Annotated in this window: 117 protein-coding genes, 1 tRNA gene, 1 other RNA gene and 3 pseudogenes (2 of these 122 only partly in view); 57 read left to right on the plus strand and 65 right to left on the minus strand. The window is 62.1% G+C overall.

Annotated features, from left to right (window positions below):
- From LC343_RS08045 to LC343_RS08105, 13 genes are all read right to left on the minus strand, one after another.
- Positions 1–221 carry the 5' end (the start) of a phosphoribosyltransferase-like protein gene (locus LC343_RS08045; protein WP_223476587.1) on the minus strand. Its footprint begins 934 nt before the window's first position, so the window shows 221 of its 1,155 coding nt (coding positions 1–221); it begins with the start codon at positions 219–221; the stop codon falls past the left edge of the window.
- Between the two features lie 400 nt (positions 222–621).
- Positions 622–1,269, minus strand: coding sequence for a 3-oxo-tetronate 4-phosphate decarboxylase (gene otnC, locus LC343_RS08050; protein ID WP_223476588.1), 648 nt, complete (start codon positions 1,267–1,269; stop codon positions 622–624).
- Complete coding sequence (gene otnK, locus LC343_RS08055; RefSeq protein ID WP_223476589.1) at positions 1,266–2,507, minus strand: 3-oxo-tetronate kinase; 1,242 nt, start codon at positions 2,505–2,507, stop codon at positions 1,266–1,268. The genes otnC and otnK overlap by 4 nt, the downstream gene beginning before the upstream one ends.
- Entirely contained in the window at positions 2,504–3,046 is a 543-nt protein-coding gene (locus LC343_RS08060; protein WP_223476590.1) for an RbsD/FucU domain-containing protein, read from the minus strand. The genes otnK and LC343_RS08060 overlap by 4 nt, the downstream gene beginning before the upstream one ends.
- Positions 3,043–4,035 carry a Gfo/Idh/MocA family protein gene (locus LC343_RS08065; protein ID WP_223476591.1) on the minus strand — a complete coding sequence of 331 codons (993 nt, stop codon included), beginning with the start codon at positions 4,033–4,035 and terminating at the stop codon, positions 3,043–3,045. The genes LC343_RS08060 and LC343_RS08065 overlap by 4 nt, the downstream gene beginning before the upstream one ends.
- Positions 4,032–4,850, minus strand: a complete 819-nt coding sequence (locus tag LC343_RS08070; RefSeq protein WP_223476592.1) for an amidohydrolase family protein — start codon at positions 4,848–4,850, stop codon at positions 4,032–4,034. Before LC343_RS08070 ends, LC343_RS08065 begins: the two co-directional genes overlap by 4 nt.
- A complete protein-coding gene (locus LC343_RS08075; protein WP_223476593.1) occupies positions 4,844–5,857 on the minus strand; it encodes an NAD(P)-dependent oxidoreductase in 1,014 nt (337 codons plus the stop codon). The genes LC343_RS08070 and LC343_RS08075 overlap by 7 nt, the downstream gene beginning before the upstream one ends.
- Complete coding sequence (locus LC343_RS08080; protein WP_223476594.1) at positions 5,847–6,524, minus strand: RraA family protein; 678 nt, start codon at positions 6,522–6,524, stop codon at positions 5,847–5,849. The genes LC343_RS08075 and LC343_RS08080 overlap by 11 nt, the downstream gene beginning before the upstream one ends.
- Before the next feature lies 1 nt (position 6,525).
- Positions 6,526–7,629 carry an ABC transporter ATP-binding protein gene (locus tag LC343_RS08085; RefSeq protein ID WP_223476595.1) on the minus strand — a complete coding sequence of 368 codons (1,104 nt, stop codon included), beginning with the start codon at positions 7,627–7,629 and terminating at the stop codon, positions 6,526–6,528.
- 12 nt (positions 7,630–7,641) lie between these two features.
- Positions 7,642–8,469, minus strand: coding sequence for a carbohydrate ABC transporter permease (locus LC343_RS08090; RefSeq protein WP_223476596.1), 828 nt, complete (start codon positions 8,467–8,469; stop codon positions 7,642–7,644).
- A 3-nt stretch (positions 8,470–8,472) separates the two neighbouring features.
- Positions 8,473–9,423, minus strand: a complete 951-nt coding sequence (locus tag LC343_RS08095; RefSeq protein ID WP_223476597.1) for a carbohydrate ABC transporter permease — start codon at positions 9,421–9,423, stop codon at positions 8,473–8,475.
- A gap of 81 nt (positions 9,424–9,504) precedes the next feature.
- Positions 9,505–10,728, minus strand: a complete 1,224-nt coding sequence (locus LC343_RS08100; protein ID WP_223476598.1) for an ABC transporter substrate-binding protein — start codon at positions 10,726–10,728, stop codon at positions 9,505–9,507.
- 144 nt (positions 10,729–10,872) lie between these two features.
- On the minus strand, positions 10,873–11,700 hold the full coding sequence (locus LC343_RS08105) for an alpha/beta fold hydrolase (protein ID WP_223476599.1): 828 nt from the start codon (positions 11,698–11,700) through the stop codon (positions 10,873–10,875).
- An 18-nt stretch (positions 11,701–11,718) separates the two neighbouring features.
- Between LC343_RS08105 and LC343_RS08110 the strand changes: the two genes are divergently transcribed.
- The 3 genes from LC343_RS08110 to LC343_RS08120 are packed head-to-tail and all read left to right on the plus strand — an operon-like array spanning position 11,719 to position 14,197.
- Positions 11,719–12,480: a GntR family transcriptional regulator gene (locus LC343_RS08110; RefSeq protein WP_223476600.1), complete on the plus strand. Its 762-nt coding sequence runs from the start codon at positions 11,719–11,721 to the stop codon at positions 12,478–12,480.
- Complete coding sequence (locus LC343_RS08115; RefSeq protein WP_223476601.1) at positions 12,477–12,821, plus strand: putative quinol monooxygenase; 345 nt, start codon at positions 12,477–12,479, stop codon at positions 12,819–12,821. Before LC343_RS08110 ends, LC343_RS08115 begins: the two co-directional genes overlap by 4 nt.
- On the plus strand, positions 12,818–14,197 hold the full coding sequence (locus tag LC343_RS08120) for an FAD-dependent oxidoreductase (protein WP_223476602.1): 1,380 nt from the start codon (positions 12,818–12,820) through the stop codon (positions 14,195–14,197). The genes LC343_RS08115 and LC343_RS08120 overlap by 4 nt, the downstream gene beginning before the upstream one ends.
- A gap of 179 nt (positions 14,198–14,376) precedes the next feature.
- Here LC343_RS08120 and LC343_RS08125 read toward each other — a convergent pair whose 3' ends face one another.
- The gene (locus LC343_RS08125; RefSeq protein ID WP_223476603.1) at positions 14,377–15,288 is read right to left on the minus strand and encodes a LysR substrate-binding domain-containing protein; all 912 of its coding nucleotides are present in this window, start codon (positions 15,286–15,288) and stop codon (positions 14,377–14,379) included.
- A 250-nt stretch (positions 15,289–15,538) separates the two neighbouring features.
- Here LC343_RS08125 and LC343_RS08130 point away from each other — a divergent pair, with 250 nt between their 5' ends.
- The 3 genes from LC343_RS08130 (at position 15,539) to LC343_RS08140 (ending at position 19,982) form a co-directional block, all read left to right on the plus strand.
- Positions 15,539–16,741, plus strand: coding sequence for an acyl-CoA dehydrogenase (locus tag LC343_RS08130; RefSeq protein WP_223476604.1), 1,203 nt, complete (start codon positions 15,539–15,541; stop codon positions 16,739–16,741).
- A 116-nt stretch (positions 16,742–16,857) separates the two neighbouring features.
- On the plus strand, positions 16,858–18,942 hold the full coding sequence (locus LC343_RS08135; protein WP_223476605.1) for a dehydrogenase E1 component subunit alpha/beta: 2,085 nt from the start codon (positions 16,858–16,860) through the stop codon (positions 18,940–18,942).
- Positions 18,939–19,982, plus strand: a complete 1,044-nt coding sequence (locus LC343_RS08140) for an ACP S-malonyltransferase (protein WP_223476606.1) — start codon at positions 18,939–18,941, stop codon at positions 19,980–19,982. The genes LC343_RS08135 and LC343_RS08140 overlap by 4 nt, the downstream gene beginning before the upstream one ends.
- Before the next feature lie 47 nt (positions 19,983–20,029).
- Here the strand turns inward: LC343_RS08140 and LC343_RS08145 are convergent, their stop codons facing one another.
- Entirely contained in the window at positions 20,030–20,737 is a 708-nt protein-coding gene (locus LC343_RS08145) for a GntR family transcriptional regulator (protein ID WP_223476607.1), read from the minus strand.
- A gap of 416 nt (positions 20,738–21,153) precedes the next feature.
- Between LC343_RS08145 and LC343_RS08150 the strand changes: the two genes are divergently transcribed.
- The 10 genes and pseudogenes from LC343_RS08150 (at position 21,154) to LC343_RS25340 (ending at position 29,121) form a co-directional block, all read left to right on the plus strand.
- On the plus strand, positions 21,154–22,104 hold the full coding sequence (locus tag LC343_RS08150; RefSeq protein WP_223476608.1) for a Bug family tripartite tricarboxylate transporter substrate binding protein: 951 nt from the start codon (positions 21,154–21,156) through the stop codon (positions 22,102–22,104).
- Positions 22,105–22,164: 60 nt separating this feature from the next.
- Positions 22,165–22,656 carry a tripartite tricarboxylate transporter TctB family protein gene (locus LC343_RS08155; protein ID WP_223476609.1) on the plus strand — a complete coding sequence of 164 codons (492 nt, stop codon included), beginning with the start codon at positions 22,165–22,167 and terminating at the stop codon, positions 22,654–22,656.
- Positions 22,657–22,671: 15 nt separating this feature from the next.
- Positions 22,672–24,174 carry a tripartite tricarboxylate transporter permease gene (locus LC343_RS08160; RefSeq protein ID WP_223476610.1) on the plus strand — a complete coding sequence of 501 codons (1,503 nt, stop codon included), beginning with the start codon at positions 22,672–22,674 and terminating at the stop codon, positions 24,172–24,174.
- Positions 24,171–25,289 carry a mandelate racemase/muconate lactonizing enzyme family protein gene (locus LC343_RS08165; RefSeq protein ID WP_223476611.1) on the plus strand — a complete coding sequence of 373 codons (1,119 nt, stop codon included), beginning with the start codon at positions 24,171–24,173 and terminating at the stop codon, positions 25,287–25,289. Before LC343_RS08160 ends, LC343_RS08165 begins: the two co-directional genes overlap by 4 nt.
- On the plus strand, positions 25,286–26,446 hold the full coding sequence (locus tag LC343_RS08170) for a UxaA family hydrolase (RefSeq protein ID WP_223476612.1): 1,161 nt from the start codon (positions 25,286–25,288) through the stop codon (positions 26,444–26,446). Before LC343_RS08165 ends, LC343_RS08170 begins: the two co-directional genes overlap by 4 nt.
- Entirely contained in the window at positions 26,446–26,733 is a 288-nt protein-coding gene (locus tag LC343_RS08175) for a UxaA family hydrolase (protein WP_223476613.1), read from the plus strand. The genes LC343_RS08170 and LC343_RS08175 overlap by 1 nt, the downstream gene beginning before the upstream one ends.
- Before the next feature lie 145 nt (positions 26,734–26,878).
- Entirely contained in the window at positions 26,879–27,748 is an 870-nt protein-coding gene (locus LC343_RS08180) for a beta-keto acid cleavage family enzyme (RefSeq protein WP_223476614.1), read from the plus strand.
- Between the two features lie 184 nt (positions 27,749–27,932).
- Positions 27,933–28,199 (plus strand): transposase, encoded by a 267-nt coding sequence (locus LC343_RS25330; protein WP_428982516.1) that lies wholly within the window; start codon positions 27,933–27,935, stop codon positions 28,197–28,199.
- An 8-nt stretch (positions 28,200–28,207) separates the two neighbouring features.
- Positions 28,208–28,792, plus strand: a pseudogene (locus tag LC343_RS25335) (DDE-type integrase/transposase/recombinase); the annotation flags it as partial.
- A gap of 5 nt (positions 28,793–28,797) precedes the next feature.
- Positions 28,798–29,121, plus strand: coding sequence for an integrase core domain-containing protein (locus LC343_RS25340; protein ID WP_428982517.1), 324 nt, complete (start codon positions 28,798–28,800; stop codon positions 29,119–29,121).
- Between the two features lie 106 nt (positions 29,122–29,227).
- Here LC343_RS25340 and LC343_RS08190 read toward each other — a convergent pair.
- The 14 genes and pseudogenes from LC343_RS08190 to LC343_RS08255 all read right to left on the minus strand — a co-directional run bounded on the left by LC343_RS08190 (position 29,228) and on the right by LC343_RS08255 (position 43,292).
- Positions 29,228–29,824: pseudogene (locus LC343_RS08190) on the minus strand (transaldolase family protein).
- Between the two features lie 57 nt (positions 29,825–29,881).
- Positions 29,882–30,505: a bifunctional 4-hydroxy-2-oxoglutarate aldolase/2-dehydro-3-deoxy-phosphogluconate aldolase gene (eda, locus tag LC343_RS08195; RefSeq protein ID WP_223476615.1), complete on the minus strand. Its 624-nt coding sequence runs from the start codon at positions 30,503–30,505 to the stop codon at positions 29,882–29,884.
- On the minus strand, positions 30,505–31,428 hold the full coding sequence (locus LC343_RS08200; protein WP_223476616.1) for a PfkB family carbohydrate kinase: 924 nt from the start codon (positions 31,426–31,428) through the stop codon (positions 30,505–30,507). Before LC343_RS08200 ends, eda begins: the two co-directional genes overlap by 1 nt.
- Before the next feature lie 4 nt (positions 31,429–31,432).
- On the minus strand, positions 31,433–32,659 hold the full coding sequence (locus LC343_RS08205) for a CaiB/BaiF CoA transferase family protein (protein ID WP_223476617.1): 1,227 nt from the start codon (positions 32,657–32,659) through the stop codon (positions 31,433–31,435).
- Positions 32,660–32,675: 16 nt separating this feature from the next.
- A complete protein-coding gene (locus tag LC343_RS08210; RefSeq protein ID WP_223476618.1) occupies positions 32,676–33,845 on the minus strand; it encodes an ABC transporter substrate-binding protein in 1,170 nt (389 codons plus the stop codon).
- Positions 33,842–34,753 carry an SMP-30/gluconolactonase/LRE family protein gene (locus tag LC343_RS08215; RefSeq protein WP_223476619.1) on the minus strand — a complete coding sequence of 304 codons (912 nt, stop codon included), beginning with the start codon at positions 34,751–34,753 and terminating at the stop codon, positions 33,842–33,844. Before LC343_RS08215 ends, LC343_RS08210 begins: the two co-directional genes overlap by 4 nt.
- The gene (locus LC343_RS08220; protein ID WP_223476620.1) at positions 34,750–35,823 is read right to left on the minus strand and encodes an ABC transporter ATP-binding protein; all 1,074 of its coding nucleotides are present in this window, start codon (positions 35,821–35,823) and stop codon (positions 34,750–34,752) included. The genes LC343_RS08215 and LC343_RS08220 overlap by 4 nt, the downstream gene beginning before the upstream one ends.
- Complete coding sequence (locus tag LC343_RS08225; RefSeq protein ID WP_223476621.1) at positions 35,820–36,917, minus strand: hypothetical protein; 1,098 nt, start codon at positions 36,915–36,917, stop codon at positions 35,820–35,822. The genes LC343_RS08220 and LC343_RS08225 overlap by 4 nt, the downstream gene beginning before the upstream one ends.
- Positions 36,910–37,680, minus strand: a complete 771-nt coding sequence (locus LC343_RS08230) for an SDR family NAD(P)-dependent oxidoreductase (RefSeq protein ID WP_223476622.1) — start codon at positions 37,678–37,680, stop codon at positions 36,910–36,912. The genes LC343_RS08225 and LC343_RS08230 overlap by 8 nt, the downstream gene beginning before the upstream one ends.
- Positions 37,681–38,463, minus strand: a complete 783-nt coding sequence (locus tag LC343_RS08235; protein WP_223476623.1) for an enoyl-CoA hydratase/isomerase family protein — start codon at positions 38,461–38,463, stop codon at positions 37,681–37,683.
- 18 nt (positions 38,464–38,481) lie between these two features.
- Entirely contained in the window at positions 38,482–39,315 is an 834-nt protein-coding gene (locus LC343_RS08240; protein WP_223476624.1) for a carbohydrate ABC transporter permease, read from the minus strand.
- Positions 39,312–40,208 carry a carbohydrate ABC transporter permease gene (locus tag LC343_RS08245; protein WP_223476625.1) on the minus strand — a complete coding sequence of 299 codons (897 nt, stop codon included), beginning with the start codon at positions 40,206–40,208 and terminating at the stop codon, positions 39,312–39,314. Before LC343_RS08245 ends, LC343_RS08240 begins: the two co-directional genes overlap by 4 nt.
- A gap of 101 nt (positions 40,209–40,309) precedes the next feature.
- Positions 40,310–41,515 (minus strand): ABC transporter substrate-binding protein, encoded by a 1,206-nt coding sequence (locus LC343_RS08250; RefSeq protein WP_223476626.1) that lies wholly within the window; start codon positions 41,513–41,515, stop codon positions 40,310–40,312.
- A gap of 46 nt (positions 41,516–41,561) precedes the next feature.
- The gene (locus LC343_RS08255; protein WP_223476627.1) at positions 41,562–43,292 is read right to left on the minus strand and encodes a DeoR family transcriptional regulator; all 1,731 of its coding nucleotides are present in this window, start codon (positions 43,290–43,292) and stop codon (positions 41,562–41,564) included.
- A gap of 557 nt (positions 43,293–43,849) precedes the next feature.
- Between LC343_RS08255 and LC343_RS08260 the strand changes: the two genes are divergently transcribed.
- Entirely contained in the window at positions 43,850–44,083 is a 234-nt protein-coding gene (locus tag LC343_RS08260) for an integrase core domain-containing protein (protein ID WP_428982518.1), read from the plus strand.
- A gap of 18 nt (positions 44,084–44,101) precedes the next feature.
- Here LC343_RS08260 and LC343_RS08265 read toward each other — a convergent pair whose 3' ends face one another.
- The 5 genes from LC343_RS08265 to LC343_RS08285 all read right to left on the minus strand — a co-directional run bounded on the left by LC343_RS08265 (position 44,102) and on the right by LC343_RS08285 (position 48,439).
- A complete protein-coding gene (locus tag LC343_RS08265; RefSeq protein ID WP_223476628.1) occupies positions 44,102–44,380 on the minus strand; it encodes a hypothetical protein in 279 nt (92 codons plus the stop codon).
- A gap of 88 nt (positions 44,381–44,468) precedes the next feature.
- Positions 44,469–44,545 (minus strand) — tRNA-Arg (locus LC343_RS08270).
- Positions 44,546–44,691: 146 nt separating this feature from the next.
- Entirely contained in the window at positions 44,692–46,200 is a 1,509-nt protein-coding gene (locus tag LC343_RS08275) for a sensor histidine kinase (RefSeq protein WP_223476629.1), read from the minus strand.
- Positions 46,201–46,227: 27 nt separating this feature from the next.
- Positions 46,228–47,652, minus strand: coding sequence for a dihydrolipoyl dehydrogenase family protein (locus LC343_RS08280; protein ID WP_223476630.1), 1,425 nt, complete (start codon positions 47,650–47,652; stop codon positions 46,228–46,230).
- Positions 47,653–47,686: 34 nt separating this feature from the next.
- Positions 47,687–48,439, minus strand: coding sequence for a TVP38/TMEM64 family protein (locus LC343_RS08285; protein WP_223476743.1), 753 nt, complete (start codon positions 48,437–48,439; stop codon positions 47,687–47,689).
- 335 nt (positions 48,440–48,774) lie between these two features.
- On the opposite strand from LC343_RS08285, the gene rpmH reads away from it, so the two are divergent.
- From rpmH to yihA, 6 genes and pseudogenes are all read left to right on the plus strand, one after another.
- On the plus strand, positions 48,775–48,909 hold the full coding sequence (gene rpmH, locus LC343_RS08290; RefSeq protein ID WP_223476631.1) for a 50S ribosomal protein L34: 135 nt from the start codon (positions 48,775–48,777) through the stop codon (positions 48,907–48,909).
- A 20-nt stretch (positions 48,910–48,929) separates the two neighbouring features.
- A complete protein-coding gene (gene rnpA, locus LC343_RS08295; protein WP_223476632.1) occupies positions 48,930–49,364 on the plus strand; it encodes a ribonuclease P protein component in 435 nt (144 codons plus the stop codon).
- Positions 49,354–51,168 (plus strand): membrane protein insertase YidC, encoded by a 1,815-nt coding sequence (yidC, locus tag LC343_RS08300; protein ID WP_223476633.1) that lies wholly within the window; start codon positions 49,354–49,356, stop codon positions 51,166–51,168. The genes rnpA and yidC overlap by 11 nt, the downstream gene beginning before the upstream one ends.
- Positions 51,169–51,314: 146 nt before the next feature.
- Positions 51,315–51,890 (plus strand): annotated as a pseudogene (locus LC343_RS08305) (fasciclin domain-containing protein); the annotation flags it as partial.
- Positions 51,891–51,950: 60 nt separating this feature from the next.
- Positions 51,951–52,475, plus strand: a complete 525-nt coding sequence (locus LC343_RS08310; RefSeq protein WP_223476744.1) for a fasciclin domain-containing protein — start codon at positions 51,951–51,953, stop codon at positions 52,473–52,475.
- 160 nt (positions 52,476–52,635) lie between these two features.
- The gene (gene yihA, locus LC343_RS08315; protein WP_428982519.1) at positions 52,636–53,301 is read left to right on the plus strand and encodes a ribosome biogenesis GTP-binding protein YihA/YsxC; all 666 of its coding nucleotides are present in this window, start codon (positions 52,636–52,638) and stop codon (positions 53,299–53,301) included.
- A 3-nt stretch (positions 53,302–53,304) separates the two neighbouring features.
- On the opposite strand, the gene msrB is transcribed toward yihA, so the two are convergent.
- The 4 genes from msrB to LC343_RS08335 all read right to left on the minus strand — a co-directional run bounded on the left by msrB (position 53,305) and on the right by LC343_RS08335 (position 55,859).
- Positions 53,305–53,793, minus strand: a complete 489-nt coding sequence (gene msrB, locus LC343_RS08320) for a peptide-methionine (R)-S-oxide reductase MsrB (RefSeq protein ID WP_223476634.1) — start codon at positions 53,791–53,793, stop codon at positions 53,305–53,307.
- A gap of 132 nt (positions 53,794–53,925) precedes the next feature.
- On the minus strand, positions 53,926–54,402 hold the full coding sequence (locus LC343_RS08325; protein ID WP_238484232.1) for a fasciclin domain-containing protein: 477 nt from the start codon (positions 54,400–54,402) through the stop codon (positions 53,926–53,928).
- A 165-nt stretch (positions 54,403–54,567) separates the two neighbouring features.
- The gene (locus tag LC343_RS08330) at positions 54,568–55,284 is read right to left on the minus strand and encodes an anti-sigma factor (RefSeq protein ID WP_223476636.1); all 717 of its coding nucleotides are present in this window, start codon (positions 55,282–55,284) and stop codon (positions 54,568–54,570) included.
- Positions 55,281–55,859 (minus strand): sigma-70 family RNA polymerase sigma factor, encoded by a 579-nt coding sequence (locus LC343_RS08335; RefSeq protein ID WP_223476746.1) that lies wholly within the window; start codon positions 55,857–55,859, stop codon positions 55,281–55,283. Before LC343_RS08335 ends, LC343_RS08330 begins: the two co-directional genes overlap by 4 nt.
- A 116-nt stretch (positions 55,860–55,975) precedes the next feature.
- Here LC343_RS08335 and argB point away from each other — a divergent pair, with 116 nt between their 5' ends.
- The 3 genes from argB (at position 55,976) to LC343_RS08350 (ending at position 57,770) form a co-directional block, all read left to right on the plus strand.
- Positions 55,976–56,884: an acetylglutamate kinase gene (argB, locus tag LC343_RS08340; protein WP_223476637.1), complete on the plus strand. Its 909-nt coding sequence runs from the start codon at positions 55,976–55,978 to the stop codon at positions 56,882–56,884.
- Positions 56,885–56,979: 95 nt separating this feature from the next.
- On the plus strand, positions 56,980–57,372 hold the full coding sequence (locus LC343_RS08345; protein ID WP_223476638.1) for a MerR family transcriptional regulator: 393 nt from the start codon (positions 56,980–56,982) through the stop codon (positions 57,370–57,372).
- Positions 57,369–57,770, plus strand: a complete 402-nt coding sequence (locus LC343_RS08350; RefSeq protein WP_223476639.1) for a carboxymuconolactone decarboxylase family protein — start codon at positions 57,369–57,371, stop codon at positions 57,768–57,770. The genes LC343_RS08345 and LC343_RS08350 overlap by 4 nt, the downstream gene beginning before the upstream one ends.
- Position 57,771: 1 nt before the next feature.
- Here LC343_RS08350 and LC343_RS08355 read toward each other — a convergent pair whose 3' ends face one another.
- The gene (locus LC343_RS08355; protein WP_223476640.1) at positions 57,772–58,677 is read right to left on the minus strand and encodes an EamA family transporter; all 906 of its coding nucleotides are present in this window, start codon (positions 58,675–58,677) and stop codon (positions 57,772–57,774) included.
- 346 nt (positions 58,678–59,023) lie between these two features.
- Between LC343_RS08355 and LC343_RS08360 the strand changes: the two genes are divergently transcribed.
- From LC343_RS08360 to LC343_RS08370, 3 genes are all read left to right on the plus strand, one after another.
- Complete coding sequence (locus LC343_RS08360) at positions 59,024–59,731, plus strand: pyrimidine 5'-nucleotidase (RefSeq protein WP_223476641.1); 708 nt, start codon at positions 59,024–59,026, stop codon at positions 59,729–59,731.
- Entirely contained in the window at positions 59,728–60,612 is an 885-nt protein-coding gene (locus tag LC343_RS08365) for a DUF817 domain-containing protein (RefSeq protein ID WP_223476642.1), read from the plus strand. Before LC343_RS08360 ends, LC343_RS08365 begins: the two co-directional genes overlap by 4 nt.
- A 203-nt stretch (positions 60,613–60,815) precedes the next feature.
- The gene (locus LC343_RS08370) at positions 60,816–61,421 is read left to right on the plus strand and encodes a hypothetical protein (RefSeq protein WP_223476643.1); all 606 of its coding nucleotides are present in this window, start codon (positions 60,816–60,818) and stop codon (positions 61,419–61,421) included.
- A gap of 73 nt (positions 61,422–61,494) precedes the next feature.
- Here LC343_RS08370 and LC343_RS08375 read toward each other — a convergent pair whose 3' ends face one another.
- The gene (locus LC343_RS08375) at positions 61,495–62,337 is read right to left on the minus strand and encodes an LOG family protein (RefSeq protein WP_223476644.1); all 843 of its coding nucleotides are present in this window, start codon (positions 62,335–62,337) and stop codon (positions 61,495–61,497) included.
- 144 nt (positions 62,338–62,481) lie between these two features.
- Between LC343_RS08375 and dapD the strand changes: the two genes are divergently transcribed.
- The 5 genes from dapD (at position 62,482) to LC343_RS08400 (ending at position 66,335) form a co-directional block, all read left to right on the plus strand.
- Positions 62,482–63,336 (plus strand): 2,3,4,5-tetrahydropyridine-2,6-dicarboxylate N-succinyltransferase, encoded by an 855-nt coding sequence (dapD, locus tag LC343_RS08380; RefSeq protein ID WP_223476645.1) that lies wholly within the window; start codon positions 62,482–62,484, stop codon positions 63,334–63,336.
- A 4-nt stretch (positions 63,337–63,340) separates the two neighbouring features.
- Positions 63,341–63,724, plus strand: coding sequence for a DUF805 domain-containing protein (locus LC343_RS08385; RefSeq protein ID WP_223476646.1), 384 nt, complete (start codon positions 63,341–63,343; stop codon positions 63,722–63,724).
- A 39-nt stretch (positions 63,725–63,763) separates the two neighbouring features.
- Positions 63,764–64,474 carry a hypothetical protein gene (locus LC343_RS08390; RefSeq protein ID WP_223476647.1) on the plus strand — a complete coding sequence of 237 codons (711 nt, stop codon included), beginning with the start codon at positions 63,764–63,766 and terminating at the stop codon, positions 64,472–64,474.
- A gap of 71 nt (positions 64,475–64,545) precedes the next feature.
- Positions 64,546–65,742, plus strand: a complete 1,197-nt coding sequence (dapE, locus tag LC343_RS08395) for a succinyl-diaminopimelate desuccinylase (RefSeq protein WP_223476648.1) — start codon at positions 64,546–64,548, stop codon at positions 65,740–65,742.
- Positions 65,739–66,335 carry a hypothetical protein gene (locus tag LC343_RS08400; protein ID WP_223476649.1) on the plus strand — a complete coding sequence of 199 codons (597 nt, stop codon included), beginning with the start codon at positions 65,739–65,741 and terminating at the stop codon, positions 66,333–66,335. The genes dapE and LC343_RS08400 overlap by 4 nt, the downstream gene beginning before the upstream one ends.
- Here the strand turns inward: LC343_RS08400 and truA are convergent.
- Both truA and fmt read right to left on the minus strand, forming a co-directional pair.
- The gene (gene truA / locus LC343_RS08405) at positions 66,277–67,086 is read right to left on the minus strand and encodes a tRNA pseudouridine(38-40) synthase TruA (protein ID WP_223476650.1); all 810 of its coding nucleotides are present in this window, start codon (positions 67,084–67,086) and stop codon (positions 66,277–66,279) included. The genes LC343_RS08400 and truA overlap by 59 nt on opposite strands.
- Positions 67,087–67,156: 70 nt before the next feature.
- Positions 67,157–68,086 (minus strand): methionyl-tRNA formyltransferase, encoded by a 930-nt coding sequence (gene fmt / locus LC343_RS08410; RefSeq protein WP_223476651.1) that lies wholly within the window; start codon positions 68,084–68,086, stop codon positions 67,157–67,159.
- A gap of 150 nt (positions 68,087–68,236) precedes the next feature.
- Here fmt and LC343_RS08415 point away from each other — a divergent pair, with 150 nt between their 5' ends.
- Positions 68,237–68,479, plus strand: a complete 243-nt coding sequence (locus LC343_RS08415) for a hypothetical protein (RefSeq protein ID WP_223476652.1) — start codon at positions 68,237–68,239, stop codon at positions 68,477–68,479.
- Between the two features lie 6 nt (positions 68,480–68,485).
- Here LC343_RS08415 and def read toward each other — a convergent pair whose 3' ends face one another.
- Positions 68,486–69,010 (minus strand): peptide deformylase, encoded by a 525-nt coding sequence (gene def / locus LC343_RS08420; protein ID WP_223476747.1) that lies wholly within the window; start codon positions 69,008–69,010, stop codon positions 68,486–68,488.
- A gap of 96 nt (positions 69,011–69,106) precedes the next feature.
- Here def and LC343_RS08425 point away from each other — a divergent pair, with 96 nt between their 5' ends.
- Positions 69,107–70,357, plus strand: a complete 1,251-nt coding sequence (locus tag LC343_RS08425) for a DNA recombination protein RmuC (protein WP_223476653.1) — start codon at positions 69,107–69,109, stop codon at positions 70,355–70,357.
- On the opposite strand, the gene LC343_RS08430 is transcribed toward LC343_RS08425, so the two are convergent.
- Together LC343_RS08430 and LC343_RS08435 are read right to left on the minus strand one after the other, a co-directional pair.
- Positions 70,329–71,084 carry a phosphate/phosphite/phosphonate ABC transporter substrate-binding protein gene (locus LC343_RS08430; protein WP_223476654.1) on the minus strand — a complete coding sequence of 252 codons (756 nt, stop codon included), beginning with the start codon at positions 71,082–71,084 and terminating at the stop codon, positions 70,329–70,331. The genes LC343_RS08425 and LC343_RS08430 overlap by 29 nt on opposite strands.
- Before the next feature lie 38 nt (positions 71,085–71,122).
- Positions 71,123–72,094 (minus strand): fatty acid desaturase, encoded by a 972-nt coding sequence (locus LC343_RS08435; protein WP_223476655.1) that lies wholly within the window; start codon positions 72,092–72,094, stop codon positions 71,123–71,125.
- A 167-nt stretch (positions 72,095–72,261) separates the two neighbouring features.
- Here LC343_RS08435 and LC343_RS08440 point away from each other — a divergent pair, with 167 nt between their 5' ends.
- Positions 72,262–73,134, plus strand: coding sequence for a helix-turn-helix domain-containing protein (locus LC343_RS08440; protein ID WP_223476656.1), 873 nt, complete (start codon positions 72,262–72,264; stop codon positions 73,132–73,134).
- A 77-nt stretch (positions 73,135–73,211) separates the two neighbouring features.
- Here the strand turns inward: LC343_RS08440 and LC343_RS08445 are convergent, their stop codons facing one another.
- The 3 genes from LC343_RS08445 to recR all read right to left on the minus strand — a co-directional run bounded on the left by LC343_RS08445 (position 73,212) and on the right by recR (position 75,365).
- Positions 73,212–74,432 (minus strand): lytic murein transglycosylase, encoded by a 1,221-nt coding sequence (locus tag LC343_RS08445; RefSeq protein WP_223476657.1) that lies wholly within the window; start codon positions 74,430–74,432, stop codon positions 73,212–73,214.
- Positions 74,433–74,440: 8 nt separating this feature from the next.
- On the minus strand, positions 74,441–74,671 hold the full coding sequence (locus tag LC343_RS08450) for a CopG family ribbon-helix-helix protein (RefSeq protein ID WP_223476658.1): 231 nt from the start codon (positions 74,669–74,671) through the stop codon (positions 74,441–74,443).
- A gap of 85 nt (positions 74,672–74,756) precedes the next feature.
- Positions 74,757–75,365, minus strand: a complete 609-nt coding sequence (gene recR / locus LC343_RS08455; protein ID WP_223476659.1) for a recombination mediator RecR — start codon at positions 75,363–75,365, stop codon at positions 74,757–74,759.
- Between the two features lie 91 nt (positions 75,366–75,456).
- Between recR and LC343_RS08460 the strand changes: the two genes are divergently transcribed.
- Positions 75,457–75,963: a GNAT family N-acetyltransferase gene (locus LC343_RS08460; RefSeq protein ID WP_223476660.1), complete on the plus strand. Its 507-nt coding sequence runs from the start codon at positions 75,457–75,459 to the stop codon at positions 75,961–75,963.
- A 74-nt stretch (positions 75,964–76,037) separates the two neighbouring features.
- The gene (locus LC343_RS08465; protein ID WP_223476661.1) at positions 76,038–76,961 is read left to right on the plus strand and encodes a DMT family transporter; all 924 of its coding nucleotides are present in this window, start codon (positions 76,038–76,040) and stop codon (positions 76,959–76,961) included.
- Positions 76,962–77,028: 67 nt separating this feature from the next.
- Here LC343_RS08465 and LC343_RS08470 read toward each other — a convergent pair whose 3' ends face one another.
- The 4 genes from LC343_RS08470 to ffs all read right to left on the minus strand — a co-directional run bounded on the left by LC343_RS08470 (position 77,029) and on the right by ffs (position 80,297).
- Positions 77,029–77,739, minus strand: a complete 711-nt coding sequence (locus LC343_RS08470) for a hypothetical protein (protein ID WP_223476662.1) — start codon at positions 77,737–77,739, stop codon at positions 77,029–77,031.
- A gap of 195 nt (positions 77,740–77,934) precedes the next feature.
- Positions 77,935–78,258: a YbaB/EbfC family nucleoid-associated protein gene (locus LC343_RS08475; RefSeq protein ID WP_223476663.1), complete on the minus strand. Its 324-nt coding sequence runs from the start codon at positions 78,256–78,258 to the stop codon at positions 77,935–77,937.
- An 11-nt stretch (positions 78,259–78,269) separates the two neighbouring features.
- Complete coding sequence (locus tag LC343_RS08480; protein ID WP_223476664.1) at positions 78,270–80,123, minus strand: DNA polymerase III subunit gamma/tau; 1,854 nt, start codon at positions 80,121–80,123, stop codon at positions 78,270–78,272.
- Positions 80,124–80,199: 76 nt separating this feature from the next.
- Positions 80,200–80,297: signal recognition particle sRNA small type (ffs, locus tag LC343_RS08485), an RNA gene on the minus strand.
- 71 nt (positions 80,298–80,368) lie between these two features.
- On the opposite strand from ffs, the gene LC343_RS08490 reads away from it, so the two are divergent.
- The 5 genes from LC343_RS08490 to LC343_RS08510 all read left to right on the plus strand — a co-directional run bounded on the left by LC343_RS08490 (position 80,369) and on the right by LC343_RS08510 (position 85,696).
- Complete coding sequence (locus tag LC343_RS08490) at positions 80,369–80,773, plus strand: HIT domain-containing protein (protein ID WP_223476665.1); 405 nt, start codon at positions 80,369–80,371, stop codon at positions 80,771–80,773.
- Positions 80,774–80,863: 90 nt separating this feature from the next.
- A complete protein-coding gene (nudC, locus tag LC343_RS08495) occupies positions 80,864–81,814 on the plus strand; it encodes an NAD(+) diphosphatase (protein WP_238484234.1) in 951 nt (316 codons plus the stop codon).
- A 2-nt stretch (positions 81,815–81,816) separates the two neighbouring features.
- Complete coding sequence (locus tag LC343_RS08500; RefSeq protein WP_223476666.1) at positions 81,817–82,365, plus strand: DUF924 family protein; 549 nt, start codon at positions 81,817–81,819, stop codon at positions 82,363–82,365.
- Positions 82,366–82,395: 30 nt separating this feature from the next.
- A complete protein-coding gene (locus LC343_RS08505; RefSeq protein ID WP_223476667.1) occupies positions 82,396–83,820 on the plus strand; it encodes a hypothetical protein in 1,425 nt (474 codons plus the stop codon).
- A gap of 181 nt (positions 83,821–84,001) precedes the next feature.
- The gene (locus tag LC343_RS08510) at positions 84,002–85,696 is read left to right on the plus strand and encodes a long-chain-fatty-acid--CoA ligase (RefSeq protein WP_223476668.1); all 1,695 of its coding nucleotides are present in this window, start codon (positions 84,002–84,004) and stop codon (positions 85,694–85,696) included.
- A 2-nt stretch (positions 85,697–85,698) separates the two neighbouring features.
- Here the strand turns inward: LC343_RS08510 and LC343_RS08515 are convergent, their stop codons facing one another.
- From LC343_RS08515 to LC343_RS08525, 3 genes are all read right to left on the minus strand, one after another.
- Positions 85,699–87,285, minus strand: a complete 1,587-nt coding sequence (locus tag LC343_RS08515) for an ABC-F family ATP-binding cassette domain-containing protein (RefSeq protein WP_223476669.1) — start codon at positions 87,283–87,285, stop codon at positions 85,699–85,701.
- A gap of 165 nt (positions 87,286–87,450) precedes the next feature.
- Positions 87,451–87,654, minus strand: a complete 204-nt coding sequence (locus tag LC343_RS08520) for a hypothetical protein (protein WP_223476670.1) — start codon at positions 87,652–87,654, stop codon at positions 87,451–87,453.
- Between the two features lie 172 nt (positions 87,655–87,826).
- Positions 87,827–88,606 (minus strand): MBL fold metallo-hydrolase, encoded by a 780-nt coding sequence (locus LC343_RS08525; protein WP_223476671.1) that lies wholly within the window; start codon positions 88,604–88,606, stop codon positions 87,827–87,829.
- 258 nt (positions 88,607–88,864) lie between these two features.
- On the opposite strand from LC343_RS08525, the gene pgi reads away from it, so the two are divergent.
- Both pgi and LC343_RS08535 read left to right on the plus strand, forming a co-directional pair.
- On the plus strand, positions 88,865–90,502 hold the full coding sequence (pgi, locus tag LC343_RS08530) for a glucose-6-phosphate isomerase (protein ID WP_223476672.1): 1,638 nt from the start codon (positions 88,865–88,867) through the stop codon (positions 90,500–90,502).
- A 95-nt stretch (positions 90,503–90,597) separates the two neighbouring features.
- Positions 90,598–90,786: a hypothetical protein gene (locus tag LC343_RS08535; protein ID WP_223476673.1), complete on the plus strand. Its 189-nt coding sequence runs from the start codon at positions 90,598–90,600 to the stop codon at positions 90,784–90,786.
- Positions 90,787–90,960: 174 nt separating this feature from the next.
- On the opposite strand, the gene LC343_RS08540 is transcribed toward LC343_RS08535, so the two are convergent.
- A complete protein-coding gene (locus LC343_RS08540; RefSeq protein WP_223476674.1) occupies positions 90,961–91,578 on the minus strand; it encodes a hypothetical protein in 618 nt (205 codons plus the stop codon).
- An 84-nt stretch (positions 91,579–91,662) separates the two neighbouring features.
- Between LC343_RS08540 and LC343_RS08545 the strand changes: the two genes are divergently transcribed.
- From LC343_RS08545 to LC343_RS08560, 4 genes are all read left to right on the plus strand, one after another.
- Positions 91,663–92,208, plus strand: coding sequence for a DUF2975 domain-containing protein (locus LC343_RS08545; protein ID WP_223476675.1), 546 nt, complete (start codon positions 91,663–91,665; stop codon positions 92,206–92,208).
- Between the two features lie 3 nt (positions 92,209–92,211).
- Positions 92,212–92,424, plus strand: coding sequence for a helix-turn-helix domain-containing protein (locus LC343_RS08550; protein WP_223476676.1), 213 nt, complete (start codon positions 92,212–92,214; stop codon positions 92,422–92,424).
- 66 nt (positions 92,425–92,490) lie between these two features.
- A complete protein-coding gene (locus LC343_RS08555) occupies positions 92,491–94,305 on the plus strand; it encodes an IlvD/Edd family dehydratase (RefSeq protein WP_223476677.1) in 1,815 nt (604 codons plus the stop codon).
- A gap of 22 nt (positions 94,306–94,327) precedes the next feature.
- Positions 94,328–95,203: an alpha/beta fold hydrolase gene (locus LC343_RS08560; protein ID WP_223476678.1), complete on the plus strand. Its 876-nt coding sequence runs from the start codon at positions 94,328–94,330 to the stop codon at positions 95,201–95,203.
- On the opposite strand, the gene LC343_RS08565 is transcribed toward LC343_RS08560, so the two are convergent.
- Positions 95,200–95,583, minus strand: coding sequence for a winged helix-turn-helix transcriptional regulator (locus LC343_RS08565; RefSeq protein ID WP_223476679.1), 384 nt, complete (start codon positions 95,581–95,583; stop codon positions 95,200–95,202). The genes LC343_RS08560 and LC343_RS08565 overlap by 4 nt on opposite strands.
- Positions 95,584–95,639: 56 nt before the next feature.
- Between LC343_RS08565 and LC343_RS08570 the strand changes: the two genes are divergently transcribed.
- Both LC343_RS08570 and LC343_RS08575 read left to right on the plus strand, forming a co-directional pair.
- Positions 95,640–95,954, plus strand: coding sequence for a nuclear transport factor 2 family protein (locus LC343_RS08570; protein ID WP_223476680.1), 315 nt, complete (start codon positions 95,640–95,642; stop codon positions 95,952–95,954).
- 105 nt (positions 95,955–96,059) lie between these two features.
- The gene (locus LC343_RS08575) at positions 96,060–97,253 is read left to right on the plus strand and encodes a D-alanyl-D-alanine carboxypeptidase/D-alanyl-D-alanine-endopeptidase (protein WP_223476681.1); all 1,194 of its coding nucleotides are present in this window, start codon (positions 96,060–96,062) and stop codon (positions 97,251–97,253) included.
- Positions 97,254–97,338: 85 nt separating this feature from the next.
- Here the strand turns inward: LC343_RS08575 and LC343_RS08580 are convergent, their stop codons facing one another.
- The 5 genes from LC343_RS08580 to LC343_RS08600 form a co-directional block, all read right to left on the minus strand.
- The gene (locus LC343_RS08580) at positions 97,339–98,451 is read right to left on the minus strand and encodes an ABC transporter ATP-binding protein (protein WP_223476682.1); all 1,113 of its coding nucleotides are present in this window, start codon (positions 98,449–98,451) and stop codon (positions 97,339–97,341) included.
- 27 nt (positions 98,452–98,478) lie between these two features.
- The gene (bglA, locus tag LC343_RS08585; protein ID WP_223476683.1) at positions 98,479–100,149 is read right to left on the minus strand and encodes a beta-galactosidase BglA; all 1,671 of its coding nucleotides are present in this window, start codon (positions 100,147–100,149) and stop codon (positions 98,479–98,481) included.
- A gap of 14 nt (positions 100,150–100,163) precedes the next feature.
- Positions 100,164–101,321: a carbohydrate ABC transporter permease gene (locus LC343_RS08590; protein ID WP_223476684.1), complete on the minus strand. Its 1,158-nt coding sequence runs from the start codon at positions 101,319–101,321 to the stop codon at positions 100,164–100,166.
- Positions 101,322–101,334: 13 nt separating this feature from the next.
- Positions 101,335–102,576, minus strand: coding sequence for a carbohydrate ABC transporter permease (locus tag LC343_RS08595; RefSeq protein WP_223476685.1), 1,242 nt, complete (start codon positions 102,574–102,576; stop codon positions 101,335–101,337).
- A 74-nt stretch (positions 102,577–102,650) separates the two neighbouring features.
- Positions 102,651–104,003, minus strand: coding sequence for an ABC transporter substrate-binding protein (locus LC343_RS08600; protein WP_223476686.1), 1,353 nt, complete (start codon positions 104,001–104,003; stop codon positions 102,651–102,653).
- A gap of 288 nt (positions 104,004–104,291) precedes the next feature.
- Here LC343_RS08600 and LC343_RS08605 point away from each other — a divergent pair, with 288 nt between their 5' ends.
- Positions 104,292–105,323: a LacI family DNA-binding transcriptional regulator gene (locus tag LC343_RS08605; protein WP_223476687.1), complete on the plus strand. Its 1,032-nt coding sequence runs from the start codon at positions 104,292–104,294 to the stop codon at positions 105,321–105,323.
- 122 nt (positions 105,324–105,445) lie between these two features.
- Positions 105,446–105,829, plus strand: a complete 384-nt coding sequence (locus tag LC343_RS08610) for a DUF3307 domain-containing protein (RefSeq protein WP_223476688.1) — start codon at positions 105,446–105,448, stop codon at positions 105,827–105,829.
- Here the strand turns inward: LC343_RS08610 and LC343_RS08615 are convergent.
- From LC343_RS08615 to LC343_RS08625, 3 genes are all read right to left on the minus strand, one after another.
- Positions 105,826–106,713, minus strand: coding sequence for an NAD(P)-dependent oxidoreductase (locus tag LC343_RS08615; protein ID WP_223476689.1), 888 nt, complete (start codon positions 106,711–106,713; stop codon positions 105,826–105,828). The genes LC343_RS08610 and LC343_RS08615 overlap by 4 nt on opposite strands.
- Before the next feature lie 111 nt (positions 106,714–106,824).
- Positions 106,825–107,679: a prephenate dehydratase gene (locus tag LC343_RS08620; protein ID WP_223476690.1), complete on the minus strand. Its 855-nt coding sequence runs from the start codon at positions 107,677–107,679 to the stop codon at positions 106,825–106,827.
- Positions 107,680–107,693: 14 nt separating this feature from the next.
- A complete protein-coding gene (locus tag LC343_RS08625) occupies positions 107,694–108,419 on the minus strand; it encodes a 3-deoxy-manno-octulosonate cytidylyltransferase (protein ID WP_223476691.1) in 726 nt (241 codons plus the stop codon).
- Positions 108,420–108,578: 159 nt separating this feature from the next.
- Here LC343_RS08625 and LC343_RS25240 point away from each other — a divergent pair, with 159 nt between their 5' ends.
- From LC343_RS25240 to LC343_RS08640, 3 genes are all read left to right on the plus strand, one after another.
- A complete protein-coding gene (locus LC343_RS25240) occupies positions 108,579–109,457 on the plus strand; it encodes a c-type cytochrome (RefSeq protein ID WP_338018575.1) in 879 nt (292 codons plus the stop codon).
- Positions 109,458–109,576: 119 nt separating this feature from the next.
- Positions 109,577–111,445 (plus strand): extracellular solute-binding protein, encoded by a 1,869-nt coding sequence (locus tag LC343_RS08635; protein WP_428982521.1) that lies wholly within the window; start codon positions 109,577–109,579, stop codon positions 111,443–111,445.
- Positions 111,442–111,786: the start of an extracellular solute-binding protein gene (locus tag LC343_RS08640; protein ID WP_223476692.1), read on the plus strand. 1,539 nt of this gene lie beyond the right edge of the window; 345 of the gene's 1,884 nt are visible here — the first part of the coding sequence; its start codon is at positions 111,442–111,444; its stop codon lies off the right edge, out of view. Before LC343_RS08635 ends, LC343_RS08640 begins: the two co-directional genes overlap by 4 nt.

The following is a 111,786-nucleotide window of genomic DNA, read 5'->3' on the forward strand; positions in this document are numbered from 1 at the left end:
CGAGTCTTGACGAAATGGTAGGCAGTGGCACGATCCGCCTCAGCGAAATGGCGCAGCCATGATACGAGACTTTCGAGGAAGCGAACACCGGCTCGGAAATCCGAATAGCCGTCGTATTTCATCGACGAAATGAGGCGTAGCCACGCATACTCTTCGGTAGCGACCTCATTGTCCCATTTCATCACATCGGCCAGTAAATTCAGCGCAAGCGTATTGATCATCGAAGTGAACATACCTTGGCGATGAATATTATATGGTCTTCGATCCTTAGAGAATCAGGCGGGATTCTTGCGCTCATAAAAATATTATAGTGTGGGAAACTGCTATTCGCCAATCCGATCTAAGCCATTTTTAGAAGGCATTCAGCCCATCAATGCAATGCGACTACCACGCCAATATGACCAGCGCGTCGGGAACTCGCGTACTTCGCGATCCAGTCGTGATTGGCGAAATAGTACACGCTCCGCCCGCAACGCTCGGAGCGGATTAGATCCGCGTGGACGATGCGTGTCTGATTAAAGGGCATGCTGGCATAAGAGCTGTCGGTCGACAACAGCCCCAAAACAGACATTTCGGTGTGCCAAATGAAATGTCGCACAACGGGCACTCTATAAACCATTGTCATTCCCAGTCGATCTCGAAATGACGCCTGAGATCAACCACCGCCCTTTCCGATAGCGGCAACGCACCGAGGTTGCGGGTCAATAGCGTGAGACGGGCGACCTCCTCCAGTTCTTCGGCTGCGTAGACTGCAGCCTGCAAATCTTTGGCCGCCACGACAGGACCGTGATTGGCAAGCAGCACTGAGGAGCGTTTTCCGACAAGTCCCCGAACCGCCTCTCCCATGGCTGGGTCACCCGGCCGGAAATATGGCAGGAGCTTCACTTTACCGAGACGCATTACGGAATAGGCCGTCAGCGGCTCGAAAACGCAGTCCGCATCGATCTCCGGTAGCATGGAAACAGCAACGGAATGGGTGGAGTGAAGATGCACGACCGCGCCGGTTTTGGCGCCGCGCGTATCGTAGAAGGCCGAGTGCAGCGGCAACTCCTTGGTGGGTTTGTCTCCTTCCACATAGGCAAAGTCGCTTCCGAGCTTCGTAAGCTGGGCGGGATCGAGCGAACCGAAGCTTGCCCCGGTCGGTGTTACGAGGAAACCGCCCTCGATTCGTGCCGAAATGTTGCCGGAACTCCCGTTGGTAAGGCCTCGGTCGAAAAGCGAGCGCGCCAATCGGCAGATTTCTTCCCTCGCCTTGCTTTCATCGCTCATCCGCCGGTTCCTTCCAAAATGTTCGCTGCCCTCGAGAAGAAATCGCGTGATCCGAAATTTCCGGATTTCAACGCCAACGCAAGGTCCCTGCCCGCGACGCGCAGCGCGGGAACGCCCGGCGATATCTCCGGCCCGATTTTCAGTGCCGACATGCCGAGCGCCTTCACGACCGCACCAGACGTCTCGCCGCCCGCAGAGACGATCCGGCGATATCCGCGTTCCACAGCCGCTGCCGCCAACTTGCCAAAAAACGCTTCAAGCACGTCGGCGCTTCGTTCCCGACCGTATCGCTTTTGCGCATCCTCGACCTCTTCAGGTGAGGCGGAACTGTAAATTAGCGGAAGTCCCATCTGCCGATCAGCCCAGTCGAGCACCGATGTGACAGTATCGGCATCTGAAAGCAGCTTGCCGACTTCGATTTTCATCGCGGGTTCGCCGGCTACGATGTGCGTATCGATTTGCTCGCGCGTCGCCCGCGAGCACGAGCCGGAAAAAACGATCGCGCGCCCGCGAACACCCTTCCAAATATCCGCATCGCCTGTGCACCCCAGTACCGCCGGCAGGCCAAGCGCAAGCCCGGAACCGCCGGTCAACAGATCGAAACCGCTTCCCGCCTCCGCGAGCGTCAAGAGATCCCGGTCCTCAATCGCGTCGGCGACAACCAGTTGCATACCGCCGGCAGTAAGGCGCAGCATCTCCGCCCGCGCCTCATCGGGATCGTCTTGTCGCGGGAGGTGACCTATTCCAAGAGTTGTTTGCCTTGCCAGCCAACGCTTAAGATCCGGATCCGTCATCGGCGTGAGCGGATGGTTTTCCATACCGCTTTCGCTCAATAACCGGTCTCCGACAAACAAATGTCCCTGGTAAATTGTTCGCCCCGTTGCGGGAAACGCGGGGCACACAAGTACCGGATTTGACGTGGCAATGGCGTCAACCAACGCTTCGATGACTGGTCCGATATTGCCTTGCGGTGTCGAATCGAATGTCGAGCAATATTTGAAAAAGAACAGTCGGCATCCTTGTTCCTTTAGCCATGCGTAGGCCGCCAGAGACTGTTCGACCGCTTCCTCCCGCGGTACGGAGCGCGTCTTGAGCGCAACGATCCCCGCCTCGACGGCTGGAGCCGCCTTCTCATTTGGAACACCGACATATTGGACTGTGCGCATCCCGCCACGCGCCAGCGTGAGTCCGAGATCGGACGAGCCGGTAAAATCATCGCCGATCGCACCGAGGATCATCTCGGCTCTCCAGTCCCGGATGGGTGATCGCCTTGCGCCTGCGGCGATCCGGAAAGATGCGAAAGCTGCAGATCGTGACGCTCACGCCATTCTGCCGGCATTTTCCCCCCCGTCGATGCGACCCAGTCGACGAAGGGTATGCCGGCGACCAGACCCACATTTCCGAACGGCGTCCAGCCCCCTGTGCGAACGACGTATTTGGCGCTCTGCCCGCCTTCGTCGTGAAACCAGTCGTTAGACTTCGTGTCGATCAGTGCGTCGGGAAAGATGCGATGAACGCCATCAACATAGGGCTGGTTGTATTGCCGTGCGTCTTCGATCAGAATGAGCTTCTCAACCCACATTTCCGTGCGGATCGCCGAAAGCACCTGTTCCGGCGACGGGCATGATGGAGCAACCGCAACGTCAATGACCCGCCCCTGATCCCGCAACTCCGCGGCTATCGGAAAAGCTGCGCCGACAACGAGCATGAGGTCGTAATGCCCCATTTCCGCGATGGCGCGCGCGAGCTGCGGGTGCAAGATTCCACCCTTCTTCATTCGGCGCCTCCGAGTTCATAGATCTGCGCGACCTGCAGGAGTATTTGCAGATGATCGGTTGGCGAGGTTGCAAACGGCGTCCCTCTTGCAAGCGCATCCACGAAGTGCCGGATCGCTGCATCATAGGATGCCTGGTAGTTCTGATCGTGATCGACGCCAAGTTTGAGCGGCGTATCGCCGAAAAGCTGCAGCCGCGCCCCGTTGAGGACGATACGGCCTCCGCTCCCGATAATCTGCAGATAATCCTGCGGCCTTGCCGGATATCCTTCGGCGCTGAGCGATGCATTGATCGTTCCGAAAACGTCGTCGGCCGCCATGACGATCGTAGCGGTGTCTTCGCCCATCACCGCGTCACTCAACCGTGCGAGATCGGCAGACCGCACGCTCAGGGGCCCCAAAAGCGCCTGCAGCATATCGAGGTGATGGATCAGGAGTTCCAGCACGATCAGGCGCGGCATCTTTGCCATAAATGGCTGACGCACCAGTGCAGGCGGAGCCTCATCGCCGCGTGGCAGCAGGCCGGAACTGAACACGTTCAACAGGAATTGGCGCGGTCTCCCGATACTCTCGGAATGGAGCCACTCATTGATCTGCTGAAAATGGGGGCGGAACCTCCAGTTTTCATGGATCATCACGCGTGTCGATTCCCCCTCCAGTCGCCGAGTGATTTCGCGCGCATCATCGAGGGAGGAGGCCAACGGCTTTTGACAGAGAATGCCGGTGAGATGGTGCGAGCACCCCAGTTCGATCAGTGCACCGTGCGTATCGACAGGCGTCGCTATGTCCAGCGCATCCGGAGTGGCGTTGGCCAACATCTCCGCAGGGTCGGCGAAAACCGCCGGGATCGAGAATTGGCTGGCACGCTGCTTCGCCGCCTCGATGTCCGGATCGGCGATCGCCACGAGTTCGACATCCGGCACCCGCGACCACGCGAGGAGGTGATGCCTGCTGACCATCCCTGCCCCGGCCAGAGCGACGCGAAGTGTCATGTTCCGCTCCCCAGTCCGAAAAGCCGCGCCGGCGTGTCACACAGAATCATCCGTCTGGCGGCAGGGTCACTCACCCAATGCGACAAGATCGCACGTGTCTCCGCGTAGGCAGGCCGATACCGTGCGCCGACAAAAGGCCAGTCCGAGCCCCACACGCAGGCATCCGGCCCGAATGCTGTCAGCAATTCGTTTGCGAAGGGCGCAAGCTCGTTGTGGGGGAATGGCATTCGCGAGAGACGAAATGCGCCCGACAACTTGACCGCATGCCGCTTTTCGCTTGCCAGCGATAACAATGCCTCAAAGCCCGGCTGTTTCGTACCAAGCGTGGGATCTGGATATCCCAGGTGGTCGAAGATCAGCCGTGCCCCCGAAGCGCACAACACGGGCAAGTATTCCTGCAGCCGCGCGGCCGGGCACTGGACCTCCACCCACACGCCGGTGGCAGCCGCGTCCTTCAATGCGGCGGCGAGAGCCGGATCGTCTGGAGCCATCGCGCCGTTGACAATATTCAGTCGGATCCCGCTAAAACCGCGGCCATCCCGGGGCGTCGTCACTGCCGCGATCAGCCCAAACCTTCCCGGATGGCGTCTTGCCGCGTCAACCATCGCCGCGGCATCTGCACCGTAGCAACTGGGCTGCACCAAAAGCGCGGCGTCGATGTCATGCTGCGTCATTATCTCGCTAAACTGCTCCAGCGTCCCCTGCTCGGCCTCGGTTGGGAAATAACCGCCCGAGGTCGGGCAATAAGGAAATCGCGTCCGGTCCACGATATGGACATGGCAGTCGATCCCCGGCTCGCCCTGTGTATTCAGCATGTCGAAGGCCTGTCCTTACAGCGGGGAAAGTCGATATTGTTCGCTATCGGCTGGTCGTTGAAGAAACGCCGGAGGTTGTCAAACAGCGCCTCCATTTTCGCCTGCAGCGCGTCGCGGGTCCCGGCGCTGATATGCGGAGTGAGAACGACATTGCGAAAGTCCGCGAGGGGCGTGTCAATTGGCGGTTCTTCTTCGAAGACATCCAGCCCGGCACCGCCGATCGTGCTGTTTCGCAACGCGTCGATGAGCGCGATCTCATCGACGATCGGGCCGCGCGCCGTGTTGACGAGAATCGCCGATCTCTTCATGGCGGCAAGCTCGCGCGCGCCGATCATGTGTCTGGTTTCATGGGTGAGTGGAATATGCAGCGTGATGACGTCGGCTTCGGCAAGCAGTGCGTCCAAAGCAACCTGGCGTACGCCGAGGCGGGAGGCGGTCGCTGCGTCCAACGTGGCGTGAGGATCATAGTATATGCCGTCAGTGCCAAAAGCCGCGAACCGCGCCGCCGCAGCCTGCGCGATCCGCCCCATGCCGATATAGCCGATCGTGCGGCCCTGAAGCTCGCCTGACTCTAGCCTAAGACTGTTGATGTGCCACCGGCCATGCCGCAGTTCGCTGTCGGCAAAGGCAAGACGCCGCAATGTGGCAAGTGTCAGCAGTAAAGTATGCTCCGCCACGCCCACGGTGGTTCCGACCGGATTTATCGCCAATGTCGCGTCCGTTCGCGCCAGCGCCTCCATATCGATCGTATCCTGGTAACCGACGCCTTGGTGGTGGATTACGCGGACGCGCTTCGCCGCCTCGATGACCGGAGCATTCAGGCGCGACGCGGCGACGATGATACCATCGGCGTCCGAAGCCTTCTTGATGCGCTCTTCCTCGCTGTCGGTCTCGAGCGTGACAAGTTCGAAATCCGGCCCGGCTACATCGCGGATAAGATCGTAGAAGTCGTCGGGCGCATGACTGAGATAGAGAATCTTCGGCCGTTCGGTTCGATCAATCGACATAGATCACGTCGCCTCCGTCCAGCCGTGGAGCGAGCCATTCCGGGGTGGTTTCACCACCCTCGACCGCAGATTCCATCTTGAGTTCCTTGGCCTTGATCGCGTCGAGCCTGCCGACGACCTCGCGGATCCGACTGGCGGGAACGACAACGGCGCCGTCACGATCACCGAGGATCACATCGCCCGGAGAGACGACAACGCCCCCGATAGAAATAGAACCTCCGACTTCGCCGGGGCCATTCTTGAACGGCGAATTTGGCGACAGACCGCGCGCGAGCACGGGAATGCCGACCGCTTCCAGCCCGGCAATGTCCCGGACAAGGCCGTCCGTAACCACCGCGACGATTCCGGCGTTTCTCGCCATGCCGATCAAGACATCGCCCATCACGGAGACATTATCCGAGCCGGCCGCGACCACCAGCACATCCCCGGGTTTCGCCACGGATAGCGCGGCCCACGGAGCCAGATTGTCGCGCGGAACCGTTTGCACCGTCAGCGCCGTGCCGCAAAAGCTGCCGGGCACGATCGGCGCGATCTCCCGATGCATCGCGCCCGCCCTTCCCATGGCGTCGCAGACGAAACCTGTCGGCGCGCCCTTGAGGCTTTCGATGTCAGCATCGGAAGCGCGTTGTATTCCACGATGAATTTTGAGTGCAGGATCTGAAGTCACTTTAGGCGTCCTCTGGTTCTGTTCGCATAAGGGCAGCCTTGGTCCGAGAATCGAAAAGCCGGATGCCGGGTGAGTTGATGTGGAGCGTCACGGATTGGCCGGGGAAGGCCTGAAAGCTTCTGTCGACGCGCGCGGTGAGCACGGCGTCATGCTCCGCGACGCGAAAAAGCAGCAGCGTATCGGCGCCGAGCGGCTCGACCGTGTCGACGTTTCCCTGGAATGAAACCGACCCTTCCGAGGCGTCTTCGGAGATATCCTCGGGTCGTATGCCGAGGATGACGTCGTCGTCCGTGATGTCCGGCATGGGGATCACCAAGTCCGTTCCGCCGAACTTGACGGCATACCCACCGCCGGAGCGAATGACGGTCGACGGAACGAGGTTCATTCCCGGACTGCCTAGAAACCGGGCGACGAACGTGTCCGCCGGGTTTTCATAGACCTCCAGCGGCTTGCCGACCTGTACGATGCGTCCGCCATTCATGATGCAGATCCGCGTGCCCATCGTCATCGCCTCGATCTGGTCATGCGTGACGTAGATCATGGTCGTGCCAAGTTGCCGGTGTTGCCGAATGAGTTCCGCCCGTGTCGAAACACGTAGCGCCGCATCGAGGTTGGAAAGCGGTTCATCCAGCAAGAAGACCTTGGGATTGCGGACAATCGCCCGCCCGAGGGCCACACGCTGACGCTGCCCACCTGAGAGGGCATGCGGCTTGCGGTCCAGATACTCACTCAGCCCGAGTGTCGCGGCTGCCTTGGTGACACGCTGTTCGATCTCCGCCTTGTCGAAGCCGCGGCGGCGCAGGCCGAATGCGAGGTTCTCGAAGACCGTCATGTGCGGATAGAGCGCGTAGGACTGAAACACCATGGCGATGTCCCTGTCCTTTGCGGGTACCTCGTTCATCCGGGCGCCATCAATGGTCAGTTCGCCGCCGGTGATGGATTCCAATCCGGCGATCATCCGCAGGGTGGTGGATTTTCCGCAGCCCGAAGGGCCGAGAAAGACCATGAATTCTCCGTCTTCGATTGTCAGATCAGCATTGTCGACGGCCGGCGCTGCCGTCGCCGCATATCGCTTGCTCAACCCGTTCAGTTTCACGACTGCCATATCGGTGTTCCTTTACTTCACGGCGCCGGCCGTCATGCCTTGAATGAGTTTCTCCGAGAAAATCGCGTAGACGATTACGATCGGAATGACCGCGATCATCATTCCCGTCGCGATCATGCCGATGTCCTCAAGCTGATCGCCCATGAATTTCTGAATTCCGAGAGGCAGGGTGCGCTTCGATTCATCGGAGATGAGGACGACCGCGTAGAGGAACTCGTTCCAGATATGGACAGTGTTCAAAATGACGGTTGTGACGATGGCCGGCATGCCGATCGGAACCGTGATTTTCCAGAAGATCTCGGCGTCGGAATAGCCGTCCATCCGCGCCGCATCGAACAGGTCCTGCGGCAGGCGCGCGAAGAAGCCTTCGAGCAGAAACACTGTCAGCGGCAGCTGTACCGAGACATAGACGAGGATCAGCCCGACCCGCGAATTGTAAAGACCGTAATCGACGAGTGTCTGGAACAACGCGATGATCGTGATCTGCGGCGGGAAGATAATCGTCGAGAAGATTATGAAGTAGATGAGCCGGTTGCCCCGAAACCGATATCGCGCAAGGCAATGCGCAGCCATCGCGCCAACGACCGTTGTCACCAGAACGGCCAGAACCGTAATCACCATCGAGTTTACGAAGTAGGTATCGTAGTTGGAGCCAGTCCAGGCCTCGACATACTTCTGCCAGCGAAACGTCTCAGGCCATGCATAGGGCGCCTTGCTGATTTCCGATGTCGTGCGAAACGAGAGCATCGCAGTCCAGGCGAAGGGGCCTGCTGAAAAAGCCGTGTAGAGGGAAATGGCGATGAGGAGCAGCGCCCGCGTTATTGCCTTGCTGTGTGGCACCGCTCAGTACTCCAGCCTGTCGCGTTGACGGAACGCGTATTTGAGCGCCATCACGGCAACGAGCACCACGAAGAACCAGAATACCGCGATCGCGGAGGGGTAACCGAGGTCGAAAGTCTGCCACTGGAACGCGCGCTTGTAGACATAGGTTGAAACGGTTTCGGTGGCCCATAGGGGCCCGCCCTGGGTCATGATCCAGACCAGATCAAAGATCTTCATCTTGCCGATCAGTGACAGGATAAGCAGGTTCACCAGGGTCGGCCGGATCATCGGGATCATGACGAACCAGGCCTTGCCGAACCAGTTGCAGTTATCGAGCTCGGCGGCTTCCAGAACTTCCTTGGGCAGCGCCGAGAGGGCGGCCAGGCAAACCACCATATTGAAGCCCGCCCATTTCCAGGTGTGCGTTACCATCACCGCGACGAGCGCCGTATCCGGCTCGCCGAGCCAAGCACGGGTCCAGCTTTCAAGGCCGACCGCCCTCAGTGCGCCGTTCAGGATTCCCCAGTCGAAATTGTAGATCCACATCCACAATATGCCGACGACAACGTAGGAGATGAGAACCGGCGTGAACCAGGCTATGCGGAAGAACCGCGCGAAAGGCGCCTTGGCGTAGAGGCAAATCGCCAGGATCAGGCCGATCCCCACATCGAGCAGAGGGGCGAATCCGGCCCAGATCATAGTGTTCTTGACCGCCACCCAGAAAGTGGGATCCGCTGTCGTCATCTGCACGTAATGCTGCATTCCGACATATTCATCAGCGGCTCGCGGATGAAGAATGTGTACGGAATTGTAGAAAGTACGCAGCACCGGGTAAGCGGTGAAGACCAGATAGACCAACAAGGCCGGCGTGAGGAACGTCATCACCGTGCCCAGCGGCGGCCCATCCGGCGAGATCCTGAAAACCCGTCCGAGAGGGCGGATCGCCCCCCTGCCGACACTCGCATCCGTCATAGTCCGCTCCCCAATTCGCCGGTTCGGTGCCCGTGCCCCGGGGAAGACCTCCGGGGCAGGAAAAGTGCGCTGCTCTTCAAGTCAGCCCGCCGAGCAGGCCTGATCCATCATCTGCGCCGCTTGACCGGCACCCACCTGACCGGCGGGGAACGCGACATTGATAACCTGCTTGAAAGTCTCGAGGCATTGGCCCTTGAGGATCGCGTGAGGGGTCCCCTGGAAGAACGTGTTGTTCTTGTCAGCAGCCTCCAACATCTTGAAATAGCCGGCGTGAGGTCCGGACACCGTGCTGGCGTCGCTCTTGATGCCGGTTTGCACCAGAACTTTCTGCAGCCACAGATTGCCCATTTCAGGATCGGCGTATGCGTTGAGGAATTCGGCCGCCAGCTCGGCATTTGGGCTCTCGGCGTTCACGCAGAAGCTGCCACCGATATTGGCGGTCTTGCATTCCGGGCAGGCGCTTTCGTCGAGCGCGGGCGCTTGCATGATGCCAAGAGGAAAGCCTTCAGGCTGGCCGCCCTGGTCGGGCGCATTGAAGGCGCGGCTTGTGTACCAGCTCCCCATCGGCAACATGAGGCCGCCCGGATTTGAGTAGAAGTAGTAGTGACTCTCGCCGAGCTTCATTGTCGCGAAGCTGCGAGGATAGGCTCCCGCCTCGATCAAGCTCTCCATGTAGTCGAGAGCTTCCATGACATCTGGATCGCTCCACTTCTTTGTGCCCGCCAGCAGATCGCCGTAGGCGTCGATCCCGATTTTCTTGAGCAATACCTCATGGGTCAGATACGCGCCCGGAAAAGGCCGGTCCCCCGCGCCTTGCACGATCGGGGTGATCCCCTCGCCTGCCGCCGCCTCGACAAGTTTCTTGAAATCGGCAGCGCTGAGTTGGCCATCTTCCGGGAGATCGAAACCGAGATCCTCAAGCATCTCGGTATTGAAATAGATCTCGACCGTATACGCCTCCAACGGCAGCGCATACACATTCCCTTCATGGCGCCATGTGTCCGCGGCCCACCCTTCGATATTGCTCATCTCCAGGTGATCGTCGAGCGGCAGCAGAAAGCCATTGTCTATGTATTCGGTCTGCGCGGGCTCACAGTAGAAGACATCGGGGCCCTGCCCCGCCTGCAATGCGCCCTTGAGCGCCGCGAAGAGCGGGTTCTTCTGATACCATGTCGGCTTCACAGTGACCCCGGGGTGAGCCGCTTCGAATTTTTCGATACCCGCCTCGATGAACTCGATCTTCGAGCCCTGGTCGGCCCAGTGGCTCCACAGAGACAGCTCCGTATCGGCCTTGGCGGCAGGCATCACCGTGAGCGCCGTAACCGCGACCAAAGCCGTTGCGCGAATTGCTGATTTCATAATGACTTCCTCCCAATGCGGCGACGCAGCTCAAACGCGCGGCGCGCAACTTCAAACTACAAGCCAGTCCTGGATTGTCAATAATCTTATCTACATTTTCTTTGCCGGCCATTTTGAAATCAGATCCATAATGTGCCCCGCAACGAAATCAGAGGCCTCGACCGGCATCATCGATCCGCAATCAGCATTCAGTTGCAATTCGGCGACCGGAAGCAGGTCCGCTATCCGCTCAGCCATTGCCGGGGTCGGGCCCGCGTGCCACCGGTTCAGGCATCCGGTCATAACCAGCGCCGGAATTTTCACGCGCCTTAACGCCTCGTCGCCCACATGGTCCCTGCGAAGCTCGCGCATCCACGCCATCGCTTCGTCGATATCGAGCTCGACGAATGGATCGTTCTCCAACCTCAACGAAACAAGGCGCTCCACCTCTTCGAAGTTCTCCGCGACATAACTGTCGCTGAGCCCCGCCATGAACCAGTACCAGACATAGAGATCCCGGCGCCCCGATCGCAGGAATAATTCAATAAATTCAATTCCTTTTTCGACCTGCCGGCACTCACCCCATGCGCGAAAAGGGCTTAGCAGCGTCAGCGACGCCAAGCGCTGCGGGTGCTCCTGCGTCGCCTGAAGGGCGATCTGCGCGCCTCCGTTCCAGCCAACCAGATGATAGCGCTCGACACCCATCTCATTGACCAACCGCTCGATATCGCGCGCAAAGCCACCGAGCACGCGGACGCCCTCACCACCACCGGGCCGCCCGTGACGGGGCAGAACAACATTGTGCCTTTCGGCCAGAGTTTCTGGCAGCCTTCCCCAGGCCCCGGACCCCGATGACGCGAGCCGCGTAAGAACCAGCAGTTCAGCGCCTTCACGTTCCGAAAGCAGTACCCTCGACCCCCCCATGTCTTCTTCTCGCAAGGCGACCTCCCTTTCCGGTTGCAATTTTTCGTCGATCTTATTATTGATAAGATCAGCGTCAACGAGATTTTTCTGGATAGGCACGCCATGGCGAGTTCAGCTTCAACCACCCGCGGGGAAGATGCCCTCGTGGAGACGGTCCGCGAGATCGAGGAGGAAATCATCTTCGGCCGCCTCAGGCCGCGCGAAAGACTGATCGAGGACGACCTCATTGCTCGCCTTGGCCGCTCCCGGCATATCATTCGAGCCGCACTCGAACGCCTTGATACGATGGGAATCGTGCGCCGCGAACGTAACCGGGGCGCCGTGGTTCGCGATTTCTCGGCCCGTGAAGTCGAGGAGATTTACGACATGCGCGCGCTGCTTCACCGTCGCGCCTGCGAACTTATTCCCCTGCCTGCCACGCGCGATCTCGTCGATTGCCTGCGCGACCTGCAAATCCGGCATGCACGCGCGGTCGATCGCGGCGACCTCAGAGAGGTGTACTACCTGAACAATGAATTTCACGACGTCTTCTTCGATTCGTGTGGCAACAAGCTGCTTGCGGACGCGATCCGACAATACGCCTGGCTGGCGCACGCTATCCGCTCCTACCGGATGGCAGATCCGGTGATGCTCCAGCAGGCGGCTCGCGAGCATGCCGAGATCGTCGATGCATTGGCCGCAGGTGAGCGGGAAGAGCTGATACGGCTGGCCGATCGGCATATCGAGCCGTCAAAGAAGGCTTATCTTCAGCGGGAAGACCAGGTCAGCTCCGTTAGAGGATTGCATCGGGCATGAGGCCGTTTGCCGTCGCTGTCCGCTTCGTCCTTCATACGGGGCAGTCCGAAAAGTTCGAGCCACTGATCCGTCAACAGGCCGCACAATCCCTCACCGAGCCGGGCTGCCTCGTCTTTGAGGTCTGGAGCGACCCTTCTCGCGTTGAGGAAATGTTTCTTTGGGAGGTTTATGAAACGCCGGAGGCGTTTGAGAGCCACCTGAAATCCGACCACTTCAAGCACTTCGATGCCGCCGTAGCGGGGCTCGTTCGGTCGAAATCCGTTGAAGTCTGGAACACAGCGCTTTCATTCGGGCGTCCCGAAAGCCAGGGAACTACGCATTCGGACAAAGTGTTGTCGTGACCCGGCAAACGAGCCACGTCGAGGAAAAGGCGCGACGTCTGCCGGTCATCGATTCAGCCGACATTGTCGTTCTTGGTGGAGGGTCGGCGGGCCTTTCAGCCGCTGTTAGCGCGGCCAGGCTGGGCGCGGACGTTCTTCTCATAGAACGGTATGGATTTCTCGGCGGCGTTGCGACCGCCGCGATGGTGACGAGTTTCTGTGGGCTCTATTTCGACCGAACGGAAGACGCCTGCAGGATTGTGCGCGGATTCGCGGATGACTTGTTATCGCTGATCGATCAGCAGGGCGGTCTTGCGCATCCTCGCCGCGTCAAACCCGGCGCGATCTCGCAAGCCTTTGACGCGACTGCCTACAAGTTCGCAGCTGACGATCTTGTTGACGATGCCGGCGTCCGACTGCGGCTGCACAGCTACGGCGTTGCAACCCTGCCCGATCCGGATGAAGCATCGCGCATCGGCCATCTTGTCGTTGAGTCCAAATCCGGACGCGGCGCAATAGCCGGAAAAGTGTTCATCGACGCCTCGGGAGATGGCGATCTTGCGGCTATTTCCGGATGTGCCTTCGAGATCGGCGATGAACACGGTTTCATGCAGTATCCGACCACAATGTTTCGAATGCGCAATGTCGAGGACGCGCTGGCCGCCGGCATACGAAAGACAATTGGCGGCAAGGTCGCCGACGCCATTGCCTCAGGCGAATATGATCTGCCCAGAAAGTACGTCTCCGTATCCCCTCAGCCTTTCAGCACGGAATGGCGTGCGAATGCGACGCAGGTCCGCAGCGAAAGCGATGAGGCAATCGATGGTACGGACGTTCTTCAATTATCCCGCGCCGAGATGGAAGGGCGGCGTCAAGTTCGCGAATTCCACAGGTTCCTTAAGAGCCGCGTAGACGGTTTCGCGAAGAGCTCCATACTCGACACTGCTCCGCAAATAGGCATCCGTGAGACACGACGAATTCTCGGCCAGAGAGAACTGAACGCGGAACACGTCGCGGGAGGTAAGACGTGCCAAGACGCCATCGGCTTGGGGTGTTGGCCATTCGAAACACACCGAAGCGGCACTGTTGATTGGCGCGCAGTTGGCGGTCGTGGCTACTATGATATCCCGCTTGGCATGATGATTCCAGCAGAAGGGCCGAGGAATGTACTGATTGCCGGGCGCTGCGCTTCGGCCTCACCGGAGGCATTGGCGTCGGTCCGCGTGATGGGCAGTTGTATGGTTATGGGCCAAGCCGCAGGCACCCTGGCGGCTCTAGCCGTCCAAGAGCCGAGAACGTTGGCTGAAATCGAAACGTCCGAATTACGACAGGTATTGGGGAATAACGGTGTGTGCTTTTCGCCTGACGATTTATCAATAGCACCCACTCAGGCCTAAACCGGTCACTTGAAATCATCACTGAAATTGACTTTGCCCATCATGGCCTCCGCGCCTCAAAATTAGGGAAGAAGGCATCTACATATATAGGGGCTATTCAGTTCCAGACCCGCTTGGGCTGTGCACAGAATGCGAGGTGAGAGAACGATGGTGTACCGGCAAGACGCCTGGTTCCTGAGTTAGCCCAGTTGCGGAGAGACCTGTTTGCGAAGCCAATTGGCGAACTGGACAGTCAACGGTTTGATCTCTCCTGCAGGGATCGCAATAAAATAGCTTCGCTCCTGCGTATCCGGTACAGAAATGATCTCTGTAAGAGACCCTTGTTGAAGCTCTCTTTCGATCAGATAGGTCGGCAATATCGCGGCACCAAGGCCAACGACGGCTGCGCTGATGATGAGGGAGAATTGGTCGAAATAGCTGCCTGTTCGAATCGAACCGTCCACCACGGTCATCGTCTGGCGCACTGCATCCCATAACAGAGGCCGCGAAGACAGGTGTAACCGCGGCGCATGGAGCAGATTGGCTGGCTCACGCAAGTCGAATTCGTCGATCAGTTCGGGCGCCGCGACAACCGCAAGTCTTTCTCTGCACAGTTGGGAAAGGCGAGCGCCGGGCCAGTCTTCGACTCCGAAATGGATTGCGAGATCGACAGAGTTCTCCATCATATTGAACGGTTCCGTCCGGCTGTGAACCACAAGCTCGACATCTGGCTTTTCGGATCTGAAATGGGTGAGGCGAGGTATTAGCCATCGGGCACCAAACGTGGGCAATACCGCAACGCTCAGCACTTCCTTGCGGCTTCCCGCAGCGACGGCGTTTCCTATGGTCTGGCGCAACCGTCCAAGGTCGAGCGTCAATTCCCGATAGAGATTTCGTCCCGCATCCGTCAGACCGACACCACGCCCCTGACGCAGGAAGAGCGCCGCGCCGATCTGCTCTTCCAGCTCTTTGACATGTCGGCTGACGGCCCCTTGTGTCAGCCCCAACTCTTCGGCGGCCTCGGTGAAGCTTTGGTGCTTTGCCGCGGCTTCGAAACACCGCAGGAGCGCCAGGGAGGGCAACTGATTTGAGATCTGCATCGGCGGATTCATTAATTAAACTCATGTAAAAATGCCTTATTGTCGTATTTTATGCAAGGTCATTACCGGTACAAAGTGCGCAGGCCCCTTAAGGGATGACTAGTTGCGGATTGGCTCGACACAGTGATCGTTTGGCCCGCGGTTGCGCCAACCCGCGCGGCGCTGTGAAGGATGTCCAAACGCTTGGTCGGCCATTGACCATCGCGGGAATGAATTGAAGTCAGCCTGTTCCGACAGGTGACGTACTGGGAGGAAATTCGAAATGAGTGACGGACACGGACCTTCTCTGTCCAAGTTCACGTGGGAAGATCCGTTCGTGCTCGAGGATCAGCTGAGTGGTGAGGAACGCCTGATCCGCGATGCCGCGCATGGCTATGCCCAGGACAACCTGCAACGACGCGTAACCGCAGCCTATCGGGATGAGGCGACGGACCCGGAGATCTTCCGCGAAATGGGCGAGATGGGCCTTCTGGGCGTCACCGTGCCGGAGGAATACGGCGGGGTTGGCGCATCCTATGTCGCCTACGGTCTCGTCGCGCGCGAGGTCGAGAGAGTGGATAGTGGCTATCGCTCGATGATGAGCGTCCAGTCCTCGCTCGTGATGTATCCGATCCATGCCTACGGCTCAGAGGAACATCGCCGAAAATACCTTCCGAAACTGGCCTCGGGCGAACTCATCGGCTGTTTCGGGCTGACCGAACCGGACGCAGGGTCGGATCCGGGCGGCATGCGGACCATCGCGAAAAAGACCGACGGCGGTTACGTGCTGACCGGCACCAAAATGTGGATATCGAACGCGCCAATCGCCGATGTTTTCGTCGTCTGGGCGAAGTCCGAGACCCATGGCGGCAAGATCCGCGGCTTCGTCCTCGATAAGGGAATGAAAGGTCTGTCGGCGCCCAAGATCGCCGGCAAACTGAGCTTGCGCGCCTCCGTGACCGGCGAGATCGTCATGGACAATGTCGAGGTCGGGGAAGACGCGCTCCTGCCCGGCGTCGAAGGATTGAAAGGGCCGTTCGGGTGTCTGAACCGGGCGCGCTACGGCATCGCCTGGGGCACCATGGGAGCAGCCGAATTCTGCTGGCAGGCCGCCCGGCAATATGGCCTCGATCGCAAGCAGTTCGGCCGCCCGCTTGCGCAAACCCAATTGTTCCAGAAGAAGCTGGCCGACATGCAAACCGAAATCGCCCTTGGCCTTCAGGCCGCGCTGCGCACCGGCCGTCTTCTGGATGAAGGCCAGGCCGCGCCCGAGATGATATCGCTGATCAAACGCAACAACTGCGGCAAGGCATTGGAAATAGCCCGCGTCTCACGCGACATGCATGGCGGCAACGGCATATCGGAAGAGTTCCAGGTGATGCGGCACATGATCAATCTCGAGACCGTCAACACCTATGAAGGTACGCATGACGTCCACGCGCTGATCCTCGGGCGGGCCCAGACAGGTCTGCAGGCTTTCTTCTGAGAACTGGCCCGATGGATCGCTCGACAATCGTTCACGAAAACTTCCTGCGGCGGGTCGCCCAGCAAGACTTGCCCGTCGGGAAGGCCCCGGCCGGACCGCTTTCACGGGAGGACGCCGTGTCCTTGTACCGCTCAGGCTGCCTGTGCCGGGCGCTGGATCGCACCAGCCGGAAGATGCAGGAAGCCAAGCAGGGCTTTTACACGATCGGATCCTCGGGTCACGAAGGTATGGCTGCCGTGGCCGCGGCATTGCGGCCAACCGATATGGCCTTCCTCCACTACCGCGATGCAGCGTTTCAGATCCATCGCGCCAGCCAAGTGCCGGGCCAATCCGTGACATGGGACATGCTTTTGTCCTTTGCCTGTTCCGCGGATGATCCGATCTCCGGCGGGCGGCACAAGGTGCTGGGGTCGAAGACGCTCAACATTCCGCCACAGACGTCCACGATCGCCAGCCACATACCGAAGGCTGTTGGTGCAGCCTATTCGATCGGACTCGCCCGTCGGCACCCTCCGGAACACAAAGCCCTGGAGGACAGCGGAATCGTCATGTGTTCGTTCGGGGACGCTTCGTGCAATCACTCCACCGCACAAGGCGCCTTCAACGCCGCGCAATGGACAGACTACCAATCGGTTCCGCTGCCGCTGCTTTTCGTCTGCGAGGACAACGGCATCGGGATCTCGACGCGAACGCCGAAGGGCTGGATTGCCGCAACCTTCTCGACCCGGCCCGGCCTGAAGTATTTCGCCTGCGACGGACTCGACATCTTCGACACATACCGCGTGGCGCGCGACGCCGCGAACTATGTCCGTACCTGTCGCAAGCCGGCCTTCCTGCACATTCGGACAATCCGGCTCTATGGTCATGCTGGCGCCGATGTGCCCACGACCTATCTGTCGCGCGACGACGTGGAAGCCGAAGAGGCGAACGACCCGTTGCTGCACACTGTACGACTGTTGGCCGAAGCCGGTGCCGCAACCCCTTCGGAAAGCCTGGGAATTTATAGCGAGACGGCAGAACGCGTCGACCGCATCGCAGCCGAGGTTGTCACGCGTCCCCGTCTGTCGACGGCCGGCGAGGTCATGGCCAGCCTCATCCCGCCGCCGCGCGCCTGCAAGCCGACGAACGGCCCAGGCATCGAGGATAGGGCACGGATCTTCGGGAGCGATCTGAAGGCGATGAACGAGCCCCAGACCATGTCGCGGCTCATCAACTGGACGCTGACGGATCTGATGCTCGACCACGGCGAAATCGTGTTGATGGGCGAGGATGTCGGCCGCAAGGGTGGCGTCTACGGCGTGACGCAGAAGCTGATCGCGCGCTTCGGCGCGTCTCGGGTTATCGACACGTTGCTTGACGAACAATCCATCCTCGGGCTCGGGATCGGCCTCGCCCACAACGGCTTCGTGCCCATTCCCGAAATCCAGTTCCTCGCCTATCTGCACAATGCCGAGGACCAACTTCGCGGCGAGGCCGCAACGTTGCCCTTCTTCTCGGACGGGCAGTACACCAACCCGATGGTGCTGCGAATTGCCGGGCTCGGCTACCAGAAGGGCTTTGGCGGACATTTCCACAACGACAATTCGGTGGCGGTGCTGCGGGATATTCCGGGGCTGATCCTGGCGTGTCCATCCAACGGTGCGGATGCCGCGATGATGCTGCGCGAATGTGTTCGGCTGGCCCGGGAGGAACAAAGGTTGGTCGTGTTCCTGGAACCGATCGCGCTCTACCACACGCGCGACCTGCACGAGCCGGGCGACAAGGGATGGATGACGGCTTATCCCGACCGGTCGCAGCGTGTCGCGCTCGGCGAGGTCGGCATCTATGGCGACGGCGATGACCTTGCAATTCTGACCTTCGGTAACGGCGCCTATCTATCGCATCAAGCGAAGCAGGAACTGGAGCAGGCGGGAATCGCAACGCGCGTGATCGATCTCCGCTGGCTGTCCCCGCTACCGGAGGAGGCCATCGAAAAGGCGGTTTCCGGCTGCAGGCACGTGCTGATCGTGGATGAAACCCGCCGGACTGGCGGTCTGGCGGAATCGCTTATGGCGCTGATGAGCGAACGCACCGCGATCCCGCCTGTGCGCCTGTGCGCCGAGGACAGTTTCATCGCCACCGGCCCATCCTATGCCGCGACGATGCCCTCGGCAGAGGCGATCGTGGCCGCCGCCCGCGCCCTAACGGGAGCATCGGCATGAAGACAGCCGCCATCATCTGTCCCGGTCGGGGAACCTACAACAAGTCTGAGCTCGGCTATCTCGGGCGGCACTTTCCCGATCCGGGCCTGCTTTCGCAATTCGACGCGTTGAGGAGCGCCGAAGGACAGCCGACGCTCTCGGAACTTGACGGGGCCACCCGCTTCTCGATGGCCACGCACACCCGCGGCGACAATGCGGCGGGGCTGATCTATGCCGCGACGCTTGGCGACTTTCTGTCGATTGATCGCGAGCAGGTGAAGATCGTCGCGGTCACCGGCAATTCCATGGGATGGTACTCGGCGCTCGCTTGCGCCGGCGCAGTCTCGGCTCTGGACGGCTTCTCGATTGCCAATACCATGGGCACACTGATGCACGAGGCGATGATCGGCGGACAGCTGATATATCCATTCGTCGGGGACGACTGGCGCCCGGATCCGGCCCGCAAGACAGCGCTTTTGGCTGCTGTCGATGCCATCGCCGCCCAACCGGACAACGCCCTCTCAATCTCGATCGACCTTGGCGGCATGTTGGTCCTTGCCGGAAACGAGGCGGGTTTGACGGCGTTCGAGGCCGCAGTCGAGCCCTTGCAGGGCAGATTCCCCATGCGCCTTGGCAACCACGCGGCGTTTCACACAGCATTGCAGGCGCCGGTTGCGGCGCAGGGTCGCGCGATGCTGTCACCCGGGCTTTTCACCCAACCCGATCTGCCGTTGATAGACGGGCGCGGCGAGATCTGGTGGCCGAAGACGGTCAGCACCGAAGCGCTCTGGGACTACACGCTGGGCGCACAGGTCACGAAAGGCTATGATTTCACCCGCGCCGTAACGATCGCCGCGCGCGAGTTCGCTCCCGATGTTTTCATCATCACCGGCCCCGGTACGACGCTTGGCGGAGCGGTCGCGCAGTCGCTCATCCTCGCGAATTGGCGCGGCATGGGCAGCAAGGACGATTTCAGGTCCGTTCAGGAAACCTCCCCGGTTCTGGCTTCAATGGGCCTCCCGGATCAGCGCACCACGGTGTCCGGGGCAGGAACCCAATGACCACCCGCATGCTCTGCACGAACCTGGCGGGCGCGGCGCGGCTCCCGTCAAGGCGCGGAGTCATAGCTCACCGACAGCGCCCCGGCTTTCTCCAAGTTGGCGATGAACCGCGCCTTGCTGCGCAGGACATGCTCTTCCGAAAGCGCACCTGCAGCCTCCGCATCGCCCCTCCGGAAGGCCTCCAGCATCAGCCGGTGGTCATCGTTGCGTTCCGGCAGCCCGGATTCCGTCGCCAGCGACTGGCGTCGGAAGAGACGCGACTGAAGGAACAGCCGCCGCTGCAGGACGATGAACGGACGGTTCCCGGTGGCCGAGGCGATGGCGTCGTGAAACCGCGTGTTCAGCTTGATATAGGCGTCGATGTCGTCGTCGCCGATCACCGCATCCATCTTCTCGATCAAAACCTCCAATTCGTCCATCTGCCGATGCGAAAGGTTTCGTGCGGCCTCGCGCCCTCCGAGCCGCCAGAGCGCGCCGCGGATGTCGTACTCGTGCAGTACGTCCTGCAATTGCACCCGTCTGACGATAACGCCCCGATTGGGAAGTACCTCGACCAAGCCGGCTTCCTGAAGAATCCGACAGGCTTCCCGAATGGGGCCGCGGCTGACGTCCCATTGCGCCGCCAGACTCTTTTCCTTCAGCCGATCGCCGGCTTTCAGATCGCCTTCAAGGATCAGATGCTCCAGCCGCTCGAGCAGCAGGTCCACCAGGGGACGTTCTCCGAAGTCCGCCGTTCCGTTCCGATCAGAATTCATCGTTCATCTTCCATCGATTTTGACCTTCAAAAAGTGTCGACATCTCGTAGTTTGTGTTGACACATGTAGGGCAATGCGTACAAATTCTATCATAACGCCTGGCATTCCATGGAAAGCAAGTTGTTTCAGGAAGGCGCTCGTCGATGGCGGAAGGCAAGGTGACGTCAGGTGTCGCGATCTCAGGATGTTCGGGACGGGATGCCTCGTAGCGCCAGCACGCTGGTCCGGACGAACATCGTTCAGTGAACGACGGAGTTCGCCGCCGAGGAAGACATCGCACGGGAAGGCGCCCGAAGGCTTGCCCCATCCCGAATGTCAAGGCGGGACCGGGACACGGCGTGAAGGACAATAGCTGCCCGAGGAGGATCGGACAGTAAATTTCAATCGAACCGCAAAAACACAGGGAGGAAGACTTTATGAAACTGTTTTTAAGGACCGTGGCGGCTGCCGCTTTGTTGGTCGGTGGACCAGCCGCTGCCCAGACCTATCCTGAAAAGCCCATCCGATTGATCGTTCCGTTCAATCAGGGCGGCCTTACCAGCAACTCCGCCCGGGTGATGGTCAAGGCGATCGAGGACAACGATCTGCTGCCGGTTCCGATCATCGTCAGCTACATCCCAGGCGCAGCCGGCACCATCGGCGCGCGTCAGGTGAAAGACTCCGAACCGGATGGCCATTCCGCGCTGATCTGGCACGTCGCTGCGAACGGTGCGCAGGCCATGGGCAATGTCGATTTCGGACCCGACGATTTCAAACTCGTCGCCGGCACCGACCGCCAGTGTTACATGCTCGTGGTGCGTGAAGAGTCGGAATATCAAACCCTTCCCGAGCTTCTGGAAGCCGCGAAGGCAAATCCCGACACGATCATTTCGGCGGATAATCTGGGTGGTGCGAACCACATAGCGTCCGTTCTCGCCGAGGACTCTTTGCCTGGCGCGAGATTCAGGCACGTCCAGTTCGGTGGGACCGCAAAGACATATCCCGCGTTGCTGGGTGGACACGCAGAGGTCAACGCGACCTCCACCTCTTCGCTGTCGAGTACATCGACCAATGGGCTGCGTGTGCTCGGTTACATGGGACCCGAGCGGCATCCCGACTACCCGGACGTGCCGACATTCCACGAACTCGGCTACGATACCGAGTTCTGCATGTACAGCTGGTGGTTCATGCCCAAGGATACTCCGGAGGACCGGGTTGCCACCTTCCGCGACGCCATGGTCAAGGCAATGGAGACTGACTACCTTCGCGAGCAGTCTGTGGTGCACGGTGTCGAGCACGTCATCCTTACCGGCGACGAACTGAAGTCCGCGATGGAGACCGAGAAGGCCAAGATCTCGGCGATCGGGGCGCGTCTGCGCGGCGAATAGTATCCCTGATGGCGCCGGTCCCGAAGCGGGGCCGGTGCAGCCAACAAGAGATTTGGAAATATGAACGACAAACGGTCCTCCGGATGGTTTGAGGTCGCCGTGTATTCGGCGCTCCTTTTCATCGTGGTGTCGATCTTCTGGTCGACCCTAAGCCTGCCCGCTTCGACACGCGAGCCTCTCGGGTCCGCATCCATCCCCCAGATTGTCTCAGTGCTCATCGGGTTATTGTGCGTTATCCTGATCTGGCGCACGCTTGCCGAGATGCGCCCTGCAGCCGACCCGACGGCGGAGGCGGAGGACGAAGCAGTCAGCCACAGGCGACGTACCGATAAGGCCGCGATCTGTCTGGGCATCGCGATCGCCTTTGCTTTCGCGCTCCAGCAACGGCTGCTTGACGCAGTTATTCTGACGCCCGCATTTCTTCTCGCGCTCATGCTCGTCCTGAACGGGTTTCGGCCCCGCACGATTCTGCCCTCGGTGGCAATCGCGCTGATCGTCGGAATCACCACGGTCTACGCGTTCAAGAATTTCTTCTACATCGATCTACCCTAGGCAGGAACGACGACAATGGATGCTTTTCTTTCTGCAACAGGACATATCCTGACACCGGCGCCGTTGTTCTGGTGCTTTCTTGGCGTGGCTCTCGGAGCGATCGTCGGCGCGATCCCGGGACTGAGCGGGTCGATGCTGATCACGATGACCGTGCCGCTGACCTTTTTCATGGGAAGCTATTACGACGCGCTGATCCTTCTGGTCGCCATGTATGTCGGCTCGGTCAGCGGCGGCCTTGTCTCGGCCACGCTATTGCGGATGCCTGGAACACCCTCCTCGATCATGACAACGCTGGACGGCTACCCGATGGCGCAGCGCGGCCAAGTGGGCCGTGCGCTGGGCCTCGGAATTACCGCCAGCTTCGTCGGCGGTCTCATATCCTGGGTGTTCCTGATCGGCCTTTCGCCGACGCTCGCGGTTTGGGCGACCTATTTCGGGCCCTGGGAATACTTCACGATGGTTCTTATGGCGCTGGTGCTGATCGCCTCACTTAGCCAGGGCTCTATGGCAAAGGGTCTGCTTGCCGGCTTCCTCGGGATGCTCGCGTCCATGCCGGGGGTCGACCCGAGTACCGGAATGCTGCGATTGACTTTCGGATTCGATTCCTGGGCGGGCGGCTTCAGCCTCCTACCAGTCCTTCTGGGCGTGTTTGTCGTAAGCCAGGTCTTGAAATACATCATCGATGCCGAACGCCCGGTTCTGCGGATTGCCGCGTCGAACGAAGGGATCTTCATGAGCCTCGCCGACTGGAAGCGGCAGGCGACAAACCTGATCCGCTCCTCGGTGATCGGAACCTGGATCGGCATCCTTCCTGGGATCGGGGCCTCGATCGGGTCGATCTGCGCGTACACGGCCGCCAAGAACCTGTCGAAGACGCCCGAGAAGTTCGGTACCGGAATCGATGACGGTGTCGTCGCATCGGAGGCAGCCAACAACGCGACGATCGGCGGCGCCCTCGTCCCGCTGGTGACCATGGGCATCCCGGGAAGCGTGATCGACGCCATCCTGATAGGCGCCCTGCTGATGCACAATCTGCAACCAGGTCCGCTGCTCTTCGTGACCAACCCGGAAGTGCCCTACACCATCATTTCGACTCACCTCATCGCCAACTGCATGATGCTGGTTGTGATGTTGCTATCGGTGAAATGGATGTCGAAACTGATCCTGGTTCCGACTGCCTACCTGATGCCCATCATTCTGATGTTCTGCCTGATCGGTTCATATTCTTTGCAGAACCGCCCGTTCGACGTCTGGGTAACGCTCGCCTTCGGGGTGATCGGGTTCGTCCTTGAGAAGGTCAAGGTCCCTTTGGCGCCCTTCGTGATCGGTTTTATTTTGGCCGTTCTCGCGGAATCCGAGCTTCGCTCGGGTCTCATGGCCTCGGCAGGATCAATCACACCACTCTTCACCCGACCCGTCGCGGCGTTGTTCCTGACCGTTTCGATCTTCATGCTGGTCTGGTCGTTCTGGAGCGATAGCCGCGGCGCGCGCCTGCGGAAGCGGGATTTGGTCGAATGAAGGACGCGACGATCAAGTGCATCACCTGCCACAACATCGCGATTGACGAGAAAACCGACTGGACGTTCATCGAGGTAACCTGCTCGGACGGGATCACGGGTTGGGGCGAAAGTTCGGTGAACGGCGCCGGTCCCGTCCTTGCGGCGATGACGGCTCAGCAGGCCTCCAAGTTCACCGGCGCCCCCGCGTTCCCCAACACCGTCCAATGGCTTAGCGGGGCGCGCAACGGCGGATTGTTGCAACACGCGGTGCTCAGCGGAATTGAGCAGGCGCTCTGGGATGCGCAGGGGCAACGGTTGGGGGTTTCCGCACAGGACCTGCTCGGAGGCGCGGTACGTGATCGAATACCCGTCTATGCAAACATAAACCGACGCACGCGCAACCGCGTGCCCGAAGGCTTCGCCGAATCCGCTCGGGTCGCGCTGGCGGCGGGCCACTCCCACTTCAAACTGGCCCCTTTCGACGGTCTTGGACTTGGCGACCACAATGGCGACGAGGCGAGGATGGCAGCCGGGATCGCCTGCGTTCGGGCGGTCTGCGACGAGGTCGGCGATCCCGGCAAGGTGATGGTGGATTGCCACTGGCGCTTCGAAGAGGCATTGGCGTTCCGACTGATTCATACGGCAGCCGAGCTTGGACTGTTCTGGCTGGAATGCCCCGTCCCGGAGACGCCGTCGAACTTCCCGCTTCTCGGACGACTCAAAGACGAAGCAAGCCGCAGAGGATTACGCCTGGCCGGCGTTGAAAGGTGCCTCGACCTCGCCGACATCCGCGCTCATGTGGATGGCCGACACTATGATGTGCTCATGCCGGACGTGAAGTACATCGGAGGCCTTTCGGGCGCGCGCAGCGTGGCAGAGCTTGCGGCGACATCGCAGCTCCACATCTCGCCGCACAACCCGACGGGCCCGGTGTGCCATGCTGCCAGTGTCGCGATCTCGTCGGTGCTGACCAATTTCCTCGTACTGGAAATTCAGTTTGACGAAACCCCAATCTTCGACGCCCTGACAGGGCAGACGATGGTTGTCACCAATGGCGCAATCCCTGTGCCGCAGGGGCCGGGGTTCGGCCTATCCCTTGATCGAAATCTTCTAGCTGAACTGGCCGTGTCATGATTCAAGAGTTTCTGGGATTCCGTCGACCGGACGGATCTGTCGGTGTGCGCAATGACCTGCTGATCCTGTCGACGACCGGACTTACCGGGCCCGTCGCCCGGCGGATCGGAAAGGCGCTTCCGGAGGCCAAGGTTATCACAACGCCCTACGGGAGTGGCGTGGTCGGAGATGACGGCGCCCTGCGTGACCGGATGTTGCTCGGCTTTGCGTGTCATCCGAACGTCGGCGCTGTGTTGCTTCTGAGCGGCAAACAACCCGAAGCCGAGGAATACCGCGACCAGATCGCCGCGACCGGACGGCCGGTCGAATTGCTTCTTCTCGACCTGAACAATCAGGATTCCCTGCGTTTGACGGATACGGGAATCCGTGCCGGCGCCCGACTTCTGCGTCAGCTCAGCCGCGAGTCCCGCAGTCCGGCCCCGATCTCCGAGCTGTTTCTGGCTGCCGAATGTGGGCGCTCCGATCCCAGTTCGGGTCTTGCAGCCAATCCGCTGGTCGGGCACGTCGCCGATCGTGTCGTCGCCCTGGGCGGCAGGTTCGTCGCCGGGGAAACGATGGAATGGTTCGGGGCCGAACATTTCCTCAATCGGCGCGCGGCCTCGCCCGAGATCGCAGAAGCGATCAGGAACGCTCTGGCCCGTAGAATGGATCACGCGAAATCTGCCGGGATCGACCTCATCGGGAACAACCCCGGCCCGACCAACATCGCCGGCGGGTTGACGACCCTTGAAGAGAAATCGCTCGGCGCGATCCACAAGTCAGGCTCCAGCCCGATCGTCGGTGTGCTTGCTCACGGACAGCGCCCTTCCGGCCCGGGATGCTGGCTCATGGACCAGCCGTTTTATGCACCCGAGTCGCTATCCGGCCTGTCGGCGGCAGGTGCTCAGATCGTTCTGTTCACAACCGGGCCTGGCAATAGTTATTGCAGCCTACTCGCCCCGACTATCAAGATATCGGCCAACGTCGAAACCTGCGCGAACCTTCCAGAGCAGATCGATTTCGACGCCAGCGGGATCCTGCTCGGAATGGTTTCGAAAGAAGAAGCAACCGATCGTCTGATCACACACATCCTGGAAACGGCTTCCGGCGCCTCGACCTTTGGCGAGATCCTGCTGGAAGGAGAAGAAGTCGTAACCCGTATCGGAGCATCGCTGTAATGGAGAATATACCTCAAAAGGTCATCGTTCAGGACTGGTCCGACTCCATCGGCGTTGCCCTAGTTCCGATCTGGGCAGGCGAGGTCCTGAACATCAAGATTGGCACAGAGACACGTACAGTAAGGATTCAGAACGATATTCCCCGGTACCACAAGTTCGCGGTCATTGACTTGCCCGGTGGTGCAGAGGTCCTAAAAAACGGAGAAGTCATCGGCCGTCTGCTGCGTGAAACGAAGATCGGTGAACACGTTCACACACACAACCTCACCGGCCTGACTATGAAGTAAAGAACCGTTGGAGCAACTTGGCCAATAGCGGTGCGATATGCGAGGCACAGTTCCCTTTCCGACCCTGATCCGGCGGTTATGCGGCGCGCAATATGCAGGCCGCAGCGGATGTGAAATAGCCTGTTGCAGTCAAGGAGATGAAATCATGACCAAACGGCTGTTGACCTGCGCAGTACTGGGCAACTTTACGACGCGCTCCCTAAACCCTGCCTTGCCGATTACGCCAGCGGAGATCGCCGACGACTGTCTTGCCGCGGCTGAAGAAGGGGCGTCAATTGTACACATTCATGTACGCGATCCCCAAACCGAACTTCCCTCGATGGAGGTCCCGCTTTACGCTGAGGTGGTATCCCGGATTCGCGATGTCCGCGAAGACTTGATCATCAACCTCACGACCGGGAATGGCGGGCGCTTTCATCCAACCGATGGCAACCCGGTATTGCCCGGGCCACGCACCAATCTTCTACCGCCCGACGACCGAGTGCGTCATATTCAGGAAATCAAGCCGGATGTCGCGACACTGGACCTGAACACGATGGTATTTGGCGGAGAAGTGGTAATCAATCCGCCATCCTCTGTTCGACGTATGGGAGAACTAATCCTGGCAGCAGGGTCGCGTCCTGAAATCGAGCTGTTCGATTCCGGTGACATAGCGCTTTTGAAAGCATTACAAAAAGAGGGCAGCCTACCCGAAGCGCCCTTGTGTTCCATAGTCATGGGCGTGCCCTACGGCTTTGCGCCCGGACCGGAAACCGTGCTGTATGCGCGTGGACTGTTGCCGCCAGGAGCCAAATGGACAGCTTTCGGAACAGGGCGTTATGCCTTTCCCATGTTAGCACAATCGCTTCTGGCAGGCGGCCACGCGCGAATCGGCCTTGAGGATGCCGTCAGGCTCGACGCCGAAACGCTCGCGCCATCAAACGCGGCGATGGTCGCCAAGGCCCGGCGAATGATGGAAGACCTCGGTCATCCCCCTGCGACCCCCGAGGAGGCGCGCGCGCTGCTGGACCTGTGATCCAGCCTGGTCGCGATCATAGTATCCGATGTGGATAGACCGTGAGCGGACATACCCGACACGACCCGTCCAAAGTCCATCTCAAGGTCTTCGGCCATCGCACGGTATCCTACAGGCTACGTGACCTGCCACGGGATATTTCCTCCACCGTCGATTAGAGTCCGGCCCAACTTGAGGACGGACAATGAAGCGAACGAGATTCACGGACGAGCAGATCATCGGCATCCTGGCGGAGCACGAGGCAGGCGCGAAGTGCGCAGACCTTTGTCGCAAGCACGGCATGTCGGAAGGCACCTTCTACAACTGGAAGGCAAAGTTCGGCGGGATGACGGTGTCGGAGGCCAAGCGGCTGAAGGCGCTCGAGGATGAGAACTCGAAGCTCAAGAAGTTACTGGCCGAGCAGATGCTCGATCTCGCCGCGATGAAGGAATTGGTTTCAAAAAAGTGGTGACGCCTGCCGTGAAGCGCGAGGCGGTCGCGCATCTGAAGGCCCGGTTCGGGCTTTCGGAACGGCGGGCGTGCCGGATTGCCGGGGCGGATCGCAAGATGGTCCGATATCAGGCGCAGCGCGCTCCCGATACGGAGCTGCGTGGTCGGTTGCGTGAGCTGGCCAACGCGCGTCGACGGTTCGGCTACCGGCGGCTCTTCGTGCTGCTGCGCCGCGAGGGTGAGTCTTCCGGGACCAACCGGATCTATCGCTTGTATTGCGAGGAAGGGCTGACAGTGCGCAAGCGGAAGGCCCGTCGCAAAGCTGTCGGGACACGAGCGCCGACCCTGGTCGAGGCGCGCCCTAATGCGCGCTGGTCACTGGATTTCGTTCACGACCAATTCGCCAATGGCCAGCGCTTCCGGGTGCTCAACGTGGTCGATGACGTCACTCGTGAATGCCTGGCGGCTATTCCGGACACCTCGATCTCGGGGCGTCGGGTGGCGCGTGAACTGACCGCCTTGGTCGAGCGTCGCGGCAAGCCGGGGTTGATCGTCTCGGACAACGACACGGAGCTGACGTCCAACGCGATCCTACGCTGGTGCTCCGAGAATCGCGTCGAATGGCATTACATCGCGCCGGGCAAGCCGATGCAGAACGGCTTCGTGGAGAGCTTCACGGTCGGATGCGGGACGAACTGCTCAATGAGACCATGTTCCGGAACCTGGCCCATGCGCGGGTCGTGATCGCCGCCTGGGCCGCTGACTACAACACCGAACGTCCCCATTCGGCCTTGGACTACCCGACCCCGGCTGACTACGCGCGGACCCTGACCACCGCAATCGCCCGCCCCGCTACGCGAGATGAAAGCTCCACGCGTCGGGCGATTGCTCTTCCTGCGCCGATCGGCGTAAACACCAACCTGGCTCCGGTTGCGGCTGGATGAAAGACCCGTGGCAGGTCAGCTGCGTTCTAATCCGTTAAGAGCAAAAAGACGCCGGCGAGCATGCCTACTCACCATTGTTGGTTTCGGTCTTGATGCCGTGGCTCTTTTAATACTCATAGATCTCGCGAACCGACCTGACACCCGGATCTTCGTCCTCACTTTCTCCACGAGACTGATGCCAATTCGGAATGCGCCCCACAAACGGGGAGATCAGGTACGCTCCGGCATCGGCGGGCACCCTTGCCTGTTCGAAGCAAAATATCAGCGTCAGATTGCAGTCGACGCCCTCTGTTTGGCGATGCGCCGCAGCCTGAATGCCCTCCCAGGTGGATGCGATCTTGATGAGGATCCGGTCCTTTCCGATACCGAATTCCTTCTAGGCCTCCAGCAAACGGTATGCATTCTCGATCGTCGCATCCCTGTCGAAGGACAAACGGGCATCGACCTCGGTTGAAACCCTGCCCGGCACAAGCTCCGCCATTCTCGCCCCGGGAGCCACAGCGACCCGTTCCGCGGTCATCTCGGAAGCCCTGGCCCGTCGCATGGCCGGTTGCGCGCCCCAGTCGAGGCAATCCTGATAGATTTCCGTGACATGCGGATTTTCGAGCGATTTGAGAACGATGGAAGGATTGGTGGTGCAATCGACCGGGTGGATCCGCGCGACAGCCACCACGTCACCAGTGTCCGCGACAACCGTGGTCATCTTGCGCAACGGACAGAGGATTGTTTCCGCTCATCCGATCCAGAGGGGTGGTGATTGTCAGTTGGCGGCGCTGCCGCGCACGAATAGCCTGATCTCGTCGACCAGCGGACCCGCATAGTCGGATTTGAGCATCCATGACCCGCCGACCGCGCAGACGTTGGGAAGCCGCGCATAGTTCGCGAGGACGGAAGAACTGATTTTTCCCGTCGCCATGAATGTCGTGTCCCGAAAGATATTCGCGAAGTCGGCCAAAACCTCGAGGGCATTGGCGGCTTCGGCCGGATAGAACTTAAGAAGGCGATATCCAGCTTCCCGGGCGAACATAACCTCCGATGCCGTCTGCACGCCGGGCACGAGCGGCAATCCGGATTGCGAGACGATTTCGGCAAGCTGCGGGGTCAACCCCGGGCTGACGAGGCAGTCTGCACCCGCATCGTGAGCCCGGTCGAGAGATTCAGCGTCCATGATCGTTCCCGCCGCAAAGAGGCAAGACGGATGGCGAGCCTTGGCTTCCCGCAACACATTCGGCGCATGCGGGGTCCGGAAAAGGATCTCCACGGCCGTGGTACCGGATTGCACCAACCTGTCGACCAATTCGAGGCCGTCGGCGACCTCTCTCGCTGTCACGATCGGCATGATGCCGGCTTCCGCAATCCGTTTTGCGGTTTCCTGCATGTCCATCAGCTTGTCACCTTTTTTTCCAGAACAGTCATGACCTGACGACGGTCCGGCGCTCCGAGCCTTCCGCCGAAGGTTTCGCATTTGATTGCCGCAGCCGCATTCGCGAAATCGATAATATCGGCGATGGGCATCCCCTCCGCCAAGGCGAGTGTGAACGCGCCGTGGAAGACATCGCCCGCCGCCAAAGTGTCTACGGCGACGACGCGAGGCGGCTTGCTGTGACGAACACCACCGTCCTCGACCCAGTAACAACCGAGCGGCCCGGCGGTGACGGCGACGAAACAGTCGTAGCGAACGGCAAGCGCCTCGACCGCCTCGGTGACGGTTTCGCGACCTGAGAGTGCGAGCGCTGCAGGCTCGGAGAAAACCGCATGGCTGCAAAGTTCTACCAGATCGCCGATCACCTCTTTTGGCGCAACGTCCGCGTCGAGGACGGCTGGAACGCCGGCGTCGCGGGCGGCGCGCAGGATCGCCGCGGCGCCCTGCGGCCATCGTACGTCCACGAGAATCGCGTCCGCTTCGACAACCCTATCGAGCGGCAGCCACTCGGCCCCGGTGGGGAGCGCCTTGTCATAATAAGGCACGGCGAGCCGCTCGCCTTCGGAATCAACCAGAACGGCGCATATCGCCGACCGCGCTTCGTCAAATCGCTTCACGAAGCGGCAATCCACGCCGTCCCGCTCGAGATCGGCGACAATCCTGTCACCAGCGAGATCGGCCCCGGCGCGCGAGATCAGCATGCAATCGCCACCGAGGCGTGCCGCAGCAGCTGCCGCGCTCGCCGCCATGCCATGCGCGACCTCCGCCATTTCGATCGGAAGCAGCTTGCCGGGGCCCGTGGGCATGTGATCGACGCGGAAAATATAGTCCAGCGTCGTCGCGCCAGCGAAAATCAGGCGACGCGGCGCCTCGTCGGTTCTCATGGGACTAGTCCGCTTTCGCTTTGCGCTCCGCGATGTCGGCCTGTTCGATCAGGCCGCGATCGCGCAACTGCCTTATCCTCTCCGGCGCGATTCCGAATTCGGCTAGGATTTCCTCGGTGTGCTGACCGACCACGGGCGCCGGCTTGTCGATACTCGGCGGCGTCTTGCTCATCCGGACAGCGGGGCCGATGACCTTCACAGGCCCCGCCGACGCGTGCTCATAGGTTTGAACGAGCCCCCGGTGACGAACCTGCGGATCGTCCATGACCTCGAGATGGCTCTTGATTTCACCGCACCAGATATCGGCCGCGAGGAGCGCATCCAACAGGTCCTTCATCGACCACTTGCCGGTTTCTTCGGCGATCGCTGCCCACACCTCGTCGCGATCGTCGTACAGGGTCTGCGGATCGTTGTACTTCAGCAGGTTATCCTTTCCGAGCACCTCGACCAGCCTGGCGAAAGGGCTCATGGCGATCGAGACCCAGCCGTCCTTGACCGGATAGACACCAAACGGCGCATCCATTCCCGGATGCCCGATCGACGAATTGGGACGCTCGAAATTCTCGCCAAAATTCATGACCCAGACCATTTCCTGGTTCTGGTGCTGGAGAAGCGCGGACAACAGATCCACCTTGATCTCCTGCCCTTCGCCAGTGCGTTCGCGCCAGTGAAGTGCCGTGAGGATCCCGTAGACGATGTTCAACGCGCCGATCTGGTCTGCAAACCCGGCACCGACCGGGACCGGCGGACCATCACCGCGACCCGTCGCCGCGGCCAGTCCGGTCAATCCCTGCAGCAACATGTCCTGTCCCGGACGGGACACGTAAGGGCCGCTGTCTCCATAGCCCGATGCAGAGCAGTAGATGATCCCTGGATTGATCCTGGAAAAATCGTCATAGCCATAGCCCAGACGCTCCATCACGCCGGGCCGGAAATTGTGCAATACGACATCGACGTTCTTGGCGAGTTCGTAGATCGTTTCGCGGCTTTCGTCCGCCTTGAGGTCGATGGCCAGTGATCGCTTGTTCCGGTTCCATGCGAGGAAATTCGGGCTCTCCGTTCCTCCGACCCAACGGTTCTTGAAGGTCATCGTACGAAACAGGTCGCCCTTCCCCGGCCGTTCGATCTTGATGATCTTCGCGCCAGCATCGCCGAGAAGCTGCGTAGCGAACGGTCCCTGCAGCAGGTGGCTGAAATCGAGAACGGTGATGTCGTCCAATGCATGTGTCATCTTATGGGTATCCTTGTCAGTGCAACTGGGCCGCGGTTTCGCAGGCCTTCGCAAAAGTCGTGTTCGCATCCGCGATCAGTGCGTCGCGATCCCCGCCGTTCTTCAGCCACCGATGAACCAGGAGGCCCATATGTTCGAAGGCCGGGATGAAGCCATCGAAGCGAGGACGCAGATAGGCCTTCTCGATTGTCTCCAGCGTGTCTTGAAAGAAGTTGCCGCCGAGCGCGTTAACGGCGGGATCGATCCAGGCGTCACGTAAACCGGGCTGTCCGCCGGCCTCGAAATAGGCGGTAGCCTGATGTTCAGGCCTGTGAACCCACTTGAGATAGGTCACCGCCTCGTCGACATGCCGGCAATCGGCCGAAATCGCCATGCCGGCACCACCGAGAATGGCGCCGGCTGCCGGATCGGCGCCCGGTCCGGCGATATTCGCGAATTTCAGCCGCGGGTCAGCGCCCTTGCGCGCATAATTGCTGTATCCGAACGCGAACGGCACATAGACGATCTCGTCACCCGACGACATCGCATCGAATGTCGCGATCGGGTTCCAGTCTCGCGATTGCGGTATCGAGAGGTCGGCCAGCGCCCTGAGATAGTCGAGCACTTCACGGAAAACAGGCCGTTCCACCAGATCGCCCGCGCCTACCTCGATCGGATATCCGAGATTGGCCGCCATGGTGGCGACGAGACACGCGGAATCGCTCTGGCATGACGGCATGGCAAGCCACTTGCCCGCGCTGCGCGCTTTTGCGCCGAGCGACAAGACCTCGTCGTAGGTTCGCGGCACCTCGCTGTCGAGGCGCTCGACAAGGTCCGGTCGACAGCAGGCCACCTGGCAGGCCGCATCCGTGGGCATGGCGAATAGTCCGCCGAAATCATACGACCGCGTCGAGGGACCGACGCTTTGGCGCTCCATGAGGGCGAGAAAGTCCTCGGGAAGGAGCGGCCGGAGATCCTTGAGACATCCAAGGGTTCGCGCTCTCCCCGTAAACGGATGATCGATAACGAGAAGATCGTAGTCCCGGGCAAGATCCTCGACCGGCTGGACGCCGAAATCGCGCAGGCTTCTCCGGCTCCACTCGACCCGAATTCCCGGATACTCCTTGGAGAAAGCTTCGGTGTTCTCTGCCAGGGGCGCGTAACCGCGCGCATGATCCCATGTGATGCCACGCAGCAAGACGGTCATTTGCTTCTCCCCGCCGCAAATACGCGCTGTACCTCGCTCACCACCGGTTCGGCCGACGTGTCGGACTGAATCCGGGTCAGATGCCACCGGCCAAGATTGGCCGTGTAGATCGCGGACCCCGCAAAGGCGATGTTGGTGGGATGGCAAAGCAGTTCCGCCGATGGATCATGGGCGTAGACCTCCACCGCGCCCGCCTTGTCGACCCTGAGGATGCAAGACGGTTCATAGCAGGCGACGAAGAGCGTTCCCTGACCGTCAAAAGCAATGCCGTCCGGTAGCCCGGGCAAATTGTCGATAAAAGTCGTCGCCTCCGACGGTTCGCCGTGGGCGCCGATAGCGATACGTGTAACCTTTCGCGCGAATGTTTCGGCAACGAACAGGCTGTTTCCGTCGTCGGAGATGGCCATACCGTTAGCGAAAGTCATCGGCGCGCTCCACCACAGGCCGGCCTGCCCGGTTATCAGGTCGTAGCGCCAAACTCCGGGGCCGGCTTCGCGCGCTGCAAAGCTGTCTGACACGTAGAGGCAATTGCGGTGCGCATCGACGACCGGGTAGTTCGGGATGCGCATTCCGGGCGCGTCCAGGCGGGTCAGTTCCCGCGTCGCGATTTCCAGACGCCAGACGGACGCGCTGCGCTGGTCGCACACATAGGCAAATCCGCGCCCGTCGAAGGCGATGCCCAGCGTAAATCCGCCGGTGGACGCGATCTTCTCGATCGAGCGGTCGCCTGTGTCGACCCTCAGGATGTCGCCTTCCGCGTTTCCGCACCAGAGCGCGCCATCCGGCCCGATCGCCACGCCCTCCGGGTGATGGAGACGGGGCATCGAGTACTGCCCGTCGAAGAAGATTTCCGCCCTTGAGAGCGGGATGACGGGCTCACCAAGGCTTGCAGGGGAAGCGAAAGTCATGCGGCATATCCCCCGGTTTCGAACTCGATCCGCGTTCCGGTCACTCCGTCAAAATAATGCAGCGTATCGCGGTCGAACCTGATGCCGACCCGGTCGCCCATCCGGAAACCGGTATCCTTGGGCGCCTTGATCGAGACGAGATCGTGGCCGATGCGAACCGTTATCAGCGCAGTGTCGCCCAGGAGTTCCGCGGTGTAGACTTCGGAATCGAAATCGCCCTCTCCCGGCGCGACAGCCGCCATGTCTTCGGGCCGCTGCCCGATCGTCAGTGCCGAAGGGGCATTGTCCGGGGCGCGCAGGCGAAAGCTCGGATTGCGCAATTCGCCGTCCGAAACCTGCATCTCGAACAGGTTCATCGACGGACTGCCGAGGAAGGACGCAACGAATGCGTTGGCCGGCCGATTGTAGATATCCAACGGGGCCCCGATCTGCTGGATTTCACCCTTCGCCATTACCGCAACCCGGTCCGCCAGCGTCATGGCCTCCACCTGGTCATGGGTGACGTAAATCGTCGTGGTATTGAGTTCTTTCTGCAGATGCTTGATCTGCGCGCGCATGGACACGCGGAGCTTCGCGTCGAGATTAGAGAGCGGTTCATCCATGAGAAAGAGTTGGGGCGTACGCACGATCGCCCTGCCAAGCGCGACCCGCTGCCGCTGACCGCCAGACAAGGCGTGAGGGCGTCGCTCGAGATACTCGGAGAGTTCGACGCGATCAGCAGCGGCTTGCACGCGCTTCATTCGCTCCTGACGCGGAACGCCAGCGACCTTCAGCGGATAGCCGATATTCTGTGCGATCGTCATATGCGGATAGAGCCCGTAATTCTGGAAGACCATCGCGAGGTCCCGCTCACCGGGCGCGAGGTCGTTGACCACACGGTCCCCGATGCGGATTTCGCCGGATGTGAGCTCTTCGAGCCCGGCCACCATGCGCATCGTGGTCGATTTCCCGCAGCCTGACGGCCCAAGCAATACGAGAAACTCACCGTCCGCGATCTCCAGCGATACGTCATTGACGCCGACAAAGTGGCCCCATTTCTTGACAACGCGATCCAGAGCTACCGAAGTCATTGATTTACCTTGTTCTTGTCAAAGAAGCGGACATCGAAGGGGAGCGTTTCCCGCGCGCCGCCAACATCCTGCAAAACGAGGTCGTTCGCCGACATCTCGACGGCGGCGACCTCCCGAAACCCTTCCGGCAGGGGTATTGCGCCCAGCGCGTAGCGCACCGTCAAACCGCCGGGACGGTCCAGCGACAGCGCGGTCCGGACCGGCAAAAGGTTGCCACCCGACCCTGCCGAATACCCGGAACATCCCTCTTCGATACCGAGCACGTTTTCGTGGACGCCGTTCCACGGCGCATAGGTTCGGCCGCCATTGCTCATCCAGAGGCTGGTCTGCGACAGCACCGCGGCGTCCTTCAATCCAATGAAAACGAAGCTGTCCCGCTGCGCGACCGCCGCCGACCATCCGAATGCCGTCTTTTCCTCGTCGTAGAGGGTGAGGAAGTCTTCATGCTTCTTCGCAGCCGGATAGCTCCGCAGATCGGCTCGGGTCCCGTCCGCAAGTTCGACATCGCCCAGGCTTTCGAACTGCTGCGGATAACGAAGCAGGAACGTCGTCCCTTTTTCCGGGGGATCGAGCGGTGCTGCAGCTGTTCGCCCGAACTTCTTGGGTGAAAACGACAGGCGCATTCCGCCGGGCGCGGCGACCATCGCGTGGTGCGACAGGCTGATTTCGCCGGCGCATCGGCTGAAGCTGTGCTCCTGATAGACGAAGGGATGGCCCGGTCGCACAGAGATGCGCTTTTCCACGGAGGCTCCTTCAACGGTCTCGCCAAGCGCGAACCGCAGTGTCTTCGCATCATCGGGCGCCGCGTCTTCCGCAACCAATGTCCATTGTCCGTTTGCGGTCCAGCCATGAGGCGGCGCAGCGGAGCCTTCTGCAGGCGCGCCGAATGGCGCGCAGAGAAAATCGCCTTCCAGATAGCGCAGATGCGGGGGCGCGCCCTCCGGCACTGTTTCCGGCCGATCAACCCAGGCGGCGCGATGCAGCGGCCGCACCTCTCGGCCGTTACGCGCGATGCAGAGGTTCGACAGGATACCACCGAGGCTCAACACCTCGAGGGAAATCCCTTCCGTCGCTAATCTGGTCCGGTCAGTCACCCTTGATCACCAATCCGCCGTCGACGCGCAGAATCTCACCCGTGATGAAGGACGAGCGATCGCTGGCCAGAAAGAGAACGGCTTCCGCGACCTCTTCCGGTTGCCCAAACCGGCCGATCGGGTGCGCTTCGTTCCAACGCCTTGCAAGGTCGTCCGGGTCCGCCGTCTCGCGAAACACCTTTTCGTTGAGCGGCGTCATGATCGTGCCCGGTGCAACCGCGTTCACGCGAATGCCTGCCGGGGCGAGATCCAGCGCAGCCTGTTGCGTGAGCGCGTTGATACCGCCCTTCGCCGCGGCGTAACCGGCCCAGCCGTGAAATCCCTTGAGGGCCTGGACCGAGCTCATATTGACGACCGAACCCGCCTTTTGCCTCCGCATGTGGGGCACGACGCATTTCATGAAACGCCAGACGGAACTCAGATTGTTGGAGATCACCTCTTCCCAGGCGTCCTCCTCCATCTCGTCGACCACCCCGGGAATGGCGCGGGCAGCGTTGTTGACCAGGATGTCTATCCGTCCCCAGCGCGTCATGGCCTCGTTCGTGGCATTCTCGACCTGGCCAAAATCGCGCACGTCTGTCGACACGAAGGCCGCAGTACCCCCGTTTTCGACAACACTTCGCTCGGCCGCGGTGCCTGCATCCTGATCGAAATCGGCGATCAGGACCTTAGCGCCAGCGTCGACCAGAAGATCGACACATGCGCGCCCAATCCCCATGGCCCCGCCGGATACGATAGCCACTCGTTCATCAAGTTCACGCATCTATTTTCCCTTGAACTGGGGTTGCCGTTTTTCGAGAAACGCATCGATGCCTTCCTGCCCGTCATCAGAGCAGTAGAGCCGGAAAAGCACCTCCTGTTCGAATGACAACGCGGCGGGAAGCGAGGCGTCCTCGCCTAGCCTGATCAGGCGCTTCATCTCGGTCAGCGCGAGCGGCGCGACCTTGAGCATCGCCTCGGCTTTTCCTTTGGCGACCGACAGAAGATCATCCGGATCGCACAGCGCCGAAGCCAGCCCGACCTCGTAGGCCCTTTCGCCCTTCATTCGCCAGGCGGTCAGCAGCAAATCCGCCGCACAATGCCTTCCGACGGAGCGAAGCAGGCGCTGCGTTCCGCCTCCTCCGGGCGAGAGCCCGAGCAGTCCCTCGGGAAGGCCGAGCCGCGCGCTCGTGGAGACAACCAGAAGATCGCAGCACAAGGCGATTTCGAATCCACCTCCAAGAGCATATCCATTGATCGCCGCGATCGTCGGTTTGGGAAACGCCTCCAGCCGATCGTTGAAACGCCGGCCGGCAAACTGGAAGTCCATGAACTCGCGTTCGCGACGCCCCTTGTAACCGGCGATATCCGCACCGGCGGCGAACGCCTTGCCGCCGGCGCCGGTCAGGATCAGAACCTTGATCTCGCTGTTGGTCTCGACCTCGTCCAGTCGGGCCTGCAACTGAACCAGCATGTCCCGGGAAAGCGCATTGAGTTTGTCCGGTCGGTTCAATGTCAGAAGACCGATCCCGGGAGATATTTCGTCTAGAAGCACCAGAGACGACATGTTGGATTCCCTATCGGTTCAGCCCTTCACCGCGCCTGCGGTGAGACCGGCCACGAACTGGCGTTGAAGGAAGAAGAAGACTGCGATCACGGGTACGGAAATCATGACGGACGAGGCCATCAGCTCACCGTAGCGAACACCGTACTGGCCGATATAATCGTTCATGCCGACTGGCAGGGTTCGCATCTCCTTGCTGGATGTGAAGGACAGCGCGAACAGAAACTCCTGCCAGGTCACGATCAGCACGAAGACGGATGTCGCGACGATGCCAGGGCGCGCCAGCGGAATGACGATATCGACGAAGGCACGCAGCGGCGATGCACCGTCGATCGCGGCGGCCTCTTCGAGTGTTCGCGGAACCCGCATGAGGAAACCGCGCATCATCCAGATCGCCACAGGAAGCGTTACCGTGATGTAGGCGATGATCAGCGAGGCATAGGTGTCCAGAAGACCCGCGCTGCGGACGATCTTATAGATCGGGATGATCATGGCGCCCGCCGGAAAAAACTGCGCAAGCACGACCATCGCGAGAAATACCGACAGTATCCGGTACTGAAAACGCGACAGGCTATAGGCAGCCAGCAGCCCCAACGGAATAGTGATCGCCAGCGTCGCGCCGGACACGATCATACTGTTGAGGAAGTAGCGGCGAAATTCAGGGCGCAACGCGAGAACATAGTTCTCGAGCGTCGGGTTCCTGGGCCACAACTCCGCAGGTATCGCGAATGCTTCCGTCGCCGGCTTGAAGGAGACGCTCAGCATCCAGAAGAAGGGCAGGAGAACAAGGGCTGCAACCACGATCTGCAGGACACTGAGACCCGCGATCCTCAGCCGTTTCGCGTGCCGGGTCACGAGCGTACCTCCTTATAGCCGAAGAAGCGGAACATCATCAGTGATGCAACGACCAGCACCAGCACCAGGACGGAAATCGTTCCGTAGGCGGCCGCTTCGCCGAAGCGGAACTGCCCGAACCCGACTTCATAGATGCGAGTCGGGAAAATCGCGGTCTTGTTCAGTGGACCGCCGCGCGTCAGCACATAGATGATGTCGAAATAGTTGAAAGTCAGGATGGTGGTCAGCAGGACATTGACCGCCGCCACCGGCGCGATCGCCGGGATGACGACGTCGATCAGCCGCCTGACCGGCCCTGCCCCGTCGACTTTCGCGGCTTCGATCTGTTCCTTGTCGACGTTCTGCAGAGCGGCGAGGAAGATCACTGTGGAGAACGGGAACCCTTTCCAGAAGGCCACGAATATCACCGCGGCCATGGCGATGCTTGGCTCCGCGAGCCAGCCTATCCCCCTGTCGATTGCACCGAAGCGCATCAGAAACGAGTTCACCAGCCCCAATTGCGGATCGTACATGAAGCGCCACAGAATCGCCACGACAACGCCGGGCAACACCCAAGGCAGCAGCACCAGTGACCGCAGAATTCCCTGTCCGGGGAGCTGCTGGTTCAGCAGCAAGGCGATGAAGAAACCGACCACATTCTGCAGCAGAACCACGCCCATCGTCCACACGACGGAATTGCGCAGGATCTGCCAGAAAACTGGATCAGCGAGGATGCGCCGATAGGTCTCGAACCCGACATATTCCGGCGTCGGATTGATGAAGGAGCTGGCAAACAGGCTTTCCCTGAACGTATCGACCATCGGCCAGTACATCAGGACCGACACGAGGATCGCGGCCGGCATCATGAAGCCGAAGGCGATCCACAACTCGCTATTGCGCTTGCTGCTGCGCATGTTGATTTCCCGGTTCGTAGCGAACGCCTGCCGTAAAGGCCTATGGCGCCAGAATTGGATGTTCGCCGGGCGCAGTCAGCGCCCGGCGAAGCCTCATTTGGTTACAGACCGTCGATCGCCGCACATGCGGCGGCAGCCGCATCGCTTACGGACGCCGATCCGGATAGGAAGTTCTGCACCATGTTCTGCTGGATCTCGGAGACCTGCAGATACTGCGTCGAAAGCGGGCGCGGCTTCGCATTGTTGAGATGCTCGAGCATCATGTCCGGCTTTGCGCGGTTTTCCTGCAGGAAGGTCGAGGCCGCGTTCACATTGGCCGGAATGAGGTCCACGACATCGCCGTTCACATCCTCGCGGGTCATGAACTCAACGAATTTGAGCGCCGCTTCCTGATGCTCGGTGCCTTTATAAACGACAAGGTTCCAGCCGCCGAACGTACCCACCGCCGTCTTTCCTTCCGGCGCGAAACCGGCATAGACGTCCCAGTCGATCTCGGATTTTTCGAGAGCCGGCTGTTCGAGCGCGGGCCAAAGCTCGATGGCGAGCGTTCCATTGAGGAAGAGTTCGCGCATCGGCTCGTTGGGCGCATTCAGGATACCGGCCGGCGCGTATTCAGCCATGCGCTTGTAGTATTCCAGCGCTTCGATCGCCTCCGGCTGCGTCAACGCGCACTTGCCGTTTTCGTCAAGCACCGTGCCGCCATTCGAATAGATCAGCGAATTGGTCATGACGACCGGGTACTCGCTCTTGTTGCCCGTCAGGCCGATCGCGTAACGACCGGTTGCCGGATCGGTCAGTTTGGGCGCTGCTGCTTCCAGCCCCTCCCAGGTCGAAATCGTTGCCGGGTCGACGCCTGCTTCCTCGAAGAGGTCCTTGTTGACGAATGCAAAGAACCAGACATCGACGTTGAAAGGCACGCCCCAGAGATTGCCATTGTAATTGGCGGATTCCCAGGCACCGGGGAAAAACGCATCACCGCTGATGCTCGTGCCCTCGATCATGTCGTCGAGCGACAGGATGGCTCCGGCCTCGGCAAAGGCGGCGTTCCAGATCTGGTCCACGGTCGAGACATCCGGACCGTTACCGGCCTGGACGGCGGTGAGAAGACGCTGCTGATACTCCGGATAGGGTATCGTCGTCACTTCGACCTTGATGTCAGGGTTTTCCTCCTCGAAGCGCTTGACCGCTTCCTGCTGGAATACCGACAGACCGGATTCCGTCTGCTGGTTGTCCCAGAACTTCAGGACAATCTGTTCTGCATGGGCCACGGGTGCGGCCAGCATCGTTCCGGCGGAGAGAACCGCCACGCTGAGTGTTTTCCTGGAAATCAAAACTTCCTCCCTTGTTACTCGGTTAATTTCCAACTCTCTGTTCCGTCCCGATTTCCTCCGGGTCGCTCATCTCGCCGCCCTCATCGGCGACGACGACGCTCGAACCGGTCGTGGACAGCTCTAATCGATGCGCGGAGAGCGTTCCGACATCGGTAATCACGGTGTGTTCGCCCGTAAGACGCGCGGCCTGCACACTTCCCTCCAGCCCGACCACGCTGTGGTCGGCCAGAACGAGGACCTTGCGCGCGGCGGCGCAAAAGCGCCCGCAGACAAGCGCCGAACGCTCGTCATCGAAGGACAGCCCGAATCCCGCAGACAGTCCGTCCGGTGAAATCACGGCGTGGTCGACACGGATTGTCGACAAGAGAGACCCGACGCTCGGCCCCACAAGGGATCGGGTCGAGGCACGATATTCGCCACCGGTCAGATAGACCGTCAGGTTCCGGGCATCCGCAAGACACTCCAGAACGCTTAGAGAGTTGGTATAGATCTTCAGGTCGCGACCGATTTCCTTGATCGCCTCGGCGAAGTAAAGCGAGCATTCGCCGCCGTCGAGAAGGAGCGCTTCGCCCGGACGGATGAGATCGGCCGCCGCTGCGGCGATCTGACGTTTGATCGCCCGAATTTCCTCGGCAACCTCGTCTTCGGCATTTCGCGTCACAAGGGTCGCGCCGAGTTCGGCTGCCCGCCTCCGCATCGCGGCGGCGAGGCCGCGATACCACTCGTGCGAGGGATAATGCAGCATGAAGCCGATTGTCCGCCCCTCGATGCCGGGTCCCTTGTAGGAAAACGGCGCCTCCAGGGATTGACGGACGTCAGGAACAATCTGCCAGACCCCGTCTTCATGCCGATAGAAGCTGTCGAGATTGTCCGCTGTGATGACTTGCGCCGGGGTAACGATTTCCTCGCCAATGCTTCCGCCGTCGAAGACCGTGCAAATCGAGTCGATAGCGACGCTGCCGACGACCTCCGGAAACAAAGCCAGGACGGCGCGAAGCGAGCCGCCGGAGGCAAGTTCGGAAAACAGATTTCCGCCCTCGCCCCCGACCGAATATCCAGAAACGGACAGGTCGTGACGCTTGGCCAGTTCCAAAGTGGCGAGGATGGTGTGATCGTTGACGCCGAAAACGACATTGATCTCCGCGTGCGCATCGAACACATCCGAGACTTGGCGCATCACTTCCTTGAGAAGCCCGCGACCGTTCACTGTCCTGAAATTGGCGCCGCCGCCGAATTCCTCGACAAAACCCTCACGGAAGCCATTCAGCCTCTCTCGCGTGTTCTGCAACCCTTCGAGAGCGACGAGCAGTACCTCGGCACGATCACCCGCCGCGCGAATTTCGCGAGCCGCGTGCACACCGAGTTTCTTTGCTTCGGCGAAGTTCCTCGGACCGAGATAGACCCCTCCGAGTTGGGGCGCTGATTCCGCGACAAGCAGCGCGCCCTTGCGTATGGCCTGCTGCCGCAGGGTATGCGCCCATGCGCCTTTGACCGGCGGCAGAATCAGCGCATCGAAATCTCCGGGAGACGCCCCCTCGACTATCGGCGCATCCGCTCCCTTCTGCTCCGCCTTAAGGCGCTTCGCACCACCCCGCGTACGGGTGAGCTTGCCCTCTTCCTCGAGTCGAACAAGATCCCGCCGCAACGTCACCGAGGAAACATCATCGCAAACGCCTGCGATCTCCTTCAGAGAGACGACAGATTGCTCACACAGGAGCCCTAGGATCAGCTCTTCTCGTTTCTCTTTGATCATTTTTGATCACTTTATTGGCCAGAATATGCACAATTTCTATATTTTGATTCTTTTCGAGTCAATATGCTTGCGTATTTTTCCGTTATGGTTGTTTTACTGATCATTTTTGATCAATTTATTGGAGGCTAACTCTGAGATCGGCGGAGTAAAAAGTTGACCACGGAAGCGGCGGAATAGACCGGGGCCGGCGAAGGAAAATCCGGCCATCGATTTTGTTTATGCAACGGACGCAGAGGGGGCCGGAGGATTTACGCCGTAGAATTATCGCTGAATGTACGACTGGCGGTTTCTGAAAAAACTATCCCGCTTCACGCTTCGAAGCACTTCGACATATCGCGAGAAACGGAAAACAAAACTCTGACGGCTTCGATTCCGTTCGACTACGCGAGATGAACGCTTTGCGCGACGGGCGATTGCTCAACCTGCGCCGCTCAGTGTGTGAATACCAACCGGGCTCCGGTCGCGGCTGGATGAAACTTCCGTCGCCGGTCATCGACCAGTGACTGACCCACTCGGATCAGGACTCGCAGTTCACCAACAAGGACTGGGCGTCATTCTTGAGAGCCCACAAAGGGCGCTTCCTCGACAACATCTTCATGGAGCGGCTCTGGCGGACCCTGAAATACGAGTGCGTCTATCTGCATGTTTGGGAAACCCACTGTGAGACGAGGGTGGCCATCCGGAAATGGATGACATTCCACAACCACCAGCGCCCTCGTTCAGCCCTCGACGGAAAGCCGCTGGCGCTGCTCTATTCGCAGAGAAATGATATCAACCAACCCGATCAGTAGGTGCACGAGAAACTTAAATTACGCCAGATCCTGTCCAAGAGATGGAAGCAGCTCAGTTGGCGTTTCCCATGCCGACACACAGTTTACGCTCGCAACAATAGGTCGCTTCGATTGTGCGAAGCTCGCGAATTGCATCCAGGGCGCAACTCCCTTGCCGAAAAGCATCTCAACCTGCGGTAACTTCGTGACAATATCTTCCAGCTTGTGCCGCTTGCCTGGCATCTTCGATCCTCCGTTCTCCAAAACGTCACGGCGAAACCACTCTCTTGAGGAAGGCTCACTGGAAAACTGCGTCACGGTGGCGACTCCGTGGTGACTCAGCGGGTGCAAGCAATAAAAAAGAGTAAGGCGTTGTTTTGTAACCGCTTGATAAAGTGTAGAAAAATGGCGCGCCCGAAAGGATTCGAACCTCTGACCCCCAGATTCGTAGTCTGGTGCTCTATCCAGCTGAGCTACGGGCGCGCAGCGCGATGACGAATGGCCTTGCGGCGACGTATCGCGTCGAAGCGGCTTCCTAGTCTGTTGTGCGGGTTAATTCAAGCCGTTTCGGTGGAAAAAAGCAGATAGGCGTCGCTGCGCGAATTCGCGAGCTTCGGGCCGCATTTCGGCTAGCCTTGCCCGCCAGTGCCCCGTGTCTGGACGCGGCGCGCCCGTTCCTGTTCCAGCGATACGGGGGCGTCGGGGAGCCTGATCTCGAAATGCGTGCCGATGCCGCGATCGTCGCGCAGTTCCAGCGTTCCGCCATGAGCGCGCACCAGTTCCTGCGCGATTGCGAGGCCCAGCCCCGTGCCGCCGGCGCGTGCCGAGCCCTTGAAGGCGGAAAACAGGTTCTCGCGCGCCTTGGCGGGCAGGCCGGGGCCCGTATCTTCCACGCCGATCAGCGCCGTCGTGCCCATGCGTGCGGCGGTGACGGAGAGGCGCTTGACGGTCGCGGGATCGGTGTCGCCGCGCATCGCCTCGACGGCGTTGCGGCAGAGATTCATCAGAACCCGAAAAAGCTGCTCGCTGTCGGCATCGAGTTCGAAATCATCCGGGATGCTCGCCGAAAACTCTATGCCCGATGCCGGATCGATCCCGAGCAGTTCCTCGACATCCAGGACAATCGGCGCGAGCTTGACGCGACGCCGGTTCGGCGCGGCCTCGCCGGCGCGCCCGTAGGACAGGACGTTCTCCGAATAGCTGACCGCGCGGCCCAGCGTGCGCATCAGTTTCGGCGCGAAACGCTGCACGGCGGGATCGGAGACCGAGCCCAACCGGTCCGACATCAGCTGCGCGGAAGCGAGAATGTTGCGCATGTCGTGATTGATCTTGGAGACGGCGAGGCCGAGATCGGCGAGGCGTTTCTGGCTCTTCAGCGTTTCCTGCAACTGCCCCTGCATCGCGGCCAGCTCGCGCTCGGCGATACCGATCTCATCGCCACGCTTCGACGGCGCGATGATCGCGTCGGGACTTTCCGGCGTCATCGAGAAGGTCAGCATCGACTGCGTCATCCGCCGGATCGGACGGATTGCGATGCGGTTGATCGCGAGGAAGACAAGGCTGGCGGTGATCAGCGAAATGATCAGCGACAGGACCGCAACATTGCGTGCATAGATGAGCATGGCGGCGCGCAGCGGCGCATCGGGGAGAACCAGTTCGATCATGTTGTCGCTGTCGCCGATCGGGCCGTAGGCCCGGATATAGCGATCGCCGCCGAACAGCAGCGTGTCGAACGTGTCGCGGATGGCGGCAAATGCGCTGAACTCGGCGACATTCACCTCGTCATGGATCTCCGGCATCGTGTCCGTCAGCCGGATGAACCGCGAGCGCTCGCCGAGTTTCAGGGCGATCGCCTTGGCCCCGGTCGCCATCAGCACGTCATCCTGCGCCTGGAGGGGCAGTTCGATATCGGCGTCGGACGCGATCAGCACGCTCGCCGCCGCCGCGGTGTTCACCTTGCCCGCGAGCCATGTCATGCGGAAATTCGCGACCGACGGCACGAAGATCAGCACTTCCGCGATCATGACGAACAGGATGGTGAGAAGCAGGATCTTCGCCGACAGGCGACGGGCCGGCCGAAGCTCCGCCCGGGTCTCGAGCAGGGCCTTGCCCTTCTTCGCCGCGTCCGTTTCGCTCATGGCGTGCACATCCTCATGGCCCGCATGTTATCCGAAACGGCGCAGAAATACGATCAGCCTGCGCACCCACGGATTGCGGGTCGCCGGGGCCGAATAGGCGGTCGCGGCACGCTTGGCCATTTCGGTCATGGTTGGATAAGGCGGAATGTAGGCGCGGATGTCGGATGCCTTCATCTTCTTCGCCACGGCCAGCGCGAAGATGTTGATCATCTCGCCGGCGCCGGCGCCGGCGATACCCGCGCCGAGAATGCGGCCCCTGCCGTCTGTGACCAGCTTGACGAGACCGTCTGTCTTGCGCTCGGCGCGGGCGCGGTCATTGTCGGCATAGGACCAGCGGAACACCTGCGGCGAAAGGTTGCGCGCCGATGCTTCCTCCTCCGTCAGGCCGACCTGTGCGAGCTCCGGATCGGTGTAGGTCGCCCAGGGCACGATGTCGCGGTTTTCCTTGCCCGGCACGCGGAACAGGATCGACTGGATGACAAGCGCCGCGTGATAGCTCGCGACATGGGTGAATTGCAGGCCCCCGGTGACGTCGCCGATGGCGTAGACATGACTATTGGAGGTCCGCAGCGCGCGATCCACAGCGATAGCCCGTCCGTCGAGGCGAACATCCGCCTTGTCGAGGTCTAGCCGCTCCACATTCGGCTTGCGTCCGGTGGCGACCAGGAGGTGCGTCCCCGTGACCTCCGCCTCGCCCTCATCGCTCTCGTAACGCACGGTCGTCCTGTCGCCTTCTCGCGAGACGCCGGTGACCTTCGCGCCCTCATGGATGGTAATCCCCTCGCCGCGCAGCCGCTCCAGCACGATCTCGGTCAGTTCGGGATCGTCCTTGCCAAGCGCCTTCAGACCCTCGATCACGGTAACCTGCGCGCCAAGCCGCCGATGCGCCTGCGCCATTTCCATGCCGATCGGTCCACCGCCAATGACGATCAGATGTTCGGGCTTTTCGGTGTTCTCGAAGATCGTCTCGTTGGTGTGGAAGGGCACCGTGTCGAGGCCGGGGATCGGCGGCACGAAGGGCGACGATCCGGTGGCGATGACGAAGCGGCGCGGCTTGATCTCATAATCCCCCGCGACCAGCGTGTCGGGACCGGTGAAACGGCCATAGTCCTCGATCACGCGGACACCGAGCCCGGTGAAGCGCTCGACGGAATCATGCGGCGCGATCGACTCGATCACGGAGCGGACATGCGCCATCACGCCGGGAAAATCGACGTCCGGTTCGACAGGGGCAATGCCGAATTCGCCCGCGTGACGCATGGTGGAAGCGGTCTTGCCGGCCGCGATCAGGGCCTTGGACGGGACGCAGCCGTAATTGAGACAGTCGCCGCCCATCTTGCCGCCCTCGACAAGGACGACCGGGACGCCGAAGGCGGCGGCCGCGGCGGCGACCGTCAGGCCGCCCGATCCGCCGCCGATGACGCAGATATCGGGTTTGAGTGTTTCCGGCATTGATAGCTCCAGTCGGGTTGCGTCGTCCGGCGTTTCAGGACGGCCGGCGCGCGGCGCGCAGCCGCTTGATGATCGGCGGGATCGCCGCGATCACCGCCAGCGCGACGAAGGCAATGGTGATCTGCGGCGTGACGAGGTCGGAGACGGACACCTCCGCCCCGGCCTCGCGCGCCTTGACGATGACGCTATCCACGCCCTCCCCGAGATAGGCATAGGCGAATGTGCCCGGCAGAATGCCGAGGAAAGTCGCCGCGACATAGGTGCGGACAGGCACATTGAAGAGCGCGGGGGCGATGTTCATGACGAAGAAGGGAAAGACCGGCGCGAGACGCAGGACCAGCAGGAACGAGAAGGCGTTCTCCTCGAACCCGTCGGCGAGGCGCTTGACGCGGCCACCAACCTTCTCGCGCAGGAAATCCCCGAAGGCGCTGCGTGCGGCGAGAAACAGCGCCGTCGCGCCGGCGGTCGCGGCAAAGGCGACGACGACGCCACCGACGAACCAGCCAAAGAGAAACCCGGCGAAGATGGTCAGGATCGAGGCGGCCGGAAAGGAAAAGGCGACAGCCAGGGCGTAAAGGCCCGTGAAGCCGGCAAGCGTCAGCAGGTAATTGGCTTCCACGAAGCCAAGCAGGCTTTCGCGGCTTTCCGCGAGAAAGGCGAGCGAGAAATAGCGCTGCCAGCCCATGGCGTAGGCAAAGGCCAGTCCGGCGACGATGATCGCCAACGGAGCAAAACGCTTCCAGGCGCCGGCGCGTCCGGCACCCGGTTCGGATCGGTTCATGTCCATTGTCTCATCGCTCACGGGCCATACCCTCTTAGACTGTGTCGCGCGGTTTCGCACGGGTCGTTGATCCGCATTTGGCGTTCTGCCCGGTAAAGAACAATTCACAAACCATTGATGCCGCATGGCGTGATCGCGCGATGCCTCGCGCTCACGGTCGCGTGATGCGTTTTGGCCTGCCTGCGAGTTGCGACGGGCATTGACTTGACGGGCCGTTTGGACGATAAGCGCGCAACGCTCGGGCACGTCTCAGGCGGCGCTTCTTTATTGCGCATCGCCGGAAGACCAGGGTCCCATTCGAAAAGTTCAAGACAAGGGCCGCCTTTCCGGCGGAAACGACTATGAAACGCACCTATCAGCCTTCGAAACTGGTCCGCAAGCGCCGGCACGGCTTCCGTGCGCGCATGGCAACGGTCGGCGGTCGCAAAGTGCTCGCGAACCGTCGCGCACGCGGCCGCAAGCGCCTTTCGGCCTGATCGCACCAAGCGACGCTTCGATGCGCGAACCGGCGAACAGTGCCGGCGCGACCGATCAGCGCGGTCAAAGACCGTATGGCGTTTTACGCAAACGCTCCGAATTTCTGGCAGTGCGCCGCGGAACCAGGGTCCGCGGCGCTTTTGTGCTTGTTGAAGCGGCAAAGCGGAGCGACGGCGATGAGCCGAGGCTCGGTCTCACCGTATCCCGGCGCAACGGAAACGCCGTGAAACGCAACCGCATCAAGCGCCGCCTCCGCGAAGCGGTTCGGCTGTTCGGCGCGGGTGACATGGCGGTCGGAAATGACTATGTGATCGTTTCAACGCCCAAGGCGCTCGACGCGCCGTTCCAGGACCTGTGCTCCGACGTCTCATCGGCACTCGCGCGGGCGAATGAAAAATTGCTGCGTCGGCAAGACGGCGCAAAAGAGGACCGGAAAGCCCACGATGGAAAATAACCGCAACCTGTTCATCACGATCATTCTTTCCGTCGTGATCCTCGCGGCTTGGCAGATTTTCTATATCGGACCGAAAATCGAGGCCGAAAAACAGGCGCAGCTTGAGTTGCAGGCGCAACAGCCCGAGACGGCCACGCAGGACACGCCAGCGGCAACGAGCGACGGATCGCTCCCGCAGGCAACGTCGACGCCCGGCGCCGAGGCGCCGGCCGGTGGAACGGCGGCAGAGGCCGAGGTCGAAGCAGGACGCATCCCCGTCGAGACCCCGACGCTGACCGGTTCGATCAATCTTCGCGGCGCGCGCTTCGACGACCTGAAGCTCAAGGATTATCGCGAGACGATCGAAAAGGACTCCGACATCGTCACGCTGCTGCGTCCGTCGAGCGACGCACAGGGCTATATCGGCGAATTCGGCTATATCGGTTTCGAGGGTGCGCCGCAGTCCGACACGATCTGGCAGGTTGCGGACGGTGCGACGCTGACGCCGACGACGCCGGTTGAACTGACCTATTCCGCGCCCAATGGCCTGACCTTCACGCGCACGATCTCCATCGACGACCGGTACATGTTCGAAATCGAGGATTCGGTGACGAACACTTCCGGCGGCGCCGTCTCGCTGCAGGAATATGGCCGCGTGACCCGATATTCGAAGCCCGAGAAACCGCCGATCTACGTTCTGCACGAAGGCCTGATCGGTGTGACCGGCGAAGACGGCCTGACCGAGTTGAAATACAACGCCATCGAGGATGACGGACAGGTTCAGCCCGGAAAATCGACTGATGGCTGGCTCGGCATCACCGACAAATACTGGGCGACGGCGCTGATCCCGGTCGGCGGCGAGACGTTCCAGCCGCGCTTTTCCTATTTCTCGGACAACCGCTCGCGCTTCCAGTCGGATTTCCTGACCGACGCAGTGGCGGTCAATGCCGGCGAGACCGTGACCTTCGACAACCTGTTCTTCGCAGGCGCCAAGGTGTCGAGCCAGCTCGACGCCTACAAGGACGAATACGGCATCCGCCAGTTCGAACTGCTGATCGACTGGGGCTGGTTCCACTTCATCACACGGCCGATGTTTCACCTGCTGGACTTCCTGTTCAACCTCTTCGGCAATTTCGGCGTCGCGATCCTGATCACCACGGTTATCGTCAAGGCGATCTTCTTCCCGCTGGCCAACATGTCGTACAGGTCGATGGCGCGCATGAAGGTCGTTCAACCGAAGATGCAGGAACTGAAGGAAAAGTTCGGCGACGACCGCGAGAAGATGCAAAAGGCCATGATGGAGCTCTACCGGGAAGAGAAGATCAACCCGGTCGCCGGCTGCTGGCCGATGCTGATCCAGATTCCGGTGTTCTTCGCGCTCTACAAGGTGCTTTACGTCACCATCGAGATGCGCCATGCGCCCTTCTTCGGATGGATCCAGGACCTGTCGGCGCCGGATCCGTCGCATGTCTTCAACCTGTTCGGCCTGCTGCCTTACGATCCGGCGGCGATCCCGGTCCTCGGCACCTTCCTGGCGATCGGCGTCTGGCCGCTGATCATGGGCCTGACCATGTTCCTGCAGATGCGCATGAACCCGGCCCCGCCCGATCCGACCCAGGCGATGATCTTCAACTGGATGCCGCTCGTCTTCATGTTCATGCTGGCGTCGTTCCCGGCCGGTCTCGTGATCTACTGGGCATGGAACAACTTCCTGTCGATCATCCAGCAAGGCGCCATCATGAAGCGCAACGGCGCCAAGATCGAACTCTGGGACAATCTTCGAGGGATGCTCGGCCGCAAGAAGAAGGCCGACGCGGCCAAATAGCGTCACCTGCGCAACCAATACCGAAAGGCGGGCCTCGAGCCCGCCTTTTTTATTGCCGTTTTGCGCATGGCCGCGAGCCGGATGAAACTTTTTTGCGTTTGCACTCGTCCATGGGTCGGAAGCTGACAACAGAGGAGGTTCTTCCAATGACCAGTAAATTCGCAAAAGCACTGTTTCTTTCGACCGCGCTGGCCTTTACCGGCGCCACCGCGACCGCGCTCGCCCCGGTGACAGCGATCGCCCAGGAAAGCCCGATGGTCGGCGGCGCGCCGATGTTTGCGACGAAAAACATCGTCGAGAACGCCGTCAATTCGGCCGATCACACAACGCTCGTCGCCGCGGTCAAGGCCGCCGGCCTTGTCGAGACGTTGTCCGGCGAAGGGCCGTTCACGGTTTTCGCGCCGACCAACGCGGCGTTCGACAAGCTGCCTGACGGCACGGTCGAAACGCTGCTGAAACCGGAAAACAAGGATCAGCTGACCAAGATCCTGACCTGTCATGTCGTTGCGGCCAACGCCATGTCCGACGCCATCATGGGCATGATCGCGGATGACAATGGCGAACACCCGGTCAAGACCGTTGGCGGCTGCACGTTCACAGCCAAGATGAGCGGCGACAACATCGTCATCGTCGACGGTCAGGGCAACGAGGCGACGGTGACCATCGCCGACGTCAAGCAGTCGAATGGCGTGATCCACGTGATTGACACCGTGCTGCTGCCGGCGGCCGATGACGGCATGGAGTCCGACAGCGCCGCCATGGACGACAGCGGCGACGGCTACATGGCCGACGACACCATGGCCGAAAGCGCGATGGCGGACGAAGAGACCGTCACGGTCGGCGGCGCTCCGATGTATCCGTCGAAGACCATCGTCGAGAACGCGGTCAATTCGGCCGATCACACGACGCTCGTCGCAGCGGTCAAGGCCGCCGGCCTCGTGGAGACGCTGTCGGGCGAAGGACCGTTCACGGTTTTCGCACCGACCAACGCGGCCTTCGACAAGCTGCCTGACGGGACCGTCGAGACGCTCCTGAAGCCGGAGAACAAGGATCAGCTCACCAAGGTGCTGACCGCACACGTCGTTGCCGGCGATCTCTCGGCCGAGGAACTGATGCGCCGCGCCCGCAATCATGGCGGCCGCTACAACTTCAACGCGGTCAGCGGCGATGCACTCACCGCCGTTATCAAGGGCCGCAGCCTCTATATCTTCGACGAGGCAGGCGGCGCCGGGAAAGTCACGATCTCGAACGTGAACCAGTCGAACGGCGTGATCCACGTCGTCGATGACGTTCTCCTTCCGAGCTAAGCAGCGCTTTCGGACTACCCCCAGTCCAGGCGCCGTGGCGGCCGGTTCCCCTTCGGGGGAGCCGGCTTTTTCATGTGGGGCTTTACGTGCATGCGGGTCTTGTGGCCCGCGATCGCGTTTCGCGCTTTCATCACGCGGCGGAACCGTTTAATCCCGCTGCATGACCAGCGAACCTTCCGCGCAAGACACGACCGACAGCCTCACGAGCTTTCCCATGCAATGGGACTTCATTCGCGGCGTGCCCTCGATGAAATTCCTGCCGCCGGAAGGCCCGCCGGAGGTGGCCTTTGCGGGTCGCTCCAATGTCGGCAAGTCGTCGCTGATCAATGCCGTCGTGTCCAAGAAGGGCCTGGCGCGCACGTCCAACACGCCGGGCCGCACCCAGGAACTTAACTTCTTCGTGCCGGCTGGGCATGCGGGATCGGCCGACGACCTGCCGCCGCTCGCCATCGTCGATATGCCGGGCTACGGATTCGCCAAGGCGCCCAAGGCCCAGGTCGACAACTGGACGAAGCTCGTCTTTTCCTATCTTCGGGGTCGGGTGACGCTGAAACGCGTCTATCTGCTGATCGACGCGCGGCATGGCGTCAAGAAGAACGACGAGGAGGTGATGGACCTGCTCGACAAGGCCGCCGTGTCCTACCAGGTGGTGCTCACCAAGATCGACAAGATCAAGGAGGCGGGCGTGCCGCGCATGTATGCGGAAACCGCCGACCGCATCAAGAAGCGGCCGGCGGCGTTTCCGGAGGTCCTGGCGACCTCGTCTGAAAAGAATATCGGTCTGGAAGAGCTGCGGGCGGCGATGCTCGCCGCCGCGCAGTCATGAGCCTCAGGCGGTTTCGCCCGGCTTGAAGGTTAGCGCCACGCCGTTGATGCAGTGGCGCTTGCCGGTCGGCTGCGGGCCGTCGTTGAAGACATGGCCCAGGTGGCCGCCGCAGCGGCGGCAATGTTCTTCCTTGCGCGGATAGATCAGCTTGAAATCCGTCTTGTTGGCGACAGCATCGGGTAGCGCCTCGTAGAAGCTCGGCCAACCGGTGCCGCTGTCGAATTTCGCCTCCGAGGAATAGAGCGGAAGGTCGCAGGCGGCACAATGGAATATGCCGTCGCGCTTCTCGTCGTTGAGCGGGCTCGAAAAGGCCCTTTCCGTCGCTTCCTTGCGCATGACCGCGAACTGATCGTCCGTCAGGATCTTGCGCCATTCCTCTTCGCTTTTCATGATTTCGAACTCACCTTCAGAACCTGCCGCGAGGGCGTAAACCGATGCGCCGCCGAGAAAGGCCGTTGCGGCGCCAAGGCCAATGAATGTACGTCTTTTCATAGCGGATTCCTCCTTGGATTGTCAGTGATATATGCGCAGCAACGTGACGGCGCACATCACGGTTCTGAACAATTTCGTGAGGTCCCCGGCGCCAGCGGGGGACAAGTGTGGCGCCGGGAACCATCCCGGACATCAGGACGCCGGGAGAAGAACCGTGTCGATGACGTGGATGACACCGTTGGACTGGTCGACGTCGGCAATGGTCACCGTCGCCTCGTTGCCCTGGCCGTCCTCGATGACGATGTTGTCGCCATCCATCTTCGCGGTGAAGGTGCAGCCGCCAACGGTCTTGACCGGATGCGCGCCGCCATCGTCGGAAATCATGCCCATGATGGCGTCGGACATGGCGTCCGCGGCAACGACATGGCAGGTCAGGATCTTGGTAAGCTGATCCTTGTTCTCCGGCTTCAGCAGCGTTTCGACCGTGCCGTCAGGCAGCTTCTCGAACGCCGCGTTGGTCGGCGCGAAGACGGTGAACGGACCTTCGCCCGACAGCGTCTCGACGAGACCGGCAGCCTTGACGGCCGCGACGAGCGTCGTGTGATCGGCCGAATTGACCGCGTTCTCGACGATGTTCTTGTTCTCGTACATCGCAGCGCCGCCAACCATCGGGTTGTCTGCGAGGCCCGGCGTCGCGAAGGCGACGGTCAGCGCTGTCGATACGGCAATGGTGCTCAAAATATTTTTCACTGCTTGTCTCCTTGTTTTACATCCCGCGTTTCATGCGCGGATATGGGAGGAGACGAGATGGCGGGCCTAAGAGTTTCGGCCGCGTCAGATTTTTTTCAGTTGGCCGACCGCGATCACCGGACCGGTCGGCCTGCCCTCGGGCGCGCCGCCCTCGGGTTCCAGCGTGACGGCCAGCGTCAGCGCGTCATCGGGCAGTTGCGCGATATCCTGCGGAAGATCGGTCCTGGTTGTGCCCTGCGGGGTGACCAGGCCGAGCGAGATCGGATCGCGGTCGGCGACGATAACCCACAATTCGTGCGAGCGGCCGGAAGGCGGCTCGACGCCGGTCCGCGTGATGCGAACGCTGCCGTCGATATTCTTGACGGCAAGGAAGGTCGCATCCGAATCCGCTGCGGACAGCGATGCCACAAGTTCCTCGCCCGGCGGCGTGACCGGAATATCGGTGAGAACGACCGCCGCCAGAACCGCCGCCGCGGCGATCGCGGCAAAGGACAGGCCGCGCCAGAAGGCCAGGCTTTGCATCAGACCGGCGCGAACCGGCGACGTCTCCGCTTCGGCGGGGAACAGCCGGGCCTCGATCCCGCGCCAGGCGCGGGCGGGCGGCGCGGCCTCGCCGAATTCGTCATTCATGCCGGAAAGGCGGGTTTCCCAGCCGATAACGAGCATGGCGAAATCGCGATCGGTGTCGATACGGCGCGCGACATCGGCGCGCTCCCCGGCGGGAAGAACACCCAGAACATATTCGGCCGCGACGAGGTCGTCGTCGCGTTCGCCGTCACCATGTTCCATCGAGTCCGTCATTCTTCCAGACACTCTTTCAACTTCATCAGACTGCGTCGCAGCCAGGTCCGCATCGTATTCAGCGGTATCGCGTATCGCTCGGCAAGTTCCTGGTAGGAATACCCTTCCAGATACGCGCCGCGCACGGACTCCGCCTTCGGCCCGTCCAGACGCCCGAGGCAGTCGTCCAGGCGCTGCCGCTCGGACGCCGCAACCGCGGAGGCTTCCGGCGACGGGCCGCGATCGGCCAATTCACCATGGTCCTCGATATCGTCGTGACCGCTGCGGCGCGCCCGCAATATGTCGATTGCGTGGTTGCGCGCGATCGCGATCAGCCAGCCGACAGGGCTCGAGCCGCCACCGGCGAACCGGTCGGCGCGATTCCAGACCTTGACGTAGATTTCCTGTAACGCGTCTTCGGCTTCGGCCCTGTTCTTGAGGATACGAAGCGCGACGGCAAAAAGTTTCGGCGACGTCATCTCATAAAGACGCGCGAATGCCGGACGGTCGCGAAGGGCCGTCCGCGAGATCAAACCGGCGATTTCGGGACTGTTGTCCGTCTGCCCTCTCCCTGTGTGCCTCGCCAGCGGACGCATCGACAGCGTCCCGGCGGGTGCGGCGCTTGCGAACATCGCGCCGCAATTGCCCTAATCTGCACAAGGAGATAGACGAATGGAAGGGTAAATGAAGACATGATCGGACAACATTTTCGATGAGTGACAGCACTTCCTCCACAGCACCCGCCAGCGAGGCGCATATTCTGGCCAAGGCGCTGCCCTACATGCAGCGCTACGAGAACAAGACAGTCGTGGTGAAGTATGGCGGCAACGCCATGGGCGACGCGTCGCTCGGCCAGGCCTTTGCGCAGGATATCGCTCTGCTGAAGCAATCGGGCGTCAATCCGGTCGTCATCCATGGCGGTGGGCCGCAGATCGGCGCGATGCTCAAGAAAATGGGCATCGAGTCGAAATTCGAGGGCGGACTGCGCGTCACCGACCGCGCCACGGTCGAGATCGTCGAAATGGTTCTGGCGGGGTCGATCAACAAGGAAATCGTCGCGATGATCAACGCGGCGGGCGAATGGGCGATCGGGCTCTGCGGCAAGGACGGCAACATGGTCTTCGCCGAGAAGGCCCGCAAGACGATGACCGACCCGGACAGCAATATCGAGCGCATCCTCGATCTCGGCTATGTCGGCGAACCGGTCGAGGTCGATCGCACCTTGCTCGACCTGCTGGCGAAATCGGAAATGATCCCCGTGATCGCGCCGGTCGCGCCGGGCCGCGACGGACACACCTACAACATCAATGCCGACACGTTCGCGGGCGCCATCGCCGGCTCGCTGGCAGCGTCGCGCCTTCTGTTCCTGACCGACGTGCCGGGGGTTCTCGACAAGAACGGCGAACTGATCAAGGAATTGACGGTTTCTGAAGCCAGGGCGCTGATCAAGGACGGCACGATCTCCGGCGGCATGATCCCGAAGGTCGAGACCTGCATCGAGGCGCTCCAGCGCGGGGTGAAGGGCGTCGTGATCGTCAATGGCAAGGTTGCCCATGCCGTGCTGCTGGAACTGTTCACCGAACATGGCGCGGGCACGCTGATCGTCCACGACAAGGCATAAGAAAAATCACTCCAGGCGCTTGACCTGGAGTTCACTCCAGCCGGTAGACTTCGAACCGTGCCGTGGATTTGCGGCGCGCAACCGGAGTATGCCGCATGAAAATCAGCGACGTTTCGGCCCGGACCGGGCTCAGCATCGACACGCTGCGCTTCTACGAGAAGATCGGTCTCATCGACCCGCCCCACCGCAGCGGCGGACGGCGGGACTATGACGAAACCATTCTTGCCTGGATTTCCTTCCTTCAGGCACTGAAGGCGACCGGCATGCCTCTTTCGCAGATGCGCGACTATGCGCGGATGCGCCGGGAGGGCGTGGAAACATCCGCGCCGCGTCGCCGGATGCTGCAAGACCAGCGCGAAGTCGTGAAGGCGCGCATCGCCGAGTTGCAGGATTGCCTCGGCCTCCTCGACCACAAGATCGAAAACTACGAGCGGATCGAAGCGGAGCATGCCGCCGAAGACCGCCGCAAAACGGGAACGCACCGATGACCAACACAACCGATACCACCGCCCTCGAACGCGGGCGCGAGGTGATTGCGACGATCAATCCTTCGCTCGAAGACGCGCTGGCCGACCGATACGACCGCCACATCCCCGATTTCGCGGAGACGCTGATCGAACAGGCCTATGGCCGCTATTATGCAAGGGACGGCCTGGACCTGAAAACGCGGCAGATCGCGACCGTCGCAGCGCTGACCGCGCTTGGCGGCCAGACAGGGCCGCAGTTGCGGATCAATATCGAACATGCGCTGGCCGCCGGCGCCAGCGAACGCGAACTTCTGGAAGTGATCTACCAGATGGCGGTCTATGGCGGCATGCCGGCGGCGATCAACGGGCTCAACACGGCGATCGCCCTGTTCGAGGAGCGCCGCGCAGCACCCGCCTGAGCTATCCGCCGACGACCAGCACGAGGACACCGGCGACGATCAGCACACAGCCGACGATTTCGAGCCGGGTGATGTGTTCGCGGAAGACGAAAACGCTGGTGGCGAAGGCGAAGATCATCTCGATCTGCGCCACCGCCTTGACGATCGCGGCCTGCTGCAGGGTCATGGCCGCGAACCAGCCGAAAGACGCCGTCGCGCCGACGAAGCCGACCAGCGCCGATATGTTCCAGGCGGCGCGTATCCGGACCAGTCCGTCACGGTCGCGCCACGCCATCCATGCCAGCATGACCACCGTCTGCAGGCCGATCGCCCAAATCAGCGTGGTGGCGGCCTGCATCGCGAAATTCGGCTGGCCGAGAGAAAGCGAGGCCGCGCGATAGGAGACGGCGGCGATGCCGAACAGCGTGCCCGAGAAAAGGCCGATCCCGGCTGTACGCGTGAAAACGGACGTCACCAGCGCGACCGGCGAGAAGGCGCTGCGGGCGACCGAGATCAACATAACGCCGAAGACGGAGATCGCGATGGCGACCAGCGTCATCGGACCGACCGTCTCGCTCAGGAAGACGAGGCCGAACAGCGCGGCCTGCGCCGGCTCCGTGCGCGAATACGCCGTTCCGACCGTGAAATTGCGGAAGGAGAAAAGGTGGATGAGCGTGAAGGTCGCGGCGATCTGCGACAGCGCGCCGAGGCTCATCCAGCCGAGAAAGGCCGCCGATGGCGGCGGCACCGGATCACCGGTGAAGGCGGTCAGCGCGAACAAATAGAGCGCTGCGAACGGCAGGCCGAAGCCGAAGCGCACGAATGTGGCGCCGGTCGTTCCCATATGATCCTTGAGGTGCCTTTGCAGCGATGAGCGGATGTTCTGCAGAAAGGCGGCGGCGATCGTTATTGCGATCCAGAGTTCCATGCGATGTCCCCTTGGCGGGCGCGCTCGCGGCAGGGTTGCCGGCAGGCGCTAACGAGGCGGTATGTTTGAAATCGGTGATGAAAGGCCATGTCTCGGCGGCCCCTCGCGCCGTTTCAGCCAAGACGGCTCAGCGTGGTTCCGGAAAACGCACCGAAAAACCGCACCGGCAGGCGCTTGCGGTCCTGCAGGATGAAGGGGGCGCCGGCCCCGATTGCGTTTCTCGACATCGGCATGCCCCGATCTAGAGCATTTCTGGCGGCACTGCCAAGGCGAATTCACCGCTGACGTGCTCCGTCCTGCGACAAGACCCATGACTCGGCGCCCGTTTCGTGCTTAAGCGCGGGACATGACAGCAAACGCCTCGCCTTCCGATTTCGCGCATGTCCGCGAATGGGTCTTCGACCTCGACAACACGCTCTATCCGCATCACTCGAATCTCTTCGCGCAGATCGACGTGAAGATGACGGCCTATGTCTCCGAACTGCTGCAACTGCCCAGCGACGAGGCGCGCAAGGTGCAGAAGGACTTCTACAAGCGCTACGGCACGACGCTGCAGGGCCTGATGGCGAATTACGAAGTCGATCCGGACGACTTCCTCGAGAAGGTCCATGACATCGACTACAGCTGGGTCGAGCCCGATCCGGCGCTAGGCGATGCGATCAAGGCCTTGCCGGGCCGCAAGTTCATCTTCACGAATGGCGACCGCCGCCATGCGGAGCGCACCGCCCGGCAACTCGGCGTGCTCGATCATTTCGACGACATATTCGACGTCGTCGCGGCCGATCTGGTGCCGAAGCCTGCGGCGGAGACCTACGACAAGTTCCGCGCGCTGCACCGTGTGGATTGCGAGCATGCCGCCATGTTCGAGGATCTGGCGCGCAATCTCGTGACACCGAAAATGCTTGGCATGAAGACGGTTCTCGTCGTGCCGCACAATTTCGAACCCGCCTTCTCCGAAATCTGGGAGCACGACGCGGAACACGACCAGGTCGATTTCGTAACCGACAATCTGGCTGAATTCCTGCGCGCGCTGATCGACACCGCCACTGCATGAAGCGGTTCACATCCCTTGAAGCGCGCATCGACCATGCCGCGCACCGCGTGCTCGACCGTCTGCCGGCGTCCGGGCTGTCCGGTGCAGTCATCGAATTTCTCGTCTTCGGGCTGAAGCAGGCCTGGGCCTGCCTCTTCGGCGGGGCGATGCTGGCGCTGATCATGGGAACCCGGATCGTCTGGCCCGACGATGCCTGGCTGGCCCGCTACGATTTCGTCTTCCTCTGCGCGCTGGCGCTGCAGATCGCCATGCTCGCCTTCCGGCTGGAAACCTTTGACGAGGCGAAGGCGATTCTGCTGTTCCATATCGTCGGAACCTGCATGGAGCTGTTCAAGACCGCCGCTGGGTCCTGGGTCTATCCCGAAGAGGCGTTCTTTCGCATTGGCGGCGTGCCGCTGTTTTCCGGCTTCATGTATGCCTCGGTCGGCTCTTACCTCGCCCGCGTCAGCCGCATTTTCGACTTCCGGTTCACCGGCTACCCGCCCTTCTGGACGAGTATCGCACTGGCTGTCGCGGTCTATGTCAATTTCTTCAGCCACCACTATGTCGCAGACGCCCGCATTCTGATCTTCGCAGCGACCGGAGTTCTTTTCGCACGGACCTGGGTGCATTACCGCGTCTTTCGCTTTCGCCACCGGATGCCGCTCCTGCTCGGATGGCTTCTCGTCGCGCTGTTCATCTGGTTCGCGGAGAACCTCGCCACATGGTCGCACGCCTGGCTGTATCCGTCACAGCAGGGCGAATGGACGCCCGTCGGGTTGTCGAAGCTGGGTTCCTGGTACCTGCTGATGATCGTTTCCTTCGTTCTGGTGACGATGGTGAACCGGCCGAAGCCGCTGGACGCGTCCGCCTCGCCTCAAGTCGACCTGGCCCGAAACTGATCCGGAACGTCCTTCGGGGATCGCCCACGGGAGGCTGGGCGATGGTTGGGGTGCCGGAATGACAGCGCTTGCCTGCCTCTAGCGTCGAAGACACCTGCCCGAGCGGAAACCTTACGGGATTGTAATGACATTACAGATGTTTAACTAACACATACCCTTTTTTACATGTATTGAGAGACATCACTCAATGAAGGGGAAAAACAATGTCTCTCACCCGCATGGCCGTTCTGGCCGCAATGACCGCCTCCATGATGTCGACCGCCGCTTATGCGGAGACGTTCAACGAGCATTTCATGAACAATTGGGATCTCGACGGCGACGGCGCGGTGACGCTCCAGGAAGTCAAGGAACGCCGCGACAGCGTGTTTACCGCGTTCGATGCCAATGAAGATGGCTTCATCGATGCAGAAGAACGCAAGGCGATGGACGAAATGCGCGACATGGAGCAGGCATCCATGGCCGAAGAGGGCATCGAACGCCCGCGCGGCATGGGACAGGGCAAAGGCCAGGGAATGGGTCAGGGCCAGGGAAAAGGGCAAGGCATGGGTCAGGGCCGCGGGAACGGCATGGGCCAGGGGCAAGGCATGGGCCAAGGGCAAGGCATGGGCCAAGGGCAAGGCATGGGAAAAGGTCGCGGTATGGGCGGCAATTTCCAGATGAACGCCGAAGCCGGAATGCATGATGGCCGCATGATCGACACGAATGGCGACGGCAAGTTCAGCCATGACGAATTCGTCGGCATGTCGGAACAGTGGATGGCGCGCCTCGACGCCAATGGCGACGGCCGGATTTCCGATCAGGACTTCTGATCGCCACGACCGAATATAAAAACGCCGGCGCAGCCTCCCGCGCCGGCGTTTTCCGTTTGCATGAGGCCGGGTCTCAGATCCCGTAGAAACGCGTCACGACCTCCCAGGCCTCCTCGCCGGAATCGACGGGATCGATCAGCTCAGCGTCGCCGGGCGAAATCGTCCCTTGCTCGGCAAGGAAGTCGAGATCGATGGCCTTCGACCAGAAGTCCCTGCCGAACAGCAGGATCGGCACGCGCTCCATGCGGCCGGTCTGGATCAGGGTCAGCGACTCGAACAACTCGTCCATCGTGCCGAAGCCGCCCGGAAACACCGCGATCACCCGCGCACGCATCAGGAAGTGCATCTTGCGGATCGCGAAATAGTGGAAATTGAAGCAGAGTTCCGGCGTCACATATTCGTTCGGCGCCTGCTCATGCGGCAGCACGATGTTGAGGCCGATCGACTGGGCGCCGACATCGACCGCGCCGCGATTTCCCGCTTCCATGACGCCGGGTCCGCCACCGGTCACCACCACAAACTCGTCGCCACCCGTCGACATCGAATATTCCGAACAGCGACGGGCGAATGCGCGCGCCTCTTCGTAGTAGCGGGCGTTTTCCTCGAGATTGCGGCGCTGCGTCTCGTTCTTCGCCGCCCAGGCGATACCGCCGGGCTCGGGAATGCGCGCGCCGCCGAACAGCACCGCAGTCGACTTGATGCCCCGTTCCTGCAGAAGCAGTTCCGGCTTCAGCAGTTCGAGTTGCAGCCGGACCGGGCGAAGCTCCTCGCGGCACAGGAAATCGGCATCGTCATAGGCGAGCCGATAGGCCGGCGCACGCGTCTGCGGCGTCTGCGGCACGGCCCGTGCGCGGTTCATGTCCTGACCGGAGGGAATCAGCGGGTCCCATACGTCCCGATTGCGTTTCGCGTTCATTGTCTCTCCCCGTTTTCCGCGTCCCGTCGTCGAGTGACATGGGGACGCCGCAGCCTGCATTGACCATCCCGGCTGCATTCGCGTAGGAACCCGGCAACATGCCGGGCATTCCGCGCATACTACCTGCCGATAAGGAAACAATTCATGACCGCCCATGATATCGCGACGCTGGAATCCATCATCGAAGCCGCATTCGACAATCGCGATACGGTGACGACCGACACGCGCGGCGAAATCCGCGACGCGGTCGAGGAATCGCTCAACCTTCTCGACAGCGGCAATGCCCGCGTCGCGGAGCGCGGCGCCGACGGTAACTGGACGGTCAACCAGTGGCTGAAAAAGGCCGTGCTTTTGTCGTTCCGGCTCAACCCGATGACCGTCATTTCCGGCGGCCCGGGCGATTCCGGCTGGTGGGACAAGGTGCCGTCCAAGTTCGACGGATGGGGCAGCCAGGACTTCGAGAAGGCGGGCTTTCGCAGCGTGCCGAACTGCATCGTGCGCCGCTCGGCCTATGTCGCCAAGGGCGTCGTGCTGATGCCGTCCTTCGTCAATCTCGGCGCCTATGTCGATGAGGGAACGATGGTCGACACCTGGGCGACAGTCGGATCCTGCGCGCAGATCGGCAAGAACGTCCACCTGTCCGGCGGCGTCGGGATCGGCGGCGTGCTGGAGCCGATGCAGGCCGGCCCGACCATCATCGAGGACAATTGCTTCATCGGCGCGCGCTCGGAAGTCGTCGAAGGCTGCATCGTGCGCGAGGGATCGGTGCTCGGCATGGGTGTCTTCATCGGCAAGTCGACCAAGATCGTGAACCGGGCGACCGGCGAGATTTCCTATGGCGAGGTTCCGCCCTACTCCGTCGTCGTCGCCGGCACGATGCCGGGCAAGAATTTCCCGAATGGCGAACCGGGCCCGAGCCTCTATTGCGCCGTGATCGTCAAGACGGTGGACGAGAAGACCCGCTCGAAGACCGGTATCAACGAACTTCTGCGGGACTGACCCGATGCCCGGGGCGCCCGATCATCCGGTCACCGTCTCGTGGGTTCTGTTCGGCTTCAAGGGTCGGATCGGGCGCAAGAGCTTCTGGCTCGCGGCGCTGCTGATGATCCTCGTCCAGGCGGTGGTGATCGCGCAGGTCGTATCCCTTCCCGAGGACAGCCCCGCCTTCATCCTGTGGGGCTTCGTCATCCTCGGCATATGGATCGCATCGGCCTGGGCGGCCTTCGCGCTCGCGGTCAAGCGGCTGCACGATATCGGCCTGCCCGGCTTGCTCGCCGTCGCGCTCCTCGTTCCGGCAATCTCGATCATTGCCTTCCTGCTGCTGGCGTTCCTGCCGGGCAGCGCGGAAACCAATGAACACGGTCCGCCGCCCTTTGCGCGGCGGTGATCACGATCCGTTAAAGCAAAACGCGTAGTATGGGCTGCCATGCCCTATCGCACGCTCGACAAGGACCGTATCACCGCGACCGCCACTCTTCTCGAGCGGCGCATCGGCGAGCGTTTTCCGGACGCCGGCCTGCGCAAGGTCGCCAGCGAGATCGTCGCGCTTTCCGGCGATATCGGACGCCAGACGGCCGATCTGGAAAAGCCGATCCTGTGGCTGCGCGTCGTGACGGTCCTCGCGATTGCCGCTGCAGCCGCGATCTTCGCGCTTGTCGGCACCGTGCTGTCCTTCGACCGGATTTCGACCGGCGCCTTCGATTTCGTTCAGGGCATCGAGGCATCGCTGAACACGCTGGTTTTCGCAGGCGTCGGCTTCTGGACGCTGGTCACGCTGGAGGAACGCTTCAAGCGCAAGCGGGCGCTGGACGGGCTGCATGCGCTGCGCTCGGTGATCCACATCATCGACATGCACCAGCTGACCAAGGACCCCGCCATCCTGTTGCACGGCTTCACGCCAACGAAGAGCTCGCCGCAACGTGTCCTCACCCGACCGCAGCTGACGCGCTATCTCGACTATTGCTCGGAAATGCTGTCGATCACCGGCAAGCTGGCGGCGCTCTACGCGCAGGCGCTCAATGACGACGTGGTCGTCAACGCAGTCAACGATATCGAGACCCTCGGCACCAACCTGTCGCGCAAGATCTGGCAGAAGATCATGCTGATCGGCGAGGAAACGGCGCGCGACGCCGCCTGATCCGGCCTGATCCTGGTTTTGCCGCGCCTCGATTGACGCTACCGCCGGGCGCCGATACAGCAACAGCCATGATGTCCCAAGCCACCGATCCCGTCGCCAATCTGCAAACGCTGATACGCTGCCCCTCCGTCACCCCACAGGAAGGCGGCGCGCTGCACGCGCTCGCCTCGATGCTCGCCCCTATGGGGTTCGAGGTGGAGCGGATGACCTTCACGGAGCACGGCACGCCGGATATCGAAAACCTCTATGCGCGGATCGGCGACGGCGGGCCCCACCTGATGTTTGCCGGGCACACGGATGTCGTGCCTGTCGGCAACGAAGATGCGTGGACACATGCGCCTTTCGGCGCGGACATCGTCGACGGGGTCATGTATGGGCGCGGCGCCGTCGACATGAAGGGCGGCATCGCCTGCTTCGTCGCCGCGGTCGCGCGCTACATCGAGAAACACGGCGCGCCGGCGGGCTCCCTCTCGTTCCTGATCACGGGCGACGAGGAAGGCCCGGCGATCAACGGCACCGCCAAGCTGCTGCAATGGGCGGCCGACAAGGGCGAGCGCTGGGACGCGTGCATTCTCGGCGAACCGACCAATCCGGACACGCTCGGCGACATGGCCAAGATCGGCCGGCGCGGCTCACTGACCGGCGTCGTGACCGTGATCGGCACGCAGGGCCACGTCGCCTATCCGCATCTCGCCGACAATCCGTTGCGCGGCATGACGCAGATCGCCGCCGCGCTGTTCGATCCGCCGCTCGATGCGGGCTCAGACGATTTCCAGCCCTCCAACCTGGAAATTACCACCATCGACACCGGCAACACCGCGACGAATGTCATCCCCGCCCGCGCGAGCGCCGCCTTCAACATCAGGTTCAGCGATCACTGGACGGTGGACAGCCTCAAGGCAGAGATCGAACGCCGTATCCACGCAGCCGCCGAGGCGCACGGGCTGCGGCCGGATCGCGCGTCGCCCGTCCGCTTCGAACTGGAATGGAAATCGCCGCCCAGCGCCGTTTTCCTGACCCGCGACGACACCCTGGTTTCGGTCGTGCGCAGTTCCATCGAAGCGGTCACCGGCAGGGAGCTGGAGCTTTCGACCTCCGGCGGAACGTCAGATGCGCGCTATATCAAGGACTATTGTCCCGTCGTCGAATTCGGCCTCGTCGGCAAGACCATGCACATGGTCGATGAATGCGTCGATGTCGCCGATCTGGAAACGCTGACGACCATCTACGAACGCATCATCGGGGACTGGTTCGCGAGCCGGACATGAACTTCTTCGACTACGCCTTTCACCATGTCGGCTGCATCGTAAGGCTGCTGCGCGGCGACGTGTCGGCTCTCGAGGACATGGACATTTCCGCGGACGGGTTCTGGCGCTCCTTCGAGGCCCTGCCCGCGGCGCTGCCCGCGCTGTTTTTCTCCTGGGTGGTCGAGGCGCGAAGCCTTCAGGCGGCCGGGAACCTCGGTTCCACGGGCTCGATCATCGCCCGCATGGCCATGCTGGAGATCGTCTTCTGGGTCGTGCCGATCATCGCCTTCATCTTCGTGCTGAAGGCGCTCGGCCTGTCGGCGCGCTACACATATCTGATCGTGTCGCGGAACTGGCTGTCGGCGCTCGCGGCCTATCTCTTCGTCGCGATCCCCTTGACCGACATGGCGACCGGCGAGCCCGGCAGCAGCCTTTCCGCCTGGCTGACGCTTGCGGCAATCGGCCTGATGCTTTGGTTTTCGGTGCGAGTCACCCGCGTCGCGCTGAACGTCTCGCCGATGACCGCCGTCGCCTTCGTCGGCATCGAAACGGTGATTACCTACCCGCTCGCCGTTTCCGCCTATGTGGCGGCGGGGTTGTATCCAGCTTCGTGAACGCGACGTCGTAATCGACCTTGGCGAGGTAGAGCCCACACGGCGGGGCCAGTGCGCCGCAACGCTGATGATCTCTGGAATCCAGCGCGGCCTGCACGTCGTCGCGCGTCCAGCGCCCCTCGCCGACCAGCTTCAGCGTACCGACGATGGACCGAACCTGATTGTGCAGGAAACTGCGCGCGGACAGCCGCACCTCGACGATCTCGCCGAGACGCGAAAATTCGATCACGTCGAGCGTCTTGACGGGCGATTTCGCCTGGCACTGAACGGCGCGGAACGTGGTGAAATCATGCGTGCCGATCAGGACCGACGATGCGTCCTGCATGGCGTCGACATCGAGCGGACGCCTGACCCACCAGGCGCGATGACGCTCCAGCGGCGCGGGCGAATGCCGATTGACGATCCGGTAGAGATAGTGCCGGCCTTTCGCCGAGAACCGGGCATGGAAATCCTCATCCATTATCTCGACATCGACGATCGAGATGCTTTCGTCAGCCACAACGAGATGCGCGTTGATCGCCTCGAGGACGCGGAAAGGGGCCCAGTCGCGCGAAAGATCCACATGGCATATCTGCCCGAGCGCATGAACGCCGGTATCGGTGCGCCCGGCGACGAACAGGGTCACGTCCTCGCCGGTAAACTTCTTCACCGCCTTTTCGATGGCTTCCTGCACGGCGTAGCCATTGGTCTGGCGCTGGAAGCCGACATAGGGCGTACCGTCATATTCGACGGTCAGGCGATAGCGGGGCATGCGGTTTCCCGGGTTCGATCAGCCACCGGCTCTTAAAGACCGTTTCCGGCGGCGTCCAGTTCGTCCGGGCTCAGAAGACTGCCGTCACCGGCGCGCCGCGCAGGAAGTCGGCCGCGCCGAGCGGCTTGCCGCCGGCCTTCTGCAGGGTAACGAGATCGACCGCGCCGTCACCGCAGGCCACCGAGAACACGCCGTCGCCGCATGTCACCTCGCCCGGCGCGCCATGGACACCGGACGCCATGCGGCTGCGCAGGATCTTGACCCGCTCGCGCTTGCCGCCGATCTCCATCTCGCACCAGGCGCCCGGAAAGGGCGACAGGCCGCGAATGTGGTTGTGCACCTGCGATGCCGGGCGGGACCAGTCGATCCGGCATTCGGCCTTGTCGATCTTCGAGGCATAGACCACACCCTCGTCGGGTTGCGGTGTCAGAGTCAGGCTTCCACGTTCGAGCGCCGCCATGGCGCGCACCATCAGGTCCGCGCCGAGCTGCGACAGGGCGTCGTGCAACTCGCCCGCCGTCATGTCCGCGCCGATCGGCATGCGATCCTCCAGCGCGATGTCGCCGGTATCGAGGCCGACATCCATCTTCATGACCATCATGCCCGTCTCGGTATCGCCGGCCATGATCGCGCGCTGGATCGGCGCGGCGCCGCGCCAGCGCGGCAGCAGCGAGGCATGGCCGTTGTAGCAGCCGAGCCGTGGAGCCTCGAGGATCGGTTCCGGCAGCAGCAGGCCATAGGCGACCACCACGGCGGCATCGGCATCGAGCGCGCGAAAGGTCTCTTGCTCCTCCGGCGATTTCAGGCTTTTCGGCGTATGCACGGGGATCGCCAGCGCTTCGGCCTGGCGATGGACGGGCGACTTCGTCAATTCGAGCCCGCGCCGGCCGGCGGGACGCGGCGGCTGCGTGTAGCAGGCGACGACTTCGTGACCATGCGCGGCGAGCGCCGTCAGCGTCGGGACGGAAAATTCCGGTGTCCCCATGAATATCAGCCGCACGGTCACTTCTCCCCTGGATTCGCTGCGTCGTGTAAAATTCCAGCTTTCGCACAAAGGCGATCTTAAGCGGAATTGCAAATACGGAATTAACCCGAATGCTTCACAAGACACAGTCACAAAACGGCGCGCCCCGGTTCTGGAAATCGCGCCGTGAAGCGGATCGAACTGAACAGGAAATCGGCCCTCAAAGTGCAAGCGGATCACATCAAAAACGCCCGATCGACGCGCCAGGGGCAAGGGAAACGCCAGGGCAAGCGCCCGCCGCTCGGCGAACGCATCATCGTCTGGCTATCCTATTACACGATGGTTTTCGCCGCGATCGTCATGCACACGCCCGACGCCGCCGCGGCAGCCCTGCGCCATATCGGCGATCTCGCCGCGCAGATCATGTAAGGCAGCCTAAAGCCGCGTCGAACCGCGCTGTTTCGCCAGTTTGGTGAACTTCTTGACCACCATGTCGCGCTTGAGCTTGGAGATGTGGTCGATGAACAAAACACCGTTCAGGTGATCGATCTCGTGCTGCACGCAGGTTGCGAGCATGCCATCGGCGGAAAGGGTCTGTTCCTTGCCATCGCGGTCCAGATATTTGACGGTCACGGCAGCCGGCCGCTCGACCTCGGCATAATAGTCCGGGATCGACAGGCAGCCTTCCTCATAGGTCGATACGTCGTCACCGGTCGCGACGATCTGCGGATTGACGAGCACGAAGGGCTGCTTCTCCCCGTCTTCCTTGGCGACGTCCATGACCAGCATGCGAAGCGGTTCACCGACCTGGACGGCCGCGAGCCCGATGCCCGGCGCGTCATACATCGTTTCGAGCATGTCGTCGGCGAGACGGCGGAGGTCGTCATCCACGCGCTCGACGGTTTTCGACGGCTGGCGCAGGATCGGATCGGGAAGGAGAACGAGCGGTTTGATCGACATAGTGGCGGACAGGTAAGCAATGGCGATGAAACCGTCAATCTCCTCTGGCCGCTTCACCGTTCTGACACGGGCGCGCGAATCGCATAAATTCGCTTCATGAACACATCCTTTGATTTCTCGCAGCCCTTCCTGACGCTTGGCGGCCGTGTTTTCAGCTTCGGCGAAGCGCTGGCGGCGGCCGCCGCGGCGATCGTGCTGTTGCTGGTCGTGGCGCTCGTGCTGAGCTACCGCAACGCCCGGCGCCGCGCCGACATGGAAGAGGAGAACCGCCGCCGCGCGGCGGAGGCCGATGCGCGCATGGCAGAAATCCTGAAGGCCCAGTCGGAAATGCACGGGCGCATGGCGTCGATGTCGGAAATCTTCGGATCGCGACAATCGGAACTGAATCAGGCCATCCACCAGCGCTTCGACTCCATGACGAGCCGCATCGGCCAATCGATGACCGAACAGCAGAAGTCGACGCATGAGAACCTCTCCAAACTGCAGGAACGCCTCGCCGTGATCGACACGGCGCAGTCGAACATCCAGAAGCTGGCGACCGATGTCGTGCAGTTGCAGTCGATCCTGTCGAACAAGCAGACGCGCGGCGCGTTCGGACAGGGCCGGATGGAAACGATTATCGCCGACGGCCTGCCGATGGACGCCTATTCCTTCCAGGCGACCCTTTCGAACGGCAACCGGCCCGACTGCATCGTCCGCATGCCCAACGACGCGCCGGATCTCGTCATCGATGCGAAATTTCCGCTGGAAGCCTGGAACGCGATCCGCGACGCAAAGGACGCGGGACAGGCTGCGGAGGCGGCCAAGCAGTTTCGCCGCGACATGGAGGTCCACATCAAGGCGATCTCGGAGAAGTATCTGATCGCCGGCGAAACGCAGGATACGGCCTTCATGTTCGTGCCGTCCGAATCGATCTTCGCCGATATCCACGAGCACCACGAAGGGATCATCCAGCGCGCGCACCGCGCCCGCATCGTCATCGTGTCGCCGTCACTGCTGATGCTGTCGATCCAGGTCATCCAGGCGCTGCTCAAGGATGCGCGGATGCGCGAGCAGGCGCATCTGATCCAGACCGAGGTGTTGCGGCTGATGGAGGACGTGACCCGGCTCGACGATCGGGTGCGCAAGCTGCAGACCCATTTCGGGCAGGCATCGAAGGACATCGACGACATCCTCGTCTCGTCGAGCAAGGTGACCAAACGCGGCCAGAAGATCGAGGCGCTGGAGTTCGAAAACGAGCGCCCCGCACCCGCGAAGACCGAGCCGGACGAGGAAACCGGGGCAAAATCCGCCGACAGCCGGACCGGCCAGCTGAGGCTCAGGGTCGTCGATCCGGAAGAGGACTGATCTCGAAGGGATCGTCGAGGATAGCCGCATCCATCGCACTCAGCACCGCGCGGCGGATGCGGGCCAGCGCCTCGTCATCGGCATCGCCCGAGGTGATCAGCGGCAGGCCCGGACGCGACGCCGTCCAGCCGGCGACGACGAGATCTCTTGCCGCCGGTTCGTGGTTCAGCGCGATCGCCCAGCTCACGCAATCGATCGCCGCGAAATCCGCCTCCCCCGACGCGACGGCGCGGATCGACGCCCTGTGCGACCCGGTCCACAGCACGTCGCCATCGCCGGGTTCGCCGAGGTGGGACGCAGCCATGTCGCCCGCCAGCGCGACAAAGCCGGATAGCGATTCCGGCATGTTCGCGGCAAAGCGCCCCGCGACGGCCTCCGGCGCAATCAGCGCATCGGGCGTTGCGGGTGGCGATACCCCGTTTCCGGTTTCGCGCCGCACGACCGCGCTGCGATACCGCCCCCGCGTGCAACCCGGCGCGTGATGCACGGGCGTCGCGACATAGCGGACCTTGCCTTCAAGCATGGTCACCAGCGGATAGGTGCAGGTCTCGCCGATGAGCAGGTCGGGCGATAGCCACAGCGCCATCGGATCATCGGCACGAGACAGATCGCCGGGAGCCTGGAAACCTTCCGCGCGCAACGCATCGCGCAGCGCCAACCAGCGCGCGTCGGTTTCGGCCCGGCGCTCCGGCCAGTCATACATTGGGAGAGTGGCGACAAGGATCATGACTTACTGCCAGGCCCTCAAGCCTATCGGGCCCACCATCAGTCGCGATCGGCCTTGGCGGGCACGGCACTGTTGCAGCCGATCTGCGGGCCAGTGGGCGCGCCGACAGGATGGAAGCTACCGCCGGGTATCAAGACCGCTTGCGCGCCCGTGCGCAATGCCGGGTGAACGACAGGCTCCTTGGCGCGGAACGCGAAGGCGCGGAAAATAGCCCGGTAATCGGAAAAGACGTAGCCGCCATTGCGCGCATGCCACGCATCGCGCTGGGCGCGGTAGAGGCCCGGCAATTCGTACCAGGCCGCACGGGGGCGCTTGTGGTGGACGAGGTGGAGATTGTTGTTGAGGAAGAGAAGGCCCAGGATCCCGCCCCGCTCCACGATCACGGTACGTCCGTCCGGATCGGCTTCCCACTGGTGTTCGCAAAAGGTGCGGATCGCGATGATCGACAGACCCGGATAGGCGATTGCGAACAGGTAGACCAGCGGGTGGATACCCATCACGCCGATGACAAGAACGGCGAGAACCGCAAGGCCGGCAAGGTGGTTCAACCAGGCCCTGCGCACGCCGCGTTCACCGCGCAGCAGCCGCCCGGGTTCCGTTGCGGCGAAACTGGCGATCATCAGGCCCGGGCCGATGACGAGGCGCCCGGCAAGCGAATTGTTGAGCGACAACAGAAAACGGAGAGGCGCCGCCAGACGTCCCCAATCCCCCGCCGCGCGATACCAGCTTTCCGGGTCGTCATAGGGGTCGGTCAGGCGCTCGTCATTATGGTGGGCGAGATGCATCTGCCGGAAACGCCGATAGGGATAGAAGACACCGAGCGGCAGGGCGACCAGCAACTCGTTGATTGCGGCGCTGCGCGTCGGATGGCCGTGAAGCGCCTCGTGCTGCAAGGAAGAATGGAGCGCCGTGGCCACCGCCATCAAACCGATCGCGGCGAGCGGATAGACCGGCCAGATCACAAGGCCACTGACAAACCACAGGCCATAGCAGGCCAACAGCATGGCCATGGTCGGCCATTCCAAGCATTTCAATAATCTCATGTTTTTCCCCTATCGAGATCAACATGCCTCCTGACAAATGCAGGCGAAACGAGTCATTGGTGAAATTCTATTGATTTTGCTTCACATCTTTTGCATCTGTTTCCTGAAATCAACATTTTGACAGCAAACACAACATGACGCCTCCCACCGACAAGCGCGACGCGTCGCGCCTCTTTCGCGACCGGCTCAAGCAATTGCTCGCGCGCTCCGGCCTCAACCGTTCCGCCTTCGCGGCCGGCATCGGCGTCGACCGGTCGGCGCTGTCGCAGCTTCTGGCGGGCGAGGTCACGCGGCTTCCGCGCGCGGAGACACTGATGCGCATCGCCGCCGTCCATGGCGTCAGCCTCGACTGGCTGCTCGGCCTCAGCCAGGCGGAGGACGTGACGGCGGCGATCAAACGGTCGCTCGAACTGGAGGAAGCGCCGGACGACCGCGACGAACCGCTGCTGGAAGCCTGGCACGCCGAGGCGGCGGGCACGAAGATCCGCTACGTGCCGACGACCCTGCCCGACCTGCTTAGGACGGAGGCGGTGATTTCCTACGAAAGCAGCGAGAACAAGCGCACGCTGTCCTCGCGCCTCGACGAGGCCCAGGAGCGCATCGCCTATACGCGCCGGCCGGAGACCGACATGGAAATCTGCATGCCGGTGCAGCGGCTCCACGATTTGAAAGGCGGCACCGGACTATGGACCGATCTTCCCGCGAAGGCGCGGCGCGGCCAGCTGGAACACATGGCGGCGCTGGTCGAGGAGCTTTATCCGTCGCTGAGGCTCTATCTCTATGACGGTCAGAGCCACTTTTCCGCGCCCTACACGGTGTTCGGGCCGTATCGCGTGTCGGTCTATGTCGGCGACATGTATCTCGTGCTGAACGCCAAGGACGCCGTCGGCACGATGACGCGGCATTTCGACAATTTGATCCGCGCCGCGTCCGTGCAGGCGCATGAGGTGGCCGGCTGGCTGCGCGCGCTTGCGAGCGGGACCCAGGATCCTTCAGGTCTGGACTGAAATATCTGCATCGCAATGCGCGTTCGAGCCAAGGGCGAGAGGCAGCGCAGTGTTATTCTGTTGAAACCTGAAAGGCTCTAGCGGATCGCGGAGATCAGTGCGTTGGAGGGCCAGCAGGTCGGCGTCCGGCCGTTCTTTTCCTGCCAGTCGCCGATCGACCGGCGGGTCTTGAAACCCGGAAGGCCGTCGGCGCCACCGACATCGTAGCCCTTGCCTTCGAGAGCCCGCTGCATCTTCGCGATATCGGAACGGAGCATGGAATCGGTGCGGTCCCACCCGGCGGAGAAGCGGCTGTCGCCCCACTGGATACGGTCGCCGGCATGGCCGACGAACAGCGCGTAGAGATCGCTCTCGTTATATTCCTTGATCACGTAGAAATTCGGCGTCGCGATGAAGGCCGGGCCATGGCGGCCGGCCGGCATCAGCAGAAACCCCTCGGCGCGCGCCTCATGCTCCGGAAACGGCTTGCCGGAAACACGCCGGATGCCGAGTTTCGCCCAATCGGATATGCGCTTGCCGCGGTCAGGCCCTTCGAGCGCGCAGGAAACCGAGGCCGGCACGGTGACCTCGAAGCCCCAGTCGCGCCCCGGAACCCAGCCCGACGCTTTCAGATAGGCGGCGATGGACGCCAGAGTGTCCGGCACCGAGTTCCAGATGTCGGGATGGCCATTGCCGTCGAAATCGACGGCATATTGCAGATAGGACGAGGGCAGGAATTGTGGCTGGCCCATCGCGCCCGCCCATGAAGAGCGCATCGCGGAGGGCGAAGCGTGGCCCAGTTGCACGATCACCAGCGCATTGATCAGCTCGCGCCGGAACAGTTCCGGGCGGGTGGACATGAAGGCCTTGGTGCCCAGCACCTGGAAGGCGTCATGCGGAATATCGACGCGCCCGAAGCCGGATTCGCGTCCCCAGATCGCCAGGAGGATGCGCGCCGGCACGCCGTAAGTCTTCTCGATCGAGGCGAGCGTTGAGGCATATTTGCGCGCGAGACTGCGGCCTGTCGCGGTGATGTAGCCGATGTTGCGCTCGTTGAAATACTTCGCCGGCGCGGAGAACTCCGCCTGTCGCATCCGGCGCGGCGGCTCTTTCGCGCCCGGCGTGACGAGACCGGGAATGTCCGTGTTCAGGCGCTTGGCGCCCATCGCGCCGTCGAAGGTCTTGCGCGAAACGCCGGCCAGCTTCGCCTGCGGCCAGATTGTCCCTTCCAGGAAGGCTTCATATTGCGCCTGCAGCGATTGCGTGGCGGCGGGCGCGGCGAAAAGCAGCGCGAGGAGAAGGACGGCGAAACGGAACATGCGGTCCGTCAGCCGTCGTTGGCGGAATTGAGGTCTTCCGGCTTGACGCCCGCGACCGCGTCGGGGTCGCGCATGTGACCCTGCGCCTGCAGCCATTCGCGCACGATCTGCCGGATCGCCTCGTCACGGGATCGCGTCTCGGCCTGTGCCGCGACGAACGCGTCCAGCCCGTTCAGCACATCGCGCGGCAGCACCGTGCACACTTGTTCGGTTTCTGCGGAATGGTCGCTTGAAGACATTGATTTTCCCTCTGGCCTGACGAGAACTTATGCAATGCAATTGTGGCAGGCAATGCGATTTCCCCTGCGGAAGAGGGTTCGCGCCTCAGAAATTCGTGCGCGAGCGCAGCGCCGCCGACAATGTGCCCTCGTCGAGATAATCGAGTTCGCCGCCGACCGGTACGCCATGGGCGAGCCGGGTCACCTTGACCTCGAAACCGGAAAGCTGGTCGGTGATGTAGTGGGCGGTCGTCTGGCCCTCGACCGTGGCGTTGACCGCAAGAATCAATTCGCTCACGCCGCCCCCGGCAATACGATCGACCAGTTTCTTGATGTTGAGATCGTCCGGGCCGATCCCGTCGAGCGGCGACAGCGTGCCGCCGAGGACATGATATTTCGCGTTCATCGCGCCGGCGCGCTCCAGCGCCCAGAGGTCCGAGACATCCTCGACGACGATCAGCGTCGTGTCGTCGCGGCGCGGGTCGGTGCAGATCGAGCAGGGATCGACCGTGTCGACATTGCCGCAGACCGAGCATTCCGTGACCTTGTCGACCGCCTCGGCAAGCGCGGCGGCGAGCGGACCCATCAACTGGTCTTTCTTCTTGATCATGTGCAGCGCCGCACGGCGCGCCGAGCGGGGTCCAAGCCCCGGCACCTTGGCCAGAAGCTGGATCAGTTTCTCGATTTCCGGACCGGCGATTCGCTTGGTGGACATGTACCCGGATTTAGCCCAGCACCGCAGAATTTGATAGCGGGCATGAAAACGCATATGGCTGCATCCGACGTTTCTGCGGCGACGATTTACGATGACCCAATCTCCCCTGCTGCTGCGCACGGCGCGGCCGGACGATCTGGACCGGCTGTCAGCGCTGATCGCCCGGTCCTACGCCACGCTCTACGCCGGCTGGTATGACCCGGAGGTGCTGGCTGAGGCGCTCCCGCTCATAAGCGTCGCCAATCCGCGCTTGCTCGAAAGCGGCACCTATTTTGTCGTCGAGGAAAATGAGGACTTGATCGGTTGCGGCGGCTGGAGCACGGCCGCTCCGGGCAACCGCCCGAACATTCCCGGCACCGGTCACATCCGGCATGTCGCCGTTCATCCCGATTATTTGCGCAAGGGCGTCGCGAGCCTGATCTTGCGCCGAGTCTTCGAAACGGCGCGGTCAGCCGGGCTGCAACGTTTCGAATGCCTGTCGAGCCTTCAGGCGGAGGCCTTCTATTCCAAGCTCGGCTTCCGCAAGACCGGCCTTGTCGATATCCCGTTCGGCGACGTGACCTTTGCCAGCGTCGATATGGAACGCCCGCTCGACTAGGCGATGCTGCAAGAATCGGGTGGCGAACGAACCCGGCCGGAGGCAGGGTCCGCCCCGTCCCACCGGAGCCAGCCATGCCACCCGTTCGCACAACCATGTCCCCCGTCGAATGGGGAATGCTCATCGCCCTGTCCTTGCTGTGGGGCGGATCGTTCTTCTTCAATGGCGTCGCGGTAAAGGAACTGCCGCCGCTGACCATCGTTTTCGCGCGCGTCGCCCTGGCGGCGGCCACGCTCCATATCGTGCTCGCCGCGACCGGACGGCGGTTGCCAGGCGGCCGGGAGGTTTGGCTCGCCTTTGCCGGGATGGGCATTCTCAACAACGCGATCCCTTTCACGCTGATCGTCTGGGGCCAGGGCCAGATCGCGTCCGGCGTCGCCTCGATCCTCAACGCCACCACCCCGCTCTTCACCGTGCTGGTGGCGCATGGCTTCACCGCCGAGGAAAAACTGACGCCGCTGCGCGGCGCGGGCGTCATCGCCGGATTTGCCGGCGTGGCGGCGATGCTCGCCGGGCCCGACCTGTCGGTCGGCGGCGCGCCGGTCGCGGCCTATGTCGCCTGTCTCGGCGCGGCGCTTTCCTATGGTTGCGCCGGGGTGTTCGGCCGCCGGTTCCGCGTTCTCGGCGTTCCGCCGCTCAGCGTGGCGACCGGGCAATTGACCATGTCGAGCCTGACGATCCTGCCGCTGATGCTGCTCGCCGACAGGCCATGGACGCTGGCGCTGCCGGGCGCGGAGACACTGCTCGCGCTGATCGGTCTCGCGACCGTCTCCACCGCGCTGGCCTATATCCTGTTTTTCCGGATACTCGCCGGGGCCGGCGCGACGAACATCTCACTCGTCACTTTCCTGATCCCGCCCAGCGCGATCCTGCTCGGTATCCTGTTCCTCGGCGAAACGCTCGAACCGCGCCATGTCGCCGGCATGGCGCTGATCGGCCTCGGGCTGGCGCTGGTCGATGGCAGGTTGGTCCGGCGATGGAGACGCGCCGACGCCTGAACGGTCACGAAAAAGCCCCGGCCAAACGAAGGGCCGGGGCTTTCTCATCAATCATCGAACGAAAGGGTCACGCCCGCTTGAATCGCTCCCGCAGGAACGGCGGGACAACGCCGTGAATGGCCGTGCCCTCATCGCGGTGCTCGCCGCCTGTTGTCGCGGCAAACCAAGCCCCGGCGGCAGCCAGCGCGGCACCGGCCGCTGATGCGAAGTTGAAGACCACGCCGGCGGTTGCGGCGTTGCTCAACATTTCGGCGGTCGGTTCGGACGCCACAGCATTCGCATCGGCGGCCACACCAAGACCGGCGAGTGCCGTCATGACCGAGACGGCAAGCATCGCGAAGATGCCCGAGACGGCCCAGACAGCGAGACCGTGCGCACCGTCGCGGAATTCGACTTCGTCCTCGGTCGCGTCGAAAGCACGCATGCGCATACGGCCGGCGAGATAGCCGCCCGCCGACGCGCTCGCCAGGGCGACGAGAACGACCCAAAGTCCGGCCACCATCACGTTCCAGGAGGCGCCGCCGCCTTCCAGCGTCGCGCTCTCGGCCGCTGACAGACCGATACCCGCGCCGAATTGGGTCAGCAGCAGGCTTATCGCGAGAGCGACCGCCGCGCCCCCGAAGACCGAGCCCCATTCAAGATAGGACGATGGGGCGGGCGTTGCCGGCGGCGCGCCGACAACCGCGGCCTCAACGTCGGCCTTGGCCGGACGCGCGGCACGTGACTTCGCCGATGCTGTTGTTTTGCTTGTCGTTTTACTGGCAGGTTTCTCGGCCATGGAATTCACCGCAGGCCAAGAAGCGACAGGATGAACATGACGACCACGACGAGGCCGACGAGATAGATAATACCATTCATTTGATTTCTCCCGATCCTTCTGGATGCGTATCCAACGGGAGAGCACAGCATAAGGTTCCGCTTATGCTGCAAGACGGCCGCCAAGGAGGTGCCGCAGCTGGCCGGTGAAGCCGGCCTAGAACGGCAGCTTCATCCCCGGCGGGATCGGCAGGCCGGCGGTCATTTCCTGGGTCTTTTCGGCGACCAACGCCTCGATCTTCGCCTTGGCGTCGTTATGGGCGGCAAGGATCAGATCCTCCAGGATTTCGACATCGTCCTCCTTGAACATGGACGGGTCGATCTTCAGCGCCTGCATGGCGCCCTTGCCGGTCAGGGTGACGGTGACCATGCCGCCGCCGGCCGTGCCGTCGCAGGTCATGGTCTCCATTTCGGCCTGCATGGCCTGCATCTTTTCCTGCATTTCCTTGGCCTTGCTCATCAGGCCCATAATGTCGCGCATGCGTGTAGCTCCTACAAATCGTCGGCCTCGTCAGGATCCAGCGGGATCTCCTGATCGTCGGGCGCCTGTTCCAGCATATCGTCTTCGGTCGGGGTCTCGGCAAGGCGCACATCGATGATTTTCGCGCCGGGAAAGGCCGCGAGGATGGCGGCGACCTCCGGATCGCGGCTGGCATCGGCAACGGCGGACTCGCGACGTTCGGTCTCGATTTCGTCCAGGGTCTCGCCGCCCGGCTCGCGCGAAAGCGACACGATCCAGCGAACGCCGGTCCAGTCCTGCAGCCGTTTAGAGAGGTCGCCCAGAAGGGTGCGCGGCGCATCCTCCGTCAGGCTGACGGACAATTTCCCGGGTTCGATGGAAACCGGGCGCATGCATTTGCGGATATTGACCTTCATCAGCGGGTCGCGATGCCGGTCGGCAAGGTCCGCGAGGTCCTGCATGGAATAGACGGGAACCGACGGTTTCGCCGGCTCCGGCTCGGGCGGCGGCGCTTCCTGGCGAACGGGTTCCGGCTCGGACGACACCAGCCGCATCGCCTGCGCTCCGCCGCTGCCCGCGCGCGCGGTCGGGGCAGGCGAAGGGTTTTCGGCGGATGCCGGCGCCGCGGCCTGCGCAACCGCGCTCGCGCCATTTCCATTGCCGGAGGGCGCGGCGGAACCGGAGGAAAGCGCCGGGCGTGTCGGCTCGCCGGAAGGCGCGTCGTCCAGCGCCTTGAGCGCTTCGTCCAGTGTCGGCAACGTCGCGGCATGGGCGAGACGGATCAGCACCATCTCGGCGGCAGCGACCGGGCGCGAGGAGAGTTCGGCCTCGGGGATGCCCTTCAGCAGCATCTGCCAGGCGCGCGACAGCACCTTGACCGGCAACTGTTTCGCGAAAGCGATACCGCGGGTCTTCTCATCGGGCGTCAGGGACGGATCGTTGCCGACCGCCTCGGGCACGAAACGCAACCGCGTCACGAGATGGGTGAAATCGGCAAGATCGGTGAGCACGACCGCCGGGTCGGCGCCGACATCGTACTGGGCGCGAAATTCGTCAAGCGCGGCGGCGATGCGGCCGGCCATCAGGTGTTCGAAGAGATCGATCACGCGGGCGCGGTCGGCAAGGCCCAGCATGGAGCGCACCGCCTCGGCGTCGACCCTGCCGGAGCCGTGGGCGATGGCCTGGTCGAGGATCGAAAGCGAATCGCGCACCGAACCTTCGGCGGCGCGCGCGATCATGGCTAGCGCCTGCTCGTCGGCCTTCACCGATTCGAGATCGGAAATCTTGCGCAGATGCGCCGCCAGTTCGGCGGTGTCGATGCGGCGCAGATCGAAGCGCTGGCAGCGCGACAGGACCGTGATCGGCACCTTGCGAATCTCGGTCGTCGCGAAGATGAATTTTACATGCTCCGGCGGCTCCTCGAGCGTCTTCAGCAGGCCGTTGAAGGCCTGCGTGGAAAGCATGTGGACTTCATCGATGATGTAGACCTTGTAGCGCGCCGAGACGGGGCGGTAGCGCACTTGCTCGATGATCTCGCGGATATCGTCGATACCGGTGTGGGAAGCGGCGTCCATCTCGATGACATCGACATGACGGCCTTCCATGATCGCGGCGCAATGCTCGCCCATTTCAGGCAGATCGATGCGCGGCTCGTGGACGCTATCGGTCTCGTAATTGAGCGCGCGGGCGAGAATGCGTGCCGTCGTTGTCTTGCCGACACCCCTGACTCCCGTAAGCATCCAGGCCTGCGCGATACGATTGGCGGCAAACGCGTTCTTGAGCGTGCGCACCATCGGCTCCTGGCCGATCAGGTCGGAGAAATCGCGCGGGCGATATTTGCGCGCGAGAACGCGATAGGGGGCCTGCGATGCGGGGGTGTCGCTCATACGTCCTGTCTAAAGCGATTCATGCCGGAGCGAAAGCGCGGCGCGCCCGAATCCGGCTTTGGCAGACAGATGAAGGGTGGGAGGCTGGCACGGTGACCCGTGCCATGGCTCGTTAGGGCTGCTTCCTTCCGGACCTGACCCGGTTGGCGAGTGGCTCGTCCACCACCAACCTCCCACCCGCGATATCGTATTTCGGCGCACCAAAAGCAAGTCGCGCGCACGGAAAAAACTGCTATTGTGGGCACATGGTAGAATTTTCGCTCGATCCAAAGCTCGAGAAGGACACGTATTTCGTCGCCAATATCGGCCTTTGCCGGTTGTTGTTGATGGATGACAGCCGGTTTCCCTGGCTGATCCTGGTGCCGCAGCGCGGCGGCATCAGCGAGGTCCACAACTTGTCACCCCTCGACCAGACGATGCTCACCTTCGAGACGGTAAGCGTATCCGAACGGCTGAAAGCCGCGACGGGTTGCGACAAGATCAATGCCGCCGCGCTCGGCAATCAGGTTCCGCAACTGCACATGCACGTGATCGCCCGTTTCAAGGACGATGCAGCCTGGCCCAATCCCGTTTGGGGTTCCGGTGAGGCTGAGCCGTATGACCAACAGGCGGCGCACGATTTCATCAAGAACTTCATGGCCGATTTCTGACCGAGGATGCTTTGCCCCCGAGGCTGCGTTGCGGCATAACGCCATGACGCGCCGGGCCTTGCGAACCGGTACGCCCAAGCGAGGATAATGATGACGATTCGACTGGCCGATGCGCCCCATCCCGATGCGTCGAGCGAAACAGGTTTTGCCGGCAACCGGCTGGAACGCCGCTCGGAGAAGCGCAATGCCGACAGCGCGCGTGACGCGCTCAGGGATGGCCGCGCGCATCTCTACCTGCTTGCGGAGGGGCGCGTGCTTCTCAAGCACGACGAGGAGATTTTCGATCCACTCTTCGCGCCGAGCGAGGTCATCGATCTGGAGGTGGATTTCGAGGAAGCGATCCTGCTCGGTTTCGAGGAAGACGAAACGCCGGTCCTCGCCGCCCATTCCGGCGTCGAGACGGATGATCTGCCGAATTACCTCAAGGCGATCGACCTGCGCTCGGTCTACACGCAAGGCCTCGTGCCGCCGCACCGGCTTGGCGTCATCGCCCAGGCCGCCGCGCTGGTTTCGTGGAACCGAACGCATCGCTTCTGCTCTCGCTGTGGACATGCAAGCGAGATCACCGATGGCGGCTACAAGCGCATCTGCCCGAACTGCGAGGCGATGCATTTTCCCCGCACCGACCCGGTGGTGATCATGCTCGCCGTCGCGCCCGATAACGAGAAATGCCTGCTCGGGCGCAGTCCGCATTTCGGCGAAGGCATGTATTCCTGCCTCGCCGGCTTCGTGGAGCCGGGCGAAACGATCGAAAACGCGGTGCGCCGCGAGACGGAGGAAGAAAGCGGCATCCGTGTGGGCAAGGTCGCCTATTACGCAAGCCAGCCCTGGCCCTTCCCGCACACGCTGATGATCGGGTGCCACGCCGTCGCCGAAACGGAAGAGATCAGGATCGACGACGAACTGGAAGACTGCCGCTGGTTCAGCCGCGCGGATGTGCGCAGCATGCTGGAAAACACCCACAAGCAGGGCCTGAGGGTCCCGCCCCCCGGCGCGATCGCCACGCATCTGATCCGCGCCTGGACCGAACAGGAGGAATGAACATGCTGAAACAGGATTGGGACAAGGACGTGCTCGGCTTCTGGTTTTCGGAGCTGACGCCGGAGCAGTGGTACAAGAAGGACGACGATGTCGACGCGACAATCGTCGAGCGGTTCGGCGCGCTGCACGAAACCATTGCCGGCACCGACAACGCGGTGCTGGCCGCATCGCGCGACAGCGCGCTTGCGGCGATCATCGTGCTCGACCAGTTCGCACGCAACATGTTCCGCGGATCGCCGAAAAGCTTTGCGGGCGACGCCAAGGCGCGCGCGCTCTCCAATGCCGCGCTGGAGGCCGGCTTCGACACGGATATGAACGACAACGAGAAGCAGTTCCTCTACATGCCGTTCATGCATTCGGAGACGCTGGCCGACCAGAACAAGTCGGTCGCGCTGTTCGAGGCACTCGGCAAGGAAAACAACTTGAAATATGCGCGGCTGCACCGCGATCCGATCCTCGCCTTCGGCCAGTTCCCGCACCGAAACGCGGTTCTCGGCCGGCCGACCTCCCCCGCCGAGAAGGCGTGGATCGAGGAGCATGGCGGCTTCTGATCGGGCGGCGCATCCGGGGCTTGGGCGATCATGGCATCATCCGGCGAAGGCCGATACTCCGACATCGCGATGCGGATTGCGCGCATGCCGGAAAGCGGAGCCGATCCGGACAACATCGCCCGGCTGATCGACGAGAACCGCGATCCGGAGCTCTTCTGGTGGATTTGTGACCGGGGCACGATGACACCCCGCATCCCGGCGCTGCAGGCCATGATGGAGATGCTGTTCCATCCCGACATCGACCTGCATCCGCATGCCGTGGGCGAAACGCTCGATCAAATCGCCTATCACGCCCCTGTTTCGGTCGTCGAAGCCTATCTGTCGCGCATGGAAAGGCTGATCGCCGATGCACCCGACCGCGCGGCCGATTGCTGGACCGACCTGGCGCAGACCCTCACCGAACGCATGACGGCGGCCGGGCGGGACGATCTCGCCGCGCGTATCGCGCCGATCGACCAGGCGGTGGAAAACAACCTCGCAGAGCAGGATGAGCGAGCCATGAGGGCCGCGCTCGAACGGTTCGATGTCGTGGCGGCCGGCGACTGGCAATCCGGCGATATCGACGCGGCTGTCGCGACTTTCGACGATTGCGATGCATGGCGGGAGCTGTTTCCCGACATGCTCGCAGCCCTCGAAACACGGCGGCATGACACCTTCTGGTCGACCCTGCTGATGCGATCCATTTGGAAAAGGCCCCATCAGTTCCATCGTCTCGCGGATGAAGCGATCGGAGGCCTGATCGTCGACGCCCTCGAAAAGAACGACGAGAGGCCGGTCACGGCAGCAGCGAAAGCAGGACTTGTGGCGATCGCCGATCGCGACCTGCCCCTCTCCTGTGCCGCGCTGGAAGAGGCGGCGCGTAGCGCCGGGGCGCGCTTCGGCGTGGATTTCGAAAGCCACGGCATTCCCTGGAATGCGCCCGAGATACGGTTCGCGCTTTACGGTCTCGTGGACCGTGCGCCCTATTACGCCGTTTCGCGCGAGGACCGGTTCGCCGTTGCTGCCGGCTTCTGGTCGAGCGGTCCATTCGGTGCGCCAGACGCGCCTGTTTCGGACCGGCCGACCCTGGCGGATGCGGACCGGTTGATCGCGCTGCTCGGTTCCCGCGATGCCGAACCGGTCGTGCCGACCGGCGCCGCAACATGGTGGAACGACCTGGTCTGGCGGCACAATTTCCTCCTGCGCCTGAGCGACGCGCTCGACAGGAGGGAGATCGCTCCGACAGAGGCGGCCGGCCGCTGTATCCTGCACGCGATGTGGGCGAACAGCGATGCCGGCGTCACAACGTCCGCGAATGCGGCCGCCGCATTCCTGCGCCACGGTGGCGATCCGGCATGGCGAAACCGGCTGTTCTGGGCCGCACTCGAAGCATCCGAGCGGCATGCGGCGCCGTCGGACAGACTGGACGATGCACTGAACGACGTCATGCGACTGGGCCAAGACCCGACGGAATAGCCTCGACAACACCGATAATCGACGCGAAATGACGTTTACATTTACGTTTACGTTTACGTAAAAATACTTGCATCGCCCGCTCACGCGAAATATGTCACCGTGATATGGTCACATATGCGGGCGACAGTCGCGTTTCGGGAGGAACCGCCGCAGCGACATCGGCACGCAGGGGAGGAAAGAAATGGCTGACGCATCGCAGGTCGTATCCGCCTATGCACAGAAACCCTGGCTGAGGAGCTATCCCGAAGGCGTTCCCGCTGACATGGGCGAACTGGGCTACGAGTCGCTGGCCGAAATGGCCGCGATCTGCACCCGGAAATATGCCGACAAGCGCGCCTTCACCTGCATGGACAAGTCCATGACCTATGCGGAACTGGACGCCGCATCGCAGGCTTTCGGTGCCTATTTGCAATCGCTTGGGCTGGAAAAGGGCGACCGGGTCGCGCTAATGATGCCGAACATCCTGCAATATCCGGTTGCGCTTTACGGTGTGCTGCGCGCGGGCATGACGGTCGTCAACGTCAATCCGCTCTACACGCCGCGAGAACTGGAACACCAACTCAAGGATTCGGGCGCCAAGGCCATCGTCATCCTTGAGAATTTCGCCCACACGCTGCAGCAGGTCATCGCGAGGACCGACGTGAAGCACGTCGTCGTCACCTCCATGGGTGATCTGATGGGCCTGAAGGGCCACATCGTCAATTTCGTGGTCCGCAAGGTCAAGAAGATGGTGCCGGCATGGTCGATCCCCGGCCATGCGGGGTTCAAGGCGATCCTTGCCGCCGGTCGCGGCAAGACGCTGCAGCCCGTCGAGATTGATCGCGATGACGTGGCGTTCCTGCAATATACCGGCGGGACGACCGGGGTTTCCAAGGGCGCGACGCTGACCCATGGCAATGTGCTGGCCAATGTCCGCCAAAACGACCACTGGGTCGAGGTCGCATATGCGGCGCGCGGCAAGCCGGAAACCGTCACCTATATGTGCGCCTTGCCGCTCTATCATATCTTCGCACTGACGGTGAACGCGATCTGCGGCATGGACCAGGGCGGACACAACGTGCTGATCCCCAACCCGCGCGACATTCCGGGCTTCGTCAAGGAACTCGGAAAATACGAGTGGAACTTCTTCGCGGGCCTCAACACGCTGTTCAACGCGTTGCTCAACAACGAGGATTTCCGCAAGCTCGATTTCTCGTCGGTCCGGCTCGTCATGGGCGGCGGCATGGCCGTGCAGAAGCCGGTCGCCGAACGCTGGCGCGAGGTGACGGGCACGGTCATCTACGAAGGTTACGGCCTGTCGGAGACATCGCCGGTCGCAACCGCCAACCCCTTCGACGCGCCCGAGTTCACGGGCACGATCGGCCTGCCGCTGCCCTCCACCGACATCGCCATTCGCGACGAGGACGGTCATGATGTCCCGCTCGGCGAGGTTGGCGAGATCTGTATTCGCGGGCCGCAGGTCATGGCAGGCTACTGGAACCGGCCCGACGAGACCGAAAATGTCATGACCGCCGACGGCTATTTCCGCTCGGGCGACATGGGGTTCATGGACGAGACCGGCCGCACCAAGATCGTCGACCGCAAGAAGGACATGATCCTGGTCTCGGGCTTCAACGTCTATCCCAACGAGGTCGAGGAAGTCGCCGCTTCGCATCCGGGCATCCTCGAGGCGGCTGCCATCGGCGTTCCGGATGAGAAGTCCGGCGAGGTGGTCAAGCTTTTCGTCGTGCGCAAGGACGACAGCGTCACCGAGGCTGTCGTCAAGAAGCACTGCGAGGCCAACCTGACCGGCTACAAGCGGCCGAAATTCATCGAGTTCCGCGACGAGTTGCCGAAGACCAATGTCGGCAAGATCCTCCGCCGCGAATTGCGCTGACCCTATCCCGCCGGTAGTTCGACCCGGCGGGTCACGCCGATATTCTCCAGAAACGTCTCGTCATGGCTAACGACGAGCAGCGCGCCGTCATAGGCGCGCAGGCCCGCCTCGACGGTTTCGATCGACGCGATGTCGAGATGGTTTGTCGGTTCGTCGAGGACCAGAAGGTCCGGCGGTTTCGGGCCGCCGAAGACGCAGGCGAGCCCGGCGCGCAGCATCTGTCCGCCGCTCAGCGAGGCGACCGGCCTGAGCGCCGCATCGGCACGGAACATGAAGCGCGCCAGCGCGGCGCGGCAGGCATTGTCGGTCGCGTCCGGGTGAAGGCGCCGGAAATTCTCGAGGATCGAGAGTGACGGGTCGAGAATCGTGATCTGCTGGTCGAGAAAGGCGATATCGCCTGCGACGCGCACCATACCGGCGAACGGCGCGAGCCTGCCCGTCGCCAGCGCAAGCAGGGTCGTCTTGCCGGAGCCGTTCGGCCCGGTCACGGAGACACGCTCGGGTCCGGTGAGAACGAAATCAAGGTCGCGGATTACGGGCGACGCCGGATCATATCCGCCCGTCACCCCCTCCATCGCCAACACCGTGCGGCCCGCCGGCAGGCCGGTCGGGGGAAGGGAAACGGTCAGCGGATCGAGCACCTCCACGCGCTCGCGCGCCGCGGCGGCCTGTTCCGCCGCCTCGCCCTGACGCCGTTCGGCAAGCCGCGCCTTGGCGCCTCCCGTCGCTTCGCTGGTGTCCTTCATCTTGCCGAGCAGGATGCGCGGCACGCCACCTTCCGCCTTCTTGCGCCGGCCGGCGGAATCGCGTCGCGCCTGGCGCTCGGCGGCCTGGCGGCTCCGGCGCGCGATATCGGCCTCCTGCTTTTCCGCGACATCGAGTTCGTGATGCGCGGCGGCCAGTTCGAGCGCCTTGCGTTCCGCATAATGGCTCCAGTTGCCGCCATAGGCGGTGGCGCCCAAAGAGGTGAGTTCGACAATCGCGTCCATGGTTTCCAGTAATTCGCGGTCATGGCTGACCACGATCGCGCCCGCGCGCCACGTGGCCAGAAGCGACGTGACGGCCTCCCTGCCCTCGCGGTCGAGATTGTTGGTCGGCTCGTCGAGCAGCAGGAAATCCGGTTCGACGAAGACAAGCGCCGCCAGACGGGCGCGGGTCTGCTGGCCGCCGGACAGGGTGGCAAGCGTCGTATCGGGAGAGACATCGAGGCCCAGGCGGGCAAGCGCCGCTTCCATGCGGGCTTCGAGCGTCCAGTCGGCATCGGCCAGATCATCGGCGGTCGCCTCACCGCGCTCGGCGCGCTGCAGGAGCGCAAGCGCATCGCGCACGCCGAAGAGTCCGGCAACCGTCTCGCCGGCAGGCGCGGTCACCGCCTGGCGTAACAAGGCGACGGATCCGCCGACCGCAACCGATCCCGCGCTCGGCGGCAGATTACCGGCGACGATGTTCAGAAGGGTCGACTTGCCCGTTCCGTTGCGGCCGACAAGGCCGGTTCGGATCGGACCGAAAGAAAGATCGAGGCCCGAAAGAACGGACGTCCCGTCAGGCGCGGACCATGAAATGCTGGAAAGTGTGATTGTGGCGGACATGAAGCTGGAATTCCCCGTGGGCAAGGCAAGGCGGCATTGCATTCGGGTTGAAATCCATGTCGGCACACATCCTGTTCGATTGAAGCTGGGCAGTATCTAGATCGTCGGGCGCGGCCGTTCAAGACTGCCACGCCCGGCGGAGTTCACGGACAGAAAGCAGTTACCCTACTGCAGGGCGCGACCGTCCGGCATGTCCGCCGGCGTGCCCATGTCGGGATCGGTTTCGAAATAGGCGACGATCTCGTCGTCCGTCAGGCCGAGGTCCAGAAGCGCCTTCCAGGCCGTGCGGCGAAGATTTTCCAGCGCCTTGATACCCTCGCGGGCGTCGAAGCCACCGGTTTGCGGATGCATCCGGTCGGTAGTTTCCATGTCATCCTCCTTTGCCCCGGCCCCTGCGACCTGCCCCTCTCCCCTACAGGACCGAGATGCATATTGGATGAAAAAACGGGGGCGAAAAAAAGACAAAACGGAAGTCATCACCTCGCCAACAAGAAAAGCCCCGGAAATCCGGGGCTTTTCGCAAGACAATTATTTTTCCGGGTCAGGCGTACCAGTCGCCCATCTTCACCGCGACAGCTTGGCCGACCAGCGCGGCGAATTCGGACGGATCCTGCGTGCCGCCGTCGCGGCCGCGATAGTGGTAGGGATAGACGTATTTCGGCATGAACTCCGTCACGGCCGAAGCGGCCTGCTCGACATCCATCGTGAAGGGCAGGTTCATGCAGAGGAAGGCGAGGTCTATGTTTTCCAGCGCACGCATTTCCGGAATGTCCTCGGTGTCGCCGGAAATGTAGACGCGGAAGCCGTCGAAACTCAGGACGTAGCCGTTGTCGCGGCCTTGCGGGTGGAAGTTCGTCCGGCCTTCGGTGGTGTTGTAGGCGGGGATCGCGTCGATGGCGACGCCGTTGAACGCGCTCGATTCGCCGTTGCCGATCGCGGTGGCCTTCGCCTTCAGCTCTTCCGGCAGCATCTCGTACACGGCGGGATTGGTGATCAGCATCGTGCTGTCGCCGACAAGCGCGGCCAGCGTGTCCGCATTGTAGTGATCGCCATGCTCATGCGTCACGAGGATCAGGTCGGGGGCGTCGAAATCCGCATAGGCGGCGGCTTCCCCGACCGGATCGGAATAGATGACGCCGGCCGGCGTGTTCATCACGAAGGACGCATGCGACACGGGATGCACGGCAATGTCGCCGCCACCGGTCGCGAACATGTCGCCTTCGCCCATCTGGGCGCGGGCCGCATAGGGCAGGAAGGTTACCGCGCCGGCGGTGGCCGCAGCGGTCGCTACGAAGCGGCGTCGGGTCAGTGTCGGTTTCATTGGCGATATCCTCCGGTTGATCGGTTACAATGGGTTAGACGTAGCGTCGGCGCGGGCCGGTTCAATCGCGATGGTCATCTGACCCGACCTCATCACCCGATTGTGAACGTGACCGAATGCGCATCCCGGGACCTCGGGCGGCAGGCACGCCGGAGCACGGCCCAACCCCAGGCGTCGCGCCCCGCATCTTGCATTCGCGACGGCCAAGTTCTTTAAAGCCTGTGGCCGCCATGCGGCAGCCCAAACCGGAGAAACGCCATGCCGACAAAGTCAGCCGCCATAGACGCCCTGAAGCGCCATTTCGAGAGCGGCGCGCCGACCGACATGCGCGCGGCCTTCGCGGGTGACGGCAACCGGTTTGCGCGCCACAGCGCCCGCCTGGACGACATGCTGCTCGACTGGTCGAAATGCCGCGTCGACGAGACGACGCTCTCGCTGCTCGAAGACCTCGCGCAGGCCTGCGACGTCGAAGGCCGGCGCGACGCGATGTTCGCCGGCGAGAAGATCAACACAACCGAAGACCGCGCCGTGCTGCATACGGCCCTGCGCAACCGCTCCAACACGCCGGTGACGGTCGACGGCGAGAACGTGATGCCCGACGTCAATGCGGTGCTCGCGGCGATGGCCGATTTCTGCCATGGCGTGCGCGCCGGCACGATCAAGGGAGCCTCCGGCGCCCCGTTCACCGACATCGTGAATATCGGTATCGGCGGCTCGGACCTCGGGCCGGCCATGACCGTGCTGGCGCTCTCCCCGTACCATGACGGGCCGCGCTGTCACTTCGTCTCCAATGTCGATGGCGCGCATATGGCCGACACGCTGGCCGGGCTCGATCCGGTGCGCACGCTGTTCGTCGTCGCGTCGAAGACCTTCACCACCATCGAAACCATGACAAACGCCGCGACGGCTCGCGCATGGCTGGTCAATGCCTGCGGCGAAGAGGCCGTCGGCGCGCATTTCTGCGCCGTTTCCACGGCGCTCGACAAGGTTGACGCCTTCGGCATCTCCGCCGAGCGAACCTTCGGTTTCTGGGACTGGGTCGGCGGACGCTATTCGCTATGGAGCGCCATCGGCCTGCCGATCATGCTGGCGGTCGGTCCCGAGAGTTTCGGCCGGCTTCTCGACGGCGCTCATGCGATCGACAATCATTTCCGATCCGCCCCGATGCGCGAAAACCTGCCGATGATGCTCGGCCTCGTCGGGTACTGGCACAGGGCTATTTCCGGCTACCCGTCCCGTGCGGTCATTCCCTACGACCAACGACTGGCGCGCCTGCCCGCCTATCTGCAGCAACTCGATATGGAATCGAACGGCAAGGGCGTCACCCTGTCGGGCGATCCGGTCGATGGCGTTTCCGGGCCGATCGTCTGGGGCGAACCGGGCACAAACGGACAGCACGCCTTCTTCCAGCTTCTCCACCAGGGAACCGACATTGTGCCCGTGGAATTCCTCGTCGCCGCCAATGGCCACGAACCGGGGCTGCGCCAGCATCACGATCTGCTGCTCGCCAATTGTTTCGCCCAGTCCGAGGCGTTGATGAAGGGCCGGACGTTCGAGGAGGCCAAGGCTCAGCTTCTCGACAAGGGCGTGGACGAGGCGAAGGCGGCGGAACTCGCGCCGCATCGCGTCTTTACTGGCAACCGTCCCTCGATCACGATCGCCTACGACACGCTCGACCCCTTTGCGCTCGGCCGCATCATCGCACTCTACGAGCACCGGGTTTTCGTCGAGGCGCAGCTTTACGGCATCAACGCCTTCGACCAGTGGGGCGTGGAACTGGGCAAGGAACTCGCCACGGCGCTGTTGCCGGTCGTCGAAACCGGAGAAGGGCTTGCGGAACGCGATGCATCAACAGCTGCGCTCGTATCGCATGTGCGCGATCTGAAGGCCGTTTGATCCCGAAAGAGGGGGTGCGGAGCGCGCCTTGCGGGGAACCTTCCCCTAGGTGAGACGTTCACATCACGGATTCCATTCGAAAGAGGAACGCCGCGATGACCGACATATTCGACCCCCGCAATGACAACGATCCGCGCATTCCCTACCCGGCCGGAAAATCGGCCTGGCATGTTCGGCGCGAGAACCGGATGCGGGCGGCGTCGGAGACCGGCGTCATCACGGCCGGCCTCTTCTTCGCGATCTGTCTCGTCGCGCTCGGCATGATGCAGCTTACCCTCGCCTGACCCGAACCAGCGGACGACCTCGAGTTCGTCGCCATCCATGGCGGCGGGCGGCATTTCATGGGAACGCCCGTCGGTGATTGTCTCAGGGCGTGCGCGCTGCCGCTGTCCAACGGCTGAACCCGGATGCAGAGGGACGGCGTTCGCGCCGCCCCCACACTTAAGGTCGCCGCAGCATCAGCACTGCGGTATCAGGCCGGTATCGGCACCGGCCTTTTCAAGCGTTCTGCGCATATCGACATCGCGCATCAGCGCGAAATAGGGTTCGTCGGCTTCAGCCCGGAGCCACGCCGACATGCGGATGGGGCCGGCCGGAACCGGCGCGGTTCGGCAACCGGTCGCGCCGACCGTCAGCGATCCTTTCCCATTCCCGCCAGCTGCCTTGTAGGCCTTGACCCGCGCCTGCATGGCGCGGAACGCCTCGCTGTCGGCCTGGTCGAACCGGGCAACGACAAGACGGGCGCTGCCGGCATGCGGGGGCAGGCCGGGCGCAGACGCCGTCTCGTCCGTGATGATCGGCTTGTATTGCTCCAGGAAACTCGTCTCCGGGTCACCCGTGTCGTAGCGGACCGTCACGGTGATATCCCCCTCGCGAAGCCGCAGGTAAGAGGGCGTCGCCAAGGCAAAGCGGATCGCGCCTGGATCGGCTTCCATGGGACTCATGCGGGCAAGTTTCAGCGCACTGGCAGGCGGCGTGCCGAGCGCGGCACAGCCGGAAAGCGCAAGGGAGACAAGAAGAACAGGCAGAAAGGCGGCCGCACGGCATGGCAATCCGCGGGTGATAAACGACGACATCGGTAACTCCGCGATTTCACTCTTTACAGCCATTTCTTATTGTTATACGATAATAAATACAAACATTTTTTGATGAGGCCCTCAATGTCGCAACACACAATCGACCGACTGAAGCGGCTCAGCCGCATTCTCTACGGATTCTCGATCGCGCTCATCGCGGGGCTGGCCGTGGGCGGCGCCGTGCTGACCGCGATGACGATTGCCGACGCAGGCATTCTCACGCGCGCCTTCCCGGACGTCGTGCGCGATCCCGCAACGGTCTCTCTACCGGCACGCATCGTCAGCCTCGTCCTCGGCTGGATCGCCATCGGCCTGATGATCCACGCGATCCAATGCCTTATGCGGATGTTCTCGCTGACCGGACAAGGCAGGATCCTGAGCCAGGAGGCAGCGAGATGGATGCGCCGGGCCGGGATGACACTGTTCGTGCTGGCGATCTATGCGACGGTGTCGCGCACGCTGACGATCCTGCTGCTGTCGATGGGCAACCCGCCCGGCGAACGGCAACTGACAATTGGTATAGAGGGCACCCAGTTTTTCTCGATCTTCCTCGCCGGGGTCTTCCTGCTGGTGGCGCACGCGCTCGTCCTCGGCAGCGAGATCGAGCAGGAAAACAAAAGCTTCGTCTGAGCCATGGCCATCATTGTACATCTCGACGTCATGCTGGCGAAACGCAAGATGCGCTCGAAGGAACTGGCGGAGGCGATCGGCATCACCGAGCAGAACGTGTCTCTGCTGAAATCGGGCAAGGTGCGCGGCGTACGCTTCGAGACACTTGAAAAGATCTGCGCCATTCTCGACTGCCAGCCCGGCGACCTTTTGGAATACTCGCCCGACGGCGGATAAGGTTGCGACAGACTTGCGGGCTCGCCTGCGTTGCCCTAACGCTGACCTACAAGGCGAGAGGACGCGATGACAAGCAACGGCAAGACGAGCACGGGCGGAACGAAACTGCGCAGCCAGCAATGGTTCGACAATCCGGACAATCCCGGCATGACGGCGCTCTATCTGGAGCGCTATCTGAATTACGGGCTGACGCGCGAGGAATTGCAGTCGGGCAAGCCGATCATCGGCATCGCGCAGACCGGCTCCGATCTCTCACCCTGCAATCGTCACCATGTCGAACTGGCCAAGCGGGTGCGCGACGGCATCGTCGCGGCGGGCGGCATACCGTTCGAGTTTCCCTGCCATCCGATCCAGGAAACCGGCAAACGTCCGACCGCCTCGCTGGACCGCAATCTCGCCTATCTGTCGCTGGTCGAGGTGCTTTACGGCTATCCGCTGGACGGTGTCGTGCTGACCATCGGCTGCGACAAGACCACGCCGGCGCTGTTGATGGCCGCCGCGACCGTGAATATCCCCGCAATCGCCTTGTCGGTGGGTCCGATGCTCAACGGCTGGCATCGCGGCGAACGTACCGGTTCGGGCACGATCGTCTGGAAATCGCGCGAACGGCTTTCCGCCGGCGAGATCGACTATGACGAGTTCATGGACATCGTGGCCTCGTCGGCGCCGTCGGTCGGTTATTGCAACACGATGGGCACGGCGACGACGATGAATTCGCTGGCCGAGGCGCTCGGCATGCAGTTGCCCGGCTCAGCGGCCATTCCCGCTCCCTATCGCGAGCGCGGCCAGATTTCCCATGAGACCGGAAAGCGCATCGTGGAGATGGTGCACGAGGACCTGAAACCCTCCGACATCATGACGCGCGAGGCCTTCGAGAACGCCATCGTGGTCAACTCGGCCATCGGCGGCTCGACCAACGCGCCGGTTCACCTGAACGCCATCGCCCGCCATGTCGGCGTGAAACTGGACAATGACGACTGGCAGGCGCTCGGCCACCGGATCCCGCTTCTCGTCAACCTGCAGCCGGCCGGCGAATATCTCGGCGAGGACTATTGCCATGCCGGCGGCGTGCCGGCCGTGGTGATGGAACTGATGAAGGAAGGCCTGCTACCGCATCCGGACGCGATCACGGCAAACGGCAAGTCGATGGGCGAGAATTGCGGCACGGTCGAAAACCTCAACACCGATGTCATCCACCCGGTCTCCGACCCGCTGGTCGCCCATGCGGGCTTCATCAACCTGAAGGGCAACCTGTTCGATTCCGCGATCATGAAGACCAGCGTGATCTCCGAGGAGTTTCGTAAGCGTTACCTTTCCAATCCCGACGACCCGGAAGCCTTCGAGGGCAAGGTCGCGGTGTTCGACGGACCGGAAGACTATCACGCCCGCATCGACGATCCGGCCGAAAACATCGACGAATACACGGTGCTTGTGATCCGCGGCGCCGGTCCGATCGGCTATCCGGGTGCGGCGGAAGTCGTGAACATGCAGCCGCCGAACTACCTGATCAAAAAGGGTATCCTGTCACTGCCCTGCATCGGCGATGGACGCCAGTCCGGCACATCGGGATCGCCGTCGATCCTCAATGCCTCTCCGGAAGCCGCCGCCATGGGCGGACTCGCGCTTCTCGAGAACGGCGACCGCCTCCGCATCGATCTCGGTAAGGGCACGGCGAATATCCTGATCTCCGACGAGGAGCTTTCGGCCCGTCGCGAGGCGCTGGAGAAAGCCGGCGGCTATGCCTATCCGGCGCACCAGACGCCCTGGCAGGAAATCCAGCGCGGCATCGTCGACCAGCTCTCGGAAGGCATGGTGCTCAAGCCCGCGGTCAAATACCAGAAGGTTGCTGAAACGCAGGGTGTGCCGCGCGACAATCACTGACGGCCGGGATAGGAAAGCCGCCATGGAACGCGTCGTCAGGGCCAGCGATATCGAAATCTCCACGGAGAGTTTCGGCGACGCGGGCAACCCGGCGCTCGTGCTGGCAATGGGCGCCACCGCCTCGAAACTGTGGTGGCCGCGCGATTTCTGCGAGGGGCTGGCGAAGTCGGGATACCATGTCATCCGCTACGATCACCGCGATACCGGATGCTCCACGTCCTATCCGCCTGGAGAAGCACCCTATGCAGCCGAGGACCTCGCGGACGACCTGCTCTCGGTCATGGACGGCTACAATCTCGATAGAGCGCACGTGGCCGGCATGTCGCTCGGCGGCTACATCGCGCAAATGGTCGCCCTGCGCCAGCCGGAGCGGGTCCTGTCGCTGACACTGATCGGCACCGAACCACTTGGTTGGACAGGGCCGGACCTCCCGGGCATCGCGCCGGAATTCATGCTGCATTTCGCGGCGATGGAAACGCTCGACTGGTCAGACCACGGCGCGGTGAGGGATTTCATGCTGGAGGCGGCACGCCTTTCGGCAGGCGGCAATCCGTTCGACGCGGAGCGGGAATTGCGCCGCATCGACGCCGAACTCGGCCGCGCGCGCGACATGCGCAGCGCCTTCAATCACGGCATGTTGACGGTCCGCGACGACTGGCATGACGCGACAGCACGCATCTCCCAGCCGGTGCTCGTCATACACGGCGAACAGGACCCGATCCTTCCATTGGCGAACGGCGAAGCGCTGGCGACCGCGATCCCCCGAGCGCGCCTCGTCGTCCTGAAGGGCGTCGGCCACGAAATCCCGCAGGCTGCGATCCTCGTCATGATCGCGGAGATGACAGAGTTCATGCGGCAGGTGGCAGGCCTCACGCCGCCCACCGGACCCGGCTTCTAGACATGCGGCCGCGCCGCCGCCCACGTGAGCAGGGCGTCGAGGGCTGGGCATAGATCCTGGCCCCATTCCGTCAGCCTGTATTCGACCTTGGGCGGCACTTGCGGGTAGACCGTGCGATGTACGATGCCGTCGGCTTCGAGCTGCCGCAACTGCTGAATCAGCATCTTCTGGGACACGTCCGGGATGGCGCGTTCGAGGTCCGAGAAGCGCATGACGCGGCCGCCAAACAGGTGAAACAGGATCACCAGCTTCCAGCGACCCTCCAATATCTTGAGAGCGCTTTCCACACCGGATGCTGCGGTTTCGCGGGTGTAGTCATGCGCCGGGGCTTGTAACTTACTTTTTGGTGAGTACCCGACTTTTTTGTCCGTTCTTGTCATACAGTCAGGTTATCCGCAGATATGCGCCCACTGCAACATCATACGGAACGACCCCGATGACAGATACGCTCCCCACCCCCATCGCAGACTATTTCTCCGCCGACACACCGGAAGGCATTGCAAAGTGCTTCACGCAGGACGGCATCGCCGTCGACGAACGCAACACCCATCGCGGGCGCGACGAAATCCTGAAATGGCGCGAGGAAGTCGGAAAGATCAGTTTCAGCCACGAGATCCTCTCGGTCCGCCGTGACGGGAACCGCGTGACAGTGGCGACCCGCGTCTCCGGCAACTTCAAGGGAAGTCCGGTCGACCTGGACAATGTATTCGATCTGGAAGGCGACCTGATCAGTCGGCTGGAAATCTCGTGAGGTGCTTCGTGCCCGGACTTCTAACCAGTGGCCGGAAGGGCTTTGCCTGATCCACGCGTGACGCTAGGGTCGTTTTCAACGCGCCCTATCCGTGACGGAGCCGCCATGTGCCATCGCCTGATCGCCTTTGTCTGCATCGTGCTGCTTGCGGCCTTACCGGCCCGGGCCGATGTGAAGGACACGATCGCGAAACAGGCGCCGTCCGGACTGGTGCTCGTTCTCGACAAGGACGGCAACGAACTGATCGCGCAGAATACCGACGAGCCCTTCGTTCCCGCTTCGGTCACAAAAGTCGTCACCGCATGGCTAGCGCTGGAGGTGCTCGGCGCGGACTATCGTTTCGAAACCCGGTTCTACATGGACGACAAACGGGTGCTTTACGTACGCGGCGGCGGCGACCCATTCCTGGTGTCCGAGGAACTGGCGCTCATCGCGCCGGCGCTTCTCGCCGCGACCGGTTCCGAACCATTCAGCGCCGTGGTTCTCGATGGCAGCTACTACCCGACCGATCTCGTCATTCCGGGGATCGAGAACACCGGCGAATCCTATGACGCCCTGAATTCCGCGCTCGCGGTCAATTTCAACACGATCAATGCCGTGCGCGACGGCAAGACCGTGCGGTCGGCGGAGGAACAGACGCCGATCACCCCGCTGGCGATCAGCCAGTTTCTGGCGCGCGCGCCAAACGGCCGCAGCCGCATCAGCCTTGCTCAGGAAAACCCGGAGATCAGCGTCCGATATGCGGGCGAACTGCTGGCCGCCTTTATCGAGAAGGCCGGGGGCGCCGTCGATGGCGAGATATCGATCGGGGCGGTGCCGGCAGGCCTGGAGCCGATCCATGTTCACCGCCAGTCACGGCCGCTGTCGGAAATCCTGAAACTGATGCTGATCGGCTCGAACAACTATATCGCCAACCAGATATTCCTGGAGATCGGCGCCGATCTCCTTGGCGGGCCGGTCAGCCTCGACAAGTCGCTGCGCGTTTCTCGCGATATCCTCGCACGGCACGGCCTCGCCAATTCGATCCATCTGGAGGAAGGTTCGGGCATCAGTCGCGGCAATCATTTCACCGCGCGCGGTCTCGCGAAGCTGCTTGATCTCTTCGCGCCCCATGCCCGGCTGATGCGCAGCACCAAGGCGGGCTCCCGCTACAAGACAGGCACGTTTTCGGGCGTCCGGACGCTGGCCGGTTTCGCCAAAACGTCCAGTCACGGCGATGTGCGGTTCGTGATCTCGCTCAACAGCGGGCCCGGCAAACTGCGTTTCCATATTCTCCAGGCCATCGAGCAGGGCCTCTAGACCCGGCGCTGCTCATCCCCTGCGGCATGAAAAAGGCCTCCTCCTGGCGCAAGGAGGAGGCCTTCGGGAGGATGGCTATCCGTGTTCAGGCCGCTTTCTGCTGCGCCCTCAGGATCGAGGCGCCGTCGGCGTCGAAGAGGTGCAGGACGTTCGAACCGGCCGAAAGGCTGATCGTATCGCCGCGTTCGACCTGAACGTCGCCGGACAGTTTGGCGATGATCGCCTCCTCATGCCCGGGCATGCGGACGTAAAGCAGCGTGACCTCGCCGAGCGCCTCGACGATATCGATCTCGCCGGTGATGAGCGCGGACTCGCCCTCCGGCGTGATATACAGGTCCTCGGGCCGTACGCCGAGGCTGACCGACTTTCCGGTCAGACCCGCATCGGCGCCGAACGGAAGGGACGCCTTCCCGGCATGGGCCACATCCACCTCGATCGCGCTGTCGGAAACCGATGACACGGTGGCGGAGAGGATGTTCATGGCCGGCGAGCCGATGAACTGGGCGACGAAGAGGTTGGCCGGGCGGTGGTAAAGCTCCATCGGCGCACCGACCTGCTCGATGTAACCGCCGCGCAGCACGACGATACGGTCGGCCAGCGTCATCGCCTCGACCTGGTCGTGGGTGACGTAGATCATGGTCGTGTCGGGCATCGACTCGTTGAGCTTGGCGATCTCGATACGGGTGGCGACGCGCAGTGCGGCGTCGAGGTTCGAGAGCGGCTCGTCGAACAGGAAGACCTTCGGATCGCGGCAGATCGAACGCCCGATGGCGACGCGCTGGCGCTGTCCGCCGGAGAGCGCCTTGGGCAGGCGGTCGAGATACGGCGTCAACTGCAGGATATTGGCGGCGTTCTGGACGCGGCGATCGATCTCGTCCTTGGAGAACTTGGCGAGCCGCAGGCCGAAGGCCATGTTGTCGTAAACGGTCATGTGCGGATAGAGCGCGTAGGTCTGGAACACCATGGCGATGCCGCGCTGCGAAGGCGGCACGTCATTGACCACCATGCCGTCGATTTCCAGCGTGCCGCCGGTGATCTGTTCCAGCCCTGCGATGCAGCGCAGGAGCGTGGACTTGCCGCACCCGGACGGTCCGACGAAGACGATGAACTCGCCCTTCTCGATATGAAGGTTGATGCCGTGCAGCACCTTCACCTGGCCGTAGGCCTTGTCGAGATTCGTCAGTTTCAGTTCTGCCATGGTCTTTCCTCCCTCACCTGCCGCGCGTCATGATTTCACGCGACCGACAAATCCGCCAAGTGCTTTCAATCTAACCACGCCGTCGTCCCCGACCTCGCCATCCAGGGGCGAATTGAGACGCACAAGGCCGAGCCCCGTCTCGAACTCCGCCGGTCCATGGTTGAGGTTGAACGCGCACAGTATCTTCGTTTCGCCGTCGTCGCGGATATAGGCAACGACATCATCAGGCGTATCTATGAATGTAAGCGTTCCCTTGACGAGCGCCTGATTGCTGCGGCGAAACTCGAGGAAGTCGCGATAGAACGCGTAGATGCTGCCGGAGCGGCCCTGCTGCGTATCGACGGCCATGGCGCGGTGGATGTCCGGCACGGGCAGCCAGGGCTTGCCCGTGGTGAAACCGCCATTCGGCAGGTTCGACGACCAGACCATCGGCGTGCGCGCACCGTCGCGGCCCTTGAATTTCGGCCAGAAGCGAATGCCGTATGGATCCTGCAGATCCTCATAGGAAATGTCGGCCTCGGGCAGACCGAGCTCCTCGCCCTGGTAGATGCTGACCGAACCGCGCAGGGTGAACAGAATGCCGGCGACGACACGGAGATAACGCTCCGGATCGCGCTCAAAGGCGCCCCAGCGCGAGGCGTGCCGCACGACGTCATGGTTGGAAAACGCCCAGCAGGACCACCCGTCCGGCGCGCCCCTCTCGAATTTCTCGACAACCTCGCGCACCTTTTCCGCCGTCAGCGGATCGGGGGCGAGAAAATCGAAGGCGTAGCACATGTGGATGCGGTCATTGCCCGCCGTGTATTCGGCGAGAATCTCCATGTCCCGCTGGCTGTCGCCGACCTCGCCGACAGCGGCCGCGGCCGGGAACTCGTCGAGCACGGCCCGGAACCGTTTCAGGAAATCGACATTCTCCGGCTGGCTCTTGTCGAAGAGATGATCCTGATAATTGTAGGGATTGACCGCAGGCGCCGTCTTGGCGTTGCGCTGGTCGGGCGGCAGCGGCGGATTGTCCTTCAGCGACTGCGAATGGAAGTAGAAATTGATCGTGTCGAGGCGGAAGCCGTCGACGCCGAGTTCCAGCCAGAAATGCACCATGTCGAGCAGCTCGTTCTGGACATCCGGATTGTGGAAGTTCAGGTCCGGCTGGCTCGTCAGGAAATTGTGCATGTAATACTGGAGTCGGTTCGAATCCCACTCCCATGCCGAGCCGCCGAAGATCGACAGCCAGTTGTTGGGCGGCGATCCGTCCGGCTTCGCGTCGGCCCAGACATACCAGTCGGCCTTGTGATTGTCGCGGTTGGAGCGGCTTTCGGCGAACCAGGGATGCTGGTCGGACGTATGCGACATGACGAGGTCGATCATGACCTTCAAACCGAGGTGATGAGCGTCGTCGACGAGAACGCGGAAGTCCTCCAGGCTGCCGAACATCGGATCGACACCGCGATAGTCGGTCACGTCGTAGCCGAAATCCTTCATCGGCGACGGGAAGAAAGGCGAAATCCAGATCGCATCCGCACCGAGATTGGCGATGTAGTGCAGGCGCTGCCGGATACCCGCCAGGTCGCCGATGCCATCACCGTTGGAGTCCTGGTAGGAGCGCGGATAGATCTGGTAGATCACCGCGCCCCGCCACCAGTCCGGATCGGGCTGGAGGTGCTGTTCGGTTAGCTGCGCCGCGGAAGCAAACACACTCATGGACGAAAAGACCCTTACTTGACGGAGCCGGCCAGCAAGCCGCGCACCAGATAGCGTTGCATTGCAAAGAAGACGACCAGAGGCACCGCGATCGACACGAAGGCCGCCGTCGCCAGGATTTCCCAGTTACCGCCGCGTGTGCCCAGCAACTCGACGATCTGGTTGGTCATCACGGTCGTCTCGCCGGTCGCGTCGATCAGGAAGACCTTGGCCACCAGCAGGTCGTTCCAGGTCCACAGGAACTGGAAGATCGCGAAGGATGCCAGCGCCGGGAAGGACAGCGGCAGGACGATGCGCGTGAAGATCTGGAAGTCCGTCGCGCCATCGACCTTGGCGTTCTCGATGATATCGCGCGGCAGGCCGACCATGTAGTTGCGCAGCAGGTAGACCGCGAGCGGCAGGCCGAACCCGGTATGGGCGAGCCAGACACCGAGATACCCCTTGCCAATGCCGATCCCCAGATGCAGCCGCAACAACGGAATGAGCGCGAGTTGCAGCGGGACGACGAGCAGTGCGACGACTGCCGCGATCAGGATCGCGCGGCCCGGAAACCGCATCCAGGCCAGCGCATAGGCGGCAAAGGCCGCGATGACGATCGGAATGACTGTGGCCGGGATCGTCACCGTCAGCGTGTTGAAGAACGCCTTGGCCATGTTGTCGCGCGCCGTGCCGCTGAACAGGACTGTCTCATAGTTGTCGAGCGTGAATTTGGGCGGAGAGACCGCCGTCACGAAAACACGCTCGCCGCGGCTTCCGGACAGTTCAACATCGTTTTCGAGCCGATAATCGCCATTGGCCTGGACGGTCAGGCGGCCGTCATCGCCCATGTCGGCGGTCTCGCCCGGCACATAGTCGGCGATGGCCCGCGAGGAAACGCCCCACACGGAAATCTCGGATTCGAGGCTCTCGTTATTGTCGGCGAAGATATTCCCCTCGACAACGAAAAGGTCGCCATCCTGCTTCTGCGTGTCCGGCGCCGCCGTGCGCAGAACGAGGTTCTGCTCCTGCGGGAACATCGCCTTCCACCAGCCGCTCGACGAAATCTGGTCGGTGGTGCGGAAGGACGACACGAAGAGCCCGACGGTCGGGAAAAGCCACAAGAGGACGAGCGCCAGGACGGAGATATGAACCGCCCAGGTCAGTCCGGATTTGGTACCTGCGATCGATGACATGGTTCCGGCCTCCTCAGCGCATTTCCTTGCGCGCGTTGTAGACGTTCCAGACGAGGATCGGCGTAACGAGCAGCATGATGACGATGGCACTGGCCGAACCGACGCCCCAGTCATTGGCGCGGAACAGCTTGTCGTACATGTAGTTGGCGAGGACCTGGGTCTCCCATTGACCGTTGGTCATCGCGAAGACGATGTCGAAGATCTTGAGGACGACCAGGGTGATCGTCGTCCAGACGACCACGATCGTACCCATGATCTGGGGCACCTTGATCTTGAAGAAGATGTCGAACGGATTGGCGCCGTCGATCACCGCGGCCTCGATCGTCTCCTCGGGAATGCCGCGCAAAGCGGCCGACAGGATGACCATCGCGAAACCGGTCTGGATCCAGATCAGCACCACCATCAGGAAGAAATTGTTCCAGTACGGAATCGTCAGCCAGGTCTGCGGATCGCCATAGGGAAGCGTTGCGGTGAAGAGATGAAACACCGAGCGCAGCGACAGGAAAACGAGCCACGCGCCACCGAGCCCGACCGCGACACGCAGCGGCGCGGCCCACCAGGATCCGCCGCCGCGCGATGCCTCGCTCGAAATCAGCGGGCGCACAATGAGATAGACGCCGTAGAGCACAAAGGCCGCGAAGCCGAGAAGAATGGCCGCCGGAAGCAGGCGCAGGAACAGCGTCGAGAAGACGCCGCCATCAAAGGACATCCACAATGCGTTGAGGACGCCGATCTGGTCTTCGCCGGCGGGGCGCGTGTCGTAGACGAGCTTGAAGATCACCGAGGCGCCGACAAACGAGATCGCCATCGGCATGAAGATCAGGGACTTTGCGATATTGCCCCACTTGATCCGGTCGGTGAGCTGCGCGGACAGCAGGCCGAAGGCTGTCGCAGCTGCCGGCACCACGATCAGCCAGAGCATGTTGTTGCGCATGGCTTCCCAGAATTTCGGCTCCTGGGCCATCTGCTTGTAATTGGCCAGCCCGACGAAAGCGCCGCCGGCATCGCGATCGGTCAGCGACAGACGCAGCGTTTCCAGAACGGGATAGGCAAGATAGAGACCGAGCGCGAAGATCGCGGGAAAAAGAAACAGCCAGGGCCGGACCATGTTGGCCCGATTGATGTTGCGACCGGCCTGCGGCCCCGAGGCGGGGAAGAGAACCTTGTCGACAAAGACATTGGACAGATAGAAATATCCGATACATCCGCCGACACCGACGACGATCGTGATCAATCCCTGCAGGGCTGGATGCATGGTTTCCTCCCCAAACCGCGCGGCCTAAGGTCGCCGCCCGGGGCAGAATAGCCCCGGACGACCGTTTTTACACGTTACTTCGCGGCGTCCCAGGAAGCCTGGATTTCCGACGCGACATCCTCGGCGGAGTCACCGCCGACATAGTCGACCATGCCGGTCCAGAAGGATCCCTGGCCAACAGCCGCAGGCATCAGGTCGGACCCGTCGAAGCGGAACGTGTCCGCGCCGAGCAGGATGCCGCCGAGGCCTTTCTGGGTCTCGTCGATATAGACATCCAGATTGACGCCCTTGTGCGGCGTGAGGAAGCCGGCCTGCGCCATCATGATCTCATGCGCGATCGGCGTTTTCAGGAATTCCAGGAACGCGCGCGTTCCCGGGCTGTCGCTGGTGACAGCCAGAAGCGTACCCGCGCCGAGAACCGGATTGCCGAGATCCTTTTCCGCATAGGAGGGGAAATAGAAGAAGTCGGCGTCCTCGCCCACGACCGTGCCTTCCGGGAAGTAGGCCGGAATGAACGAAGCCTGGCGGTGCAGGTAGCACTGCGGCGGCGAATCGAACAGGCCCTTCGGCGAATCGCGGAAGTCGGTCGAGGCGACGGTGTCGGTGCCGCCCGCGACGAAATCGTCATTGCGCGCGAACCAGCCGAACTCTTCGATCGCAGCGACGACGCGCTCGTCGGTGAACGGGATTTCGTTGGTAACCCACTGGTCGTAGATATCCGGAGTCTGCGTGCGCAGCATCAGGTCCTCGACCCAGTCGGTCGCCGGCCAACCGGTCGCCGCACCCGAACCCAGACCGATGCACCACGGGGTTTCGCCGTCGGCCACGATCTGTTCGGTCAGCGCCTTGAGATCTTCCATGGTCTCCGGCACTTCGTAGCCGGCATCCTCGAAGTTCTCGGGGACGTACCAGACGAGCGACTTCACGTTGACGTTGAAGAAGAAGCCATAGAACTTGTCGTCGCCGTTCTCGTCGGCATAGGTGCCAAGATCCACCCAGGACTGGCCGGCCGCATAGTTTTCGGTGACCCAGTTCGCCATGTCTTCGCCCAGCGGAGACAGGAAGCCACGGCCTGCGAGGCCGGCAGCAAGGCCCGGCTGCGGGAAGGCTGTGATGTTGGGCGCAGAACCGGCTTCGGCATCGATCATGATCTGCTGCTCGAGGCTGTCAGAGCCCGTGTAGCGAACATCGGCGCCGGTCGCTTCGTTGAAATAGGCGATCAGATTCTCGATCGAGGTGGCCTCGCCCGCAAGCCACGGTCCGAAGAACGTTACCTGCTCGCCGGCCAGGTCGTTGGCGGCAGCGAATTCCTCATAGCTGGCCCAGTTGAAATCCCCTTCGCCGATTGGGAACTTCAGATCTTGCGCCTGCGCGGAAACCGCCGACAGAACGAAGGCGGCAACACCCGCCATCAGTGTCTTTTTCATGAATAATCCTCCCAGGATCGTTTTGAAAAGAGCCAGAAGACTCATAGAGCATTCACTCGCTCAAAGCCAATCAAAGCGCTTTGGCTTCGCTGAGATTTGGCGCTGAGCCGCTCAGAGTCAAGAGAAATATTCGCGACAGCGCCTTGTCGACCGTCAATGACGCAACGTCGCCGAACAAAAATCTCGTCACCTGATACGAATCCGGGCCATGTGGAAAAAACTGGCCATCGCAAACTGAATTGTGCACTATTCAAAGCCCTTTGAATGCCTTTTGGGAGGAGGCATCCAATGAATTTGAAAGAATTATCGGAACAGCTCGGCCTGTCCCAGACCACCGTCAGCCGTGCGCTGAACGGCTATCCGGAGGTCAGCGAGGAGACGCGGCGGCGCGTCGAAGCCTTCGCGCGCAAGATGAATTACCAGCCCAATTCCAATGCGCGGCGGCTGGCAACGGGAAAATCCTACACGATCGGCCACGTGGTGCCCTTGTCGGACCACGACATGATCAACCCGCACTTCTCGGACTTCATCGCCGGCGCGGGCGAGATCTACAACCGTCGCGGCTACGACATGCTGATCTCGGTGGTGAACGCCGACACCGAGAAATCGGTCTATGAGAGCCTTTCGCGCAACCGGCGCGTAGACGGGGTGATCGTGCACGGCCCGCGCGTCAAGGACGACCGGCTGACGATCCTGCGCAAGCTCAAGCTCCCATTCGTGGTGCATGGCCGCACCAGCGACCCGGAAGACAGTTTTTCCTGGGTCGACGTCAACAACAGGCGGGCCTATCACAAGGCCGCGACATACCTGCTCGAAGCGGGCCACCGGCGCATCGGCCTGATCAATGGCTGGGAATACATGACCTTCGCCCTGAAGCGCCGCGAGGGGCTCGAGACGGCTCTGCGCCAGAACGGCATCGAGCCCGATCCGGAAATCATGGTGTCCTCGGAAATGATCGAACCGAACGGCCACGGCGCGATGAAGGCGTTTCTCGCGCATCGCGACCCGCCGACAGCCGTACTTTGCTCCAGCATGCTGACGGCGATGGGCGCGAGCAGGGCAGTACATGAAAGCGGAATGGAACTGGGGCGCGACATTTCCCTGATCGGTTATGACGACTGCCTTTCCTTCCTGCCGGCCGCTGGCGAATATCCCTCGATGACCGTGATGCAATCGAGCATCCGGCTCGCCGGCAAGCATTGCGCCGACATGCTCATCGACCTGATCGACGGAAATGCCGGCCATCGGAACCTTCTTCTCGAGGCCGAGTTCGTCATCGGCGCATCCACCGGACCGGCGCCGGTGATGGCGACAACCTGACGCGCCCGCCGGCGTTTTCGGTCCCGTCTGTGCATTTGCGCACAGACTGCAAATCCGATTAAGAATGGATTGGAACGCGGGGTTTTTGAAGAGGTTGCCGCGCGAAGGGATTTCCAGGCCGCATGCCGCTTACATTTCTGATGTTTTCAGCCTTGCTGTTAAAGCATTACCTCGCGGACTTCGTGATGCAGCCGCAATGGATGCTGAAGGCAAAGGGCCGGCTCGACGCGCCGGGAGGATACGCGCATGCCGCCGTCCATGGCGTAGGCAGCGGGATCGTTCTCCTGGCATGCGGCGTCGGCATCGGCATCACCGCCATCATCATGGCGGCGGAGTTCGTGGTCCATTTCGCCATTGACTACGGCAAGGACCGGATATCGGCGCGCGCCGATGTGGAACGCAATCCGCGCCGCTACTGGCAATTGCACGGGCTCGACCAGCTCGCACACCAGATCACCTATGTCGTCATCGCCTGGTTTGCGATGGCGTCGCTCGGAATGGCCTAAGGCTTTTTGTTCGTGTCGAGCAGTTCGAGGAACAGCGCGCAATGATCGAGATCGGCGCCGCCGAGTTCGTCGCATAGCCGCGCAAAACGGGCGAACAGCATGTCGCCCATCGGCAGCGCCAGGCCGAGCGTTTCCGCCTCGTCCAGGATATTTCGAAAGTCCTTGCGATGCAGCGCGGCGCGCCCGCGCGGCGCGAAATCGCCGGCCGCCATGCGCCCGCCATGCATCTGCAGGACCTTCGAATCCGCATAACCGCCGGTCAGCGCATCGCGAAACGCATCGACGTCGCCACCGCCTTCCCTGACCAGCAACACCGCCTCCGCGACCGCTCCGATGGCCGCGCCGACAATCAGCTGGTTGGCGAGCTTGGCGAGCTGGCCGGTCCCGACCGGTCCGAGCCGTGTCGGGCGGCCCATCGCCGACAGCACCGGAGCGATCCGCTCGAACAATGCCTCGTCGCAGCCGGCCATGATCGCCAGCGTGCCGGCCTCGGCGCCGGGCGGTCCGCCCGAAACCGGAGCATCGCAGAAACCGACACCGCCGGCGGCGAGTATCTCGGCCAATTCGCGCGCTTCCTCGGGCCGGGTCGAACTCATGTCGATGAAGGCTCCACCCTCGCGCATCGTGCCGGCGAGATCATTGTCCCTGACGAGCGACAGAACCGCGCCGCCGTCAGACAGGATGGAGATCGCGATGTCGGCGCCATCGACGGCCGCTCTCGGATCCTCGACCGCTTGGACATTTTCGCCCGCGACTGCTCTCGCCTTGTCAGGCGTCCGGTTCCAGGCGCGCACCCGGTGGCCGGCTGCCGCGAGCCGCGCGATCATCGGCGCGCCCATCTGCCCGACGCCGAAAAATGCGATCGTCTTTGCGGTCTCAACCATGGCGCGCCTCCCGTTTGCCCCGCGAAGTTGGCCAGCCATACCGAAAAGTCAATCCGGCAAGGCGATTGCGGCGCATCGCGTCAGTCGGTCATCCATGTTTGACCGCCAATTCTACATGCGGTCGCGGAATTCCGAGGCCTTGTAGACGCCGAGAATGCGGAAATCCTCGGAGAAGAAGCCGATCTCCTCGAAGGCCAGCTTGACGTTCGCATCGTCCGGATGGCCTTCGATATCGGCATAGAACTGGGTGGCGAAGAACTTGCCGCCCAGCTGATAGCTTTCCAGCTTCGTCATGTTGACGCCATTGGTGGCGAAACCGCCCATCGCCTTGTAGAGCGCGGCGGGAATGTTGCGCACGCGGAAGACGAAGGTCGTCATCATCATCTCGTCCGGCGCGGTGCGCTGCGCGATATGCTTGTCCTTCGACAGGATGACGAAGCGCGTGACGTTGTTCTCCTGGTCCTCGACATCGCGTTGGAGGATTTCGAGGCCGTACATTCCGGCGGCCAGTTCCGGCGCGAGCGCGGCCATGGTCTTGTCGCCGGTCTCGGCAACCAGCTTGGCGGCGCCCGCCGTGTCGCCCGCGACCTCCGCTTTCCAGCGATGCTTGCGGATCACCTTGCGGCACTGGCCGAGCGCGTGGATGTGACTGTGGACCGACTTGATGTCGGCGATCGCCGTGCCGGGCAGCACCATCAGCTGGAAATGGATCGGCAGGAAATATTCGCCGACGATGTGCAGGCGCGATTCGGGCAGAAGGTAATGAATGTCGGCGACCCGACCGGCGATCGTGTTCTCGATCGGGATCATGGCGAGACCGGCCTTGCCGTTCTCCACAGCCACGAACGCGTCCTCGAATGTCGGGCAGGGCAAAGGCTCCATGTCCGGAAACATGTCGCGGCAGGCCGTGTCGGAATTGGCGCCGGGTTCGCCCTGGAAGGCGATGAGGTTCGAGGATACGTTCATGGTCCCGTCTTTCGTTATGCAAGGAGGGCGCGCGCGCGCTCCAGGTCGGGCTGCGTATCCACGCCAAGCGGCTCGGAGTCAATGATCGCCGCATGGATCGACATGCCGGCCTCCAGCGCGCGCAATTGCTCAAGGCGCTCGCGCTGCTCCAGGACCGAGGGCGGCAGCGAGACGAAGCGCTCCAGCGCCGCGCGGCGATAGGCGTACAGACCGACATGATGGTAGAGCGGCCCCTCGCCCCAGGGCGCGGTGGCGCGGGTAAAATAAAGCGCGCGCAGCAGCCGCTCGCCGATCGGCGAGCCGACGATCTTGACCACGTTGGGATTGGTCTTTTCCGACTCGCTGGTGATTTCGACGCCGAGCGTGGCGATATCGCATCGCGGATCGGAAAAGGGTGTCAGCGCGGCGCGGATATCGGCCGGATCGATGGTCGGCAAATCGCCCTGGACATTGACGATCGAATCATGGGCGCCGTCGGGATCGAGCGCGCCCAGCGCCTCGAAAATCCTGTCGGAGCCCGACTGGTGGTCGTCGCGCGTCATCACCGCGCGATGACCGGCGTCAGCCACCGCCGCAAACACCGCCTCGTCGTCGGTTGCCACCGCGACCGGGCCGCAATCGGCCTCGCGCGCGCGGTCGGCGACATGCACGATCATCGGTTTTCCACAGATGTCGGCGAGCGGTTTTCCAGGCAGGCGCGCCGATGCCATGCGGGCGGGAATCAGAATGACGGGTCGCATTGTCGAAGGTGCCGGTAAGGGGAAAGAGTGTCAAAAAGTCTCAAATCATGCGACCTTATATGTGTTGCATAGCCAGAGCAAAAGACCTAGGTTCCGCGCGACTTCGCGCGAGGGTCGCTTCGCGCGCCGATGAGGCATGAACCGGGGTTTGGTTACGCAATGAGCTCGTCCAATTTGAACATGTATGCAGGCGCCTTTCTCGGCACCGTTTTCGCCATGATGTCGGTGGGAATTCTCGGGGAAGCGATCTTCCACGAAGAAGCGCCGGAACAGGCGGGTTTTGCGATCGCCGTGGAAGAAAGCTCCGGCGGCGAAGCAACCGAGGAAGCCGGACCGTCCGTCGAGCCGATCGCACCGCTGCTCGCCAGCGCCGATGTTTCCGCGGGCGAAGGCGTGTTCAAGAAATGCCAGGCCTGCCACACGGTGGAAGAGGGCGGCGCCAACAAGGTCGGCCCGAATCTCTGGAACATCGTCAACCGTCCCGTCGCCTCGCATGAAGGTTTCAAATATTCGTCCTCGATGATCGCCTTTGCCGAAGGCGGCACCGTCTGGGACTACGCGCACCTGAACGTGTTCTCGCACAAGCCAAAGGATCTTGTGCCGGGCACCGCGATGGGCTTCGCCGGATTGAAGAAGGTGGAAGACCGCGCCAACCTCGTCGCCTATCTGCGCACGATGGCACCCGAGCCGGCGCCGCTTCCCGATCCGAACGCCGCCGCCGAGGAAGAAGGCGCGGCCGAGGACATGCCGGCGGCCGAACCGGCCTCGATGGAACAGCCGGCCGATGCGGAAACACCCGCCGCCACCGAAGAGCCGGCCACGGAAGAGGCTCCGGCCGCGATGGAAGAACCGGCTGCTGCCGAAGAACCCGCGGCAACCGAAGAACCGGCAACCATGGAAGAGCCGGCGACGGATGAAGCGCCCGCCGCGATGGAAGAACCAGCTGCCGCTGAAGAGCCGGCCGCTACGGAAGAACCCGCCGCGCAAGAGGCTCCGGCCGCAACCGAAGAGCCCGCCGCGACCGACAGCGGGAACTGACGTTTCGGCAATTTAAGGTGCGGAAATCCAGAAAAGCCGGGCATCGCCCGGCTTTTTGTCTTTGTTTTCCCGCATTCCGCTCTAAGCTTGGAAGGAAGCATCCAGGACAGGAGGTTTGCGTGCGATTCAGGACAGTTCTTTCGCTCATCGGATTTGCGGTTGTGGCTCTTCAACCGGCGGCGGCGCAGGAACGGGAATGGCATTCCACCGCCTCGCTGATCGGCGAAAGCAAATATGGCGACGATTTCGAGCGCTATGACTACGTCAACCCCGATGCACCGAAGGGCGGCACCTTCAACGCGACGACATCGGGATCCTTCGACAGCTTCAATCCCTACATCATCCGCGGCACGCCGGCCGCCGGCTTCGCGCGTTTCGGGGGCGGCCTGCTCTACGACACGCTGATGGAACAGGCGACGGACGAACCGTCGACCAGCCACGCCCTCGTCGCGGAAGCCTATTCCAATCCCGACGACTATTCCTCGGCGACCTACCGGCTCAACCCGAAGGCGCGCTGGCATGACGGCGAACCGATCACGGCGGAGGACGTCGTCTGGTCTTTCAACGTGCTGAAAGAAAACAGCCAGCTCTACAATCGCTATTATGAAAACGTCACCGAGGCGGTGGCCGTCAACGATCATGAGGTCGAGTTCACGTTCAACGAGACCGGCAATCGCGAATTGCCGCATATCATGGGCGACCTCGTCGTTCTGCCCAAACACTGGTGGGAGGGCACCGACGCGGACGGCAATCCGCGCGACGTGACCGAGCCGACACTGGAACCGCCGCTCGGCTCTGGCCCCTACCGGATCAAGAGCTTCAACGCAGGGTCCGAAATCATCTGGGAACGCGTCGACGACTACTGGGGCAAGGATGTCCCGGTGAAGGTGGGACGGGAAAACTTCGATATCCGCCGCTATGTCTATTTCCGTGACCGCAACTCGGAATGGGAGGCGTTCAAGAAGGGCGGCCTGGAAGACATCCGCTCGGAACTGCGCTCGCAATACTGGGCGGAAGGCTACGATTTCCCCGCCTTCCAGGAAGGCAAGGTGGTCCGCAAGACCTTCCCGACGAAATCGCCCGAACCCATGCAGGGCTTCACGATGAACATGCGCCGCGACAAGTTCAAGGACAGGCGGGTGCGCATGGCGCTGACCTATCTGTTCGACTTCGAGACGATGAACCGGACACGGCTCTACGGGCTCAGAACGCGCACCGACAGCTACTTCGTCGGCGACGAACTGGCATCCAGCGGCGTGCCGGAGGGGCGTGAACTGGAAATCCTCGAAGAGTATCGCGACCAGCTTCCCCCGGAACTGTTCACCGAGGAATTCACCCTTCCCGATTACAGCGAGCGCGGTGCGCAAAGGGCGAACCAGCGCAAGGCCTTCGAACTGTTTCGCCAAGCCGGCTGGGTGAGCCGGGACGGCAAGCTGGTCAACGAAACGACAGGCGAGCCGTTCACGGTCGAGTATCTCGGCTCCAGCCCGACCGACGAAATCATCGCCGGCCTCTTCGTCGAGGACATGCGCAAGCTCGGCATCGACGCCTCGATCCGCATCGTCGACCAGGCGCAGGAAATCAACCGTCTGCAGAATTTCGACTTCGACATGACGACGGTGATCCTCGCCCAGTCGCTCTCGCCCGGCAACGAGCAGCGCGACTTCTGGAGTTCGACGGCGGCGGACCAGCCGGATTCCCGCAATTATTCCGGTATCAAGGATCCCGTTGTCGATGCGCTCGTCGACAGGGTGATCTTCGCGAAGGACCGGGAAGAACTGATCGCCACGACCCATGCGCTCGACCGTGTCCTGCTGTGGGGCTACTACTACATCCCGCAATTTTACTCGCCGGAAGTTTGGCTCGCCTGGTGGGACAAGTTCGGCATGCCGGACAAGCAGCCGAGCTATATCGGTGCGGATATCGATTCCTGGTGGATCGTTCCGGAAAAGGAAGCGGCGCTGGCAACCAACGGAGGCGGCCAGTGACGCCCCGGTTTCCGCTGGACCGCAGACGCTTCCTCATCCTGACCGGCGGTATCGCGGCAAGCGCCGCTTTTCCCGCCCTACCCCGCGCGGAAAACCCGAGCGAGACCGCGCTGCACGGCCTGTCGGCATTTGGCGACCTGAAATATCCGCGCGATTTCGCGCAGTTCGACTACGCCTCGCCGGAAGCGCCGAAGGGCGGCACGTTCAACTTCCAGCCGGGCTACTGGTACTACAACCAGAACATGCAGACCTTCAACACGCTGAACAGCTTCGTGCGCCGGGGCGATGCGCCGCCGCGCATGGAGACCTGTTTCGATTCGCTGATGGTCGATGCATGGGAC

It is taken from the genome of Oricola indica, assembly GCF_019966595.1.
Taxonomy (GTDB): domain Bacteria; phylum Pseudomonadota; class Alphaproteobacteria; order Rhizobiales; family Rhizobiaceae; genus Oricola; species Oricola indica.

Excerpts from the sequence above, each read along its gene's own strand:
- LC343_RS08125 (WP_223476603.1), bottom strand. The coding sequence starts at position 15,288 with ATGAATCCGCCGATGCAGATCTCAAATCAGTTGCCCTCCCTGGCGCTC.
- LC343_RS08085 (WP_223476595.1), bottom strand. The coding sequence starts at position 7,629 with ATGGCAGTCGTGAAACTGAACGGGTTGAGCAAGCGATATGCGGCGACG.
- LC343_RS08390 (WP_223476647.1), top strand. The coding sequence starts at position 63,764 with ATGCCCTATCGCACGCTCGACAAGGACCGTATCACCGCGACCGCCACT.
- LC343_RS08345 (WP_223476638.1), top strand. The coding sequence starts at position 56,980 with ATGAAAATCAGCGACGTTTCGGCCCGGACCGGGCTCAGCATCGACACG.
- pgi (WP_223476672.1), top strand. The coding sequence starts at position 88,865 with ATGCCGACAAAGTCAGCCGCCATAGACGCCCTGAAGCGCCATTTCGAG.
- LC343_RS08130 (WP_223476604.1), top strand. The coding sequence starts at position 15,539 with ATGAGTGACGGACACGGACCTTCTCTGTCCAAGTTCACGTGGGAAGAT.
- argB (WP_223476637.1), top strand. The coding sequence starts at position 55,976 with ATGAGTGACAGCACTTCCTCCACAGCACCCGCCAGCGAGGCGCATATT.
- LC343_RS08510 (WP_223476668.1), top strand. The coding sequence starts at position 84,002 with ATGGCTGACGCATCGCAGGTCGTATCCGCCTATGCACAGAAACCCTGG.
- rnpA (WP_223476632.1), top strand. The coding sequence starts at position 48,930 with ATGCGCGAACCGGCGAACAGTGCCGGCGCGACCGATCAGCGCGGTCAA.
- LC343_RS08580 (WP_223476682.1), bottom strand. The coding sequence starts at position 98,451 with ATGGCAGAACTGAAACTGACGAATCTCGACAAGGCCTACGGCCAGGTG.
- LC343_RS08330 (WP_223476636.1), bottom strand. The coding sequence starts at position 55,284 with ATGACGGACTCGATGGAACATGGTGACGGCGAACGCGACGACGACCTC.
- LC343_RS08370 (WP_223476643.1), top strand. The coding sequence starts at position 60,816 with ATGTCTCTCACCCGCATGGCCGTTCTGGCCGCAATGACCGCCTCCATG.
- LC343_RS08470 (WP_223476662.1), bottom strand. The coding sequence starts at position 77,739 with ATGGCCGAGAAACCTGCCAGTAAAACGACAAGCAAAACAACAGCATCG.
- LC343_RS08210 (WP_223476618.1), bottom strand. The coding sequence starts at position 33,845 with ATGACCGTCTTGCTGCGTGGCATCACATGGGATCATGCGCGCGGTTAC.
- LC343_RS08515 (WP_223476669.1), bottom strand. The coding sequence starts at position 87,285 with ATGTCCGCCACAATCACACTTTCCAGCATTTCATGGTCCGCGCCTGAC.
- LC343_RS08255 (WP_223476627.1), bottom strand. The coding sequence starts at position 43,292 with ATGATCAAAGAGAAACGAGAAGAGCTGATCCTAGGGCTCCTGTGTGAG.
- LC343_RS08555 (WP_223476677.1), top strand. The coding sequence starts at position 92,491 with ATGACAAGCAACGGCAAGACGAGCACGGGCGGAACGAAACTGCGCAGC.
- LC343_RS08625 (WP_223476691.1), bottom strand. The coding sequence starts at position 108,419 with ATGCGACCCGTCATTCTGATTCCCGCCCGCATGGCATCGGCGCGCCTG.
- LC343_RS08220 (WP_223476620.1), bottom strand. The coding sequence starts at position 35,823 with ATGACTTCGGTAGCTCTGGATCGCGTTGTCAAGAAATGGGGCCACTTT.
- LC343_RS08375 (WP_223476644.1), bottom strand. The coding sequence starts at position 62,337 with ATGAACGCGAAACGCAATCGGGACGTATGGGACCCGCTGATTCCCTCC.
- LC343_RS08180 (WP_223476614.1), top strand. The coding sequence starts at position 26,879 with ATGACCAAACGGCTGTTGACCTGCGCAGTACTGGGCAACTTTACGACG.
- recR (WP_223476659.1), bottom strand. The coding sequence starts at position 75,365 with ATGTCCACCAAGCGAATCGCCGGTCCGGAAATCGAGAAACTGATCCAG.
- LC343_RS08355 (WP_223476640.1), bottom strand. The coding sequence starts at position 58,677 with ATGGAACTCTGGATCGCAATAACGATCGCCGCCGCCTTTCTGCAGAAC.
- LC343_RS08535 (WP_223476673.1), top strand. The coding sequence starts at position 90,598 with ATGACCGACATATTCGACCCCCGCAATGACAACGATCCGCGCATTCCC.
- msrB (WP_223476634.1), bottom strand. The coding sequence starts at position 53,793 with ATGAAAAGACGTACATTCATTGGCCTTGGCGCCGCAACGGCCTTTCTC.
- LC343_RS08425 (WP_223476653.1), top strand. The coding sequence starts at position 69,107 with ATGAACACATCCTTTGATTTCTCGCAGCCCTTCCTGACGCTTGGCGGC.
- LC343_RS08200 (WP_223476616.1), bottom strand. The coding sequence starts at position 31,428 with ATGAGAACCGACGAGGCGCCGCGTCGCCTGATTTTCGCTGGCGCGACG.
- LC343_RS08350 (WP_223476639.1), top strand. The coding sequence starts at position 57,369 with ATGACCAACACAACCGATACCACCGCCCTCGAACGCGGGCGCGAGGTG.
- LC343_RS08565 (WP_223476679.1), bottom strand. The coding sequence starts at position 95,583 with ATGACAAGAACGGACAAAAAAGTCGGGTACTCACCAAAAAGTAAGTTA.
- LC343_RS08500 (WP_223476666.1), top strand. The coding sequence starts at position 81,817 with ATGCTGAAACAGGATTGGGACAAGGACGTGCTCGGCTTCTGGTTTTCG.
- LC343_RS08145 (WP_223476607.1), bottom strand. The coding sequence starts at position 20,737 with ATGAATTCTGATCGGAACGGAACGGCGGACTTCGGAGAACGTCCCCTG.
- LC343_RS08540 (WP_223476674.1), bottom strand. The coding sequence starts at position 91,578 with ATGTCGTCGTTTATCACCCGCGGATTGCCATGCCGTGCGGCCGCCTTT.
- LC343_RS08575 (WP_223476681.1), top strand. The coding sequence starts at position 96,060 with ATGTGCCATCGCCTGATCGCCTTTGTCTGCATCGTGCTGCTTGCGGCC.
- LC343_RS08100 (WP_223476598.1), bottom strand. The coding sequence starts at position 10,728 with ATGCCTGCCGCCAAGGCCGATACGGAGCTGTCTCTGTGGAGCCACTGG.
- LC343_RS08545 (WP_223476675.1), top strand. The coding sequence starts at position 91,663 with ATGTCGCAACACACAATCGACCGACTGAAGCGGCTCAGCCGCATTCTC.
- LC343_RS08465 (WP_223476661.1), top strand. The coding sequence starts at position 76,038 with ATGCCACCCGTTCGCACAACCATGTCCCCCGTCGAATGGGGAATGCTC.
- LC343_RS08550 (WP_223476676.1), top strand. The coding sequence starts at position 92,212 with ATGGCCATCATTGTACATCTCGACGTCATGCTGGCGAAACGCAAGATG.
- def (WP_223476747.1), bottom strand. The coding sequence starts at position 69,010 with ATGTCGATCAAACCGCTCGTTCTCCTTCCCGATCCGATCCTGCGCCAG.
- LC343_RS08570 (WP_223476680.1), top strand. The coding sequence starts at position 95,640 with ATGACAGATACGCTCCCCACCCCCATCGCAGACTATTTCTCCGCCGAC.
- yidC (WP_223476633.1), top strand. The coding sequence starts at position 49,354 with ATGGAAAATAACCGCAACCTGTTCATCACGATCATTCTTTCCGTCGTG.
- LC343_RS08365 (WP_223476642.1), top strand. The coding sequence starts at position 59,728 with ATGAAGCGGTTCACATCCCTTGAAGCGCGCATCGACCATGCCGCGCAC.
- LC343_RS08490 (WP_223476665.1), top strand. The coding sequence starts at position 80,369 with ATGGTAGAATTTTCGCTCGATCCAAAGCTCGAGAAGGACACGTATTTC.
- LC343_RS08155 (WP_223476609.1), top strand. The coding sequence starts at position 22,165 with ATGAACGACAAACGGTCCTCCGGATGGTTTGAGGTCGCCGTGTATTCG.
- dapE (WP_223476648.1), top strand. The coding sequence starts at position 64,546 with ATGTCCCAAGCCACCGATCCCGTCGCCAATCTGCAAACGCTGATACGC.
- LC343_RS08215 (WP_223476619.1), bottom strand. The coding sequence starts at position 34,753 with ATGACTTTCGCTTCCCCTGCAAGCCTTGGTGAGCCCGTCATCCCGCTC.
- otnK (WP_223476589.1), bottom strand. The coding sequence starts at position 2,507 with ATGATCCTCGGTGCGATCGGCGATGATTTTACCGGCTCGTCCGATCTC.
- LC343_RS08170 (WP_223476612.1), top strand. The coding sequence starts at position 25,286 with ATGATTCAAGAGTTTCTGGGATTCCGTCGACCGGACGGATCTGTCGGT.
- LC343_RS08615 (WP_223476689.1), bottom strand. The coding sequence starts at position 106,713 with ATGGTTGAGACCGCAAAGACGATCGCATTTTTCGGCGTCGGGCAGATG.
- LC343_RS08430 (WP_223476654.1), bottom strand. The coding sequence starts at position 71,084 with ATGATCCTTGTCGCCACTCTCCCAATGTATGACTGGCCGGAGCGCCGG.
- LC343_RS25330 (WP_428982516.1), top strand. The coding sequence starts at position 27,933 with ATGAAGCGAACGAGATTCACGGACGAGCAGATCATCGGCATCCTGGCG.
- LC343_RS08095 (WP_223476597.1), bottom strand. The coding sequence starts at position 9,423 with ATGACGGATGCGAGTGTCGGCAGGGGGGCGATCCGCCCTCTCGGACGG.
- LC343_RS08205 (WP_223476617.1), bottom strand. The coding sequence starts at position 32,659 with ATGACACATGCATTGGACGACATCACCGTTCTCGATTTCAGCCACCTG.
- LC343_RS08435 (WP_223476655.1), bottom strand. The coding sequence starts at position 72,094 with ATGGCCATGCTGTTGGCCTGCTATGGCCTGTGGTTTGTCAGTGGCCTT.
- LC343_RS08475 (WP_223476663.1), bottom strand. The coding sequence starts at position 78,258 with ATGCGCGACATTATGGGCCTGATGAGCAAGGCCAAGGAAATGCAGGAA.
- LC343_RS08325 (WP_238484232.1), bottom strand. The coding sequence starts at position 54,402 with ATGGTTGGCGGCGCTGCGATGTACGAGAACAAGAACATCGTCGAGAAC.
- LC343_RS08595 (WP_223476685.1), bottom strand. The coding sequence starts at position 102,576 with ATGCATCCAGCCCTGCAGGGATTGATCACGATCGTCGTCGGTGTCGGC.
- LC343_RS08480 (WP_223476664.1), bottom strand. The coding sequence starts at position 80,123 with ATGAGCGACACCCCCGCATCGCAGGCCCCCTATCGCGTTCTCGCGCGC.
- LC343_RS08520 (WP_223476670.1), bottom strand. The coding sequence starts at position 87,654 with ATGGAAACTACCGACCGGATGCATCCGCAAACCGGTGGCTTCGACGCC.
- LC343_RS08505 (WP_223476667.1), top strand. The coding sequence starts at position 82,396 with ATGGCATCATCCGGCGAAGGCCGATACTCCGACATCGCGATGCGGATT.
- LC343_RS08175 (WP_223476613.1), top strand. The coding sequence starts at position 26,446 with ATGGAGAATATACCTCAAAAGGTCATCGTTCAGGACTGGTCCGACTCC.
- LC343_RS08620 (WP_223476690.1), bottom strand. The coding sequence starts at position 107,679 with ATGAACGTATCCTCGAACCTCATCGCCTTCCAGGGCGAACCCGGCGCC.
- LC343_RS08115 (WP_223476601.1), top strand. The coding sequence starts at position 12,477 with ATGAGGCCGTTTGCCGTCGCTGTCCGCTTCGTCCTTCATACGGGGCAG.
- LC343_RS08075 (WP_223476593.1), bottom strand. The coding sequence starts at position 5,857 with ATGTCGATTGATCGAACCGAACGGCCGAAGATTCTCTATCTCAGTCAT.
- LC343_RS08060 (WP_223476590.1), bottom strand. The coding sequence starts at position 3,046 with ATGAAGAAGGGTGGAATCTTGCACCCGCAGCTCGCGCGCGCCATCGCG.
- LC343_RS08065 (WP_223476591.1), bottom strand. The coding sequence starts at position 4,035 with ATGACACTTCGCGTCGCTCTGGCCGGGGCAGGGATGGTCAGCAGGCAT.
- LC343_RS08400 (WP_223476649.1), top strand. The coding sequence starts at position 65,739 with ATGAACTTCTTCGACTACGCCTTTCACCATGTCGGCTGCATCGTAAGG.
- dapD (WP_223476645.1), top strand. The coding sequence starts at position 62,482 with ATGACCGCCCATGATATCGCGACGCTGGAATCCATCATCGAAGCCGCA.
- rpmH (WP_223476631.1), top strand. The coding sequence starts at position 48,775 with ATGAAACGCACCTATCAGCCTTCGAAACTGGTCCGCAAGCGCCGGCAC.
- LC343_RS08230 (WP_223476622.1), bottom strand. The coding sequence starts at position 37,680 with ATGCGTGAACTTGATGAACGAGTGGCTATCGTATCCGGCGGGGCCATG.
- LC343_RS08140 (WP_223476606.1), top strand. The coding sequence starts at position 18,939 with ATGAAGACAGCCGCCATCATCTGTCCCGGTCGGGGAACCTACAACAAG.
- LC343_RS08285 (WP_223476743.1), bottom strand. The coding sequence starts at position 48,439 with ATGGACATGAACCGATCCGAACCGGGTGCCGGACGCGCCGGCGCCTGG.
- LC343_RS08525 (WP_223476671.1), bottom strand. The coding sequence starts at position 88,606 with ATGAAACCGACACTGACCCGACGCCGCTTCGTAGCGACCGCTGCGGCC.
- LC343_RS25340 (WP_428982517.1), top strand. The coding sequence starts at position 28,798 with ATGGCATTACATCGCGCCGGGCAAGCCGATGCAGAACGGCTTCGTGGA.
- LC343_RS08335 (WP_223476746.1), bottom strand. The coding sequence starts at position 55,859 with ATGCGTCCGCTGGCGAGGCACACAGGGAGAGGGCAGACGGACAACAGT.
- LC343_RS25240 (WP_338018575.1), top strand. The coding sequence starts at position 108,579 with ATGAGCTCGTCCAATTTGAACATGTATGCAGGCGCCTTTCTCGGCACC.
- LC343_RS08280 (WP_223476630.1), bottom strand. The coding sequence starts at position 47,652 with ATGCCGGAAACACTCAAACCCGATATCTGCGTCATCGGCGGCGGATCG.
- LC343_RS08560 (WP_223476678.1), top strand. The coding sequence starts at position 94,328 with ATGGAACGCGTCGTCAGGGCCAGCGATATCGAAATCTCCACGGAGAGT.
- truA (WP_223476650.1), bottom strand. The coding sequence starts at position 67,086 with ATGCCCCGCTATCGCCTGACCGTCGAATATGACGGTACGCCCTATGTC.
- LC343_RS08235 (WP_223476623.1), bottom strand. The coding sequence starts at position 38,463 with ATGTCGTCTCTGGTGCTTCTAGACGAAATATCTCCCGGGATCGGTCTT.
- LC343_RS08590 (WP_223476684.1), bottom strand. The coding sequence starts at position 101,321 with ATGTCATCGATCGCAGGTACCAAATCCGGACTGACCTGGGCGGTTCAT.
- otnC (WP_223476588.1), bottom strand. The coding sequence starts at position 1,269 with ATGAGCGATGAAAGCAAGGCGAGGGAAGAAATCTGCCGATTGGCGCGC.
- LC343_RS08310 (WP_223476744.1), top strand. The coding sequence starts at position 51,951 with ATGGCCGACGACACCATGGCCGAAAGCGCGATGGCGGACGAAGAGACC.
- bglA (WP_223476683.1), bottom strand. The coding sequence starts at position 100,149 with ATGAGTGTGTTTGCTTCCGCGGCGCAGCTAACCGAACAGCACCTCCAG.
- LC343_RS08605 (WP_223476687.1), top strand. The coding sequence starts at position 104,292 with ATGAATTTGAAAGAATTATCGGAACAGCTCGGCCTGTCCCAGACCACC.
- LC343_RS08610 (WP_223476688.1), top strand. The coding sequence starts at position 105,446 with ATGCCGCTTACATTTCTGATGTTTTCAGCCTTGCTGTTAAAGCATTAC.
- yihA (WP_428982519.1), top strand. The coding sequence starts at position 52,636 with ATGACCAGCGAACCTTCCGCGCAAGACACGACCGACAGCCTCACGAGC.
- nudC (WP_238484234.1), top strand. The coding sequence starts at position 80,864 with ATGACGATTCGACTGGCCGATGCGCCCCATCCCGATGCGTCGAGCGAA.
- LC343_RS08360 (WP_223476641.1), top strand. The coding sequence starts at position 59,024 with ATGACAGCAAACGCCTCGCCTTCCGATTTCGCGCATGTCCGCGAATGG.
- LC343_RS08275 (WP_223476629.1), bottom strand. The coding sequence starts at position 46,200 with ATGAGCGAAACGGACGCGGCGAAGAAGGGCAAGGCCCTGCTCGAGACC.
- LC343_RS08385 (WP_223476646.1), top strand. The coding sequence starts at position 63,341 with ATGCCCGGGGCGCCCGATCATCCGGTCACCGTCTCGTGGGTTCTGTTC.
- LC343_RS08165 (WP_223476611.1), top strand. The coding sequence starts at position 24,171 with ATGAAGGACGCGACGATCAAGTGCATCACCTGCCACAACATCGCGATT.
- LC343_RS08460 (WP_223476660.1), top strand. The coding sequence starts at position 75,457 with ATGACCCAATCTCCCCTGCTGCTGCGCACGGCGCGGCCGGACGATCTG.
- LC343_RS08450 (WP_223476658.1), bottom strand. The coding sequence starts at position 74,671 with ATGTCTTCAAGCGACCATTCCGCAGAAACCGAACAAGTGTGCACGGTG.
- LC343_RS08600 (WP_223476686.1), bottom strand. The coding sequence starts at position 104,003 with ATGAAAAAGACACTGATGGCGGGTGTTGCCGCCTTCGTTCTGTCGGCG.
- LC343_RS08440 (WP_223476656.1), top strand. The coding sequence starts at position 72,262 with ATGACGCCTCCCACCGACAAGCGCGACGCGTCGCGCCTCTTTCGCGAC.
- LC343_RS08070 (WP_223476592.1), bottom strand. The coding sequence starts at position 4,850 with ATGCTGAATACACAGGGCGAGCCGGGGATCGACTGCCATGTCCATATC.
- eda (WP_223476615.1), bottom strand. The coding sequence starts at position 30,505 with ATGGACATGCAGGAAACCGCAAAACGGATTGCGGAAGCCGGCATCATG.
- LC343_RS08150 (WP_223476608.1), top strand. The coding sequence starts at position 21,154 with ATGAAACTGTTTTTAAGGACCGTGGCGGCTGCCGCTTTGTTGGTCGGT.
- LC343_RS08160 (WP_223476610.1), top strand. The coding sequence starts at position 22,672 with ATGGATGCTTTTCTTTCTGCAACAGGACATATCCTGACACCGGCGCCG.
- LC343_RS08245 (WP_223476625.1), bottom strand. The coding sequence starts at position 40,208 with ATGCGCAGCAGCAAGCGCAATAGCGAGTTGTGGATCGCCTTCGGCTTC.
- LC343_RS08445 (WP_223476657.1), bottom strand. The coding sequence starts at position 74,432 with ATGTTCCGTTTCGCCGTCCTTCTCCTCGCGCTGCTTTTCGCCGCGCCC.